The following is a 112,289-nucleotide window of genomic DNA, read 5'->3' as shown; positions in this document are numbered from 1 at the left end:
CCACCGCCGCCGAGCGCGTGAGGCCCAGCACGCCGGCCTTCACGCCGCAATACAGCATGCCCTCGGGCAGGCCGAGGTAGGCTGCCGACGATGCGATGTTGACGATGCTGCCGCCGTCGCCCATGGCCTCGGCCGCCACCTGGATGCCCCAGGCGACCGAGTTGAAGCCGGTGCCGACCATGCGCTCGAGCATCTCGGGCGTGATGGCATCGATGGGGCCGTAGCGCACCCAGATCGCGTTGTTGACAAGGATGTCGAAGCGGCCGAACTTTTCCTTCATCACCGGGATGGACTGGGTGAAAGTGTCGCGGCGCGCCACGTCGCCGCCGAAAGCCATGGCGCTGCCGCCTTGGGCTTGAATGGCTTCGGCGGCTTCGCGTGCCAGGTCTTCCTGGCGGTCGAGTACGCCGACGATGGCGCCTTCGGCCGCCAGGGCTTCCGAGATGGCGCGGCCGATGCCGCGAGCACCGCCGGTGACGAGCGCCACCTTGCCTTCGAAACGATGAGTCATGTTGTCTGCCTTGTCAGATCGGATGAGAGGCGTCGGCAAAGCGGGACTCCTCGAGTCCGCGCACGCCGGCGCCGTGAATGGCGAACACCGCACCCGCATCCGGATGGTCGCTGCGCAGCAGGTTGCCGCTGTTGCTGATCGAAGTGAGGTAGATCACGTCGAGCTCGGGGCCGCCGAAGCAGGGGCAGGTGACATAGGTCACAGGCAACTGGATGGTGCGTTCGAGCCGGCCTTCGGGAGTGAAGCGCGCGAGTTGCCCGGCCTGCACCAGCGCCACCCAGAGGTGCCCCTGGGCATCGACGGCGGCGCCGTCGGGAACGGAGCCGAGTGCGCGCGTGTCCACCAGCACTTCGCTCGGGCCCGCGGCGCCGGTGGCCGGGTCGTAGGGATAGCGGTGGATCTGGTGCGTGTGGCTGTCCGCAAAGTAGAGCCAGCGGCCATCGGGGCTGAAGCTGGTGGCGTTGGCGACAGCGATGCCGCGCTCCAGCGTGGCCACCGTGCCGTCGGAAGCCAGCTGGTACAGCGCACCCTGGGGCTCGGCGCGGCCCAGGGTCATCGAGCCGACCACGAAGCGGCCCGCGCGGTCGGTGCGGCCGTCGTTCAGGCGCATGCGTTCGGCGACATGCGTCACGCCCGCTCCCATGGGCATGAGCGAGCCGCTGTGGGGGTCGAGCAGCCAGAAGTCATGCTCCAGTGCCAGCAGCAGGCGACCGCTCTCACACAGCGCGATGGAGCCGATGTGCTGCGGCGCCTGCCATTGCGCGCTGGCGCCGGTGGCGGGCGTGTGGCGGCGCACGAGCTGTGCGCGGCCGTCGATCCAGTAGAGCGACTGGCTGCGCACGTCCCACAACGGACACTCGCCGAGCAGGTCGCGCCGGGGATCGAGGATGTCGATCCGCAGCGGCTGAGCGGGGGAGGCGGCAGCCATGGGGCGATCACTTGCCCTTGATGAAATCGCAGCTGCTCTCGGCCAGAGGGCGCCAGGTCTGCTCCGGCGAGATCTCGGCGCGCACTGTGTAGTAGTCGTTCGCGCCCTTGGACTCGGCGGGCTTCTTCACCTGCACGGCATAGACGGGGCGAAGCGCCTGGCCGTCCTCGCGGATCCTGACGTCCTTCGAGAAGAAATCGTTGATCGACATGGCCTTCATCTTCGCCGCGACGGTGGCGCCATCGTCGGTGCCCGCGGCTTTGACGGCGTTCAGGTAATGCATGGTGGCGCTGTAGGCGCCGGCATGAATGTAGGTCGGTACCACGCCCTTGTTGCGGGCCATGAAGCGCTTCGACCATTCGCGCGAGGCATCGTCGCGGTCCCAGTAGAAGGGCACCGTCAGCTGCAGGCCCTGGGCCACGTCCAGGCCCATCGCCGCCACGCTGTTGATGGTCATGCCGAACACCGACACCACCTGGCCATTGCGCGTGAGCTTGTATTCGGCCGCCTGCTTCAGCGCGTTCGAGAGGTCCAGGCCCGCGTTCAGGATGACGATGGCCTGCGCGCCGCTGGCCTGCGCCTGCAGCAGGTACGACGAGAAATCGGTGGCGCCCAGCGGGTGCTTGACGGAGCCCACCACCTTGCCGCCTGCCGCCTGGATGAATTTGGTGGCGTCGTCCTGGAAGGCCTGGCCGAAGGCATAGTCCACGGTGATGAAGTAGAAGCTCTTCACGCCCTGCTTCATCAGGCTCTGCACACCCGCCTTGGGCAGCGCATAGGTGTCGGTGAGGAACTGGAAGTTCATCGGCGAGCACGACTTGTTGGTCAGCTCCGCACTCACCGTGCCGGCGATCAGGTAGGGCTTCTTGCGTTCCTTGAGCAGCGATGACACGCCCAGCGCGATGGAGGAGGCCGAGCCGCCGACGATGGTGTCGACTTTCTCGGTGTCCAGCCATTTGCGCGCGATGTTCAGTCCCACGTCGGGCTTGTTCTGGTCGTCGGCCAGCAGCACCTCGACGGGCTTGCCGAGTACCTTGCCGCCAAAGTCCTCGACGGCCATCTTCACGGCCAGCGAAGAGCCGGGACCGCCGTTGCCCGAATAGGGGCCCGTCTGGTCGGCCATGACGCCGATGCGCACCACGTCTTCGCTGATGGCGCTGCCTTGGGCCGCAGCGGCCGCACTGACGAGAAGGGCGACCGCGCAGGCCGCAAGGCGGAATCGATGTTGCATGTTTGTCTCCGTTGTGTGTGTGTGTGAGGGTTGCTGTCGCTTGAGCTTTGCCGCAGCTCCGGCGCCTTGGATTTGCCGAAGGGAAGAGGAAAGCCTCAGCCACCGGGTACGTCGGTAGGAAGCCGGTGGCCGCGGAATTGCTCGCGCAGCCGGGTCTTCTGCAGCTTGCCGGTGGCGGTGTGGGGCAACTCGTCGACGAAGACGACGTCGTCGGGCATCCACCAGCGCGCCACGCGGTCCTGCATGAAGCCAAGGATTTCCTCGGACGTGAGTTGCGCGCCCTCGTTCGGGACCACGATCAGCAGCGGGCGTTCCTGCCACTTGCTGTGGTACGCGCCGATGACCGCCGCCTCCTTCACCTTGGGATGACCGACTGCGAGGTTTTCCAGGTCGATCGACGAGATCCATTCGCCGCCCGACTTGATCACGTCCTTCGAGCGATCGGTGATCTGCACGTAGCCGTCCTTGTCGATCAGCGCCACGTCGCCGGTGTCGAACCAGCCGTCGGCGTCGAGTGATGCGCCGGGCTCCTGGCCGTAGTAGGCCGATACCACCCAGGGGCCGCGCACCTTCAGCTCGCCCGGTGTGTGCGAGCCGTCGGGCAGCCTGCGTCCCTCGGCGTCGAACACTGCGATCTCGACACCGAAGATGGCGCGCCCCTGCCGCACCTGCACGTCGAAGCGCTCCTCCAGCGGGATGCCCTCGTGGCGCGGCAGCAGGTTGCAGATCGTGGCCAGCGGGCTGGTTTCGGTCATGCCCCAGGCCTGGATCACATAGGCGCCGAACAGGTGCTCGAATTTCTCGATGACGGCGCGCGGCGCAGCGGAGCCGCCGACCACGACGCGTTCCAGGCACAGTTCGGCACGCGTGGCCGCATCGAGCTTCTCCGCATGCTGGAAGAAGCCGAGCCACACGGTTGGCACGCCGAGCGAAAAGGTGCAGCGCTCGTCGCGCATCAGGGTGAAGAGGCGCTCGCCGCCGAGGTCCGGCCCCGGCAGCACCAGCTTGGCGCCGCACATCGCGCTCGCATACGGGATGCCCCAGGCGTTCACATGGAACATTGGCACCGCGAGCAGCACGCTGTCGTGCGCGCGCAGCTGCAGGCCGTCGGCCGCGCAGGCCGCCCACGAGTGCAGCACCGTCGAGCGGTGGCTGTAAAGCACGCCCTTGGGGTTGCCGGTGGTGCCGGAGGTGTAGCAAAGCGAGGAAGCGGTGTTCTCGTCGAGTTCGGGCCACTGCGCCAGCGGCTCGGCCTCTGCCACCAGGCCCTCGTAGGACAGCAGCGGCCCCGGCAGGTCCAGTGCGGGCAGCTCCGCGCGGGAACAAAGCGCGACGAATGCCTTGACCGACTTCAGATGGGGCGCGACCTGCGCGAGCAGTGGCGCAAACCCGAGATCGAAGAAGAGCAGGTCGTCGGCCGCATGGTTGACGATGTAGCCGATCTGGTCCGGAAAGAGCCGCGGGTTGACCGTGTGCAGCACCGCCCCGATGCCTGAGACGGCGTAATAGAGCTCCAGGTGCCGATGCGTGTTCCAGGCTAGCGTCGCGACACGCGCGCCGGGCTGGATGCCTCGCGCCTGCAGCGCCGATGCGAGCCTGGCCGCGCGCTGTGCCACCTGCCGCCAGTTCGTTCGCTCGCACTGCTGGGCGTTGACGTGCGAGACGATTTCGACGTCCGGATGGTGCCGTGCCGCGTGCTCCAGCAGTTTGGAAATCAGGAGCGCGTTGCTCTGCATCAAGGCATTCATCTCGTTGTCTCGTGTCTTTCTTCTGTCACGTCGAGCGATTTGCCGGCTTTGTTTTTACATGCCGGCCGGTAAGTTAACTTATGCTAGCAGCTTTGATTGCCCACTACAACGCGAGCTGGCCCGGGGAAACCCGGGGAATAGCGGTAACCACCGTGGCGAGCTACCTGGCTGGGCTGTCACGCCGCGCCACAGAGCCGGCAATGCATGATTCACGCAACTTTTCCGGCAACTTTCCAATTCATCATGAACATTCGACGCCACGTCTGCGCTTTCATTCTCGGAGCCACTTTCGCGGGAGCGCATGCACAAAACACAGCGCCCGCGACGCCCTCCACGCTGCTGTCACAGGCCCTGGTCCTGTCCGATGGCACACAGCCCCAAGTGGTCGAGTGGCGCCGGCATGTCCACCAGAACCCCGAGCTGGCCTACCAGGAAACCGATACCGCGAAGTACATCGCCCAGGCCCTCGCTGGCATGCCCGGCGTCGAGGTGCGCACCGGAATCGCCGGCACGGGCATCAAGGCCGTGCTGCGTGGTGGCCGTCCGGGCCCTGTGGTGGCGCTGCGGGCGGACATGGATGCCTTGCCCGTGGAGGAGCGCAACGATCTGCCCTTCAAGTCCACAGCCAAGGCGGACTGGCTGGGCAAGCCCGTCGCCGTGTCGCATGTCTGCGGGCACGATGCGCACGTCGCCATGCTGCTGGGCGCAGCCAAGGTGCTGTCGTCGTTGCGCGAACAGTTGGCTGGCACGGTGGTCTTCATCTTCCAGCCGGCCGAGGAGATCGGCCCGGGCCTGGGCAAGTCCAGCGGCGCCATGGCGATGGTGCGCGAGGGCGTGCTCGACAACCCCAAGGTCGATGTCGTGCTCGGCCAGCACATCAGCAACCAGGCGCCGTCCGGCGCGATCCGCTACAGGCCGGGCCCGATGCTGGCCAGCATCGACGTGTTTCGTATCCAGTTCAAGGGCACGGGCGGCCACGGAGCGGCGCCGTGGGCCTCCAACACACCCATGCTGGCCGCGGCCGAGACCGTGCTGGGCCTGCAGAACATCGTGAGCCATCGGCTCAACCCGACCATCGACGGTGGGCCCACGATCGTGACCACCGGCATGCTGCAAAGCGGGAATCGCTTCAATGTGCTTCCCGAGACGGCCGAGATCGCCGGCACGATCCGCGCGCTGTCGCCGACGAACCAGAAGATAGCCCAGGAGGAAATCCGCCGCCGCGCCACGGGAATCGCGGCCAGCTACGGCGTGCAGGCGGACGTCAAGATCGACAGCGGAGACGGCTACGAGGTGCTGGTCAACGACCGGGACGCCACGCTCTCGCTGGTGGGCGCTTTCGGTGTCGCCGCGGGAGGTGCCGCGAAGGTGAGCCAGATGCCTGCTTCCATGGGATCGGAAGACTTCGGCGCCTTCGGTTCGACCGGTGTGCCGGTCGTGTTCTGGATGCTGAACGCCTCGCCGATGGGCGACAAGGACGGGCCGGTGAATCACTCGCCGTTGTTCCAGATCGACGAGTCAGCGATGCGCGTGGGCGTTCGCGCACTGACTGCGGCGACGCTTTCTCAGTTGGCCGACGAGCGGTTTCAGAGACGCTGAGAACTGCTTGCGCTCTCGTGGGGCGCGCACTGACAGTGGATGACCGGCGCTCGACGTCTTGACCTGGCAGCTTGCCGCACTCAACGAAGGTGAATGAACTGGGGCTTCGAGGGTGTGCCCCTTCGCGGACTAGCGCAACCGGTCTACCGCGAGCAGCGTCCTTGATTCGGATGCGGGCCATGTGCGCTACGCTTCCGTCTGCGCGCTTGGGTTTAATGATGCTGCCCAAGGTGCACCTCAAGTTGGTACACGCCGAATTTGTGGCAGAAATGTACCAACGACGGCTCCGAAATGGCACCAAACGACATCGAATGACACCGAGAGAGAACAGCAGTAACCCCGCGTCAGGCCTTGGTTTTCCTAGAGAGAGCCCTATTTCCGAGGCTATGCGCGTTTCCGTGGCGCCGATGATGGATTGGACGGACCGCCATTGCCGGTACTTCCACCGCCTGCTGTCGCGCCACGCGCTGCTCTACACCGAGATGGTGACCACCGGCGCGCTGATCCATGGCGACGTGCCCCGTCACCTTCGCTTCAACGCCGAAGAGCACCCCGTGGCTTTGCAACTGGGCGGCAGCGAGCCGGCCGACCTGGCGCACTGCGCGAAGCTCGGCGAAGAGTGGGGCTACGACGAGATCAACCTCAATTGCGGCTGCCCGAGCGAGCGCGTGCAGCGCGGCGCTTTTGGCGCCTGCCTGATGGCGGAGCCGGCGCTGGTGGGCGACTGCGTGAAGGCCATGGTCGACGTGACGAGCCTTCCGGTCACGGTCAAGCACCGCATCGGCATCGACAAGATCGAAAGCTACGACTTCGTGCGCGATTTTGTCGGCGCGGTGAGCGATGCAGGCTGCGGCACGTTCATCGTCCACGCCCGCAATGCCTGGCTGCAGGGGCTGAGCCCGAAGCAGAACCGCGAGATTCCGCCGCTGCGCTACGAGCTCGTGCACCGGCTAAAGCACGACTTTCCGGCCCTGGCTTTTTCGATCAACGGCGGTATTTCGGCCAATGCGCAGGTGCATGAACACCTTCGGCTGCTCGACGGCGTCATGGTCGGGCGGGAGGCGTATCACAACCCCTGGTGGCTGGCGGAGTGGGACGCCGAGTTCTACGGCGCGGCGCCGCAGCCGTTCACACGGGAAGAGGTCGAGGCGCTGATGTGCGACTACATGGTGCGCGAGGCGGCCGACCACGGCACCCAGTGGTCGTCGATCGCCCGGCACATGCTGGGCCTGCGTAACGGGCTGCCAGGCGCGCGCCGCTGGCGCCAAGTCTGGAGCGATCATCGGCTCAAGACACGGCCCCCGCACGAGGTGATGGCGCTGGCGCATGAGCCGGTGGCAGAGGCCGCCTGAGCCCTGTCGGAGAGCGTACTGGCGCCCGAGCTTGGCGCTTCAGCAACGCAATGTGTTCCAAAATGATAATGATTTGATGGGGGCTGCATCTTTTCAATTTTTCTGCTGAAGAATCAAGAAACAACTGATAAGTAGGGGTTTCGCATTCATGACTGACACGGCAGGGGGCAAGGAAGAAGTCACCGCGCTCGGACGCGGGCTGGCCCTGTTGAAGGTCATTGGGATGGCGGCGGGTCCGGTGAGCAACCGCGAATTGGCCGACGCCACGGGCATTCCCAAGGCGACGGTATCGCGCCTGACCGCCACGCTGGTCGGTGCGAGCTATCTGCGGCAGGCAACGGACAGCGAGCGCTTCAGCCTCGGTCCGGCACTGCTGGACATGAGCAGCCGCTACCTTCGCCAGTTCGACTTGCGTTCCGTGGCAAGGCCGCACCTGGCGGAGCTATCGGAATTTGCAGGCGCCAGTGTCCACGTCGCGGTGCGCGATGATCTCGATATGCTGGTCATCGATTCGCTGCGGCCGCGCTCGGCCCTGATCAGTTCGCGCCTGGAGATCGGCACCCGGCTGACCGTGGTCACTTCGGCCGCTGGACGGGCCTGTCTTGCGGCGCTGCCCGCCGCGGAGCGGGCCACGCTGCTGGAACGGATCCGCGAGGAAAGCGGCGAAAAATGGCCTTCCATCGAGCCGCGCCTGATGGCCGGAATCGAAGAGTACGACCGGATGGGCTATTGCAGCTCTTTCGGCGAATGGCATCCTCACATCCACGCGCTCGGCTTCGCGCTAAAGGGCCCGCATGGCGAGCACTACGGCGTGAGCTGCGGCGGCCCAGCCTACCTGCTGCCGAAGGAAATGATGCTCACGGAGGTCGCGCCCCGCCTGCTCGAAGTGGCCCGGCGCATCTCGGCCGAAACCGGCTCCGTGAACCCCGATTAGCGACGCGGCAGCGTGGCTCCTTCGTGGAACACCGAGGAACCGGCTTCGCCGGGCCTCAGGTGTTGCCCCCGGTAGGTGGTTGGAGTAGCGACACGAAGTGCGCGAAGACTGGGGGGCGAGCTCAGTTCGCGGCTTCAAGGCCATTCTTGAAATGCTCGCGCATGCGCGCCATCGCCGCCGTGGCGTCGCGCGATTCGATCGCCGCCATCATTGCGCGGTGCTCCGCCAGCGATTCGGCAATCCGCCCCTCCTTGAGCAGCGAATTGTGGCGGTTGAGCTTCATCACCTTGCGGAGGTCGGCCACCATCTGGTCGCGCCACTTGTTGTTGGCAATGGCCAATAGGCGCATGTGAAAGCGCTCGTTCACCGCAAAGAAGTGTTCCCGGTTTTCCTTGCCCGGGGCGGCGGCGGCCTCCAGTTCGGCGTGCAGCGCCTTCAGTTCCGCGCGCTGCGTATCGGTGGCGCGCTCGGCCACCACCCCGGCCGCGTCGCTCTCGAGCAGCGAGAGCAGGTGGTACACGTCGGCCAGGTCTTGTTCCGACACTTCGGTGACGTAGGCGCCGCGCCGCACCTTCATCGTCACCAGGCCTTCGGCAGCCAGCACCTTCAGCGCTTCGCGCAGCGGCGTGCGGCTGATGCCGTATTCCTCGGCCAGCTTGAGCTCGTCGATCCAGCTGCCCGGCTCCAGCTCGCGGCGGAAGATCCGCTGGCGCAGCAGTTCGGCCACCTCTTCATAGAGGGCGCGCGGTGTGAGGGTAAGGGCGGACATGGGTCGGACTGTACCGCAAAAATTGGGTTTGAATTAATAATTATGGATCGGTTAGACTCGCTGCGGCTTGCAAATCCCTTGCAGGCAAATTTGCGACTACCCTGCAAGACACCGCACAACGGCCCCTCATGAGCAGCACACCCGAACCCACCTTCAAGCCCGCCAACCTCGCTGATTGGGCCAAGGCCGCGGCCAAGTCCGCGCCGGGCGGCGACGTGAACGCGCTCAACTGGATTACGCCGGACGGCATCACCGTCAAGCCGCTGTATACCGCCGGCGATCTGCAGGGGCTCAAGTACACCGACACGCTCCCAGGGTTCGAGCCCTACCTGCGCGGGCCCCAGGCCACCATGTACGCGGTGCGGCCGTGGACCATCCGGCAGTACGCCGGCTTTTCGACCGCCGAGGAATCGAACGCCTTCTATCGCAAGGCGCTGGCCGCCGGCGGGCAGGGCGTGAGCGTGGCCTTCGATCTGGCCACCCACCGCGGCTACGACAGCGACCATCCGCGCGTGACAGGCGACGTCGGCAAGGCCGGCGTGGCCATCGATTCGGTCGAGGACATGAAGATACTGTTCGACCAGATCCCGCTCGATAAGGTCTCTGTGTCCATGACGATGAACGGCGCCGTGCTGCCGGTGCTGGCGGGCTACGTGGTCGCGGCCGAAGAGCAGGGCGTGGCGCAAGACCAGCTGAGCGGAACCATCCAGAACGACATCCTCAAGGAGTTCATGGTCCGCAACACCTACATCTTTCCGCCCGCGCCAAGCATGCGGATCATCGGCGACATCATCGAGTACACGGCGCAGCGCATGCCCAAGTTCAACTCGATCTCGATCAGCGGCTACCACATGCAGGAAGCCGGCGCCAACCAGGCGCTGGAACTGGCCTTCACGCTGGCCGACGGCAAGGAATACGTGAAGACCGCGTTGGCCAAGGGCCTGGACGTCGACGGCTTTGCCGGGCGCCTCTCTTTCTTCTGGGCCATCGGCATGAACTTCTACCTCGAAGTGGCCAAGATGCGCGCTGCGCGCCTCTTGTGGTGCCGCATCATGAAGGAGTTCAACCCCAAAAACCCCAAGAGCCTGATGCTGCGCACGCACTGCCAGACCTCCGGCTGGTCGCTCACCGAGCAAGACCCGTACAACAACATCGTGCGCACCACCATCGAGGCCATGGCCGCGGTGTTCGGCGGCACGCAGAGCCTGCACACCAACGCGCTCGACGAAGCGATTGCGCTGCCCACCGAGTTCAGCTCGCGCATCGCGCGCAACACGCAACTCATCATCCAGGAAGAGACGCACATCACGAACGTGGTCGACCCGTGGGCCGGCAGCTACATGATGGAAAAGCTCACGCAGGACATGGCCGACGCGGCCTGGGCCATCATCGAAGAGGTCGAGGCGATGGGCGGCATGACCAAGGCGGTCGACAGCGGCTGGGCCAAGCTCAAGATCGAAGCGGCCGCCGCCGAGAAGCAAGCGCGCATCGATTCGGGCAAGGACGTGATCGTCGGCGTCAACAAGTACAAGCTCAAGAACGAAGACGCGATCGACAGCCTCTCCATCGACAACGTGATGGTGCGCGACCAGCAGGTGGCGCGGCTGCAGAAGATCCGCGCCTCGCGCGACACGGCCAAGGTGCAGGCCGCACTCGACGCGCTGACCGAAGCCGCCGAGAACGGCACCGGCAACTTGCTTGCGCTCAGCATCGACGCGGTGCGCCTGCGCGCCACGGTGGGCGAGATTTCGGACGCGCTCGAAAAATCATTCGGCCGCCATCGGGCCGACACGCAAAAGGTGACCGGTGTGTACGCTGCTGCCTATGACTCCGCCGAAGGCTGGGAAGCCCTCAAGACCGAGATCAATGCCTTCGCAGAAGAGCAGGGCCGCCGCCCGCGCGTGATGATCTCCAAGCTGGGGCAGGACGGGCACGACCGCGGCGCCAAGGTGGTGGCTACGGCGTTCGCCGACCTGGGTTTCGACGTGGACATGGGGCCGTTGTTCCAGACACCTGAAGAGTGCGCGCGGCAGGCCATCGAAAACGACGTGCATGCCGTCGGCGTGAGCACGCTCGCGGCCGGCCACAAGACGCTTGTGCCGGCCATCATCAACGAGCTCAAGAAGCAAGGCGCGGACGACATCATCGTGTTCGTCGGCGGCGTGATTCCGCGGCAGGACTACGACTTTCTCTACGAAGCCGGTGTCAAGGGCATCTATGGCCCGGGCACGCCGATCCCCGCCAGCGCCAAGGACGTGCTGGAACAGATTCGCGCGGCGGTGTCGGCCTGATCGGGACGCTAGACGTGGGCGATCTCTTGTCACGGCTGTCGCTGCAGCCGGTGGATTCCAGCGATTTCGAAGCCATGCTCGCCTTGCGCGTCGATGCGATGCGCCCGAGCCTGGAGCGCGTCGGGCGCTTCGACCCCGCGCGTTCGCGCGAGCGGCTCCAGGCCGGCTTCATCGTGCCCTTCATGCACCACATCGTGCTCGACGGCGACCGGCGCATTGGTTTCGTCACGCTCAAGCCCGAGGGTGCGGATGCGCTACGGCTCGATCATCTCTACCTGCGCACCGGCTTCCAGGGACTGGGCATCGGCGAATGGGCGCTGGAGTGGGCCAAGTCACAGGCGCGCGAACAGCAACTGGACATCAAGCTCACCGCGCTCGTGCAGAGCGACGCCAACCGCTTCTATCAGCGGCACGGCTTCGTGCTCGAAGGCGAGGAGGGCGTCGATCTGCACTACCGCTGGCGCGCGTCGTCGGAGGGGGCGTGCTGAAGTCGGCCGAGGCACTCGAACGCGCGATCACCGAGCCGGACGGCATGGTGCAGCGCCGCGCCATCGCCAAGGCCATCACGCTGCTCGAATCCACCCGCGCCGACCATCGCGTGCAGGCCGACGAGCTGCTCACCGCGCTGCTGCCGCGCACCGGCAACTCCTTTCGCCTGGGTATCTCGGGCGTGCCGGGCGTCGGCAAATCGACCTTCATTGAAACGCTGGGCCTGCTGCTGATCGGCAAGGGGCACCGCGTGGCGGTGCTCACCATTGACCCGTCGTCCACCGTGTCGGGCGGCTCCATCCTGGGCGACAAGACGCGCATGGAGCGGCTCTCGGTTCACGAGCGCGCCTACATCCGTCCCAGCCCGTCGAGCGGCACGCTCGGCGGCGTGGCCGAGAAGACGCGCGAGGCCATGCTGGTGTGCGAGGCTGCGGGCTACGACGTCGTGATCGTCGAGACCGTGGGCGTGGGCCAGAGCGAAACCGCCGTGGCCGGCATGACGGACATGTTCGTGCTGATGCAGCTGCCCAATGCGGGCGACGACCTGCAGGCCATCAAGAAGGGCGTGATGGAGCTGGCCGATCTGGTCGTCATCAACAAGGCCGACATCGACAAGGATGCCGCCACGCGTGCGCAGGCGCAGATCACTTCTGCATTGCGCCTCTTCGGCCACCAGGGCAATCCAGACCACGCGCATGCGGTGCACGATGCGCACAGCGGCGTGGAGGTGCGCTTCTGGCTGCCCAAGGTGCTGCAGCTCAGCGCGCTGGCCGGCACGGGCGTCGATGCATTCTGGAATGCCGTCACGCAGTTCAGGCAACTGCAGACCGCCAATGGCAAGCTCGCCAAGCGTCGGGAAAAACAAGCGACGGCGTGGATGTGGGAACGCATCGACGCCGGACTCAAGCAGGCCTTCAGGCATCACGCGCAGGTGCGTGAACTGCTGCCCCAACTCACTCAGCAGGTGGCAGAAGGCTCGCTGCCCGCATCGACGGCGGCACGCCAGCTGCTTGCGGCGGCGGCCATTACGGCCAGGCCATGACGGCCCACACAATTCAGGACCACAGCTTCGGAAGCACACCATGCAAGAACTGATCGAACAACTCGAAAAGCGCCGTGCCCAGGCACGCCTTGGCGGCGGACAAAAGCGCATCGACGCGCAGCACGCGAAGGGCAAGCTCACCGCGCGCGAGCGCATCGAGCTGCTGCTGGACGACAACACCTTCGAAGAGTGGGACATGTTCGTCGAACACCGCTCGGTGGATTTCGGCATGGCCGAGCAGAAGATTCCGGGCGACGGCGTGGTCACTGGCTACGGCATGATCAACGGCCGCCTCGTCTTCGTCTACAGCCAGGACTTCACGGTCTTCGGCGGCGCGCTGAGCGAAGCGCATGCAGAGAAGATCTGCAAGGTGATGGACCAGGCGATGAAAGTCGGCGCACCGGTCATCGGCCTCAACGACTCGGGCGGCGCGCGCATCCAGGAGGGCGTGGCCTCGCTCGGCGGCTATGCCGACGTGTTCCAGCGCAACGTGATGGCCAGTGGAGTGGTGCCGCAGATCAGCATGATCATGGGCCCGTGTGCCGGTGGCGCGGTGTACTCGCCCGCCATGACTGACTTCATCTTCATGGTGAAGGACTCGAGCTACATGTTCGTCACCGGGCCCGACGTGGTGAAGACCGTGACGCACGAGAGCGTCACGGCCGAAGAGCTCGGCGGCGCCGTCACACACACCACGCGCAGCGGCGTGGCTGACATGGCGTTCGAGAACGACGTCGAGGCGCTGATGATGCTGCGCCGCCTGTACAACTATCTGCCGCTCAACAACCGCGAGAAGCCGCCGGTGCGCCTGGGCAACAACGGCCAGGGCGACCCGGCCGACCGGCCCGACTATTCACTCGACACGCTGGTGCCCGACAACCCCAACAAGCCCTACGACATCAAGGAGCTGATCCTCAAGGTGGTGGACGACGGCGACTTCTTCGAGCTGCAGCCCGACTATGCGAAGAACATCGTGATCGGCTTCGGGCGCATGGAAGGCCAGACCATCGGCATCGTGGCCAACCAGCCGCTGGTGCTCGCTGGCTGCCTCGACATCAAGAGCAGCATCAAGGCCGCGCGCTTCGTGCGCTTTTGCGATGCCTTCAACATTCCGGTGGTGACCTTCGTCGACGTGCCCGGCTTCATGCCCGGCACCGGTCAGGAGTACGGCGGCATCATCAAGCACGGCGCCAAGCTGCTGTACGCGTATGCGGAATGCACGGTGCCGAAGATCACCGTCATCACGCGCAAAGCCTACGGCGGTGCTTATGACGTGATGGCATCCAAGCACCTGCGCGGCGACGTCAACCTCGCCTGGCCACGCGCCGAGATCGCGGTGATGGGCGCGAAGGGCGCGGTGGAAATCATCTTCCGCGAAGACAAGAACGACCCCGAGAAGCTGGCCGCCCGCGAGGCCGAATACAAGGCCCGCTTCGCCAACCCCTACGTGGCGAGCGCGCGCGGCTATATCGACGACGTGATCCTGCCGCACGAAACCCGCAAGCGCATCTGCCGCTCGCTCGTGATGCTGCGCGAAAAGAAGCTCGAGAACCCGTGGCGCAAGCACGGGAACATCCCGCTGTGAGCGGTACGGAGAAGAAGAACATGTTCAAGAAAATCCTGATCGCCAATCGCGGTGACCAGCCGCAAAGCGGCGCAGCGACGAAGTCACATTGCTTGGCACGCGAAGCGTGCGGCGATTTCATCGCGGAGACCACAGATGTTTAAAAAAATCCTGATCGCCAACCGCGGTGAAATCGCCTGCCGCGTGATCCAGACGGCCAAGAAGATGGGCATCCTTACCGTTGCCGTCTATTCCGACGCCGACAAGGAAGCCCGCCACGTCGAACTGGCCGACGAGGCCGTTCACATCGGCGCCGCGCCGAGCCGCGAGAGCTACTTGCAGGCCGACCGCATCATTGCGGCCTGCAAGCAGACCGGCGCCGAGGCGGTGCATCCGGGTTACGGCTTCCTGTCGGAGAACGAAGCCTTTGCGCGCAAGGTCGAGGAAGAGGGCATTGCCTTCATCGGGCCCAAGCACTATTCGATCGCGGCGATGGGCGACAAGATCGCTTCGAAGAAGCTCGCGAACGAAGCCAAGGTCAACACCATTCCGGGCTGGAACGATGCCATCGAAACGGCCGAGCGTGCGGTCGAGATCGCCAAGGACATTGGCTACCCCGTGATGATCAAGGCCTCAGCCGGCGGCGGCGGCAAGGGCCTGCGCGTCGCGTTCAACGACAAGGAGGCCTTCGAGGGCTTCACCTCGTGCCGCAACGAGGCGCTGAACAGCTTTGGCGACGACCGCGTGTTCATCGAGAAATTCGTGGAGGAGCCGCGCCACATCGAGATCCAGGTGCTGGGCGATTCGCATGGCAATGTCATCTACCTGAACGAGCGCGAATGCTCGATCCAGCGTCGACACCAGAAGGTGATCGAGGAGGCGCCATCGCCCTTCATCTCTGACGCGACGCGCAAGGCAATGGGCGAGCAGGCGGTGCAGCTGGCCAAGGCTGTTAAGTACCAGAGCGCGGGTACCGTGGAGTTCGTGGTCGGCAAGGACCAGAGCTTTTATTTCCTGGAGATGAACACGCGGCTGCAGGTGGAGCATCCGGTGACTGAGTGCATCACCGGGCTCGACCTGGTCGAGCTGATGATCCGCGTCGCGGCGGGCGAAGAGCTGCCGCTCACGCAGGCCGAGGTGAAGCGCAATGGATGGGCCATCGAGTGCCGCATCAATGCCGAAGATCCGTTCCGCAATTTCCTGCCTTCGACGGGCCGTCTGGTGAAGTTCCAGCCGCCGGCCGAGACCATGTTTGCCAGCGACACCGAACGCCTGAACGGCGTGCGCGTGGACACCGGCGTGTACGACGGCGGCGAGATCCCGATGTATTACGACTCGATGATCGCCAAACTCATCGTGCACGGCAAAGACCGGCAGCATGCGATAGCCCGCATGCGCGAGGCGCTCAATGGCTTCGTGATCCGCGGCATCAGCAGCAACATTCCTTTCCAGGCGGCGTTGCTTGCGCATCCCAAGTTCGTGGCGGGCGACTTCAACACCGGCTTCATTGCAGAGCACTACGGCAAGGGCTTCCATGCCGAAGACGTGCCGCACGCCGATCCGTCGTTCCTGATTGCGCTCGCGGCCTATGTGCATCGGCGCTACCGCGCGCGCGCCTCTGGCATCAGCGGTCAGCTCGAAGGCCATGGCGTGAAGGTGGGCGAGCAGTTCGTGGTGGTGGAACTGGGGCCGGAGGGCAAGCACGTGCACCATCCGGTCTCGGTGACCGACTTTCACGGCAAGACCGGCGCCAGCGCCGTGGCCGTGGGCGGCAAGAGCTACAAGATCGACAGCGGCTTTGCGCTGGGCGCCGTTCGCGTGCAGGGCATGGTCAATGACCGGCCGTTCACCGCACAGGTGGAGCGCGGCGCAGGCAGGAACCCGCTGGCGCTGCGCGTGTCGCACGACGGCACGCAAATCGAGGCCATGGTGCTGTCGCCGCTGGGCGCGCGGCTGCTCGCGCTGATGCCCTACAAGGCACCGCCCGACCTGAGCAAGTTCCTCATGTCGCCAATGCCGGGCTTGCTGGTCGAGGTGTCTGTGCAGCCGGGCCAGCAGGTACGCGCCGGCGAGAAGCTGGCGGTGATCGAGGCGATGAAAATGGAGAACGTGCTGTTCGCCACGCAAGACGGCGTGGTGGGCAAGGTTTCGGCCAACAAGGGCGAGTCGCTCGCGGTCGATCAAATTATTCTGGAGTTTGAATAAAGCTCACCCCCAGGCTTCGCGCACTTCGTGTCGCTTTCTCCAACCCTCTTCCGGGGGCAACACCTGCGGCCCGGCGGAGCCGGTTCCGCGGTGTTTCCCGAACAGGCAACGCTTCGGGCACTTACGAAAGATTTCATTGATATGACGACCTCCGATCTTTTTTTTGAAGCGCCTATCTCGGCGCCTGTCACGCTGCACCGGCCCGCCAAGACGCCGGCCCCGCAAGGCCCCTGGTCGGTCGAAGCGATCCAAGCGCTGCTCGACAAGCCGCTGATGGATTTGCTGTTCGAGGCGCAGACGGTGCATCGCCAGCATTTTCCCGAAGGCGACATCGAACTGGCGACCCTGCTTTCGGTCAAGACCGGCGGCTGTCCCGAGAATTGCGGCTACTGTCCGCAGTCGGCCGAGTTCGACACCGGCGTGAAGGCGCAGAAGCTCATGGAAGTCGACGAGGTGGTGCGCGCCGCGCAGGCCGCCAAGGACGCCGGTGCCACGCGTTTTTGCATGGGCGCCGCATGGCGCGCGCCGAAGGACCGCGACGTGGAGAAGGTGGCCGTGCTGGTTGAAGCGGTGAAAGGCCTCGGCCTGCAGACCTGCGCCACGCTCGGCATGCTGGAGCCGCACCATGCGCACCAGCTCAAGGCCGCGGGCCTGGACTATTACAACCACAACCTTGATACCGCGCCCGAGTACTACACCGACATCGTCGATACGCGCACCTACCAGGACCGGCTCGACACGCTGGCCCATGTGCGCAGCGCCGGCATCAGCGTGTGCTGCGGCGGCATCGTCGGCATGGGCGAGCAGCCGGTGCACCGCGCAGGCCTCATCGCGCAACTTGCCAACCTGAACCCGTACCCGGAGTCGGTGCCGATCAACAGCCTGGTGCGCGTGCCCGGCACGCCGCTGGCCGATTCGGAGCCGGTCGATCCTTTCGACTTCGTGCGCATGATCGCGGTCGCCCGCATCACGATGCCGACTGCGCGTGTGCGGTTGTCGGCTGGGCGTCAGCAGATGGGCGATGCGGTGCAGGCGCTGTGCTTCATGGCGGGCGCCAATTCGATCTTCTATGGCGACAAGCTGCTGGTCACCGGCAACCCCGACGTGGAGGCCGACGTGCAGCTGCTGCGCAAGCTGGGACTGCAGTCGCGCCGGACCACTACCACCGAAGAAACAGAGGCCTGCGCATGACGGCCGCGGCACGTCCCTTCAAGGTGCTGGGCATCCAGCAGATTGCCATCGGCGGGCCGGACAAGATGCGGCTGCAGAAGCTCTGGGTCGACATGCTGGGGCTCGAGGTCACGGGCACCTTCAAGAGCGAACGCGAGAACGTCGACGAAGACATCTGTTCGATGGGCAGTGGCCCGTTCAAGGTCGAGGTCGACCTGATGCAGCCGCTCGATCCTGAGAAGAAACCGGCGGTGCACACGACGCCGCTCAACCACGTGGGCCTGTGGATCGACGACCTGCCGAAGGCCGTCGAATGGCTCACTGCCCAGGGCGTGCGCTTTGCGCCCGGCGGCATCCGCAAGGGCGCAGCGGGCTTCGACATCTGCTTTCTGCATCCGAAGGCGAACGACGAATTTCCGATCGCGGGCGAGGGCGTGCTGATCGAGATGGTGCAGGCGCCGCCCGAGGTGGTGAGGGCCTTCAGCGCGCTGGCCGCTACGCGTTGAGCACCTTCTTGATCGGCGGCTTCACGTCGGAGCGCTGAGGCGGCAGCATCGGCTGGTGTTCGCGCGCCGGGTTCAGGATGATCGAGGTGGCGGTCTCTGTGAGGATGCAGAACTTGGTGACCACCGCGTCGAGGTGGCTCACGTCGATGACGGCGATCTCCAGGATCCAGCTGTCGTCGCCGGTCACGTTGTAGGCATTGACGCATTCGGGCGTCTGCTGAATCAGCTCGACCACACGCGCATAGTCGGCACGGCCGACTCGGATGATCGCGCGAATGCCATAGCCGAGCTTGCCGAGGTTGACCGTGGCGCGGTAGCCGCTGATCACGCCCGCGGCTTCCAGTTTTTTCACGCGCTCGGTCACGGCCGGCTGGCTCAGGTGCACGCGGCGGCCGAGCTCGGCCATAGTGAGTCGCGCATCGGCCTGCAGTTCGGCCAGGATGCGCGTGTCATGGGCATCGAGTGCGGGGTTTAAGGGCAAGTCCATAAAACTCCTTTAAATCGACGGTGCAAGATAGTTGGAACCATGAATTGTGCATGGCCGCGGAGGGTTCGCTTTCATACCATCGATGGCGTTCCAATACCAACAAGACTGACCTCGCATGCCTACTCTTGCATCCCCCGCCCAAGCCGCGCACGGTTCCGTACGCGGTTCGCTGCCGCCGCTGCTGTGGCTTTGCCTGGCTGCCACCTGGGTGGTCTGGGGCTCGACTTATCTCGCGATCAAGTACGCGCTGATCAGCTTTGCGCCTTTTCTTCAGATGGGCTCGCGCTTCCTGTTCGCGGGCATGCTGCTTGCCGCGTGGATGCGCTGGCGCGGCGCGGCCTGGCCATCGCGCCTGCAATGGCGCAATGCCCTGGTGGTCGGCTCGCTGATGCTCGGCGGCGGCATGGGCGGAACCGCTCATGCCGAAGTGTCCATCGGCTCCGGGCTGGTGGTGGCCTTCATTGCGGTCGTGCCGCTGCTGATCGCGTTGCTGAACCTCATCTGGGGCGTGAAGCCGACGCGGCTCGAAGCCACGGGCATTGCGCTCGGCCTCGTCGGCGTGCTGATGCTGACGCAGGGGAGCGGCTTCCAGTCATCGCCGGCGGGCCTCGTCGCGATTTCCATCGCGTGCGTCTGCTGGTCGATGGGCAGCGTGCTGAGCCAGCGCAGCCTGCCGCTTGCGCCAGGAGCGATGGGCTTTGCCAGCGAGATGATCTGCGGCGGCGTGGTGCTGCTGGTGCTGTCGGCAATCTCCGGCGAGCAACTCGTGTGGCCGCCGCAGCCCGAGGCTGCTGCGGCCTGGCTGTACCTCGTGGTGTTTGGCTCGCTGATCGCGTTCAACGCCTACATGGTGCTGCTCGCCAAGGCGCCGGCCGCACTGGCGGCGAGCTACACCTTCGTCAACCCGGTCATCGCGATGCTGCTGGGCGTGTGGATTGCCAACGAGACTGTGACGCGCTTTGAGTGGTACGCCGTGGCCGTCGTGCTGGCCGGCGTGCTATTGCTGCTCTTCAAGCGTTCGAAGAAGGGCTGAGCCAATGACTCAGGTGCCCGGACGGCGCCAGAAAGCCAGCGTGGCCGCCAGCAGCCACATGCCTGCCGCGCAACTGCGGTTCAGCGCCTTGAGGCCGCGCCGCGAGAGCCAGCGCACGGCCTGTGTTCCGGCGGCCGCATAGGCCAGCATCACGCAAGTGTCGAGCGCCACGAAGATCGAGCCCAGCAACAGGTACTGCGTGCCCTGCGGCTTGGCGATGTCGATAAATTGCGGCAGGAAGGCCGCGAAGAACAACACGGTCTTGGGGTTCGACAGCGCCACCAGCAGGCTGCGCATGAGCGCGACGCGGCCGTGGGGGCGAACCTCGACGGCCGACTTGGCCAGCGCCGCACCGAGATCCGCCGCCTCGCTGCGCCACAGCTTGACGCCGAGCCAGACCAGGTAGGCGACACCCGCCACGCGGATCGCGTTGAAGAGCAGCTCCGATGCGGCGAGCAGCGAGCCGAGCCCGAGCGCGACCACCGCGATCAGCGTGACGCTGCCGAGCGACGCGCCGGCAATGCCCCAGCTCGCGCGGCGCATGCCGCCGTCGATGCCGTTGGACAGCGCCAGCAGCATCGTGGGCCCGGGAATCACGGCCAGGGCGAGCGAGGCGACGACGTAGATCAGCAATGTGTCGAGTGTCATGGCTTGGCGGCGGGTGGGCGTCGTTGCGAGGCGGCGCGGGCACGCGCCAGTGCAGCTTCGACGATGGATCGCTTGCGCGTGTCGGCAGTTTGCGGTTCAGCAGCGGCGGCCGGGGTCGGTTCGTTGGCCTGCTGCCTGTCGGCACGGCGATGCACGCCATGCAGCTTGTAGCGTTGCAGCGCGGCGTCTGCCTGAGCGTCTGACCAGGCTTGCCAGCCTGTGCGGCCGGGTGTCTCGACTTCGAGCGAAATGCAGTCCACGGGACAGACCGGAATGCAAAGCTCGCAGCCCGTGCAGTGCGCTTCGATCACGGTGTGCATGCGCTTGTTGATGCCGACGATGGCATCGGTGGGGCAGGCGTCCAGGCAGAGCGTGCAGCCGATGCACCAGGCTTCGTCGATGACCGCCATGGCGCGCGGGCCTTCGGTGCCGAACTGCGGATCGAGCGGGAGCGGCTCGCGGCCTGTCAGCCCCGCGAGCCTTGCGATGCCTTCGGCGCCGCCGGGAGGGCATTGATTGATGTTGGCGGCGCCATCGGCCACCGCCTGGGCATATCCGGCGCAATCAGGGTAGCCGCAACGTGTGCACTGCGTCTGGGGCAGTGCACTGTGGATGCGTGCGGCCAGCCCGATCACTTCCTACGTGCCGCGGGCTTCTTCACGGCGGCGACTGCCACCGCTTTCTTGGCTGCGACATTCTTCCGGGCTGCCACGGCAGGCGTGCTCCGGCCTGGCTTGATGCGGTCTTCGGCCGGCAGGCTTTCGCGCGCATCGCTGCGCCGCTGGGGCTGGTCGTGCGCGGCGATGAACTTCTGCATCTTGGGATAGACCAGGTCGCGCCAGCGGCGGCCGCTGAAGATGCCATAGTGGCCCGCGCCCTTGACTTCGTAGTGCTCGCGCTGCGCGTTGTCGATGCCGGTGCACAGGCTGTGCGCAGCCTCGGTCTGGCCCGAACCCGAGATGTCGTCGAGCTCGCCTTCGACGGTGAGCAGGGCCGTGGAGTGGATGTCTTGCGGGCGCACGCGCTCGATCTGGCCCTTGGGGTTCTTGACGTCCCAGGTGCCGTTCACGAGTTCGAAGTCCTGGAACACGACGCGGATGGTGTCCAGGTAGTAGTCGGCGTCCATGTCGAGCACGGCGTTGTACTCGTCGTAGAACTTGCGATGGGCCTCGGCGCTGGCGTCGTCGCCCTTGATCAGGTCCTTGAAATAGTCGTAGTGACTGGTGGCGTGGCGATCGGGGTTCATGGCCACGAAGCCCGTGTGCTGCAGGAAGCCCGGATACACGCGACGGCCTTCACCCGGGAAGCCTTGCGGCACGCGGTAGATCACGTTGTTCTCGAACCACTCGAAGCTCTTGTTCATCGCGAGGTTGTTCACCGCGGTGGGCGACTTGCGCGCGTCGATGGGGCCACCCATCATCGTCATGGAGAGCGGCAGCTGCTCGCCGCGGCTTGCCATGAGCGACACGGCAGCAAGCACCGGCACAGTGGGCTGGCACACGCTCACCACGTGGCAGTTGCCGTATTCGGCCTGCAGCTGGCGGATGAAGTCTTGCACGTAGTTGATGTAGTCGTCGAGGTGAAACTCGCCTTCGGACATCGGCACGAGGCGCGCGTTCTTCCAGTCCGTGATGTAGACCTTGTGGTCTTGCAGCATGGTGCGCACCGTGTCGCGCAGCAGCGTGGCGTAGTGGCCCGACAGCGGCGCCACGATCAGCACCACGGGCTGGCTCTTGAGCGTCTTGAGAATGTGCGGCTCGTCGGTGAAGCGCTTGAAGCGGCGCAGCTCGCAGAAAGGCTTGTCGAGCTCGACGGCCTCCTGGATAACAACGTCTTCGCCCTCGACCTTCACGGACTTGATGTTGAACTCGGGCTTCTCGTAGTCCTTGCCCAGCCGATAGAGCAGGTCGTAGCCCGCTGCCATGCGCTGGGCCATGGGCGCTTGTCCCCATACGGCACCTTGGCCGAAGAGCTTGGACGCCGCTTGCGCGAAGTCCGAAAACGGTTCCATCAAGGAACGCTGGGCTTCGTAGAGTTGGTAAAGCATCGCTGGTGTTGGAGTGGAATGTTGCGGTGCAATATATCAGCGCCATGACCGCCGCGCAGCCGGCCTTACCCGTACGTAGATCCCGCTGCGGGGGCGCTATTTCTTCACCAAATGTGAAGGAATGTCAGATGATGAATTCCCTCACATTTTCCTGACAATCAGATGACCTTGGCGATCGACGCGCAGACGTAATCGATGTTCTTGCTGTTGAGTGCGGCCACGCACATGCGGCCGGTGTCGGTGCCGTACACGCCGAATTCGTTGCGCAGGCGCACCATCTGGTCCTTGCTGAGGCCCGAGTAGCTGAACATGCCGATCTGCGTGGTGATGAAGCTCATGTCTTCCTTCACGCCGGCAGCCTTGAGGCCGTCGACCAGCTTCTGGCGCATGGCCTTAATGCGAACGCGCATTTCGCCGAGTTCCTTTTCCCACAGGGCGCGCAGTTCGGGGTTGCCGAGCACCGCGGCCACCACGGCACCGCCGTGGATCGGCGGGTTGCTGTAGTTGGTGCGGATCGCGATCTTGAGTTGCGACAGCACGCGGCCGGCTTCTTCTTTGCTCTCGCACAGCACCGACAGGGCGCCCACGCGCTCGCCGTAGAGGCTGAAGCTCTTCGAGAACGAGGTCGAGACGAAGAAGGTCAGCCCCGCATCGACGAACTTGGCAACCGCCGCGCCGTCTTCCTTGAGGCCGTAGCCGAAGCCCTGGTAGGCCATGTCGAGGAAGGGCACGAGATTCTTGGCCTTGACGGTTGCAACGACCTGGTCCCACTGCTCGGAGGTGATGTCGTAACCAGTGGGGTTGTGACAGCAGGCGTGCAGCACGACGATGGTGCCGGCCGGTGCCGCGTTCAGGGCGGCCAGCATGCCGTCGAAGTTGATGCCGCGCTTGGCGGCGTCGTAGTAGGGGTAGCTGTCGACCTCGAAGCCTGCATTGGTGAACAGGGCGCGGTGGTTTTCCCAGCTCGGGTCGCTGATCAGGACCTTGGCGTTGGGGTTGAGCTTCTTGAGGAAGTCAGCGCCGACCTTGAGGCCGCCGGTGCCGCCGATGGCCTGGATGGTCGCCACGCGGCCCGACTGCACGGGTTCGCTGTCGACGCCAAAGACCAGGCCCTTGACCGCGTTGTCGTAGGCCACGATGCCGTCGATCGGCAGGTAGCCGCGAGCCGACGGGGCTTTCATCATGTTCTGTTCGGCGGCCTGCACGCACTGGAGCAGAGGCAGCTTGCCGTTGTCGTCGTAATAGACGCCGACGCCGAGGTTGACCTTGTTGGGGTTGGTGTCGGCTGCAAACTGCTCGTTGAGGCCGAGGATCGGGTCGCGCGGTGCCATTTCGACCGCGGTGAACATAGACATGGAAAGGTCCTTTGGGATGAAAGCTTCGCTGGCAACCGGAGAGGCTTTATGCTTTCCGGTTGCCTTGAATTTTACCGGCGCTACCGCCACCTGTCGGGAACAGCCATGCCAGAGAACAACGAAGCCATAGCAGACCTGAAGAAACTGGACCCGATCGGTCCGGCCAAACAGGGCGAATTCATCAAATATCCGGGTTCGCCTTTCGAACTTTTCCAGCCCTATCCGCCCGCCGGCGACCAGCCTAAGGCGATCGACGGGCTGGTCGAGGGCGTGCTGGACGGCGAGGTGTTCCAGACGCTGCTGGGCGTGACCGGCTCCGGCAAGACCTTCACCATGGCCAACGTGATTGCCCGGCTGGGGCGCCCGGCCATCGTTTTTGCGCCCAACAAGACGCTGGCGGCGCAGCTCTACAGCGAGTTTCGCGAGTTCTTCCCGAAGAACGCGGTCGAGTACTTCGTGAGCTACTACGACTATTACCAGCCCGAGGCCTACGTGCCCCAGCGCGACCTGTTCATCGAAAAGGACTCGTCGATCAACGAGCACATCGAGCAGATGCGGCTGTCGGCCACCAAGAGCGTGCTGGAGCGGCGCGATACGGTCATCGTGGCCACGGTGAGCGCCATCTACGGCATCGGCACGCCCGAGGATTACACACAGATGCGTTTCATCATGCGGGTGGGCGACAAGATCGGCCAGCGCGACGTGATCGGCCGGCTGATCCGCATGCAGTACACCCGCAACGAGCAGGATTTTTCGCGCGGCACCTTCCGCGTGCGCGGCGACACCATCGACGTGTTCCCGGCTGAGCACAGCGAGCTGGCAATTCGCATCGAGCTGTTCGACGACGAGATCGAGACGCTGCAGCTGTTCGACCCGCTCACGGGTCGCATCCGCCAAAAGATCCCGCGCTTCACGGTGTATCCGTCGAGCCACTACGTGACGCCACGCGACAAGGTGCTGGGCGCGGTCGAAACCATCAAGATCGAGCTCGCCGAGCGGCTGAAGGAATTCTTATCGCAGGGCAAGCTGGTGGAGGCGCAGCGCCTGGAGCAGCGCACCCGCTTCGACCTGGAAATGCTGGCCGAGATCGGCCACTGCAAGGGCATCGAGAACTACACGCGCCACCTTTCCGGAGCGGCGCCAGGAGAGCCGCCGGCCACCCTGACGGACTACATGCCGAAAGACGCGCTGATGTTCCTCGACGAGAGCCACCAGATGGTCGGCCAGCTCAGCGCCATGTACAACGGCGACCGGGCGCGCAAGACCACGCTGGTCGAATACGGCTTTCGGCTGCCGAGCGCGCTGGACAACCGACCGCTCAAGCTGGAGGAGTTCGAAACGCGCATGCGCCAGTGCATCTTCGTTTCGGCCACGCCGGCGCAGTACGAAAAGGACCATGCCGGCAATGTGGTCGAGCAGCTGGTGCGGCCCACAGGCCTGATCGACCCCGAGGTTGAGGTGCGCCCCGCCACGCACCAGGTGGACGACGTGCTGGGCGAGATTCGCATCCGCGTCGAGAAGAACGAGCGGGTGCTCATCACCACGCTCACCAAGCGCATGGCCGAGCAGCTGACCGACTATCTGGGCGACAACGGCGTGAAGGTGCGATACCTGCACAGCGACGTCGACACGGTCGAGCGGGTGGAGATCTTGCGCGACCTGCGGCTGGGCACTTTCGACGTCCTGGTCGGCATCAATCTGCTACGGGAAGGCCTGGACATTCCCGAGGTGTCGCTGGTGGCCATTCTCGATGCCGACAAGGAAGGCTTCCTGCGCGCCGAGCGCTCGCTGATCCAGACCATCGGCCGGGCGGCGCGGAACCTGAGCGGCAAGGCCATCCTGTACGCCGACCGGATGACCGACTCGATGAAGAAGGCCATCGACGAAACCGAGCGCCGCCGCGCCCGGCAGATCGCCCACAACGAAGCCAATGGCATCACCCCGCGCAGCATCGTGAAGCAGGTGCGCGACCTGATCGATGGCGTCTACAGCGAAAAAACCGGCAAGGAAATGGCCAAGCTCGACCTGGAACGCGCCAAGGTCGAGGACATGAGCGAAAAAGACATTGCCCGGGAAATCAAGCGGCTCGAAAAGCTCATGCTCGAGCATGCCCGCAATCTCGAATTCGAGAAGGCGGCGCGGGTGCGCGACCAGCTGGCGCTTCTGCGCGAGCAGGCGTTTGGCGCCTCTGGCGGGGACAACATCGCCGTGTTGCCGTCGTAGGACGAGGTTTCGGTTTGTTCAAGCGGTTTCCGCTGGGGTTTACCCGAGCAAACCTCAGGGGCTTCTGTTATACTTGACCGAAATACTCAACAACAAAGAAAAAAGAACTTCGCGATGAAGGACCGATCCCACTGGCTGGTTCACCAGCGTCAGGGGTCGGGCAGGGCGGAGACGAAGTCACCGCGGGCCCCCGGGGCCACGGTGTCATTTCAACGGTAAGCACTTGAAGGAGCTTGCGATGCGTCTCACTACCAAAGGCCGTTTTGCGGTCACAGCAATGATCGATCTGGCGCTGCGTCAGAACACCGGTCCGGTCACGCTGGCCGCGATCAGCCAGCGGCAGCAGATTTCATTGTCGTACCTCGAGCAGCTGTTCGGCAAACTGCGCCGTCACGAGCTGGTCGAGTCGACCCGCGGCCCCGGCGGCGGCTACAGCCTCGGCCGCAAGGCTGCGGATATCACCGTCGCAGACATCATTGTTTCCGTCGATGAGCCCATCGATGCCACGCAGTGCGGCGGCAAGGAAAACTGCCTCGGCGAAGCCGGTCGCTGCATGACGCACGAGCTCTGGGCCTCGCTGAACCAGCGCATGGTCGAGTTCCTCGATTCCGTCACGCTGCAAAAACTGGTCGACGACCAGATCGCGAAGGGCGTGCAAATCGAGAACAAGCCAGTCGTCAAGCGCGCCATCTCCGCGCAGCCCGTGGTCAAGCCCATTCGCGTGAATGCGCCGAATTCGGTGTTTGCCCTGGGCAACGCGTTCGCGAAGTCCTGATGCACCGTGTCGCAGGCGGCGCCTTGGGGCGCCGCTGCGAAAAGCCGCCCAGATAAAGAAACAAACCCCCCACGCCAGCCCGAGCCAGCCATGGACGTCACTCCTCATTTCCCGATCTACCTCGATTACGGCGCCACCACGCCGGTTGACCCCCGTGTGGTCGACGCCATGATTCCCTGGTTGCGCGAGCATTTCGGCAACCCGGCGTCGCGCAGCCACGCTTGGGGCTGGGAAGCTGAAGAGGCGGTCGAGAAAGCGCGCGTGTACGTGGCCGAGCTGATCGGTGCCGACCCGCGCGAAATCGTCTGGACATCCGGCGCCACCGAGTCGAACAACCTCGCCCTCAAGGGCGCGGCGCACTTCTACAAGGGCAAGGGCAAGCACCTCATCACGGTGAAGACCGAGCACAAGGCCGTGCTCGACACCATGCGCGAACTCGAGCGCCAAGGCTTCGAAGTGACGTACATGGACGTCGAGGAAAACGGCCTGCTCGATCTCGACAAGTTCAAGGCCGCGATCCGGCCCGACACCATCCTTGCGAGCGTGATGTACGTCAACAACGAGATCGGCGTCATCCAGGACGTGGTCGCGCTCGGCAATGCCTGCCGCGAAAAGGGTGTGATCTTCCACGTCGATGCGGCCCAGGCCACCGGCAAGGTCGAGATCGACATCGCCAAGCTGCCTATCGACCTGATGAGCCTGGCTTCGCACAAGACCTACGGCCCCAAGGGCATTGGCGCGCTGTACGTTCGCCGCAAGCCGCGCGTGCGGCTCGAGGCGCAAATGCACGGCGGCGGCCATGAGCGCGGCATGCGCTCGGGCACCCTCCCAACGCACCAGATCGTGGGCATGGGCGAGGCTTTCCGCATCGCCAAGCTCGAAATGAAGGAAGACATTGCCAAGGCCGCCAGCCTGCAGAAGCGCCTGCTCGACGGCCTGAAGGACGTGGAGCAGGTGTTCATCAACGGCGACCTCGAGCAGCGTGTGCCGCACAACCTGAACATGAGCTTCAACTACGTCGAAGGCGAGTCGCTGATCATGGGCATCAAAGGCCTGGCGGTGTCGTCGGGTTCGGCCTGCACGTCGGCCAGCCTGGAGCCCAGCTATGTGCTGCGCGCCCTGGGCCGCAGCGACGAACTGGCCCACAGCAGCCTTCGCATGACCATCGGCCGTTTCACGACCGAGGAAGAAATCGACTACGCCATCTCGACCATCAAGCACAACGTGGCCAAGCTGCGCGAGCTGAGCCCCTTGTGGGAGATGTTCCAGGACGGCGTCGACATCAGCACGATCCAGTGGTCGGCCCACTGACGCATTGACGTACTGGCCCACCAGTGCTCCACGATTGAACAAAGTTTGAGAGGTACACCATGGCATATTCATCCAAGGTCATCGACCACTACGAAAATCCCCGCAACGTCGGCTCCTTCGAAAAGGGCGACGATTCGGTAGGCACCGGCATGGTCGGCGCACCGGCCTGCGGCGACGTCATGAAGCTGCAGATCAAGGTCAACCCCGAAACCGGCGTGATCGAAGATGCGCGCTTCAAGACCTACGGCTGTGGCTCCGCCATTGCCTCGTCCTCGCTCGTGACCGAATGGGTCAAGGGCAAGACGCTCGACGAAGCGGCTGCGCTCAAGAACGCGCAGATCGCCGAAGAGTTGGCCCTGCCACCTGTCAAGATCCACTGCTCGATCCTGGCCGAAGATGCCATCAAGGCCGCCGTGAGCGACTACAAAGCCAAGCACGGCGCCAAGACGGCGCAAGCCGAGTCGGCAGTCCACTGACATGGCCGTCACGTTGACCGAAGCTGCTGCGCGCCACGTGACCCGCTACCTCGGCAAGCGGGGCAAGGGCGTGGGTGTGCGGCTGGGCGTGAAGACCACCGGCTGCTCCGGCCTGGCCTACAAGCTGGAGTACGTGGACGAGTTCACGCCAGAAGACGTGGTGTTCGAAGACCATGGCGTGAAGGTGCTGGTCGATCCGAAGAGCCTGGCCTACATCGACGGCACGCAGCTCGACTTCGTGCGCGAGGGCTTGAACGAAGGCTTCAAGTTCATCAACCCGAACGAACGCGACCGTTGCGGCTGCGGGGAAAGCTTTCGCATCTGATGCGCCGTCGCTGACCGCGACAACAGCCGCCACCATGTCATGTGCTGGCGGTTTTTTCTTGATCCATATGAGCTCCCACGTTCGGCACTTTGTGTCCTCACTGCCCCCCGAGGAGGCGCAGACCGCCTTTGGGGCGGCCCGGCAGGCAGTCTGATGAACCTGAACGACACCGACTTCCAATTGTTCGCCGTCCCGGCCACGTTCGCGCAGGACCGCGCGGCACTCGATGCGCGCTGGAAAGAGCTGCAGCGCGAGGCCCACCCGGACCGCTTTGCCGCGCAAGGCGCCGCGGCGCAGCGCGTGGCCATGCAGTGGTCGGTGCGCATCAACGAGGCCTACCAGCGGCTCAAGGACCCGATCCGGCGTGCCAGCTACCTCTGCGAACTCAACGGCGCGCCGCTGAATAGCGAGAACAACACGGCCATGCCGCCCGACTTCCTGATGCAGCAGATGGAGTGGCGTGAGGAGCTCGACGACGCCGACGACATCGAAGCGATCGAGAAGCTGCAGGCCGAGGTCGAAGCCGGTCGTGCGCGCGCGCTGTCGTCGCTTGACTGGCTGATCGACGAGAAGGGCGACTATCCCGCCGCCGCGCAGCAGGTGAGAGCCCTCATGTTCATTGAGCGTTTCGGCCAGGACGTCGAAGCCAAGTTCGATCAGTTGGGACAATAGGCCCCTATATATGGCTCTTCTACAGATTTCAGAACCCGGCCAGGCGCCCGATCCGCATCAGCGCCGCATTGCCGTGGGCATCGACCTCGGCACCACGCATTCGTTGGTGGCCGCGGTGCGCAACGGCGTGGCCGAATGCCTGCCCGACGACCAGGGTCGCGTGCTGCTGCCTTCGGTCGTGCGCTACCTCGCGGGCGACCGAAGGCAGATCGGCTTCGACGCCGTGGCGGCGCGAGGGCAAGACCCTGCCAACACCATCACCTCGGTCAAGCGGCTCATGGGCCGCGGGCTCTCCGACATCTCGAACCGCGAGTCGATGTCGTATCACATCGAGGGCAGCGACGGCGGCATGGTGAAGGTGCAAACCTTCGCGGGCGAGAAGTCGCCGGTCGAGATCAGCGCCGAAATTCTCGCGACGCTGCGCTTCCGCGCTGAAGACACCTTCGACGACGAGCTCTACGGCGCGGTCATTACCGTGCCGGCCTATTTCGACGAAGGCCAGCGCCAAGCCACCAAGGACGCCGCACAACTTGCGGGCATCAACGTGCTGCGGCTCATCAGCGAACCCACGGCCGCTGCCATCGCCTACGGCCTGGACAACGCAAGCGAAGGCGTCTATGCGGTTTATGACCTGGGTGGCGGCACCTTCGACATCTCTATCCTGCGGCTGACGCAGGGCGTGTTCGAAGTGATCGCGACCGGCGGAGATTCGGCCCTGGGTGGCGACGACTACGACCACGCCCTGGCCGGCTTCGTGCTCGCCCAAACCGGCCTCGAAGTCGGCAGCGACAACGACAAGGCCGCCATGCTCGTGGCCGCACGTGCCGCGAAAGAGGCGCTGACCGACACCGAGTCGACCACCTTCCGCGCGGAGCTTGCCGGCAAGGCGGTTCAATTCGAACTCACTCGCCACCAATTCGACGCCGCCACCAAGCCGCTCACCGACCGCACGATTGCATCGGTTCGCAAGGCGCTGCGCGACGCCAAGCTCAAGCCCGACGACCTGAAGGGCATCGTGCTGGTGGGCGGATCTACGCGCATGCCGCAGGTCCGCCATGCTGTCGCCGAGTTCTTTGGCCGCGAGCCGCTGGTCAATCTGAATCCCGACGAAGTCGTGGCGCTCGGCGCCGCCATCCAGGCCAACCAATTGGCCGGCAACAATGGCGCGGGCGACCTGCTGCTGCTCGACGTGATTCCACTTTCGCTGGGCATCGAGACCATGGGCGGGCTGGTCGAGCGCATCGTGCCGCGCAACCAGACCATCCCCACCGCGATGGCGCAGGATTTCACCACCTACCAGGACGGCCAGACCGCTCTTGCGCTGCACGTGGTGCAGGGCGAGCGAGACCTGGTGGCCGACTGCCGCAGCCTTGCGCGCTTCACGCTGCGCGGCATTCCACCGATGGCCGCGGGCGCGGCGCGCATCCGTGTGACCTTCACTGTGGACGCCGATGGCTTGTTGAGCGTCAGCGCCAAGGAGCAGGGCAGTGGCGTCGAGGCCAGTGTCACCGTCAAGCCTTCGTACGGGCTCTCGGACGACCAGATCGCGACCATGCTGCAGGAGAGTTTTTCCACCGCGCAGCAGGACATGCAGGCACGTGCGCTCGTCGAGTCGCGCGTCGATGCCGAGCGCTTGCTGCTTGCCACGCAGAGCGCGCTCGATGCGGACGGCGATCTGCTGAACGAGCAGGAGCGTGCGGTCATCGATGCATCGATGGCGCAGCTGCGCGAAGCCGCCAAGGGCAGCAGCGACGCGGCGGCCATCGAGGCGGCCACCAAGGCTTTGGCCAACGACACCGAAGCTTTTGCCGCCCAGCGCATGAACGCGGGCATTGCGCGCGCGTTGTCGGGCCGCAAGGTCGAATCCCTCTAAGAACTACATGCCCACCATCAAGATATTTCCGCATCCCGAGTACTGCCCGAAGGGTGCAGAAATCACGGCGCCGGCCGGCACTTCGATTTGCGAGGCGCTGCTGGAGAACCACATCAACATCGAGCACGCCTGCGAGATGAGCTGCGCCTGCACCACATGCCACGTGATCGTGCGCCAGGGGTTCAGCTCGCTGAACGAAGCCGAGGAGGGCGAAGAAGACCTGCTCGATCGCGCCTGGGGCCTGGAGCCACAATCGCGTCTCAGCTGCCAAGCCATCCTGGCGCAGGCAGACGTGACGATCGAGATTCCCAAGTACTCGATCAACCACGCCAAGGAAAATCACTGATGTCGCGCCAGATCGTCCTCGATACCGAAACCACGGGTCTTTCTGCCGAGAACGGCGACCGCGTGATCGAGCTTGGCTGCGTGGAGCTGTTCGCGCGCAAGCTCACCGGCAACGACCTGCACATCTACTTCAACCCCGAGCGCGAGAGTCATGAAGACGCGCTCAAGGTGCACGGCCTGACGACCGACTTCCTGCGCGACAAGCCGAAGTTCGCCACCCTTGCCAATGACATCGTCGAGTATCTGCGCGGCGCCGAGCTGATCATTCACAACGCGGCCTTCGACGTCGGCTTTCTCAACAAGGAGCTCGAGCTGGCCGGCCTGCCGCCGCTGCGCAGCTTCGTCGGCGAAGTGACCGACACGCTGGCCATGGCCAAGCAGGTCTACCCGGGCAAGCGAAATTCGCTGGACGCGCTGTGCGACCGCTTCGGCGTCGATCGCTCGAACCGCACCTTCCACGGCGCCAAGCTCGACGCTCAGCTGCTGGCCGACGTCTACATCAACCTCACGCGCGGCCAGGACGCGCTCTTGATCGACGTTTCGTCCAGCGAGCCGGCGCAGGGCACCACCCTCGTCACCATCGACTTGAGCCAGTTCGACCTGCCGGTGATCCTGGCGGGCGAGCAGGAGCTGGCGGCGCACGAGGCGCTGTTGTCGCAGCTCGACAAATCCAGCAACGGACGCACGCTGTTTCGCCAAATCGGCTGAAATGCTGTGGCATAATCGAAGGCTTCGCGCAACGCGATTAATTCCAAGGCACTGCACTTGCAGTGCCAAGGGGTTTGCAGGGCGGTTAGCTCAGGGGTAGAGCACAGCATTCACACTGCTGGGGTCGGAGGTTCGAAACCTCCACCGCCCACCAATTTCCTCGAAATTAAAAGCGATTTGGATTGTCCAAGTCGCTTTTTTTGTTTGTGCGCTGCTTGGACTCAATTGTCGGCTCGTGCTGACGCCAGCTGCCGCCTCGCACCGGCTCTATTTCCTCGCGGAGCGCGTACACCCAACGGGAAGGAGACCGACCATGGCCACTCATCCCGACATTCCGCCCGACCTGCCCGTGGAACCCGACGAAGGGCCGAGCACGCCACCGGACGATCCGACCGATCCCGAGCCTCCTCCCACCACCTCGTAAACCTGGCGCGCGAGCCGCGATAAGCTCGCGCCATGGATGAACTTGATTGCGCTGTCATCGGCGGCGGAGTGGTGGGCTTGGCCGTGGCGCGCGCGTTGGCGCTCGCAGGCCGCGAAGTGGTGGTGCTAGAGGCTGAGAACGCCATCGGCACAGGCACCAGTTCGCGGAACAGCGAGGTGATTCACGCGGGCATCTACTATCCGCAAGGCTCGCTCAAGGCGCGGCTGTGCGTCGAGGGCAAAGAGGCGCTCTATGCGTACGCAGAGGAGCGCGGCGTGCCACACCGACGCTGCGGCAAGCTCATCGTGGCGACTTCGCCCGAACAGGTGGGTGAGCTCGAAAACATCCGCGCCAAGGCTGCCGCCAACGGTGTCGACGACCTCGTGCTGCTAACGGCGCAACAGGCCAGGGCGATGGAGTCGCAACTGCATTGCGAAGCGGCGCTGCATTCTCCGAGCACCGGCATCGTCGACAGCCATGCGCTGATGCTGAGTCTCTTGGGCGACGTGGAGAACGCGGGTGGGATGCTGGCGCTCAAATCTCCTATCGCGCGCGCGGAATGCGGAGCTGACTCCATTGTCCTGGTCGCGGAGGATGGCACGGCATTGCGCTGCAACTCCGTGGTCAATGCGGCCGGTCTTGGCGCCCCCGACCTCGCGAAGCGGTTCGAAGGCCTCCCCGCGACGGCCGTACCGACCGCCTACTTTGCCAAAGGCAGCTATTTCACCTTGTCGGGCCGCGCGCCTTTCAGCCGGCTCGTCTACCCGGTGCCCGAGCCGGGAGGCCTGGGCGTGCACCTGACCATCGACTTGGGCGGCCAGGCGAAGTTCGGTCCCGATGTTCAGTGGGTGCAGTCGGCGGACGACCTCGTGGTCGACCCGGCACGCGGCGACGGCTTCTACGCCGAGGTGCGCAAGTATTGGCCAGCCTTGCCCGACGGTGGACTGATTCCCGGCTATGCGGGCATTCGGCCCAAGATCTCGGGGCCGGGCGAGCCCGCGCGCGACTTCATGATCGACGGGCCGAAGGCGCATGGCGTTCGCGGCCTGGTCAATCTCTTCGGCATCGAATCGCCGGGACTCACGAGCAGCCTGGCCATCGGGCGCTACGTGGCGACCCTGCTCGCCGGCAACTGAGGCGAGCAATGAAGCCCTGTGTGCAGAAGTCTGCAGAACTGTCGCGCACGAGGGGCTTTTGTGCCTGTAACATGACACCACGCCATCCGATGGCGTGAAGCCGCCGGCGCGGTGCCGGTGTCATCACGGAGGAAAGATTCCAATGAGTGCATCCAACAACATTGAAGCGGCAGCCGAAGACATCGCGAGCGACGTGCGCGGCGTGCTGGCCAGCAAAGACCTGGATTCGGTTCCCCACATCAAAGCGCTGCGCCAGCGCATCGACACCAAGCTCGCCATTGCGCGCGAGCTCGCGGCAGAGAAAAGCAAGCTTGCAGCCCAGAAGGCCCGCGAAGCGGCCAACAGCGCCAACGCCTACGCCCACGACGAGCCGTGGCAGATTGCCGGCGCAGCGCTGGCCGTCGGTGTGCTGGTGGGTTTGCTGCTTGGCCGCCGCTGACCTGAGCGCACACCGCCGCCGCGTCATCCATCGCCGAGCGGGAGCCGGCGCATGAGGTTGCTGTCCCTGTTCGGGCTCGATGCCCGCTTGCGGCGGCTGCGGATTGCTGCGGCCGAAGGAGCGCTGGCCGCCGAAGACCGTGTGCAGCTGCTGCGCATGGCCTGGGAGGACGAGAAGCAGCGCCTCAAGCTGATGCTGGTCCTCGTGGTGGCCGTCCTAGGCCTGACCACGGTGGCTGTGGCCTTGCTGTCGATGGCGGTGGTGGTGCATTTCTGGGAAACGCCTCACCGCATTGCGGCCGCATGGGCGGTGGCTGGCGTGTGGATCGTGCTGTGGCTCGGGGCCGCAGTGGGCCTGTACCTGAGCTTTCGCAATGCGTCGAACGGCTTCATGCCGGCCCGGCACGAATTCGAACGCGACTGGGCCTGGGTTCAGGACAGCTTCGGACTTGGCAAGGACCCGGACCAGGACGACGAAGCGCCGCGTCCGCCGCGGCCAGCCACACGCGAAGAGCTGCTCGCGCGCATGGAGCGCCAGCGCGAACGCATAGCCACGATGCAGGGCGCAGGCGCGGCGCAGCAGCCTGCGAGCGCAGCAGGGGGTGCTTCTTCCGAAGCGCCTCCCGCTGATGAGTCGGCTGCCGCCGCGGCACTTCGCATCGCGCGGGAGCACCCGGTTGCCACGGGCGTGGTGGCCGCGGTCGCCGTGGTGGTGATTCGTCCCAGGCGACTGTTGCGCTGGGCGGCGTTCATCGCGCCGGTGCTCTGGCGCATGCGCTGAGAGAGAAGAAGCGCCGAAAGAAGGCTCAGGCGGTGCTGCGGCTTTGCTGCAGCAGCGCCTGCGCCGCTTCGCGCACGAGGGCCGGGCCTCGATAGATGAGCCCGGTGTAGATTTGCACCACGTCGGCGCCCGCGGCAATCTTTGCCTTGGCATCGGCCGCGCTCAGGATGCCGCCCACCCCGATGATCGGAAAACTCGGCCCAAGGGCGGCACGCAGCTGCGCAATCACCCGGTTGCTGGCTTCGCGCACCGGCGCGCCCGAGAGCCCGCCCGCTTCGCCGGCATGCGGCAGTCCCGCCACTGCATCGCGGGCCAGCGTCGTGTTGGTGGCAATCACACCGTCCATGCCGTGGCGCTGCAGCGTGGCGGCGATCACGTCGACCTGGGCCTGGTCGAGATCGGGAGCGATCTTCACGAATAACGGCACGCGCCGGCCGCTGCGTTGGGCGAGCGCCTGTCGGCGCTCGGCAATGGCGCCCAGCAGGGCATCGAGCGCCTCGTCGCTTTGCAGCGTGCGCAGGTTGGCCGTGTTGGGGCTCGAGATATTGATGGTCACGTAGTCGGCATGCGCATACACGCCGTCCAGGCAGGCCAGGTAGTCGTCCACCGCCCGCTCGATGGGCGTGGCGGCGTTCTTCCCGATGTTGAGCCCGAGCAGCATCGGCTTCTTGCCGGCGCCGCCGCCGCCATTCTTGCGAAAGCGGGCCTTCTGCACGTTGGCGAGAAAGGCATCGAGCCCTTCGTTGTTGAAGCCGAGCCGGTTGATGAGCGCGTCGCGCTGCGGCAGGCGGAACATGCGGGGCTTGGGGTTGCCTGGCTGCGCCTTGGGCGTCACGGTGCCGACCTCGACGAAGCCGAAGCCCATGGCGGCAAAAGCGTCGATGCAGCGGGCGTTCTTGTCGAGCCCTGCCGCCAGCCCGACGCGGTTCGGAAACTCCAGCCCTGCCAGGGTGATCGGGTCGTCGACACGCGGCGCGGCGTAGGCGCAGGCGAGCGGCGTGTTCTGCGTACGGGCCAGGCCGTCGAGCGTGAGTTCGTGGGCGTGCTCCGGGTCGAAACCGAACAGAAAGGGCCGGGCCAGGCCGTAGAGCGAAGAGGGGAGCAGGAGCATCGGATAATTCTCGACTTCAATGAGCCAAGGATTCTCCGCGATGACCGCACCCGTTTCTCCTTCTTCCGCTCCCGGCACCGCCGCCATCTCCCAGGACGAGCTCAAGGCCCAGGTCGGCCGCGCCGCATTGGACTATGTGGTGAAGGGTGAAATCGTCGGCGTGGGCACCGGCTCGACCGTGAACAAGTTCATCGACGCACTGGCGACGATCAAGGACCAGATCAAGGGCGCGGTGTCCAGTTCGGTGGCTTCGACCGAACGTCTGCGCGCGCTCGGCATTCCGGTGTTCGACAGCAACGAGGTCGAGGAGCTCGGCGTGTACATCGACGGTGCCGACGAAATCGACCACCGGGGCTTCATGGTGAAGGGTGGCGGCGCGGCGCTCACGCGCGAAAAGATCGTGGCGGCGCAGTCGCGGCGCTTCGTCTGCATCGCCGATGCGTCCAAGCTGGTCGATACGCTCGGTGCCTTTCCGCTCCCCGTGGAAGTGATTCCGATGGCGGCGCGCCGCGTGATGCGCCAGTTCGAGGCCATGGGCGGCATTGCGCAGGTGCGGGAAAAAGACGGCTCGGCGCTCGTGACGGACAACGGCCAGCACATCGTCGACGTGACGGGACTGCGGATCAGCGATCCGCTGGCTTTCGAATCCGAGGTGAGCCAGTGGCCCGGCGTGGTCACGGTCGGCGTTTTCGCGCACCAGAAGGCCGACGTGTGCCTGCTCGGTACGCCGACTGGTGTGCAAACGCTGCAGTTCGACTGATGCAAGTCCGCCGAGGCGGACCGTCGGGCGCTTACAGATCGATCAGAACTTGATGCCGGCCGGGTTGCTCGGACTCGGGCCGCTGGGTGCGGGGGCGGTCTGCTGCGGCGCAGGCGCTGGTGTCGCGGGCTCGGGCGCAGCAGGTACTGCCTGTTGCGCAACCAACGGACGAGCTGGCGGATTGCGGTAGCCCGCAGGCAGGCTGTTGCTCTTCGGGTAGCCAGCGGCATCGAGGTATTGCGACCATTCGGCGTCCGAGAAACCCTTGAGCTGCTGAGAGCCGATGGTCAGCAGCGGCAGCGAAGCCCGGCCGGTCAAGCGCTGCAGCGCCTCGACGTCCTGGTCGCTCTTGACGGTGCGTTCCTCGAATGGAATGCCGCGCGTGACGAGCAGCGACCGGGCCGTGCCGCAGGGCGCGCACTCCTCGCCGCTGTACAGCGTGACGGGGTAGCGCTGCGCAACCTGCCGCAGCTCATAAGGCAGCCCGGCGTTCGAGGGCTCGGCGCTGGCGGCCTGCGGCCCCTTGGCCGGCTCGGTGCTGGCGGTGGGCGCGCGGTCCGAGAAAGTGACCTTACCGTTCTTGTCGACGTTGCGATAGATCGGCTGGGCCATGGCACCCGCGGCAATCAGCAGGAGGGCGGTGGCGGACAGGCGATGCAAGGGAAATTTCTTGTGGATCGAAGGCATCGCCCGAGTATCGCAAGCTTCAGGCCCGCATCAAGCGGGCTGCGACTCCGCCATGCCCTGGTGTCGCAGCAATGCATCAAGCTGCGGCTCGCGGCCACGGAAGGCCTTGAACGATTCCATGGCGCTGCGGCTGCCGCCGGCTTCGAGAATGGCCTGCCGGTACCGGCGGCCCGTCTCGATGTTCGGCTGGCCGTCGACGCCCACGGTTTCCTCGAAGGCCGCATAGGCGTCGGCGCTCAGCACCTCGGCCCACTTGTAGCTGTAGTAGCCGGCCGCGTAGCCGCCCGAGAAGATGTGGCTGAAGGTGTTGGGCGTGCGGCTGAACGGCGGCGAGGGCATCACGGCCACTTCGGCGCGCACCTTGCCCAGCAGCGCGAGCACACCGCCAGGCTGTGCGGTGGCGGCCTGGTATTCGGTATGCAGCAGCATGTCGAAAAGCGAGAACTCGATCTGGCGCAGCGTCTGCAGGCCGCTTTGGAAGTTCTTGGCGGCGGTCATCTTGTCGAACAGCGCGCGCGGCAGCGGCTCGCCGGTGTCGACGTGGGCCGTCATATGCGTAAGCACGTCCCACTCCCAGCAGAAGTTTTCCATGAACTGGCTCGGCAGTTCGACAGCGTCCCACTCGACGCCGCTGATACCCGAGACGTCGCGCTCGTTCACCTGCGTGAGCATGTGGTGCAGGCCGTGGCCGAATTCGTGGAAGAGGGTGGTCACGTCGTCGTGCGTGAGCAGCGGCGGCTTGCCGTCCACGCCGCTCGCAAAGTTGCACACCAGCTGCGCCACCGGCGTTTGCAGCGCGCCGTCATCCGGCCGCAGCCAGCGCGCGCGCACGTCGTCCATCCAGGCGCCGCCGCGCTTGGCGGCACGGGCCGAGGGGTCGAGATAGAACTGGCCCACCTTTTGGCCGGCACGCTCGATGCGATAGAACTCGACGCTCGGGTGCCACGTGGGTGCGCTGTCGCGGCGAATGGTCACCTCGAACAGCGTCTCGACGATTTTGAACAGGCCGGCCATCACCTTGGGGGCCGGGAAATACTGCTTGACCTCCTGCTCGCTGAAGGCATAGCGCGCTTCCTTCAGCTTCTCGCCGATGTAGCTCCAGTCCCAGGCTTGCGGATCGGTGATGCCCAACTGCTCCGATGCGAACACGCGCAGGTCGGCCAGGTCGCGTTCGCCATAGGGCTTGGCCTTGGCCGCAAGGTCGCGCAGGAACTTGATCACCTGCTCGGGCGATTCGGCCATCTTGGGCACGACCGAGAGTTCGCCAAAATTCTTGTAGCCGAGCAGCTTTGCTTCCTCTTCCCGCAGCGCAAGAATCTCGTTGATCAGCGCGGTGTTATCGAAGGCCGGATCACCGAGTTCGCTGGCGCGCGTGACGTAGGCGCGGTAGAGCGTTTCGCGCAGCGCGCTGCTCTTTGCAAACTGCATCACGGGCAAGTAGCAGGGCATCTTGAGCGTGAGCTTGTAGCCTTGCTTGCCTTCGGCTTCGGCTTCGGCGGCCGCGCGGGCCGCGCTCACCACGTCTTCCGGCACGCCGCCCAGTTCGCCCAGCGCTGCGTAATAGGAGAAGGCGTCGGTGGCGTCGAGCGCGTTCTCGCTGAATTTCTGGCTCAGCTCCGCCTGGCGTTCCTGGATCTCGGCAAAGCGCTTTTTCGCGTCACCCTGCAGTTCCGCGCCGCCGAGCACAAAGTTGCGCACCGCATTGCGGTGCGCTTGGCGCTGCTCGGCGTTAAGGGTGGCCACGTCGATGGCCTTGTACTTGGCATAAAGGCGCTCGTCCGAACCCAGGCGGGTCCAGAACGCGGTCACGCGCGGCATCGCTTCGTTGTAGGCGGCGCGCAGTTCCGGCGTATCGGCGACCGCGTTCAGATGGCCAACCGCACCCCAGGCGCGGCTGAAGCGTTCGGACGCCACATCGAGCACCTTGGAAATCGCATTCCAGTCAGCTGGAAAGTCAGCCGCGGTGACGGTCTGCAGCGCCGCCTCGGCATCGGCCAGCAAGATATCGACCGCGGGCGCAACGTGCTCGGGCTTGATGCGGTCGAACAGCGGGAGATCGGCGAAGTCGAGGAGGGGGTTGGTCATGGAAATCACTTTGCGGCGCGTTCCGCAGCTTCAAGGGTGTTGGCGAGCAGCATGGCGCGAGTCATGGGACCGACGCCGCCGGGCACGGGGGTGATCCAGCTGGCGACTTCCTTGACGCCGTCGAAGTCGACGTCGCCCGCGAGCTTGCCGTCTTCCTTGCGGTTCATGCCCACGTCGATCACGACGGCGCCGGGCTTCACCATGTCGGCCGTGAGAATGTTGCGCTTGCCGACAGCGGCAACGACCACATCGGCCTGCCGGGTGATGGCGGCCAGGTCTTGTGTGCCGCTGTGGCAGATGGTGACGGTGGCGTTCTTGGCCAGCAGCATCATGGCCATCGGCTTGCCGACGATGTTGCTGCGGCCGATGACCACCGCATGTTTGCCGCGCAGGTCATAGCCAATGGATTCGAGCATCTTCATGCAGCCATACGGTGTGCAGGGCCAGAAGCCGGGCGCGCCGGTCATCAGCGCGCCGGCACTGGCCACGTGAAAGCCGTCCACGTCCTTGGCCGGCGAGATCGTCTCGATGACCTTCTGGCTGTCCATGTGCTTGGGGAGCGGCAGCTGCACCAGGATGCCGTGCACCAGCGGGTCGTCGTTGAGGGCACGAATGCGGGCCAGAAGGTCCGCCTCGCTCATGTCAGCAGGGTAGCGTTCCAGCGTAGCCAGGAGGCCGGTTTCGGTGCTGTCGTTGACCTTGTGCTTGGTGTAGACCTGGCTGGCCGGATCGTCACCGACGAGGATGATGGAAAGAGCCGGGTTCACGCCGCTGGCCTTCAGTGCCGCGGTACGGCCGGCAACCTCGGCGCGGATGGTTTTGGCGAGGGCGTTGCCGTCAATCAGTTGGGCGGTCATCGGTTTCGATTTTCCAAGTAAAAACGCCCGCTTGCGCAGGCGTGGTGGACATGTATTGCTATGGGGACAATAGCTTCTAGGCTTTGGAGGGCGCCGCCTGTCCAAGGGCGATCTTGAGCAGATCGGCCACGGTGTTGGCGTTGAGCTTTTCCATGATGTTGGCGCGGTGCGCCTCGACCGTCTTGATGCTGATGCCCAGGTCGTCGGCGATCTGCTTGTTCAGGCGGCCGGCCACGATGCGTTCGAGCACCTGGGCTTCGCGGCCGGTGAGCTTGGACAGCAGCGCGTCGCGGCTGGCCGACTGCTGGTGCTGGGTGAAGGCGCCGCGCGCATGTTCGAGCATGCGCTCGACCAGCGTCACTAGCTCTTCGTCGTTGAACGGCTTCTGGATGAAATCCATGGCGCCCTTCTTCATGCTGTCGACCGCCATCGGCACGTCGCCGTGGCCGGTGATCACCACGATGGGCAGCGGGGAGCGCCGTTCGATCAGCCGGTCCTGCAGTTCGAGGCCCGTCATGCCGGCCATGCGGATGTCGACGATCAGACAAGCGACTTCGCGCGGGTCATATCGGGAAAGAAAGGACTCGGCGGAATCGAAACAGCGGACTCTGTAGTCCTTGCCTTCGAGCAGCCATTGCAGCGAATCTCGTACCGCCTCGTCGTCGTCGACGACATAGACAGTGCCCTTCTTCGGAATCAAACTCATGCAGGTACCTTTGCCTCGTCGCTTGCTACGGAACTGGGAGCATCCAACACCGGAATCCAGAAGGAAAAACGGCATCCGATCACATCCGGGCCATTGTAGATGTTCTCCGCCTGCATGCGCCCGCGGTGCGACTCGACAATGGTGCGGCAAAGGTTCAACCCGATACCCATGCCTTCCGGCTTGGTAGAGAAAAATGCTTCATACAGCCGGTCCATCACTTCGGGTGCCAGGCCCTTGCCGGTGTCTTGCACCGAGAACTCGATGGCGTTGTGGCCCTCGATCACCTTGGGCAGCACGCGCAGCTCGACGCTCCGGCGCGCCAGCGGGCGCTCGGCAATGTCGATCGCCTCGGCCGCGTTCTTCAACAGGTTGACCATTACCTGCTCGATCAGTATCGGGTCCACCTGCACCACCGGCAGCCGAGCCGCCACGTAGTGGTTGAGCCGCACATTACGCCGGCGCAGCTCGATGCCCGCGAGCTCGACCGCCTCGCTCACCATGGTGGCCACGTCGGCGGCGGTGCGGTTGGGCTCGCTGCGTTTCACGAACGAGCGGATGCGCTGGATGATCTGGCCCGCGCGCTGGGCCTGCTTCGATGTTTTTTCCAGCGCCGCAAGCAGCGCGTCGGAATCGATCGCCTGGCCTTTGATGCGCGACATCATCCCGTTGCAGTAGTTGGTGATGGCAGTCAGCGGCTGGTTGAGTTCGTGCGCCACGCTGGAGGCCATTTCGCCCATGGTGATCAGTCGGCTTGCCGCCTGGGCGCGATCGGCTTGCGCGGCGGCCTGCTCCTCGGCGTCGCGCCGGGGCGTGATGTCGGTGGCAATCACCAGCTGGGCGAGCCGGCCGTCAACCCACGTCAGGTAGCGCGAACGCACTTCGAGCCACTTGCCCAGGTGCGGCACGAATATCTCGTTGTTGGCGGTCTGGGCGGCGGTCAGGGTATCGATCGGCAATCCGGCGTAGGGGTCGACGTCGTCCAGCCCTTCGTCGTGCGCATTGGAGGCCGGCACGCCGGCCTGCGCCACCATCCCCAGGTGGCCCACGGTGTCGGAGCCGAACCACAGCCGGTACAGCTTGTTGGCGAACAGCAATTCCTCGCTGCCGATGGGCGCCACCGACACCGCGGCATCGAGCGCCTCGAGCACCGTGGTGAAGCGCTCGTAAGACGCCGACAGCTGCTCGCGGATGCGCGTGGGCTCGGTGATGTCGGTCATCGATGTCATCCAGCCCGTCTGGTGGCCGCGCGCGTCGATCAGCGGCGACACATAGAGCCGTGCATTGAAAACGCTGCCGTTCTTGCGTTTCACGCGGACCTGGAAGCCGCCGGGCAGTGCGCGCCCGTGCAGTTCTTCCTCCAGCCGCTCGTTCATGACCTCGCGGTCCGATTCCAGCCAGTAGGGGAAGGGCGGCGACTGGCCCACCAGTTCGGCCTCGCTCCAGCCGGTCATTGCGCAGAACGCGGCGTTCACGTAGGTGATGCGGCCTTGCAGGTCGAGCACCCGCATGCCGGTGAGCATGGAGTTTTCCATCGCGCGCCGGAAGTTGGTTTCGGCCACCAGCCGCTGCTGGGCCTGCTGGCGCCGGCGGGTGTGGCGCCAAGTGCCAATCAGCATCCAGCTCGTCAGCACGCTGAGCGCACAGACCAGCCAGAAGAGGCCATTGCCGACAACCCCCTGCGAGGTGCGGTAGGCCTGTGCCCGCAGCACCAATGCGTTGCCGACGGGCGACACCGGCACTTCGTATTCGTTGGTTCTCTCCGACCAGGGCAAGAGCCTCGTGCCGCCTTCCCGGGTGCTGGCGGTGGTGTTGCCGGCGATCACGTTGCCCTTGGCGTCGAGCAGCGAAACGGCATAGCGCGCCTGTACCTCCGAAGGCATGCCATATCGCAGCAAGCCGTCGACCGAAAACTCGCCCAGCACCACGCCCGCGAACAGGCCTTGGTCGAAAAGCGGAATGTGCAGCTGCAGCATGGCCGTGGGGTCGGCGCCAGCCATGGGCTGCGAGAAAACCGGCTGGCGCAGCTCGCGAGCGAGTGCGTAGTTGCTTTCGATGTCGCCGGGGCGAAGCACGTCGCCGATCAGGTGTTGCTGCGAAGGATGGACACTGGGCGCGGAATAGCCGGCCTTGAACCGGCGCCTGTCGTCGATCCACGTGACGGTCTGCAGCTCGGGAAACTGGCTCACCAGCGATTCGGCCCGGCTCGCGAACTCGACCGGATCGATCTCCCGGTTGGAGGCGTCGCGCGCGATGCGCATCAGCTGTTCCTGGCGTTCCAGGAGGCGAAGGCGCATGCGCTGTTGCGCGTACTCGACGTCGCGCCGCACCGATTCCTGCTCGCGCTCGACCTCTTCGGTGCGCAGATACCAGAACGCCGAGACGATTGCGGCCAGAAACAGCAGCACCGCCGCGATGGGCGCCAACATGGCGACGGCGTCCTGCAGCACCGGCGTTTGCCGACGCCACCAGCGGCGCCACCATGAAAGAGGTGACGCATTCACGGCGCTGCGGGCCGCCGCCAGCGGAGAGGAAAGAGGCATCCTGCGAGTTTAGGTGATGCCTCTTGCGCGGTTGGCACCGACGCCGCAGTGACACTGGTTCCGCCACGGTTTGGGCGGGAGAAAAGGTTAAACGAAAATATCACATTAAGAAATCGTCATGCACTATTTGAAATTGAAGTATTTCTATGAGAAACTTCGGCGCGTTGAACGAAGAGCGCACTAAATTACCGCCACAGCCCTAAAAGGAGAGACAAGCATGTCGGCAAATCCAGAGAACCTGTTCGGCTCGGCCGCAAACGACGCGGACGCCCAGGAAACCCGTGAATGGATGGATGCACTGTCCTCCGTGATTCAGAGCGAGGGGCCTGAGCGGGCTCACTTTCTTCTGGAGCAACTGCTGGAGCATGCGCGGCAGCACAGCATCGATAAGCCGTTCTCCGCCAATACCGCTTATGTGAACACCCTGGAGCCCGACCAGGAAGAACGCTGCCCCGGCAACCTCGAGATCGAAGAGCGCCTGCGCGCCTACATGCGCTGGAACGCCATGGCCATGGTGGTCAAGGCCAACCGCCACCATCCGCCCGAAGGCGGCGACCTGGGCGGCCACATCGGTTCCTTTGCCTCGCTGGCCAACATGTTTGGCGCCGGCTTCAATCACTTCTGGCACGCCGAGAGCGAAAACCACGGCGGCGACTGCCTCTATATCCAGGGCCACGTCTCCCCCGGCATCTATGCCCGCGCCTACCTCGAAGGCCGCCTGAGCGAAGAGCAGCTGCTCAACTTCCGCCAGGAAGTCGACGGCAAGGGTCTGTCGAGCTACCCGCATCCGAAGCTGATGCCCGAGTTCTGGCAGTTCCCCACGGTGTCGATGGGTCTTGGCCCCCTGATGGCCATCTACCAGGCCCGCTTTCTCAAGTACCTGCACGCCCGCGGCATTGCCAACACCGAGAACCGCAAGGTGTGGGTGTTCTGCGGAGACGGCGAAATGGACGAAGTCGAATCGCTGGGCGCCATCGGCCTGGCCGCGCGCGAAGGCCTCGACAACCTGATCTTCGTCATCAACTGCAATCTGCAGCGCCTGGACGGTCCGGTGCGCGGCAACGGCAAGATCATCCAGGAGCTCGAGGGCGAGTTCCGCGGTTCGGGCTGGAATGTGCTCAAGCTGATCTGGGGCAGCGGCTGGGACCCGCTGATCGCACGCGACAAGGAAGGTGCGCTGCGCAAGATCATGATGGAGACCAATGACGGCGACTATCAGTCGTTCAAGGCCAACGATGGCGCCTACGTGCGCAAGCACTTCTTCGGCCGCGATCCGCGTACGCTCGAAATGGTGTCCAAGATGAGCGACGACGACATCTGGCAGCTGCGCCGCGGCGGCCACGATTCGCAGAAGGTCTACGCAGCCTTCGACGCGGCCGTGAAGCACAAGGGCCAGCCCACGGTGCTCCTGATCAAGACGGTCAAGGGCTTCGGCATGGGCAAGATCGGCGAAGGCAAGAACACGGTCCACCAGACCAAGAAGCTCGGCGACGAGGACATCAAGGCCTTCCGCGACCGCTTCAACATTCCGATTCCGGACAGCCAGATTGCCGACCTGCCGTTCTACAGGCCGGCCGACGACACGCCGGAAATGAAGTACCTGCATGAGCGCCGCAAGGCCCTGGGCGGCTACCTGCCGCACCGCCGCACCAAGGCAGACGAGAGCTTCACGGTGCCTTCGCTCGAAACCTTCAAGGCGGTGATCGAACCGACGGCCGAAGGCCGCGAGATCTCGACCACGCAAGCCTACGTGCGCTTTCTCACGCAGCTTCTGCGCGACAAGGCGCTGGGCCCGCGCGTCGTTCCCATCCTGGTAGACGAAGCCCGCACCTTCGGCATGGAAGGGTTGTTCCGCCAGATCGGCATCTACAACCCCGCAGGCCAGCAGTACACCCCGGTCGACAAGGACCAGGTCATGTACTACAAGGAAGACAAGGCCGGCCAGATCCTGCAGGAAGGCATCAACGAAGCCGGCGGCATGTCTAGCTGGATCGCGGCGGCCACGTCGTACAGCACCAACAACCGCATCATGGTGCCGTTCTACGTGTACTACTCGATGTTCGGCTTCCAGCGCATCGGGGACCTGGCCTGGGCGGCGGGCGACATGCAGGCGCGCGGCTTCCTGCTGGGCGGCACCTCCGGGCGCACGACGCTGAACGGCGAAGGCCTGCAGCACGAAGACGGCCATAGCCACATCCTGGCCAATACGATCCCGAACTGCGTGAGCTACGACCCGACCTTCGCGCACGAAGTGGGCGTGATCCTGCACCATGGCCTGAAGCGCATGGTCGAGAAACAGGACAACGTCTACTACTACCTGACGCTGCTCAACGAGAACTACCCGATGCCCGGCCTCCAGCCCGGCACCGAAGAGCAGATCATCAAGGGCATGTACCTGTCGAAGCAGGGCCCCGCGCTCAAGGCCAAGGCGCCCACGGTCCAACTGCTGGGCAGCGGCACCATCCTGCGCGAAAGCTTTGCCGCGCAAGAACTGCTCGAGAAGGATTGGGGCGTCTCGGCTTCCGTGTGGAGCTGCCCGAGCTTCAACGAACTCACGCGTGACGGCCAGGACGCCGACCGCTGGAACCTGCTGCACCCCGACCAAACGCCGCGCGTGCCCTTCGTGGCAGAGCAGCTCGCGCCCACGACTGGCCCGGTGGTCGCGTCGACCGACTATATGAAGGCGTATGCGGAACAGATCCGCCCCTTCATTCCCAAGGGCCGCACCTACAAGGTGCTGGGCACCGATGGTTTCGGCCGCAGCGATTTCCGCAACAAGCTGCGCGAGCACTTCGAAGTCAACCGCCACTATATTGTGGTGGCCGCGCTCAAGGCGCTTTCCGAAGACGGCACGGTACCAGTGGCCAAGGTGGTCGAGGCGATCAAGAAGTACGGCATCAATGTCGACAAGGTCAACCCGCTTTACGCCTGAACATCAACAATCAACGAACGAACGGCGCCTCACGGCGGGAGACAAACGATATGGCAGCAGTGGAAGTCAAGGTGCCGGACATCGGCGATTTCGATGAAGTCGCGGTGATCGAGGTGCTGGTGAAGGTGGGCGACACGGTCAAGGCCGAGCAGTCGCTCATCACCGTGGAATCGGACAAGGCCTCGATGGAGATTCCGTCGTCGAGCGCCGGTGTGGTGAAGGAAATCAAGGTCGAGGTCGGCGGCAAGGTCAAAGAGGGCTCCGTGGTGCTCGTGCTCGAGGCCGAAGGCGCGGGTGCTGCTGCAGCACCGGCCCCTGCGCCTGCTGCGGCCCCGGCTGCCGCTGCGCCTGCGCCAGCCGCAGCGGCGCCTGCCCCGGCTGCCGCACCGGCCGCCTCGGGCCCGGTCGAGGTCAAGGTGCCCGACATCGGCGACTTCAAGGACGTCGCCGTCATCGAGTTGCTGGTCAAGCCCGGCGACACGATCGCGGCCGACCAGTCGCTGATCACGGTGGAGTCGGACAAGGCCTCGATGGAAATTCCGTCGTCGGCTGCCGGCGTGCTCAAGGAGCTCAAGGTCAAGGTGGGCGATACGGTCAACATTGGTGACCTGATTGCCGTGTTGGAAGGCACTGCGGGGGCTGCAGCACCTGCACCTGCGCAGGCCGCGGCAGCCGCGCCCGCCGCTGCAACCGCCAGCGCCCCCGCGCCGGCCACTGCTTCGCCGGCGCCGGCCGCTGCCGCACCGCACGAACCCACTGTGGCGCCCACGGGCAAGCTTCCGCACGCCTCCCCGTCGGTGCGCAAGTTCGCACGCGAACTCGGTGTGCCGCTCGAAGAGGTCAAGGGTTCCGGTCCCAAGGGCCGCATCACGCAGGAAGACGTCCAGAGCTTCACCAAGGCCGTGATGAGCGGCCAGGCCAGCACCAAGGCTTCGGCAGCCAAGGCGCCGGCAGGCGGCGGCGCGGACGGCGCGGCGCTGGGTCTCATTCCGTGGCCCAAGGTCGACTTCACCAAGTTCGGCACGGTCGAGCGCAAGGACCTGTCGCGCATCAAGAAGCTCAGCGGCGCCAACCTGCACCGCAACTGGGTGATGATTCCGCACGTCACCAACAACGACGAAGCCGACATCACCGAGCTTGAAGCCTTCCGCGTCTCCACCAACAAGGAGAACGAGAAGTCGGGCGTCAAGGTCACGATGCTGGCCTTCGTGATCAAGGCAGTGGTCGCGGCGCTGAAGAAGTACCCCGACTTCAACGCCAGCCTCGACGGCGACCAGCTGGTCTACAAGCAGTACTTCCACGTCGGCTTTGCGGCCGACACGCCCAACGGGCTGGTGGTGCCGGTGCTGAAGGATGCCGACAAGAAGGGCATCCTGCAGATCAGCCAGGAAATGGGTGAACTCGCCAAGAAGGCGCGCGACGGCAAGCTCGGCTCGGCCGACATGCAGGGCGGCTGCATGTCGATCAGTTCGCTCGGTGGCATTGGCGGCACGCATTTCACGCCCATCATCAATGCCCCCGAAGTGGCCATCCTCGGCCTCTCCAAGGGCCAGATGAAGCCGGTGTGGGACGGAAAGCAGTTTGTGCCGCGCCTGACGCTGCCGCTGTCGCTGTCTTACGACCACCGCGTGATCGATGGTGCCCTGGCTGCGCGTTTCAACGCCTACCTGGGCCAGGTGCTCGCGGATTACCGTCGAATCCTGCTATGACCACGGTAGTGGCCGTCCGCAAGGGCGGTCAGGTCACGATGGCAGCCGATTCTCTGGTGACCTTCGGCGACACGCGGCTTTCGCACCGCGCCGAGGCCAACCAGAAGATCTTCACCGTCGAGGACGCGGCGGGGCAGAGCCTCTTTGCCGTGGCCGGCGCCGCCGCGCACTTCCTGGTGCTGCAGCATGCGCTGGCCGCGCAGCCGCGCGAGGCGCTGCTGTTCGGCAGCAAGCACGAGATCTTCCGCACCTTCACGCTGTTGCATCCGGTGCTGAAAGACTCGTTCTTCATGCAGACCAAGGAAGACGAGCACGAGCCCTACGAGTCGAGCCAGTTCACGATGCTGATGGCCAATGCCAGCGGCATCTACGGCATCTACAGCTACCGCGAGGTGTTCGAGTTCAAGCAGTTCTGGGCCATTGGCTCGGGACGCAGCTTTGCGCTGGGCGCCATGCACGCGGCCTATGACATCAAGTCGCGCACCTCGCGCGACGTGGCGGAGGCGGGAATCGCCGCTGCCTGCGAATTCGATCGCAATTCGGCCCCACCGGTCGACGTTCTCACACTCAAAATGAAAGTGTCCAAATGAGCGAACAACAAATCAAGGTGCCCGACATCGGTGACTTCGACGAAGTCGCGGTGATCGAGGTGCTGGTCAAGGTCGGCGACGCGGTCAAGGCCGAGCAGTCGCTGATCACGGTCGAATCGGACAAGGCCTCGATGGAGATTCCGTCGTCGGCGGCCGGCGTGGTGAAGTCGCTGGCGGTCAAGGTGGGCGACAAGGTCAAAGAGGGTTCGGTGGTGCTGACGCTGGAGGTCGATGGCGCCGCGGCGCCCGCCCCAACCGCGGCTGCACCCGCGCCCGCCGCAGCGGCCCCCGCGCCGAAGGCGGCAGCCCCGGCTCCGGCCGCGGCGCCCGTGGCTTCCACCTACGGAGGCAAGGTCGACGTCGAGTGCGACGTCATCGTGCTCGGCGCCGGCCCCGGCGGCTACTCGGCCGCGTTCCGCGCCGCCGACCTCGGCCTCAAGGTGGTGTTGATCGAACGCTACGCCACGCTCGGCGGCGTGTGCCTGAACGTCGGCTGCATTCCTTCGAAGGCGCTGCTGCACGTCGCATCGGTTATGGACGAAGTGAAGCATTTCGCCGACCTCGGCGTCAGCTTTGCCGCGCCCACGGTAGACCGCGCCAAGCTGCTCGGCCACAAGAACAAGGTGGTGGGCAAGCTCACCGGAGGCCTCACGGCCATGGCCAAGATGCGCAAGGTGACGGTGCTGCGCGGCGTCGGCAACTTCATCGACCCGTACCACCTCGAAGTCGAGGAAACCTCGGGCACCAGCTGGGACACGACCGGCAAGAAGCAGACCGTCAAGTTCCGCAACGCGATCATCGCGGCCGGTTCGCAGTCGGTGAGCCTGCCATTCATGCCGAAGGGCGATCCGCGCATCGTTGACTCCACGGGCGCGCTCGAAATGGGCACCGACCCCAAGCGCATGCTGATCCTGGGCGGCGGCATCATCGGCCTCGAAATGGGCACGGTGTATTCCACGCTCGGCGCGCGCCTGGACGTGGTCGAGATGCTCGACGGCTTGATGCAGGGCGCCGACCGCGACCTGGTCAAGGTGTGGCAGAAGATGAACACGCCGCGCTTCGACAACATCATGCTCAAGACCAAGACGGTCGGTGCCGAAGCCACGAAGGAGGGCATCAAGATCACCTTCGAGGGCGAGCAGGCGCCGAAGGAGCCGCAGGTGTACGACCTGGTGCTGCAGGCCGTGGGCCGCAGCCCGAATGGCAAGAAGATCGGCGCCGAGAAGGCCGGCGTGGCGGTGAGCGACCGCGGCTTCATTCCGGTCGACATCCAGATGCGCACCAACGTGCCCCACATCTTTGCCATCGGCGACATCGTGGGCCAGCCCATGCTGGCGCACAAGGCGGTGCACGAGGCGCATGTGGCGGCCGAGGTGATCGCCGGCGAGCAGAAGGGCGACAAGGAGCTTTCGAGCGCCGCCTTCAATGCCCGCGTGATCCCGAGCGTGGCCTACACCGACCCCGAGGTGGCGTGGGTGGGCCTCACCGAAGACCAGGCCAAGGCCGAAGGCATCAAGATCAAGAAGGGCCACTTCCCGTGGACCGCTTCGGGCCGCGCCATTGCCAACGGCCGCGACGAGGGCTTCACCAAGTTGTTGTTCGATGCCGAGACACATCGCATCCTGGGCGGCGGCATTGTCGGCACGCATGCTGGCGACATGATCGGCGAGATCGCGCTGGCCATCGAAATGGGTGCCGACGAGATCGACATCGGCAAGACCATCCATCCGCACCCGACGCTGGGCGAAAGCATTGGCATGGCGGCCGAGGTGGCGCACGGTACCTGTACCGATCTGCCGCCGGCAAAGAAGGCCTGATCGATCGGGCGGCCGCTCCCGGGCAACCGGAGCGGCCACAAAAAATCCCGCCGCGGCGGGATTTTTTTGGTTCTGATTCGCGAAGGAGCGGTTGGCTCAGTTGCCGGAGTGCGCCGCGGCGGCGGCAGCGGCCTTGACCTCTTCGTTCGGAGCGCCACCGAGCACGCGGCGGGCGCCATCGAAGCGGCGGCTCCAGTAGCTGCCGTTCATGTCTTCCACGCGCACCTGGGCGCCGGTACGCGGCGAATGGATGAATTTGCCTTCGCCAACGTAAATGCCGACATGGCTGAAGGCGCGGCGCATGGTGTTGAAGAAGACGAGGTCGCCGGGCTTGAGCTGGCTGCGATCGATCTTTTCGGTGGCGGCCGCTTGCTCCTCGGCACGGCGGGGCAGCAGGTGGCCGACCGTCTGGTTGTACATGGCGCGAACGAAACCGCTGCAGTCGAAACCTGACTCTGCGGTATTGCCACCCCGGCGGTAGGGAACACCGAGAAAGCCGATGGCCGTGACGACCAGGTCGGAGGTCCGTTCGGCGACGGTTTGGCGGACCTGCTGGAGTTGTCCGATCAGGCCCTTGTCGGCGAGCAAGCGGGCAAGTTCGTCATCGGTTCGGTCCTGTTGGGGGGCGGCCTGGACGGCGACGGCAAACAAGAGAGACGCGGGTAGGACGAAAAAACGCATGGCGCGTAGGATATTGATGACGCGCGGTTATGTCAACCTCATCCGAATTAACGAATGTAGCCGCAACCTATTGATTTAAAAACTATTTTTCGATTCGGCTGAAGAAAAAATGTAACGGTCAACCTTTATGAACCATAAGTGATTGCCTGCAGGTTAACTTTTGTACTCAGCTTGATTGGGTTAACAGCGTGGATTTGCACCGCAATAGGCGTCAAGATTGGTTCAATTACCTGGAAAAGACATGAACCTGCGCATCCGCACGATCCTCTGCCTCCTGGGAAACGGTGCTCTCGTCGCCGGTTTGGGTTTTTGGGGGACCGCCTTGGCGCAGATACGGCCGGAGACTGTTTCTTCCGGACTTGAGAATCCGTGGGGCGTGGCCTTTCTGCCGAGCGGCCGTTTTCTGGTTACCGAGCGTCCGGGCCGGTTGCGGCTGATCGGCGCCGACGGAAAGATCGGCGCACCCATCACCGGCCTGCCTGCGATCGCTGCGGGAGGCCAGGGAGGCTTGCTCGACGCACTGGTCGATTCAGGCTTCGAAAAGAATCGCACCTTGTATTTCTGCTTTTCCGAGCCAGCGGCCAACGGGTCGTCCAACAGTACGGCGCTGGCGCGCGCCCAACTCTCCGAAGACGGCACCAAGCTGGAGAACCTCAAGATCATTTTCAGCCAGCAGCCCAAGGTGGCGAGCCGAAACCACTTCGGTTGCCGCATTGTCGAGTCGCGCGACAGCACGCTTTTTCTCACGCTGGGCGATCGATTCAGCCGCAAGGAAGATGCACAGAAGCTAGACAACCATCTGGGGAAGATCGTGCGCATTGCCAAGGACGGCACGGTGCCCGCGGACAACCCATTCGTCGGCAAGGCCGGCGCGCTGCCCGAAGTCTGGAGCTACGGCCATCGCAACGGGCAGGGCGCGACGCTTGCGCCTGACGGCCGCTTGTGGATGATCGAGCACGGCCCGCAAGGCGGCGATGAGATCAACATTTCGCAAGCGGGCCGCAATTACGGCTGGCCAGTGATCACCTACGGCGAAAACTACGGCGGCGGCAAGATCGGCGACGGCATCACCGCCAAGGAAGGCATGGAGCAGCCGCTGCATTACTGGGTGCCTTCCATCGCGCCATCTGGCATGGCCTTTCTCACCAGCGAGCGTTATGGCGCAGGGTGGAAGGGCAATCTGTTCGTAGGATCGCTGAAGTTCGGCTATCTCGACCGAATCGAACTGAAAGACGGCAAGGTAGTCGCCGAACACAAGCTGCTGGCTGATGGCAGGGCCCGCATACGCGATGTGAAGCAGGGGCCGGACGGATGGCTCTATGTGCTGACCGATGAGTCCGATGGCAAGTTGCTGCGGCTGCGTTCGAACTGATTTTTCGTTCAGCCGGGACAGCCCGGCAGTGGCAGCGTCGGCAGCATGCGCCGCCAGAGCCGCGTCCACTCGGGCCAGTCGTGGCCGCCCTCGGTCGTGAACACGCGCTCTTTGGGCAGCGCGGCGGCCAGCAATTGGTGGCTGAAAGCAAAGCGATCGTCGGTGCCGTAGCCCAGGTAGAGCGGCGCCCGGGCGCCGAAGGTGGCGGTGGTGCCCACGTAGCCGCGCAGCCATTGCCAGAGCTGTGTCTCGTTCGGGGCTCGCGGGTCGCTGCCTGGCAGATCGCCCAGCGGCCCGGTCCAGCGCGCCAAGCCGCCGGCATTGGCGATGTCGGCGCTGAGCGCGCGTTCTCCGAGGTAGGGCGCAAGTGTCACCAGGCCAGCGAGTTCGCCGGGATGCGTTTGCGCGTACAGCAGTCCGCCGAACCCGCCGACCGAGATGCCGACGATCCAGATCGACTTGTAGCCTTTGCCGCGAGCCTGCACCATCACGTCACGCTCCAGGCGATCGAGGATGGTCTTGCCTTGGTAGTAGCCCAGATGCGCGTCGACCAGCATCACGTCGACTGCGAGCCTGTTGTCGTTCAGTGCCTTCACGAAGCCTTCGCGCGTGAACTCGTCGGGGTGCGAGTACGCGCCGGGTAGCAACACGAGCAGGGTGTCGGCGTTCGGCGTGCAGCTGCTCTTTTCGAGCGTGCTGTCCAGCGGCGCCTTCGCGGTGCGCAGCCCGCCGCATCCGGTCACCACGAGCACCGCGCAAAGGGCCAGAATCCGCAAATGAAGCCGGGTCGGAAAGAAGATCTGCATCCGCTCGGAGTCTAGTTTCGGTGGTACGGTCTGGCCCATCAATTCCATCTGAATGAAAGAAACGGTTCATGCTGCTCGACGCCTCGCAATCCCAACTCGTGCTGGTCGACTATCAGGCGCAACTGATGCCTGCGATCTTCGAGGCCGATGCCGTGGCGCAGAACGCAGTGCGCCTGGGCAAGATGGCGCGCCTGTTCGAGGTGCCGGTCTGGGGGACCGAGCACAACCCCTCGAAGCTCGGCGAAAACGTGCCCGACATTCGCGCACTGTGCCAGCGCACTTTGTCCAAGATGCACTTCAGCGGCATGGAGGAGGGCCTCGGCGAATGGCTGCGCGTGCCGGCCAAGGCGCCGCAGGGCAATGCCCGCAGCCTGCCCAAGCACCTGCAGAAACCCGCCGCCGCGGCCGAAGAACGCAACATGATCGTGATTGCCGGCTGCGAGGCGCACGTCTGCCTGCTGCAGACGGCGCTCGACCTGCTGGAGGACGAGTTCGAGGTCTGGGTCGTGACCGACGCGTGCAGTTCGCGTACCGAGCGCAACCGCGATGCCGCCTTCGACCGTCTGGCCGGCGCGGGCGCCGAACTGGTCACGACTGAAATGGTCGGCTTCGAATGGCTGCGCACCGCTGAGCATCCGGCATTCGCCGAGGTGCTGAAGCTCATTCTCTGATGTGGAGTGAAGCCAGCTCGATAGGCGTTTAGCGTAGGGGAGGCGCGGGCGGAACCCGATTGTTCGAGCCGTCAGCTTGCTGCAAGATCGGTCTCCATAATTATGAATTCAGTTTTGGCGTGACCGCCGGACGATTCAATATAAGGAGACACCACAGATGAGCCGCTACGAAGAGTTCTATCGCCAGTCCGTCGACGCGCCCGAGGCCTTTTGGGTCGAGCAGGCCAGGCTGATCGATTGGCAGACGCCCCCGGCCCAGGTGCTGGATGCCAGCCGGCCGCCATTCGCCCGGTGGTTCGTGGGCGGCACCACCAATCTGTGCCACAACGCGGTCGACCGGCACCTGGCCGATCGCGCAGACCAGCCGGCGCTGATCTTCGTCTCGACCGAAACCGGCACCGAAAAGACCTACAGCTTTCGCGAACTGCATGCCGAGGTGCGGCGCACCGCCGCCAGCCTCGCCGCGCTGGGTGTCGGCAAGGGCGACCGCGTGCTCATCTATATGCCGATGATCCCCGAGGCCGCGTTCGCAATGCTGGCCTGCGCCCGGATCGGCGCCATCCACTGCGTGGTGTTCGGTGGCTTTGCAAGCGGCTCGCTGGCCACGCGCATCGAGGATGCCGAGCCCAAGGTGGTGGTGAGTGCCGATGCAGGTTCGCGCGGCGGCAAGGTGATTGCATACAAGCCGCTGCTCGACGAGGCCATCCGGCTTTCGAAGCACAAGCCTTCGGCGGTGATGCTGACCGACCGCGGCCTGGCCCCCATGGATCTGGTGGCCGGTCGCGATCATCTGGCTGCCGAGCTGGTCCGGAAGCACCGCGATGCCGAAGTGCCTTGCACCTGGCTGGACGCCACCGACATCAGCTACACCATCTACACCAGCGGCACCACCGGCAAGCCCAAGGGCGTGCAGCGCGACGTGGGCGGCTACGCCGTGGCGCTGGCCGCGAGCATGAAGCACATCTTCGACGGCCGACCCGGTGAAACGTATTTCTCGACCAGCGACATCGGCTGGGTGGTGGGTCACAGCTACATCGTCTATGGCCCGTTGATCGCCGGCATGGCCACCCTCATGTACGAAGGCCTGCCGACGCAGGGCATCGACAAGCAACCAGACGGCGGCATCTGGTGGCGTCTGGTCGAGAAGTACAAAGTGACGGTGATGTTCAGCGCTCCCACCGCGGTGCGCGTGCTCAAGAAGCAAGACCCGGCGCTGCTGAAAAAGTACGACCTGTCGAGCCTGCGTGCGCTGTTCCTGGCAGGCGAACCGCTCGACGAACCCACAGCTCGCTGGATCAGCGATGGACTGGGCGTGCCGATCATCGACAACTACTGGCAGACCGAGTCGGGCTGGCCGATGATCACCATCGCCAACGGCGTCGAGGCCAAGCCGAGCAAGTTCGGCAGCCCGGGCGTTCCGATGTACGGCTACCGCATCAAGATCCTGCACGAATCGACCGGCGAGGAATTGACCGCGCCGAATGAGAAGGGCGTGGTCGTGGTCGAGGGCCCGACCCCGCCCGGGTTCATGCAAACGGTGTGGAAGGACGACGAGCGCTTCGTCAACACCTACTGGAAGAGCGTGCCCGGCAAGATGGTCTATTCGACCTTCGACTGGGGCATTCGCGACGAGGACGGCTACTTCTACATCCTTGGCCGCACCGACGACGTGATCAACGTGGCGGGCCACCGCCTCGGCACGCGCGAGATCGAGGAGAGCATCTCGGGCCACGCCAACGTGGCTGAGGTGGCGGTGGTCGGCGTGGCCGATGCGCTCAAAGGCCAGGTGGCGATGGCCTTCGTCGTGCCCAAGGATGGCCGGGCTTTGGCCGACGCCGACGTGGCCCTGAAGCTCGAGGGCGAGATCATGAAAGTGGTGTCCGACCAGCTCGGCGCGCTGGCGCGGCCGGCCCGTGTCCGCTTCGTGAGCGGCCTGCCCAAGACCCGCAGCGGCAAGCTGCTGCGGCGCGCTATCCAGGCCGTTTGCGAGCAGCGCGATCCCGGCGACCTGACCACCATCGACGATCCCGCCACGCTGCAGCAGATCAAGCAGTTGGTTTCTTCGGCCTGAATGAGCAAAAGCGTGCCTTGCGAAGGCGCGCTCCATCGCCATATGTTTGACGTGGCACAATGCGAAGGTACTCAGGCCCTTCCCCAGCCACAGTCGCATCCGCCAATCGGTTCAGCCGTGTCGCGGAAGGTTTCTTAAACCAGCTAGTGCTTCCTTCAGGGAAGCGAAGGTCAGCGGAATATGAGCGATTCTTCTACGCCATCGGCGTACACCGCCTATCAAGGCAACACCTACCTCTTCGGCGGCAATGCGCCCTATGTCGAGGAGATGTACGAAAACTACCTCGCCAACCCCGGCAGCGTGCCAGACAACTGGCGTTCGTATTTCGACGCGTTGCAGAACGTGCCCGCGGTCGACGGCACCAACACCCGCGACGTGCCGCACCAGCCGGTCATCAACGCCTTCGCAGAACGCGCAAAGCAAGGCACGACCAAGGTCGTGCAGGCCAGCGGCGCCGATTCCGAGCTCGGGCGCAAGCGCACCTCCGTCCAGCAGCTGATTGCCGCCTACCGCAACGTCGGCGCACGCTGGGCCGATCTCGACCCGCTCAAGCGCGCCGAGCGCCCGGCCATCCCGGAACTCGAGCCCTCGTTCTACGGCTTCACCGATGCCGACCTCGAGACGGTGTTCAACACCAGCAACACCTTCTTCGGCAAAGAGGCCATGTCGCTGCGCGATCTGCTCAATGCCTTGCGTGAAACGTACTGCGGCACCATGGGCGCCGAGTACATGTACACCACCGACCAGAACCACAAGCGCTGGTGGCAGCAGAAGCTCGAAAGCGCGCGCACCAATCCGCAGCTGACGACCGAGCAGAAGAAGCATGTGCTCAACCGCTTGACGGCCGCTGAAGGCCTGGAGCGCTTCCTGCACACCAAGTACGTCGGCCAGAAGCGCTTCTCGCTCGAAGGCGGCGAAAGCTTCATCGTCTCGATGGACGAGCTGATCAACCAGGCCGGCGCCAAGGGCGTGCAGGAAATCGTGATCGGCATGGCCCACCGCGGCCGCCTCAACGTGCTGGTCAACTCGCTCGGGAAGATGCCGGCCGACCTGTTCGCCGAGTTCGACCACACCGCACCCGAAGACCTGCCGAGCGGCGACGTGAAGTATCACCAGGGCTTCAGCTCGGACGTGACCACGCCCGGCGGCCCGGTGCACCTGAGCCTCGCGTTCAACCCCTCGCACCTGGAAATCGTGAACCCCGTGGTCGAAGGCTCTGTGCGCGCCCGCATGGACCGCCGCGCCGACCCGCAGGGCAAACAGGTGCTGCCCGTGCTCGTGCACGGCGACGCCGCCTTCGCAGGCCAGGGCGTCGTGATGGAAACGCTGGCGCTGGCTGAAACGCGCGGCTACTTCACCGGCGGCACGGTGCACATCGTCATCAACAACCAGATCGGCTTCACCACCAGCGACCCCCGCGACAGCCGCTCGACGCTGTATTGCTCGGACATCGTCAAGATGATCGAGGCGCCGGTGCTGCACGTGAACGGCGACGACCCCGAGGCCGTGGTGCTCGCCACCCAGCTCGCCCTTGAATTCCGCATGGAGTTCCAGAAGGACGTGGTGGTCGACATCATCTGTTTCCGCAAGCTGGGCCACAACGAGCAGGACACCCCCTCGCTCACCCAGCCGCTCATGTACAAGAAGATCGCCAAGCACCCCGGCACGCGCAAGCTGTACGCCGACAAGCTGAGCGCCCAGGGCCTGGGCGAGACGCTCGGCGACGACATGGTCAAGGCGCAGCGCGCCGCCTTCGATGAAGGCAAGAACACCGTCGACCCGGTGCTCACCAACTTCAAGAGCAAGTACGCGGTCGACTGGAATCCGTACCTCAACAAGAAGTGGACCGACGCAGGCGACACGGCCATTCCGACTAGCGAATGGAAGCGCCTGGCCGAGAAGATCACCACGGTGCCGGCCGGCTTCACGGTGCATCCGCTCGTGAAGAAGGTGTTGGACGACCGCGCCGCCATGGGCCGAGGCGACGTGAACGTCGACTGGGGCATGGGCGAGCACATGGCGTTCGCCTCGCTGGTGGCCAGCGGCTATCCGGTGCGCCTGTCGGGCGAGGACTGCGGCCGTGGCACGTTCACGCACCGCCACGCCGTGCTGCACGACCAGAACCGCGAGAAGTTTGACGAAGGCACCTACACGCCGCTGCAGAACGTGGCTGAAAACCAGGCCCCGTTCGTCGTGATCGACTCGATCCTGTCGGAAGAAGCCGTGCTCGCGTTCGAATACGGCTACGCCTCGAACGACCCGAACACGCTCGTGATCTGGGAAGCCCAGTTCGGCGACTTCGTGAACGGCGCGCAGGTGGTGATCGACCAGTTCATCGCTTCGGGCGAAGTGAAGTGGGGCCGCGTCAACGGCCTCACCATGATGCTGCCGCACGGCTACGAAGGCCAGGGCCCCGAGCACAGCTCGGCACGCCTGGAGCGCTTCATGCAGCTGAGCGCCGACACCAACATGCAAGTGGTGCAGCCGACCACGGCCAGCCAGATCTTCCACGTGCTGCGCCGCCAGATGGTGCGCAACCTGCGCAAGCCGTTGATCATCATGACGCCGAAGTCGCTGCTGCGTAACAAGGACGCGACCTCGCCGCTGTCCGAGTTCACCAAGGGGAGCTTCCAGACCGTCATTCCGGACAGCAAGGGTCTCAAGGCCGAGAAGGTCAAGCGCCTCATCGCCTGCTCGGGCAAGGTCTACTACGACCTGGCCAAGAAGCGCGAGGAACGCGGCGACGACGACGTGGCAATCATCCGCGTCGAGCAGCTCTATCCGTTCCCGCACAAGGCCTTTGCCGCCGAGATCAAGAAGTACCCCAATCTCGCCGACGTGGTGTGGTGCCAGGACGAGCCGCAGAACCAGGGCGCCTGGTTCTTCGTGCAGCACTACATCCACGAAAACATGCAGGACGGCCAGAAGCTCGGCTACTCCGGCCGTGCCGCTTCGGCATCGCCGGCGGTCGGCTACTCGCACCTGCATCAGGAACAGCAGAAGGCGCTCGTCGATGGCGCATTTGGCAAGCTCAAGGGCTTCGTGCTGACCAAGTAAAACAATTTCTTTTCACACGAACACCTGAAGAAAAAAGCGGAGCTCACTCCAAATGTCTATCGTAGAAGTCAAAGTCCCCCAGCTTTCCGAATCCGTGGCCGAAGCCACCATGCTCACCTGGAAGAAGAAGGCCGGCGAAGCTGTCGCCGTCGATGAAATCCTGATCGAGATCGAGACCGACAAAGTCGTGCTGGAAGTGCCCGCACCCTCGGCTGGCGTGCTGTCCGAAATTGTGCAGCCCGATGGCGCCACCGTGGTGGCTGATCAGCTGATCGCGAAGATCGACACCGAAGGCAAGGCCGGTGCCGCAGCGCCTGCTGCTGCGCCCGCCGCCGCAGCGGCCCCCGCCGCAGCAGCGCCAGCAGCTGCAGCCGCCGCTGCCACCGGTGGTTCGAAGTCCGACGTTGCCATGCCTGCAGCTGCCAAGCTGCTGGCCGACAACAACTTGAAGACCAGCGACGTGGCCGGCACCGGCAAGGACGGCCGCGTGACCAAGGGCGACGTGCTCGGCGCAGTGGCCTCGGGCGCCAAGCCTGCGGCGACGATTCCGGCACCGGCTGCCAAGCCCGCGCTGCCGCAAGTCGCCGCGCCCGCTCGCGCGCCCGACCTGGGCGAGCGCCCGGAGCAGCGTGTGCCAATGAGCCGACTGCGCGCCCGCATTGCCGAGCGCCTGATCCAGTCGCAGTCGACCAACGCCATCCTCACCACCTTCAATGAAGTGAACATGGCACCCGTGATGGAACTGCGCAGGCGCTTCCAGGACAGCTTCACCAAGGAACACGGCGTGAAGCTCGGCTTCATGAGCTTCTTCGTGAAGGCCGCGGTGCATGCGCTCAAGAAGTACCCGGTGATCAACGCCTCGGTTGACGGCAACGACATCCTGTACCACGGCTACTTCGACATCGGTATTGCCGTCGGTTCGCCGCGCGGCCTGGTGGTGCCCATCCTGCGCAACGCAGACCAGATGAGCTTTGCAGACATCGAAAAGAAGATCGCCGAATACGGCAAGAAGGCCCAGGACGGCAAGCTCGGCATCGAAGAGATGACCGGCGGCACCTTCTCCATCTCGAACGGCGGCACTTTCGGCTCGATGCTATCGACTCCGATCATCAACCCGCCCCAGTCCGCGATCCTCGGCGTGCACGCCACCAAGGACCGCGCCGTGGTGGAAAACGGCCAGATCGTCGTCCGCCCGATGAACTACCTGGCCATGAGCTACGACCACCGCATCATCGACGGCCGCGAAGCCGTGCTGGGCCTGGTCGCCATGAAGGAAGCGCTGGAAGACCCGTCGCGGCTGTTGTTCGACATCTGAGGAGACTGATCAGATGGCAAACAAACAATTCGACGTCATCGTCATCGGCGGCGGCCCCGGCGGCTACGTGGCCGCGATCCGCGCCGCGCAACTCGGCTTCAACGTGGCCTGCATCGACGAGTGGAAGAACGGCAAGGGCGGCCCGGCACCGGGAGGCACCTGCACCAACGTAGGCTGCATTCCTTCGAAGGCGCTGCTGCAATCGTCGGAGCACTTCGAACAAGCCGGCCACCACTTTGCGGACCACGGCATCAAGGTCGAAGGCCTGGGGCTGGACATCGACAAGATGCTGGCCCGCAAGGACCAGGTCGTGAAGCAGAACAACGACGGCATCCTGTATCTGTTCAAGAAGAACAAGATCACCTTCTTCCATGGCCGCGGTTCGTTCGTGAAGACCGACGCAACCGGCTATGAGATCAAGGTGGCGGGCGCCGCCGAGGAGTCGATCAGCGGCAAGCACGTCATCCTGGCCACGGGCTCCAATGCCCGCGCATTGCCCGGCACGCCGTTCGACGAGGAAAACATCCTGTCGAACGACGGCGCACTGCGCATCGGCGCGGTGCCCAAGAAGCTGGGCCTGATCGGCTCGGGCGTCATCGGCCTCGAAATGGGCTCGGTGTGGCGCCGCCTCGGCGCCGATGTCACGGTGCTCGAAGCACTGCCGACCTTCCTGGGCGCGGTGGACGAGCAGATCGCCAAGGAAGCCAAGAAGGCTTTCGACAAGCAGAAGCTCAAGATCGAACTCGGCGTCAAGGTCGGTGAGATCAAGACGTCCAAGAAGGGCGTGAGCGTGGCGTGGACCAACGCCAAGGGCGAAGCCCAGACGCTCGAGGTCGACAAGCTGATCGTCTCGATCGGTCGCGTGCCCAACACCATCGGCCTGAACGTCGAAGCCGTGGGCCTCAAGCTCGACGAGCGCGGTGCCATTGCGGTGGACGACGACTGCAAGACCAGCCTGCCCAACGTGTGGGCCATCGGCGACGTGGTGCGCGGCCCGATGCTCGCGCACAAGGCCGAGGAAGAGGGCGTTGCCGTGGCGGAGCGCATTGCGGGCCAGCACGGCCACGTCAACTTCAACACCGTGCCGTGGGTGATCTACACCAGCCCCGAGATCGCGTGGGTCGGCCAGACTGAGCAGCAGCTCAAGGCCGCGGGCCGCGCCTACAAGGCCGGCACGTTCCCGTTCCTTGCGAACGGCCGCGCACGTGCGCTGGGCGACACGACCGGCATGGTCAAGTTCCTGGCCGATGCTGCAACGGACGAAATCCTCGGCGTGCACATCGTGGGCCCGCAGGCCAGCGAGCTGATCTCCGAAGCCGTGGTGGCGATGGAGTTCAAGGCCAGTGCCGAAGACATCGCGCGCATCTGCCATGCGCACCCGTCGCTGTCGGAAGCCACCAAGGAAGCGGCACTTGCCGTGGACAAGCGCACGCTGAACTTCTGATCCCTTGACCAGCGTTAAAGAGGCCTATGAGGCGGAACTCGCTGTGCGCGGGTTCCAGAGCGATCCCGCGCAGCTGCGTGCCGTCGAGGCGCTGGATCGCTGCGCGAGGGAGTGGGGCGACTACAAGGCCCAGCGCTCCAACGCGCTGAAGAAGTTCATCAACCGGCCCGAGCTGCCGCGCGGCGTCTACATGCATGGTGGCGTCGGGCGGGGCAAGAGCTTCCTGATGGACTTGTTCTTCAACGCGGTGCCGCTCAGGCGCAAGACGCGCCTGCACTTTCACGAGTTCATGCGCGAGGTGCATCGCGAACTGCGCGAGCTGCAGGGCACGGTCAATCCGCTCGACGAGCTTGGATTGCGTATTTCCAAGCGCTACAAGCTGATCTGCTTCGACGAGTTCCACGTGGCGGACATCACGGACGCGATGATTCTTCATCGGCTCTTGGTGGCGCTGTTCGAGAACGGCGTGGGCTTTGTGACCACGTCCAATTTCAAGCCCGACGACCTGTATCCCGGCGGGCTGCACCGCGACCGCATCCTGCCTGCGATTGCGCTCCTCAACGAGAAGCTCGAAGTGCTCAGCGTGGACAACGGCACCGACTATCGCCGCCGCACGCTCGAGCAGTTGCGCATGTACCTCACGCCCAACGATGCAGGGGCTGAAAGGGAAATGCGCAAGGCTTTCGAAAAGCTGGCCGAAACGGCCGACGAGAGCCCGATCCTGCACATCGAGGCGCGCGAAATCCGCGCCCGGCGCAAGGCCGGCGGCGTGGTCTGGTTCGACTTCAAGACGCTCTGCGGCGGACCGCGTTCGCAGAACGACTATCTGGAAATCGCCAGCCAGTTCCACACCGTGCTGTTGTCCGACGTGCCCCACATGCCGGTGCGCATGGCCTCGGAAGCACGCCGTTTCACCTGGCTGGTCGACGTCTTGTACGACCGGCGCGTGAAGCTCATCATGTCGGCCGAGGTACCGCCGGAGGCGTTGTACACCGAGGGGCCGCTTGCGCATGAGTTCCCGCGCACGGTTTCCAGGCTCACAGAAATGCAATCGAGCGAGTTTCTTTCCCTGGAACGCCGCATCGTCGACACTCGACTGACATGAAACATATCGTTCTCGCCGCGTTGATGACACTGGGCAGCCTGCCTTCGTGGGCGCAGTCCACCGCGGCCGCGGGCAATGCCAATTTCGAGGCCGAGCGCAGCAGGCTCACGGCCGAACGCGCAGCCATCGATGCGCGCTTCGAAAAGGAGCGCGCCGCCTGCTACCAGAAGTTCGCGGTCGAGGATTGTCTGCGCGACAGCCGCAGGCGCCGCCGCGCCGAGACCGATCACATCAAGCGGCAGGAAACCGCCATCAACGACATCGAGCGCCAACGGCGCGGCGCGGCCGAGCTCGAGAAGCTCGACCAGAAGGCCGCCACGCGGCGTCCGCAAGACACGCCCGAGAAGCAGGATGAGTCTCGCCAGGCCCAGAAAGATCGTGAGCAGCGTGCGGCCGACCATGCAGCGAGCCGTGCCGCCACGGCGGCCGAAGCGGACGCGCGCCGGCGCGAGCTGGAAGAAAAACAGAAAGCGCACGTTGACAACCAGGCCAAGGCGGCCCAGAAGCGCTCCGAAGCGCCCGCGGCCGCCGAACGCTTCGAGAGCAAACAGAAGAAGGCGGCCGAGCACCGCGCCAGCCGCGAACGCCAGAACGCCGAACGCACCAAGCCGCGCGGCGCACCCTTGCCTCCGGCATCGCCGGCGTCCGCACCCGCGCGCTGAAACGCGCTGAGCCTTTCGCTCTAAAGGTGAGAGGCGACGTTCAGGCTTCCGCCGGCAGGGCCTCGAGCTTCACCACCGCAATGGAGATGTTGTCGCCCGAGCCGCGAGCGCGGCGGCGCGCTTCTCCCACCAGGATTTCGACTGCTTCGCGCGGCGGTTCTGCGTAGAGAACACTCGCCAGCTCCTCGGGGCTGAAGTAGTGCCATAGCCCGTCGCTGCATGCCATCAGGAGGTCGCCGGGCTGCATCATCGGAATGTAGTGGGGCTCGATAGGAGGCGGCATCGAGGTCATGCCGAGGCAGCCGAGCAGGATGTTGCCCTTGGGGTGGACGTTGGCCTCGGCTTCGCTGATTTCGCCGCGGTCGATCAGCACCTGCACATAGGAGTGGTCGCGGGTGCGCGTGACGAGCTGGCCGTCCTGGAAGTGATAGATGCGGGAGTCGCCGGCGTGAATCCACGCGCAGTCGCCCTTGGGATTCATGAGGAAGGCCGCCAGCGTGCTGTGCGGCTCTTGCTCGCTCGACAGGGCCGTGAGCTTGATGACCGTGTGCGCATCTTCCAGCAGTTGCCGCAGCACCGCCGTTGAACTGTCGCGCTCCGGACTGTAGCGAGAGAACAGCTGGCGCGCCGTCATCAGCACCTGGTCGGAGGCCTTGCGCCCGCCGCTGCGGCCGCCCATGCCGTCGGCAATGACGCAGAGCATGCAGCCGGGCACGCGCGGATGGCTCATCATCAGCACCTGGTCCTGCTGATAGGCCCGGTCGCCCTTGTGGAGCCCGGTGGCGGCGGCAAGTCGAAAGCCTTGGGTCATGAGCGCAAATGCGCCAGCGGCGCGCTTTCTATCTTCTCGGGAGGTCGAACCAGGACGTATTATCGAGTGAACACGAGCTGCGGCGGAATAGGTCGCATCGCCAACGTTGGACTCCAATCTTCATTCCCTTTCCCGCCAATTGATCGAGCTGCGCATGGAGCATGCCGACCTCGACGCCACCATCGACCGGCTGGCCGAGGCTTCGCCGCAAGACGAACTGCTGCTGCGCCGCCTGAAAAAACGCCGCCTTGCGCTGCGCGACCAGATCGCGCGGCTCGAAAACGTGCTCGATCCAAGAGAACCCGCGTGACCGAAACACTCGAGGACAAGGTGCGCGACGCCTTCGCGCAGGGAGGCGTCCTGTCCCGCGCGGCCGAGCAGTTCCGCGAGCGCGCGGGACAAACCGAGATGGCGCTGGCCGTTGCGCGCACCATCGAAGAGGGCGGCGTGCTGGTGGTCGAGGCCGGCACCGGCGTGGGCAAGACCTTTTCATACCTCGTGCCGGCCTTGCTGAGCGGCGAGCGTGTGCTGTTGTCCACGGCCACCAAGACGCTGCAGGACCAATTGTTCGGCCGCGACCTGCCGCGCCTGGTCGAGGCGCTCGAACTGCCGGTGAGAACGGCGCTGCTCAAGGGCCGTGCGAGCTATCTGTGCCTGCACCGGCTCGACCTGGCGCGCCACGACGCCTCGCTCCCGGAGCGGGGCAGCCTGCGAACGCTCGCCAAGATCGAGCAATGGTCCAAGGCCACCCGGACCGGCGACCTGGCCGAGCTGCCAGGGCTGGACGAGCGCTCGCCGCTCATTCCCCTCATCACTTCGACGCGCGAGAACTGCTTGGGCGCGCAATGCCCGCAGTTCAAGCCCTGCCACGTCAACCTGGCGCGGCGCGAGGCGCTGGCGGCCGACGTGGTGGTCATCAATCACCACCTTTTCTTTGCCGATCTTGCGGTGCGCGAAACCGGCATGGCGGAGCTGCTGCCCACGGTGAGCGTGGTCGTGTTCGACGAGGCCCATCAGCTCAACGAAACCGGCGTGCAGTTTCTTGGGGCGCAACTCGGCAGCGGACAGGCGCTCGACTTTGCGCGCGATCTGCTCGGCGCGGGCCTGCAGCATGCGCGCGGGCTGGTCGATTGGCAGCAACTGGTGGCGGGCGTCGAGCGTGCTGCACGCGAGCTGCGCCTTGCGGTCGGCAAGCAGTGGCCCGGGACCAAGCTGCGCTGGGTGGGCCCGGCGCCCGAAGGCATCGACCCGACCCTCTGGCAGGGTTCGCTCGATGCCCTGCAGCACGCGTTCGAACAGGCGGCGGAAGGGCTCGATACCGTCAGCGAAATTTCGCCGGATTTCGTGCGCCTGCACGAGAGGGCGCAGCAGCTCGCCACGCGTGCGGCGCGTTTCGCGCTGCCCTGCGAGGTGGAGTCTGTGCGCTGGGTCGATGTGGGGACGCAACTGCGCCTGGTCGAATCGCCACTCGACATCGCCGAAGCCATGCGCACGCGCGTGCTCAAGATCGATCAGGACAACCGGAATGCTTACGGTGAAGAGGAAGACAGCCGTGCGGGGCCGGAAGATAGCGGCCGCGCCTGGGTCTTCACCTCCGCCACGTTGGGCGACGAACCTACGCTGCGCTGGTTCACCGAACCGTGCGGCCTGCGCGATGCCGAGGTGCTGCGGGTGCAAAGCCCCTTCGACTATGCAGCGCAGGCCGGGCTCTATGTGCCGCGTGTTTTTCCCAAGCCCAACGATGCCGCGCACAGCGTGCGCGTGGCCCAGTTGGCCGCGCGCGGCGCTGCCGAGCTTGGCGGGCGCACGCTGGTGCTGACGACCACGCTGCGTGCCTTGCGTACTATCGGCGACGAGATGAAGCAGCAGTTCGAGCGGCTCGAAGCCGACGTGCGGCCCGAGGTGCTGGTTCAGGGCGAACTGCCCAAGCGCGTGCTCATGGACCGCTTTCGCGAAGGCGCGGAAGGCGGCCGCACCGGCTGCGTTCTGGTGGCCTCCGCGTCGTTCTGGGAAGGCTTCGATGCACCGGGCGATGCACTGCAATTGGTGGTGATCGACAAGCTGCCGTTTCCACCACCCAACGATCCGCTCGTCGAGGCACGCTCGCAGCGGCTGGAGGCACAAGGGCGCAGTTCGTTCAGCGACTATTCGCTGCCCGAGGCGGCAGTAGCGCTCAAGCAGGGGGCAGGGCGCTTGATCCGCCGCGAAACCGACTCCGGGGTGCTTGCGATCTGCGACACCCGACTGGTTGCCATGGGCTATGGCCGGCGGCTGCTGGCCGCACTGCCGCCGATGCGGCGGCTGGAGAGCGAAGCGGATTTCGAGGCGGCCATTGCCGAACTGAAGAATTCTCTGTCGGCCTGAAGAAGACCACGGGTCGTCGCAGTCGCGCCTGACCGATCGGGACGAAGAAAAAGCCCCGAAGGGCTTTGTCTTTTTACCGGATTACCAGACCTTCCACCACGGATCGTCCTTGCCCTTGAAGCCGCGCGCCAGGTACTCGCTCTGCGGGTAGTTGGTGGTCAGTACGCGCTGGGCATCGTCGCGCAGGTCCTTCATGCCGAGCGCATCGTAGGAGCGGACGATGATGTACAGGGCTTCTTCGAGCGCGGGCACTTCGCGGTAGTCGGACAACGCAAGCTGTGCCCGGTTGATGGCAGCGAGGTAAGCGCCGCGCGAGTAGTAGTAGCGCGCCACGTGCACTTCATACTGGGCGAGCGAGTTCACGATGTAGTTCATGCGCTGGCGCGCATCGGGCGTATAGCGCGAGTCGGGGAAGCGCGTCGCCAGTTCCTTGAACGACTCGAACGATTCCTTGGCGGCCTTCTGGTCGCGCTCGGACAGGTCCTGGCGCGTCAGGAATGCGAACATGCCGAGGTCGTCGTTGAAGTTGATCACGCCCTTCAGGTACAGCGCGTAATCGAGCGCCGGACTGGCCGGGTGCAGCTTCAGGAAGCGATCGATGGTGGCAATGGCATTGGCCTTTTCGCCCGACTTGTACTGGGCGTAGGCCTTTTCGAGCTGGGCCTGCTGCGCGAGCGGCGTACCGGCGGCGCGCCCTTCGAGCTTCTCATAGAGCGGCACGGCCTTGTCGTAGGCGCCGGAACCGGCTTCGTCCTTGGCTTCCGCATAGATGCGGTTGGGGCTCCAGTTTGCGGTCTTGTCGACGCTGGTGGAGGAGCAGCCGGCTGCAAGCAGCGCTGCCGCGCTGAGCGCGATCCAGGAGGGGACCGATAATTTGGCGCGAAACATCACATACGGCTTTCGTGAAACAGTTGCCCTCAATTATATCGACCGACCCCCTGGACATTGCCCCTGACACGGCCGAGGTCGATGAGGGCGCGGATCCGGTCGAGCCCAGCGAATTGCGGCCCTTCGCCATAGGGGAGGCCGAACACGGCCTGCGGCTGGACCGCGCGCTGGCCGCGCTGGTGCCCGAATTTTCTCGCAACTATCTGCAACAGCTGATCGATGCCGGTGCCGTGGAGCTCCAAGGCCGCACGGTGCTGAAGGCTTCCGCCACGGTGCGTGCCGGCCAGGCCGGGCGCATTGAACTGCGGCCCACCCCCCAGAGCCAGGCGTTCCGGCCCGAGGCGATGGACATCGTCACGGTGCACGAGGACGAGCACCTGCGCATCGTCGACAAGCCCGCCGGCCTGGTGGTGCATCCGGCGCCGGGCCATTGGAGCGGCACGCTGCTGAACGGCCTGCTGGCGCTCGACCCCAAGGCTTCGCTGCTGCCGCGCGCGGGTATCGTGCACCGGTTGGACCGCGACACCAGCGGGCTGATGGTCGTGGCGCGGACCCGGGCTGCCATGGATGCCATGGTGGCGCTGATTGCGGCGCGCGAAGTGAAGCGGCAGTACCTTGCCATCGGCCACAAACCCTGGACAGGGGCCGCGGCCCGCCAAGTGGACGCCCCTATCGGCCGTGATCCGCGCAACCGTTTGCGCATGGCCGTCGTCGATCTGGAGCGGCACGCAGGCAAGACGGCACGCACGCTCATCGAGCGTCTGGACAGCATTGCAGAGGGCTGCGCCGTGCGGTGCACCCTCGAAACGGGTCGAACCCACCAGATCCGTGTGCACATGGCGTCGATCGGGCATCCGCTGGTTGGCGACGCCCTCTACGGAGGCGCGCCGGCTGCGGGTCTGGAGCGGCAGGCCCTGCATGCTTTCAGGCTTGCGTTCGTGCATCCCGTCACGCAGGCGGCGATGGAATTTCGCTCTCCTCCGCCGGCCGATCTCGTCAATGCGTTACAGGCCTGGGGGCTGGATTACAATCGCGCATGACGGCCCGAGGGCCGCGCCGGCCACCCCGATGCCGGCCTTGCGTTGCACTCGCCGCGTGCCGGCAGCGCCTTCTTCCATCCTTCTGAACAAGCGTCCCTGAGACGCCTTTTCCCGGATAACGCGAACCATGAATACGGCGGATGCCAAGCGCATTCTCGAAACCGCCTTGATCTGTTCGAGCCAGCCGCTGCCAGTGCGCGACATGCGCGTGCTGTTCGACGACGAGCTGGGCGTGGACACCATCAAGGTGCTGTTGCTTGAATTGCAGGAAGACTGGGCGCAACGCGGCCTGGAGCTGGTGAACGTCGCCAGCGGCTGGCGCTTTCAAAGCCGGCCCGAGATGCGCGACCACCTCGATCGCCTGCATCCCGAAAAGCCGCCGCGCTACACGCGCGCCGCCCTCGAAACGCTGGCCATCATTGCCTACCGCCAGCCGGTCACGCGCGGCGATATGGAAGACATTCGCGGCGTCACCATCAACTCCCTCATCCTCAAGCAGCTCGAAGACCGCGGCTGGGTCGAGGTGATCGGCCACCGCGAAACTGTCGGGCGGCCCGCGCTCTACGCGACCACGCGTCAGTTTCTCGATGACCTCGGCCTCGGCTCCCTTGACCAACTGCCGCTGATCGAAACTCCGGCCCAGCAGGCGGCGTTGGTCGATGCGCTCGACCAGGCCTCGGGTAACCAGCCAGGCTTGCCGATGGAAATCGCCGGCGAGGCCGATGACGATGCTTCCGCCGTCACCGAACCGGACTTGGAGGCAGATACCGAACTTGCGCTGCCTCCTGCCGAGGCTCCCGAAGCGGTCGAAGCCCTCGAGGCTGCCGCTGCGCAATTCGCGGAAGACGCGGCTCGCACCGAAGAGCCTGCAGAAATCCCGGCTCTCCCGGACGTCGGGCTCCCCGCCGAGCTCGAATCCGAAGTCCCGTCGTCCGACGAGACCGATCCCCACGCTGTTTTTCCCGGAAAAAACCAATGAGCTCCTCCGACATCGACGACGCGGCCATCGTGCCAGTCCCGCCTGAAGCCGATAAAAAAGACGGGGAGACGACGAAAGCGTCCGGCCAGCCTTCGGACGCGGGTGCGGAGGCTCTGCCCGCGTCAGGGGGGGAGGGGGAAGCTCCAAAGAAGCGCCGTCCCCGCCGGAAGAAGACCGCCGAGCAGGCCGTAGAGGGTGAAGCTGTGGCACCGGTGGCCGCCGAAGCTTCCGAACCCGTGGCCGATGCCGCCCCGGTCACTGCGCCAGTCGCCGACGCGCCGGCCGAGCTTGCCGAGCTTGCCGCTCCCACCGTAGCCACCGAACGACAAGCGCCCCAGGAACGCCGTGCGGAAGAGCCTGTTCGCACCAGCAGCCAGGACGACGGCGACGAAGAAGATGAAGAAGAAGAGCCTGACGAGGAAGAGGACGACCTCGACCGCGCACGCCGGGCTGCCGAACGCGAGCAGCGCAATGCGCCGCCGCCCGAACCCATCCGCTTCGCGGACGTCATCTCCGGCCAATTCGACGCCGACGAAGAGAGCCCCGAGGTTCCGCCGCTCAAGCGCGTGCTGCTGCCCGAAGCCGATTCGCCCAAGCTGCACAAGGTGCTGGCGCAAGCGGGCCTGGGCTCTCGCCTCGAGATGGAGCAGCTGATTCTCCAGGGGCGCATCTCGGTCAACAACGAGCCGGCCCACATCGGCCAGCGCATTCAATACGGCGACCAGGTCAAGATCAACGGCAAGCCGATCCGCTACCGTATTGCGCCGCCTCCGCCGCGCGTCATTGCCTACCACAAGCCCGTCGGCGAAGTCGTCACGCACGACGACCCGCAGAACCGACCCACGGTGTTCCGCAAGCTGCCGCGCCTTCAGCAGGGCAAGTGGCAGTCGGTCGGCCGGCTCGACCTGAACACGGAAGGCCTGCTGCTGTTCAGCAGCTCCGGCGACCTGGCCAACCAGCTGATGCACCCCCGCTTCGGCCTGGAGCGCGAATACGCGGTGCGCGTGTTGGGCGCGCTCGATGCCGAGGAAAAGAAGCGATTGCTCGAAGGCGTTCGGCTCGACGACGGCATGGCCCAGTTCGGCACCATCGAAGAGGGCGGCGGCGAGGGTTCCAACCACTGGTACCGCGTCACCATCTCCGAAGGCCGCAACCGCGAAGTGCGGCGCCTGTTCGAATCGGTGGGCCATGCAGTCAGCCGCCTGATCCGAATTCGCTACGGTGCCATGGTGCTGCCGCGCGGCCTGAAGCGCGGCGCGTGGATGGAACTCGACGAGCGCGACATCAATGCGCTGTTCCAGGCTTCGGGCGGCGGCGCGCCGCGCCCACAGCAGCAGCAACAGCGTGGCCCGGGCGGCCAGGACGGCGCTGGCGGCGGACGGAACGGCCGCAACAAGAAGCGCCGCGGCAACCGCAATGCCGGCGGCGGGCAGGCGCCGCGCGATGAAAACCGCGAGGCACCCATTCCGAATCCGCTCGGCGACGGCCGGCCGCCTCGGGGCGACCGCGGTGGGCGCGCCAACCGGGGCGGTGGTGGTGGCGGCAACGCAGGAATGCCCCCGCAAGGGCGCCGTGGCAACAACAACAGCAATCGTGGCAATCGCCAGGGTGAGGAGCGTCCGCCGAGCGGCGCGAACCAGCCCGATCCGATGAAGACCTCGCTCGGCTACATCGGCGCCGACAGCTTTTCGCGGCAGCGCAAGGAACAGCGCCAGGGACCTGGACGCCGCGGCGGCGGCCCCTCCGGCGGTGGTTTTGGCGGTGGCGGTGGCGGGTCGGGCGGAAACCGGCGCCGCGGCCGCTGAAAGCCAGCAGTCCAACGCAGCCTTTCGCTGCGTTTTCACCAAAGCCGGCGCTTGCGCCGGTTAAAATCAGAGGCTTTGTCGACTGACGATGCAACTTATTCGTTGCATTTGTGACAAATCACTTCAAAATCAAAGCTCAGGAAGCACTTCAATGGCTATCGAACGTACCCTCTCCATCATCAAGCCCGACGCCGTCGCCAAGAACGTCATCGGCAAGATCGTTTCCCGCTTCGAAGCTGCCGGCCTCAAGATCGTTGCCGCCAAGCTGGTGCATCTGTCGCGCAACGAAGCCGAGCAGTTCTACTCGGTCCACAAGGAACGTCCGTTCTTCAAGGATCTGGTCGAGTTCATGATTTCCGGCCCCGTGTTCGTGCAAGTGCTCGAAGGCGAAGACGCCATCGCCAAGAACCGCGACCTGATGGGCGCCACGGACCCCAAGAAGGCGGCTCCCGGCACCATCCGCGCCGACTTCGCCGACAGCATCGACGCCAACGCCGTGCACGGCTCCGACGCGCCTGAAACCGCGGCGAACGAAGTAGCTTTCTTCTTCGCCGGCCTCAACGTCTACGCGCGCTAAGCGCACCCTGCTGATTTCATGAACACGGCCAACCTGCTCGAATTCGATCTCGAGGGGCTGGCTGCGTTCTGCGAAAAGCTCGGCGAGAAGCGGTTCCGCGCCACGCAACTGTTCCGCTGGATCCACCAGCGCGGCGCCAGCGACTTCGCCCAGATGACCGATCTGGCCAAGTCGCTGCGCGAAAAGCTCGCCACCACCGCTCGCGTCGAGGCACTTCCTGTCCTCACGCAGCACGAATCCAAGGACGGCACGATCAAGTGGCTGTTCGACGTCGGCGACGGCAATGCCGTCGAAGCCGTATTCATTCCCGAAGACGATCGCGGCACGCTGTGCGTGTCGTCTCAAGCTGGCTGTGCGGTGGGTTGCCGCTTTTGCTCCACGGGGCATCAGGGCTTCAGCCGCAACCTGAGCACGGGCGAAATCGTCGCCCAGCTTTGGTTTGCCGAGCATTTCCTGCGCAAGCACCTGAAACGCGATGAGCGCGTCATCTCCAACGTGGTGATGATGGGCATGGGCGAGCCGCTGCAGAACTACACCGCTCTGGTGCCTGCGCTGCGCACCATGCTCGACGACAACGCCTACGGCCTTTCGCGCCGCCGCGTCACCGTATCGACCTCCGGCGTGGTGCCGATGATCGACCGCCTGGGCACTGACTGTCCCGTGGCCCTGGCGGTGTCGCTGCATGCGCCCAACGATGCGTTGCGCGACGACCTCGTGCCGCTCAATCGCAAGTATCCGATCGCCGAACTGATCGAGGCCTGCAAGCGCTACCTGGCGCATGCGCCGCGCGACTTCATCACCTTCGAATACTGCATGCTCGACGGCGTCAACGACCAGCCCGAGCATGCGCGGCAGCTGGTGGAACTCGTCCGCACGCACGGCATCTCGTGCAAGTTCAACCTGATTCCGTTCAACCCGTTTCCGGCCTCGGGACTCCTGCGTTCGCCGCAGCCGCGCGTGCTGGCCTTCGCCAGGACGCTGAGCGAAGCGGGCCTGGTGACCACCGTGCGCAAGACGCGCGGCGACGACATCGATGCCGCCTGCGGACAGCTGGCCGGCGACGTCAAGGACCGCACCCGCGCGGCCGAACGCATGGCACAGCGCCGCGTGGTGTCGGAGCGCCCCGTCGTTTTGCATCCGGTTCGCAAGACCACCCCCCAGGAGCATTGACCCCATGAGCATGGCCTTTCCGATGGCGACCGCGAGCGCACAGCGGCTGCTGGCCGCAAGCGTTGCCGGTGTCGCCGTGGCGTTTTTGCTCGCGGGCTGCGTTAACACGCGCACCACCACCACCAGCCTGGCCGATACCAGCTCCGCGGGCAAGGGGGGCGAGATCGTCACCGAGTCCGACGAGTCCAGCCGGCAGCGCCGCGCGCGCCTGCGCATGGAACTGGCCTCGGGATACTTCGAGCATGGCCAGAACACCGTGGCACTCGACGAGATCAAGCAGGCTCTTGCCGCCGACCCCAACAACGCCGATGCCTACAACCTGCGCGGCCTTGTCTACATGAGGCTGGAGGACGCGGGCATGGCCGAAGACAGCTTCCGCCGCGCCACTGCCATCAGCCCGCGCGATCCCAACGTGCGGCACAACTATGGCTGGCTGCTCTGCCAGCAAAACCGTTTCGGCGATGCGGCCCAGCAGTTCACCGCTGCTCTTGCGATCCCGAGCTACACGGACCGGGCCAAAACGCTCATGACGCAAGGCGTCTGCCAGCTCAGGGCCGGCCAGCGTCCGGAGGCGGAACGAAGCCTCATGCAGGCCTACGAGATCGATGCCGGCAATCCGGTGATCGGCCTCAACCTGGCTTCGCTGTTGGCGCAGCGCGAGGAATGGCAGCGGGCCCAGTTCTACATCCGCCGCGTCAACAACAGTCCTTCGGCCAATGCGGAAACGCTCTGGCTCGGCATCAAGATCGAACGACGGCTCAACAACCGCGAAGCTGTTGCGCAGTTGGGAGGACAACTGCAACGGCGCTTCCCGCAATCCCGGGAGGCAATCGCGTACGAGCGCGGGAATTTCAATGACTGAACGGGTTTCGGAGTTCGGCACTTCCGCGGTACTGCCGCTCGAGGAAGGCGACAACACGCACAAGACAGCCGGCGACATGCTGCGCGAAGCGCGCGAGGCGCACGGCCTGCACATCGAAATGGTGGCCGCGGCCCTCAAGGTGCCGCCGCAAAAGCTCATGGCGCTCGAGGCGGACGACATCGCCTCGCTGCCCGACCCGGTCTTTGCCCGGGCGCTGGCAAGCAGCGTTTGCCGGGCCTTGCGCATCGAATCCGCGCCCGTGCTCGCAAAGCTGCCAGGCGCGCAGCGCGCGCCATTGGCGGCGGCTGACCGCACGCTCAAGGGCAACGTCGTTTCCGGCACGCCGCGATGGAGCAGCGGCGCCCGCTCCACCGGACTTCCGTCGCGTCCGTTGCTGACGGTCGTGGCGCTGCTTCTTGCTGGCGCGGCCATCTTGTTCTGGCTGCCTCAATCGGTGTTCGACAAGGTCGGCGCTTCCGTGTCGCGCTGGACCGCCCGCGGCGACGGCGACACGAACTCGGCGGCCGAAACGCCCGCAGCCGCACCGGCCCCAGGCGGACCTTCGGTGGTCGTCGAAAACGCACCAGTCACGCCGGTGGCCCCTACAACGCCTTCAACGCCTGCATCGACGGCGACAACTGCCGCACCCGCGGCAACCGCTGCTCCCCAGGCCGCTTTGCCACCGGCCGGCACGAGCGCCGCTGCCGCCTCGGCAGCGTCCACGTCGGCCACTGCCGCTGCTGCCGGCGGCAATCAGCCGCTCGTCTTCATCGCGCGCGAAGAGTGCTGGATCACGGTCACGGAGGCTGGCGGCAAGCAGCTGCTGCGCCGCAGCCTGAAGGCGGGCGAAACGGTGGGTCTGTCGGGCGCGCTGCCGCTGTCGGTGGTGGTGGGCCGGGCCTCGGCGGTCGATGTGCAGGTGCGCGGGAAGCCCTACGATCTGAAGCCTGTCACGCGCGGCGGCGGCGTGGCGCGTTTCGAGGTGACATCGTGACCGACTGCACCCCACAACCCATCGAATCGGCGGCGCCCAAGGCGCGCCGTTCGCGCCAGGCCCGGGTGGTTTGGGGCGCACGCACCGTCACGGTGGGCGGCGACGCGCCGGTGCGGGTGCAGTCGATGACCAACACCGACACTGTCGATGCCATCGGCACGGCCATTCAGGTGAAGGAGCTCGCCATTGCGGGTTCGGAGATGGTGCGCATCACCGTCAACACGCCGGAGGCCGCGGCCCAGGTGCCCTATATCCGCGAGCAGCTCGACCGCATGGGCATCGACGTGCCGCTGATCGGCGACTTTCATTACAACGGCCACCGGCTGCTCACCGACTATCCGGCCTGTGCCGAGGCGCTCAGCAAGTACCGCATCAACCCGGGCAACGTGGGCAAGGGCGACAAGCGCGACCGCCAGTTCGGCCAGATGATCGATGCGGCCATGCGCTGGAACAAGCCCGTGCGCATCGGCGTGAACTGGGGCAGCCTCGACCAGGAACTGCTCGCCAGCCTGATGGACATCAACAGCCAGCGCGCCGAGCCGTGGGACGCCAAGCAGGTGATGTACGAGGCGCTGATCACCTCGGCCATTGAATCCGCCAAGCTGGCCGAGTCAATGGGCATGCCCGGCAACCAGGTCATCCTGTCGTGCAAGGTGAGCGGTGTGCAAGACCTGATCTCGGTCTACCGCGAGCTTGCCAAGCGCTGCGACTATTCGCTGCACCTCGGCCTCACCGAAGCTGGCATGGGCACCAAGGGCACGGTGGCCTCGGCCACGGCACTTTCCATCCTGCTGCAAGAAGGCATCGGCGACACGATCCGCGTATCGCTCACGCCGCAGCCGGGCGAGTCGCGCACGCAAGAAGTTCTCATCGCCAACGAAATCCTCCAGGCGCTGGGCCTGCGCGTGTTCGTGCCGAGCGTCACGGCCTGCCCCGGCTGCGGCCGCACCACGAGCACCACGTTCCAGGAGCTTGCCAAGCAGATCGACGACTACCTGCGCCTGCAGATGCCGGTCTGGCGCAAAAAGTATCCTGGGGTCGAGACATTGAAAGTGGCCGTCATGGGCTGCATCGTCAACGGTCCCGGCGAGAGCAAGCATGCCGACATCGGCATCAGCCTGCCAGGCACCGGCGAGGCACCCGCCGCGCCGGTCTTCATCGACGGCGAAAAGGCTCTCACGCTGCGCGGCGACAATATCGCCAACGAGTTTCACCAGCTCGTCGAAAACTACATCGAAAAGCGCTTTGGCGGCGAGCACGCTGCCCTGGCCTGAACCTCCGCAGACTCATGGCTGAAAAACTGAATGCCGTCAAAGGCATGAACGACATATTGCCGCCCGAATCGGCGCGCTGGGAGTGGCTCGAGGCCACCGTGCGCGACCTGATGGGCCGCTTTGCATACCGCAACGTGCGCACGCCCATCCTGGAGCACACGGCGCTCTTCGTGCGGGGCATTGGCGAGGTGACCGATATCGTCGAGAAGGAGATGTACTCCTTCCACGACCGCTCGGACAAATACGGCGACAACGACCACCTGACGTTGCGGCCCGAGAACACCGCCGGCCTGGTGCGCGCGGTGATCGAGCACAACATGCTGTACGACGGCGGCAAACGTCTCTGGTACACCGGCCCGATGTTCCGGCGCGAGAAGCCGCAGCGCGGGCGCTTTCGACAGTTCCACCAGATTGGCGCCGAGGCGCTCGGCTTTGCCGGCCCCGATGTCGATGCCGAGCTGATCCTGCTGGCCAACGCCCTGTGGAAGGCCATTGGCCTCACCGACGTTCGCTTGGAGCTCAACAGCCTGGGACAACCCGCCGAGCGCGCGCTGCACCGCGCCCAGCTCATTGCCCACTTCGAGAAGCACGCCGACAAGCTCGACGAGGACGGCAAGCGCCGCCTGCACAGCAATCCGCTGCGCATTCTCGACACCAAGAATCCGGCGATGAAGGAGGTGGTCGAGTCCGCCCCCCGGCTCATCGACTTTCTGGGTGCCGAATCGCTGGCCCACTTCGACGGCCTCAAGGCCATCCTCGATGCCAACGGCGTGGCCTACACCATCAACCCGCGGCTGGTGCGCGGCCTCGACTACTACAACCTGAGCGTGTTCGAGTTCGTCACCGATCGCCTCGGCTCGCAGGGCACGGTGTGCGCCGGCGGCCGCTACGACGACCTCATTGCGCAGATCGGCGGAAAGCCGGCGCCGGCCGTGGGCTGGGCCATCGGCGTCGAGCGCGTGCTCGACCTGATGAAAGAGCAGGGCGCCGCCATTGCAGCGCCCGTGCCCGACGTCTACGCCGTGGTGCCCGATGCCGCGGCCATGCCGGTGGTGCTGCGCACGCTGCAGCAGCTGCGCGATGCCGGTGTCCGCGTGCAGATGCATGCGGCAACGGTCGACGGCATGGGGAGCTTCAAGTCCCAGTTCAAGAAGGCCGATGCCAGCGGTGCCACCTACGCGCTGATTTTTGGCGCCGATGAACTTGCGCGCGGCGAAGTGACTCTCAAGTCGCTGCGCGACGGCAGTGGCGCGCAAACCGCTCGGCCTCTCGCCGAAGTGGCCACCTGGGCCGCCACCCTACAATCGCCGGCTCCCAACATCTGATACGCATGGCAACCAACCTCGATCTCGACGAACAGGAACAGCTCGACCAGCTCAAGCATTTCTGGAACACCTACGGCACCCTGATCACCTGGGTGGTGCTGCTCGTGGCCGGTGCCTTCGTGGCCTGGAACGGCTGGCAGTATTTCCAGCGCAACAAGGCGGCGCAGGCTGCTGCGCTCTACGACGAGGTCGAACGCAGCACGCAGTCCGGCGACGTTGAACGCATTCAGCGCGTGCTGGGTGACATGAAAGAGCGCTTTGCCGGCACGGCCTATGCACAGCAAGCCGGTTTGCTGGCCGCCAAGACGCTGTACGAGAAGGGCAATCTCGAAGCCTCGCGCGCAGCCCTTGGCTGGGTCGCGCAAAGCGCCGTCGACCCGGGCTACCAGGCTGTCGCCAAGCTACGTCTCGCGGCCGAGTTGCTGGACAGCAAGTCCTACGACGAAGCGCTCAAGCAGCTGTCGGGCAACGTGCCCAAGGAATTCGAACCGCTGGTGGCCGACCGCAAGGGCGACATCTACATGGCCCAGGGTAAGCGCGCTGAAGCGCAGGCTGAATACCGCAAGGCCTGGACCGGGCTGGGCGCCACGTCCGACTACCGGCGCCTGGTGGAATTCAAGCTCAATGCGGCCGGCGTCGACCCGAAGAGCCTGGCACCCGTGATCACCGTCACGCCAGTAGCCCCCAAAACTTCCTGATCGCAATATGAATTTCAAGCGTCTCATGCCTGAATCGCCCGCCCTGCGTGCGGGCTCGGCCATTCTCCTGGCAGCAATGCTGGCCGCCTGCTCCGGCACCAGCAAGCCCAAGCCGGCTGAACTGCCCGCCAACCCCGCGTTGTTTGGCGTGCGCCAGGCGTGGAGCGTTCGCATTCCGGCCGTGAGCTTCCCGCTCGCCACCGACGTCAGCGGCGACATCGTCACGGTCGCCGGTACCGACGGCACCGTGGTTGCCATCGATGCGCGTGCCGGCCGCGAAACCTGGCGCGCCAACGTGGGCGCCAAGTTGGCGGCGGGCGTCGGCAGCGACGGCTCGCTGGCGGCTGTCGTCACCACCAACAACGAACTGGTCGCCATCGAAGGTGGCAAGGTCTTGTGGAAGCAGCGGCTCTCGGCCCAGGCCTTCACTGCCCCGCTGGTGGCCGGCCGACGCGTCTTCGTGCAAACGGCCGACCGCAGCATCAGCGCCTGGGACGGCCAGAGCGGCCGCCGCCTGTGGCTGCAGCAGCGCACCGCCGAGAACCTCGTGCTGAAGAAGTCGGGTGTGCTGATTGCGGTGGGCGACACGCTGGTGTCGGGCATCGGCGGCCGGCTGGTTGGCCTCAACCCGGCCAACGGATCCTCGCGCTGGGAAGCGCCGATTGCCGCACCCCGCGGCACCAACGACGTGGAACGCCTGGTCGATCTGACCGGCAGCGTGAGCCGTGTTGGCGACACGGTCTGCGCACGGGCCTACTACGCCAATGTGGGCTGCGTCGACACCGCGCGCGGCCAGCTGCTCTGGAGCAAGCCCGCCGCGGGCGCCGAAGGTGTCAGCGGCAATGAGAGCTTTGTCTATGGCACCGAGAACGACGGCACCGTCGTGGCGTGGCGCCGCGCCGATGGCGAGCGCGCGTGGCAGTCGACCCGCTTCAAGAACCGCGTCCTGACCGGGCCGCTGGCAGTGGGGCGTTCGCTGGTGATCGGCGAAAGCACGGGAACGCTGCACTTCGTTTCGCGCGACGACGGCGCGTTGCTCAACCGCGTCACACCAGACGGCTCCGCCATCGGCGTGACCCCGGTCATGGCCGGCAACACGGTTGTCGTGGTGACTGCGAATGGCGGTGTGTTTGGATATCGCCCTGAATAACTATTTTCTGCAAGGCCCGACCATGAAAACCGCGCCAATGAAAGGCCGGCCATGAAACCGGTCGTGGCCCTGGTTGGGCGTCCGAATGTCGGCAAGTCGACCCTGTTCAACCGCCTGACGCAGACGCGCGACGCCATCGTCGCCGACTTTGCCGGGCTCACGCGCGACCGCCACTACGGCAATGGGCGCCTGGGCAAGCACGAATTCATCGTGATCGACACCGGCGGCTTCGAGCCCGATGCCGGCAGCGGCATCTACAAGGAAATGGCCAAGCAGACGCGCCAGGCCGTGGCCGAGGCCGACGTGGTGATCTTCGTGGTCGATGCCCGCGAGGGCCTTTCGGCGCAAGACCACGACATTGCCAACGAGCTGCGCCGGCTCGGCAAGCCTTGCGTGCTGGCGGCCAACAAGGCCGAAGGTATGCATGACGGCACCAAGCTGGTCGATTTCTACGAGCTCGGCTTTGGCGACGTGCACGGTGTGTCCGCCGCGCACGGGCAGGGCATGCGCGACCTGGTCGAACTGGCGCTCGCGCCGCTGAACCTGCCCGATCCGGACGATGAGGACGCAGAAGATGACGTCAACAAGCCGATCAAGCTGGCTGTGGCGGGGCGGCCCAACGTGGGCAAGTCCACGCTGATCAACACCTGGCTCGGCGAAGAGCGCCTGGTGGCCTTCGACCTGCCGGGCACCACGCGAGACGCCATCTCGGTCCCGTTCGAACGCAACGGTCAGCGCTTCGAACTGATCGACACGGCCGGCCTGCGGCGCAAGGGCAAGGTGTTCGAGGCGATCGAGAAGTTCTCGGTGGTCAAGACGCTGCAAGCCATCGAGTCTGCCAACGTCGTGTTGCTGCTGCTCGATGCCACCCAGGGCGTGACCGATCAGGACGCGCACATTGCCGGCTACATCCTGGAAAGCGGACGGGCGGTGGTGATTGCCATCAACAAGTGGGACGCGGTCGACAGCTACCAGCGCGAGCAGATCCAGCGCCAGATCGAAACCCGGTTGCCGTTCCTCAAGTTCGCGTCGCTGCACTTCATCTCGGCCATCAAGCGCCAGGGCCTCGGCCCCGTGTGGCAGGCCATTGCGCAGGCGCACAAGTCGGCCACGCGGAAGATGTCGACGCCCGTGCTGACCCGGTTGCTGCTGGAAGCGGTGCAGTTCCAGGCGCCCAAGCGTGCGGGCATGTTCCGGCCCAAGCTGCGCTATGCGCACCAGGGCGGCATGAATCCGCCAGTGATCATCATCCACGGCAACTCGCTGGAGCATGTCACCGAGGCATACAAGCGCTTTCTCGAAGGACGCTTCCGCAAGGAATTCGACCTCGTGGGCACGCCCTTGCGCATCCAGTTCAAAAGCTCGCAAAATCCGTTTGCGGACAAAGACGAATAACGGGCTTGGCGGCTGTTGCGAGCCAATGAGCTCCGGCTGCGCTGGAAGTTCCGCCTTTTGAGAACCGTTATTTTTCAAAGGCTTTTGACCCCGATTGCTGCGACGCAGAAACCCTGTGTTAAGGTCATCTCTCCAACAACTACTCTTGAACACGGAGAATATCGTGAGCAATAAAGGGCAACTTCTACAAGACCCGTTTCTGAACACCCTGCGTCGCGAGCATGTGCCGGTTTCCATTTATTTGGTGAACGGTATTAAGCTGCAGGGCCAGATCGAGTCTTTCGACCAGTACGTCGTGTTGCTTCGCAATACAGTGACGCAAATGGTCTACAAGCACGCCATTTCCACTATCGTGCCGGGTCGTGCCGTCAACTTCTCGGCTGCCGAGAACGAAGACGCCGCAGCCTGATCGCGCGGAGCGCGGCGGCAACCCCGCCGCGCTTTTTCCATATTCATCCCGCTTGTCTGAACTGAACTCCCGCCAGGAAGGCGCCGCCGTTCTCGTCGGCGTCGATTTCGGGCTGCCCCATTTCGACAGCGAACTCGAGGAACTCGGCCTGCTTGCGCAGACCGCTGGCCTTGCGCCTGTCGCACGCCTCATCTGCAAACGCAAGGCACCCGACGCGGCGCTCTTTGTCGGAAGCGGCAAGGCCGACGAGATCAAGGAACTGGCCGCGCTGCATCAAGCCAGCGAAGTCATCTTCGACCAGTCGCTGAGCCCCGCGCAGCAGCGCAACCTCGAGCGCCAGCTCGACGTGGCTGTCTACGACCGCACGTTCCTCATTCTCGAAATTTTTGCGCAGCGTGCGCGCTCGCATGAAGGCAAGCTCCAGGTCGAGCTTGCCCGCCTGCAGTACCTGAGCACGCGTCTGGTCCGCCGCTGGTCCCACCTGGAGCGCCAGACCGGTGGCGCCGGCGTGCGCGGCGGCCCGGGTGAAAAGCAGATCGAACTCGACCGACGCATGATCAGCGAATCGATCAAGCGCACGCGCGAGCGCCTCGCCAAGGTGCAAAAGCAGCGCGGCACGCAGCGCCGTCAGCGCGAGCGCCGCGAGACCTTCAACATCTCGCTCGTCGGCTACACCAACGCGGGCAAGTCGTCGCTGTTCAATGCGTTGGTCAAGGCACGCGCCTATGCGGCCGACCAGCTCTTTGCCACGCTCGACACCACCACACGCAACCTTTATCTCGGCGATGCCCGCCGGCAGGTCTCCATTTCGGACACCGTCGGCTTCATCCGCGACCTGCCTCACGGCCTGGTCGATGCATTCAAGGCCACGCTGCAAGAGGCGGTCGACGCCGACCTGCTGCTGCACGTGGTGGATGCATCCAACCCGCACTACCCCGAGCAGATGGCCGAGGTGCAATCGGTGCTTCGCGACATCGGCGCCGACACTGTCCCGCAGCTTCTGGTATTCAACAAGCTCGATGCTCTTGAAACCGCGCAGCATCCGCTGCATCTGCAGGACGACATGGAAATCGACGGCGTGCGGGTTCCGCGTATCTTCCTCAGCGCCCGCAGCGGCGAGGGCGTGCCCCTGCTGCGTGCCGAGCTGGCCCGGCGATCGGGTTCCGTGGGCGATACGATGACCCCTGAGGCCGACACTGAATTGCACGATACCGCCAATTGATTGGGCACAATCCCGCCACTGACAAGAGAACGAAGCGAATGAATGCAAAGCCAGCGTGGAGAGGGTTTCTGGGCATGTTCAACCTGAACGACGGCCGTTGGGGCCGCGGCGACGAGCCCGCATCCAACGGCGATCGCCCGACCGGCAATCGACCTCCTGACGCAGATCCGCCGGGCGCACCGACGCCTCCGCCTTCGGGCAACAACAGCAACGGCAACCGTCCTCGCGGGCAAGGTCCCAACCAGGGCCCACCTGACCTCGACGAACTCTGGCGCGACCTCAATCGCAAGCTCGGCGGCTTCTTTGGCGGCAAGGGCGGCGGCAATCGGCCGAGCGGCAGCAGCAACGGCGGTGGCGGCGGCAATGGCTACAGGCCCGACATGAAGAACGCGGGCTTCGGCCTCGGGCTGGTGGCGGCGGTGGCTGTCCTCATCTGGCTGGGCACCGGCTTCTTCATCGTGAACGAAGGCCAGCAGGCCGTGGTCACCCAGTTTGGCCGCTACAAGGCGACCGTGGGCGCGGGCTTCAATTGGCGCCTGCCATACCCGATCCAGCGGCACGAAGTGGTCGTGGTCACGCAGATCCGCTCCACCGACGTGGGCCGCGACGCCATCGTGCGCACCACCGGGCTGCGCGAATCGGCCATGCTGACCGAAGACGAGAACATCGTCGAAATCAAGTTCGCCGTGCAATACCGCCTGAGCGATGCGCGCGCCTACCTGTATGAAAGCAAGTCGCCGAGCGAGACCGTGGTGCAGGTGGCGGAAACCGCCGTGCGCGAAGTGGTCGGCAAGATGAAGATGGATGCGGCGCTTGCCGAGGAGCGCGACCAGATTGCGCCGCGCGTGCGCACGCTGATGCAGACCATCCTCGATCGCTACAAGGTCGGCGTCGAAGTCGTCAACATCAACCTGCAGCAGGGTGGCGTGCGTCCGCCTGAACAGGTGCAGGCTGCCTTCGACGACGTGCTCAAGGCCGGCCAGGAGCGCGAGCGCGCCAAGAACGAAGCGCAGGCCTACGCCAACGACGTGGTGCCGCGTGCAACGGGTACGGCGTCGCGCCTCAAGGAAGAGTCCGAAGCCTACAAGGCGCGAATCGTCGCGCAGGCGCAGGGTGATGCCGGCCGCTTCAGCGCGGTGCTGGCCGAATACCAGAAGGCGCCGCAGGTCACGCGCGACCGCATGTACACCGATGCCATGCAGCAGATCTACGCAAGTACCACCAAGGTATTGGTCGACACCAAGCAAGGTTCCAACCTGCTGTACCTGCCGCTGGACAAGCTCACGCAGCTGAGCGGCAACAATCCGCCGGCGACGCCGGTCGATGCCGCCAGCCCCAGCGTGGCCGGCACCGCACCGGCCCAGTCGTCGGTGATTCCGGTGGCGCCGGCCGCCGGCGACACCCGCGCTCGCGACGGCCGTTCGCGCGATCGCGACGTGCGTTGAAAAGGGCAAGAAGAACATGAACAGAATCGGATTCATCGCCTCGTCGATCCTCGTGCTGCTGGTGCTGCTGAGCTCGACCCTCTTCGTCGTCGACCAGCGCCAGTTCGGCGTGGTCTACGCCCTGGGCCAGATCAAGCAGGTCATCACCGAGCCGGGCCTGAACTTCAAGCTGCCGCCGCCGTTCCAGAACGTGTCGTACATCGACAAGCGGCTGCTCACGCTCTCCAGCCTGGACACCGAGCCCATGCTCACGGCCGAGAAGCAGCGTGTGGTGATCGACTGGTACGTGCGCTGGCGCATCACCGATCCGCAGGCCTACATCCGCAACGTCGGCCTCGACGAGAACGCGGGCGCCATGCAGCTCAACCGCGTGGTGCGCAACGCCTTCCAGGAAAACGTCAACAAGCGCACCGTGCGCGACCTGATCTCGGTGCGCCGCGAAGCCCTCATGGCCGATGTGCAGCGCGAAGTGCTGGCCGTGGTGAAGGGCGCCAAGCCCTGGGGCGTGGACGTGGTCGACGTACGCATCACGCGAGTCGACTATGTGGAAGCCATCACCGAATCGGTCTATCGCCGCATGGAGGCCGAACGCAAGCGCGTTGCCAACGAACTGCGCTCGACCGGCTATGCCGAAGGCGAAAAGATCCGCGCCGACGCCGACCGCCAGCGCGAAGTGATCGTGGCGAACGCCTACCGCGACGCCCAGAAGATCAAGGGCGAGGGCGATGCCCAGGCCGCTTCCGCCTACAGCGATGCCTTTGGCCGCGACGCCCAGTTTGCGCAGTTCTACCGCAGCCTGGAAGCCTACAAGCAGAGCTTCAACAAGAAGAGCGACGTGATGGTGGTCGACCCGTCGTCGGACTTCTTCCGGGCCATGCAGAGTTCCGGTACGCCAGCGGGCAACGCGCCGCGCCGCTAGGGCTTCGGGCCGGGCTTTCGCGTGAGCGCCGAAATATTCTGGAGCGCGCTGGCACTGGTCCTGGTGATCGAAGGCATCCTGCCTTTCGTGTCGCCGGGCGGCTGGCGGCGCGGCTTCACCCAGCTCATGCAGCTGCGCGACGGCCAACTGCGTTTCTTCGGACTTTGCAGCATCTTGCTGGGTTTGTTTCTGCTTTGGCTAATGGGGTAGCGCGTCCCGGTAGAATCCCGGTTTAACCACGCCCCCGATCCCCATGTCCGCCTGGGTCCTCCCGGATCACATTGCCGATGTGCTGCCTTCCGAGGCGCGCCACATCGAAGAACTTCGACGCCAGCTGCTCGATACCGCCCGTGGCTATGGCTACGAGCTGGTAATGCCGCCGCTGCTCGAGCATCTCGAGTCGCTGCTTTCGGGCACCGGCGAGGCGCTCGACCTCCAAACCTTCAAGCTCGTGGACCAGCTCTCCGGCCGCAGCATGGGCCTGCGAGCCGACACCACCCCCCAGGTGGCGCGCATCGATGCCCACCTGCTGAACCGCGAAGGCGTGGCGCGCCTGTGCTACTGCGGGCCGGTACTGCACACCCGCCCCGACCGGCCGCATGCCACCCGCGAGCCGCTGCAGTTCGGCGCCGAGATCTACGGCCATGCCGGCCTTGAAGCCGACACCGAGGTCTTGCTGCTGGCGCTCGACTGCCTGCATGCTTCCGGCATTGGCGAGGGCCTGATCGTCGACCTGGCAGATGCACGCATCGTGCGGGCGCTGTTTGCGGGCGTGCCGGTCGATGCCGCGGTGCTGGCGCGCGTGCATGCGGCGCTGGTGGCCAAGGACGCGAGCGAACTGCGTGCGCTCACGCGCGACTTCCCGGCGGCGTCGCGCGACGGCTTGCGCGCGCTGGTCCAGCTGTACGGCGACGCGTCGGTGCTCGACGAGGCGGCCAAGGCCCTCAAGGGCACGCCCGCCGTGAGCGCGGCGCTCGCCGGCCTGAAGCAGCTGGCCGCCAGCCTGCAGGGCGATTCGGCGCGGCAGATCAGCTTCGACCTGGCCGACCTGCGCGGTTATGCCTACTACAGCGGCATGCGCTTCGGAATCTACGTGCCGGGTGCGGCCGATGCGCTGGTGCGCGGCGGGCGCTACGACGAAGTCGGCGCGGTGTTCGGCCGCAACCGCCCGGCTGTGGGCTTCAGCCTCGACGTGCGGGAGCTGGTCGGCGTGCTGCCGGCACGGCCGCTGCGCGCAGCCATCCGCGCGCCGTGGAGCGATGCGGCCGGCCTGCGCCAAGCCATTGCCGCATTGCGCAAGGCCGGTGAAACCGTGGTCTGCGTGCTGCCGGGACACGGCAGCGAAATCGATGAATTCCATTGCGACCGCGAGCTCGTCGAGCAAGCAGGGCAGTGGCAAGTCCGAGCGATCTGAATTTTTGAAGCAATGGAACGAGCATGAGCGTAACCACCGGAAGAAACGTGGTCGTCGTCGGCACCCAATGGGGCGATGAGGGCAAAGGCAAGCTGGTCGACTGGCTGACCGAAAGCGCCCAGGGCGTGGTCCGCTTCCAGGGCGGCCACAACGCAGGCCACACGCTGGTCATCAACGGCGTGAAAACTGCCTTGCACCTGATCCCCAGCGGCATCATGCGGCCGGGCGTCAAGTGCTACATCGGCAACGGCGTCGTGCTGTCGGCGGCCAAGCTTTTCGAGGAAATCGAAGGGCTGGAGAAGGCCGGCGTCGAAGTGCGCTCGCGCCTGCGCATCAGCGAGGCATGCCCGCTGATCCTGCCGTTCCACGCGGCGCTCGATATTGCGCGCGAAACCTACCGCGAAAAGGGCGGCGTCGAGAAGATCGGCACGACCGGCCGCGGCATCGGCCCAGCTTACGAGGACAAGATCGCCCGCCGCGCTCTGCGCGTGCAGGACCTGAAGCACCCCGAGCGCTTTGCAACCAAGTTGCGCGTGCTGCTCGACCTGCACAATCACGTGCTGACCCAGGTGCTCGGCGCCCCCGCCATCGACTTCGACACGGTCTTCGACGAAGCCATGCGCCACGCCGTGCTGCTGAAGCCGATGATGGCCGACGTTTCGCGCGAACTGAACGACGCACACAAGGCCGGTGCCAACCTGCTGTTCGAAGGCGCGCAGGGCACGCTGCTCGACGTGGACCACGGCACCTACCCGTACGTCACCTCGAGCAATTGCGTGGCCGGCAACGCCGCCGCCGGCTCGGGCGTGGGCCCGGGCATGCTGCACTACATCCTGGGCATCACCAAGGCCTACTGCACCCGCGTGGGCGGCGGTCCGTTCCCCACCGAGCTCGACTGGGCCACGCCGGGTACGCCCGGCTACCACATGAGCACCGTGGGCGCCGAAAAGGGCGTGACGACCGGCCGCAGCCGCCGTTGCGGCTGGTTCGACGCGGCGCTGCTGAAGCGCTCGGCGCAGGTCAACGGCCTGTCGGGCCTGTGCATCACCAAGCTCGACGTGCTGGACGGACTCGAAAAGCTCGAACTCTGCACCGGCTACGAACTCGACGGCGAAACCACCGACATCCTGCCGATGGGTGCCGACGAAATCGAGCGCTGCACACCCATCTACGAAACCCTCGAAGGCTGGACCGAAAGCACGGTCGGCGTGACGCAGTACGACAAGCTGCCGGTCAATGCGCGGCTCTACCTGCAGCGCATCGAGCAGATCACGGGCGTGCCGATCCACATGGTGTCGACCAGCCCCGATCGCGACCACACGATCATGATGCGCCACCCCTACCTTGCCGACTGACCAGGAACGAACCCCACCATGTTGACCGAAGACGGCAAGCATCTCTACGTCAGCTACGACGAGTACCACAACCTGATCGAGAAACTCGCGATCAAGATTCACCAGTCGGGCTGGCAGTTCGACACCATTCTTTGCCTGGCACGCGGCGGCATGCGCCCCGGCGACGTGCTTTCGCGCATCTTCGACAAGCCGCTGGCGATCATGTCGACCAGCTCGTACCGCGCCGATGCCGGCACGGTCCAAGGCCACCTCGACATCGCCCGCTTCATCACCACGCCTAAGGGCGAGATCGCGGGCAGGGTGCTGCTGGTGGACGACCTGGCCGACTCGGGCCACACGCTGCACGCGGTCATGGACATGCTGCGCAACAACTACAAGCCCATCAGCGAGCTGCGCAGTGCGGTGCTCTGGACCAAGGCCCTGTCGACCTTCACGCCCGACTACTCGGTCGAGTACCTGGCCACGAACCCGTGGATCCACCAGCCCTTCGAAGGCTATGACGCGCTCGGCCCCGAGAAGTTGCTCGAAAAGTGGTCGGTCTGAGCTGATCCGCGCGCGCCGGTTGCCCGCTCAACCGGCCGAATCGAACATTGCGGTGTAGCGCCGCTGCATTTCCTCCGGCGTCAGCTTCTCAATGCTGTGGCCCACGTTCCAGCGATGCCCGAAGGGGTCGCGGAACACTCCGGATCGCTCCCCATAGAACTGGTCTTGCGGCGCCATGTCCAGCGTGGCACCGGCCGCGACGGCGCGGGCCACCACCGCATCCGCATCGTCCACATGCAGGTGCAGCGTCACCGCGGTGCCGCCGAGCGTCTTGGCGCTGCGGATGTCGTATTCGGCAAACTCGTCGGAGAGCATGAGGATGGCGCCGTTGTGAAAGTCGAGTTCCGCATGCCCGATGCGGCCGCTGGGCTCTACAAGGCGGAAGATCTCCTTCACCTCGAAGACCTTGCAGTAGAACTCGATGGCGGCGCCGGCGTCGTCGACACACAGGTAAGGGAACAGTTCGTGGATTGCCATGTGGGTTGCCTTTCCGGACTAAGAAGAAGTAGGGCAGTGCGTCATTCTGGGCGCTGCACGGCTGCTTTCTCAAGCCCCAAGCCGTGGGGGTGCCACAGGCCGGTCGTTCGCCCGGGCGGCGGCCGCGCTAGCATCTGCACATGAGCAAGCCTTCCACGACCCTGATCCACCACCCCTACACCCCGCCCGCAAACTTTGCGGCGCCGCAGCCGGGCATCTACAAGGCCTCGACCGTGTTTTTCGCCGACGTGGCTGCCATGCGCGCACGCGACTGGAAGACCAAGGCCGGCTACACCTACGGCCTGCACGGCACGCCCACCACCTTCACGCTCGAGGAGCGCCTGGCCACGCTCGAAGGCGGGACCGAGTGCCTCTTGGTGCCGAGCGGGCTCGCGGCCATTTCGCTGGTGTCCTTTGCCTTCCTGAAAAGCGGCGACGAGGTGCTGATTCCCGACAACGCCTACGGCCCCAACAAGGCGCTGGCCACCGGCGAATTGGCCAACTTTGGCATCACGCACCGCATGTACGACGCAATGAACCCAGCCGACCTGGCGGCCAAGCTGTCGGACCGCACGCGGCTGGTTTGGGTGGAGGCGGCGGGCTCGGTGACCATGGAGTTTCCCGATCTGCCGGCGCTCGTGAACGTCTGCCGCGCACGCGGGGTGGTCACCGCGCTGGACAACACCTGGGGCGCGGGCCTGGCCTTCGCACCTTTCGATTTCAATGGCAGCGGGCAGGGCGTGGACATTTCGGTGCATGCGCTCACCAAGTACCCGAGCGGCGGCGGCGACGTGCTGATGGGTAGCGTCGTCACCCGCGATGAGCGCCTGCATCGCGCGCTCAAGCTCACCCACATGCGCATGGGCTTCGGCGTGGGCGTGGGCGACGTGGAGACGCTGCTGCGCTCGCTGCCCAGCATCGGGCTGCGCTATGCCGCGCACGACCGTTCGGCGCGCGAACTGGCGCGCTGGCTCAGCGGCCGCGAAGAGATCGCCCAGGTGCTCCACCCCGCCCTCGAAGAGTCGCCCGGCCATGCCAACTGGCGTGCGCTGTGCGGGGCATCCGACCTGGCCGCCGGCCTCTTTTCGATCGTGTTCGACGAGCAGTTCAGCACCGAGCAGGTCGACCGCTTCTGCGACAGCCTGAAGCTCTTTCGACTCGGGTATTCGTGGGGCGGCCCGGTCAGCCTGGTGGTGCCCTACGACATCGGCCTGATGCGCGACCAGGCCGTGGCACGCTGGCCGCACAAGGGCACGCTGGTGCGCTTCTCGGTCGGCCTCGAAGACGTGGAAGACCTTCGGGCCGACTTGCAACAGGCACTGGCGCGGCTCTAGCGGCCTTAGGGCTGGTTCATGTTCCGGCGCCATCCGGCTTTGAAAGGTGTGTTCGAGTTCGAAACGACACCTCGCCCGCCGCCTTGAGACCGCACCGTTATCGCTTACAGTAGGCGACGCACAGTCAACGGGACTGTCTCGCCTCAAGGAGAAGCAGTGGCAACACCAAATTACGGCTACGAAAAGCGCCAGAAAGAACTGGCCAAGAAGAAGAAGAAGGAAGAAAAGCTCCGCGAGAAGGCCAATCGGAAGCTCTCTCCAAGCAGCGATGGTCTTGCGCCGGGCGACCCGGAAACAGATGTCGCTTCGCTGGAACGCGATCCGCCCACCATCCCCGATCTGCCCACCAAGAACGGTTGATTTTTCGCAACCGGGCTCACGACGAGAAAAAGCCGCCGCAGGCCTTCGGGCTTGCAGCGGCTTTTTGCTTTTGAGCCCAGCCTATTTGGCCGCGAGCAGCTTGCGCAGTTCCGGCCAGACGTTGTCGAGCAGCTGCGGCTGGGCCGCGGCGGTGGGATGGATTCGGTCCGCCTGGAACAGCGAGAGCGCATCGGGCGCGTCGGCCACCCCCTTGAGCAGGAACGGCACCAGCGCGGCCTTGGTGGCGCCGGCCACCTTGCCGAACACGGCCTCGAAGCGCCGCGTGTAGTCGCCGCCGTAATTGGGCGGCACCTGGATGCCGACGATCAGCACCTTGGCGCCCGCGGCCTGCGCGGCCTTGGTGATCTGCAGCAGGTTGTCCTCGGTGTTCTGCAGCGGCAGGCCGCGCAGCGCGTCGTTGGCGCCCAGCTCGACCACCACGTGGCTGGGCTTGTGCTGCGCCAGCAGCGAGGCAAAGCGGGCCCGCCCGCCTGAGGTGGTGTCGCCGCTGATGCTGGCATTGACCACTGTGGCGGGGATCTTTTGCGCCACGAGGCGCTTTTCGAGCAGGGGCACCCAGCCTTCGCCGCGCTTCAAGCCGTATTCGGCGCTCAGCGAATCGCCCAGCACCAGAATCACGGGCTGGCGGGGCGCCGCAGCCTGTGCGGCCTGGGCGTGCGCCAGCGCCGATGTCCCTGCGCTGCCGAATGCGGCCGCGGCCAAGATAAAGTCACGTCGATTCAAAACGAAAAGCCTTTTCATGTCCCAACCCTCGCCTGATGCCATTGTCGCTGTCGAGCACGTGTTCAAGTCGGTGACCGACTCGACCGGCACGCTCGACATTTTGCAGAACATCGATTTCACCCTGGGGGCGCGGGAAACTGCCGCCATTGTCGGCGCCTCGGGTTCGGGCAAGAGCACCTTGCTGTCGATCATCGCCGGCCTGGACACGCCCACCCGCGGCACCGTCAGGCTGGCGGGTGACGACATCTTCGCCATCGACGAGGATGAGCGCGCCGCGCTGCGCGCCCAGCGCGTGGGTTTCGTGTTCCAGAGCTTCCAGCTGCTGGGCAACTTGAGCGCCCTGGAGAACGTGATGCTGCCGCTCGAGCTGGCCGACCGCAAGGACGCGCGCAAGGCAGCCACCGAGATGCTCGGGCGCGTTGGGCTCGGGCAGCGCCTGGGCCACTACCCCAAGGTGCTGTCGGGCGGTGAGCAGCAGCGCGTGGCCCTCGCACGGGCCTTCGTGGTGCAGCCGGCGCTGCTGCTGGCCGACGAGCCCACCGGCAGCCTCGACTTCGCCACCGGCGAGCAGGTCATGCGGCTGATGTTTGACCTCAACCGCGAGCTCGGCACCACGCTCGTGCTCGTCACCCATGACCGCGGCATTGCGGCCCAGTGCGAACGCCGCATCACCATCGAGGCTGGGCAAATGGCGCTCAACGAGTCCAGGCCCGTGCTGGTGGCCTCGCTCGAAGCATGATCGTCCCCCGGTTCTGGGCCGAAGGCCGCATCCAGGAGCAGGTGGCGGGCAAGCAGATCACCGTGCGGCGCTACGGCTGGTCCGACGACAGCCCGATCGCCGCGCAGGCGCATGCCGACCAGCGCACGCGAGAGGCGTTCGAGCGCATCGCCGCGGGGGAGCCGCTCAAGCGCCGCGAGCGCAAGCTGGCCTACAACGGGGCCGAGGGCATGCCGATCCGCGAGGAAATCGTCGAGCGGCAGGGCGACACCGTCATCACGCGCAACAGCTACGGCGCACGCTGTCTCAACACGCCCGACGTGCTCTTCGTCGATATCGATTTCGATGAGCCCCTCCGCGGAAGTGTGTTCGGTTTTGCGCTGGTGCCCGCGCTGATCGCAGGCGTCGTCGGCGGCTGGACTGCCAAGACGTGGGTGGGCGGGCTCATCGCCGCCATCGTGGTCTTCATCGTCGCCTACCGCATCGGCCTGGCCAAGAAGCGCGGTGAGGCCAGCAGCAACCCCGCGCCCGAGAAGCGCGCGGCCGACCGGATCGGGCGCTTTGTTCATCAGCATCCCGACTGGCACCTGCGCCTGTACCGCACGCCAGCCGGTTTCCGGGTGCTCGCCATGCACGACGTCTTCAGCCCGGCCGACATGGCGGTTGCGGACTGCTTCCACGCGTTGGGCGTGGACAAGACCTACGCCCGCATGTGCCGCAACCAGAACTGCTTTCGCGCCCGCCTGAGCGCCAAGCCCTGGCGCATCGGCATCGGCGAGCACATCCGGCCGAGGCCGGGCGTGTGGCCCGTGTCGCCCGAGAAGCTGCCCGTGCGCGATGCCTGGGTCGCACACTACGAAAAAGCCGCCGAGGGCCATGCCGCGTGCCAATACCTGGAGAGCGCCGGCAACAGCGCGCGCGTGCATCCGAATGCGCTGGCCGTGCAGGAACTGCACGACGAACGGACCCGGGCGCACAGCGGATTACCGATTGCCTGAAGGAGAGGGCGCGCAGCCCTCGATAATCGACAGATGTCTTCTCCCAAAGTGATCTTCGGCTTCCATGCCGTGGGCGTGCGCATCAAGACCGCGCCCAAATCGGTGCTCGAAGTGATGTTCGACACCAGCCGGCGCGACGCGCGCATGAAACAGTTCATCGCACGCGCACAAGAAGCCGGCGTGCGGCTGGTCGAGGCCGACGGCCTCCGACTCGCCAAGCTCAGCGGCAGCCACGGCCACCAGGGCGTGGTGGCGCGCGTCGAACCCATCGCGCAGGTCCGCTCGCTCGACGAATTGCTCGAAGGCCTCGAGGAGGCCGGCACCGTGCCCCTGCTGCTGGTGCTCGACGGCGTGACCGATCCGCACAACCTCGGCGCCTGCCTGCGCGTGGCCGATGGCGCAGGCGCGCATGCGGTCATCGCCCCCAAGGATCACGCAGCCGGCATCAACGCGACGGTCGCCAAGGTGGCGAGCGGCGCCGCGGAAACCGTGCCGTACTTCATGGTGACCAACCTGGCGCGCACGCTGAACGAACTCAAGGAGCGCAGCATCTGGTGCGTCGGCACGAGCGACGATGCGCCCGGCACCCTCTACCAGAGCGACTTCAAGCGGCCACTGGCGCTGGTGCTCGGCGCCGAAGGCGAGGGCATGCGGCAGCTCACACGCAAGACCTGCGACGAGCTGGTGAGCATTCCGATGGCGGGTGCGGTGGAGAGCCTGAACGTTTCGGTGGCCAGCGGGGTGTGCCTCTACGAGGCGATGCGGCAGCGCGGCGCCTGATGACGCGCTGCTAGCCCCTGGACAAGGGGCTGGCCTTGCGGTGGAAGTACACGAGTTCCGCCATGCGCCGCATCTGCGGCGTACCCAGCAGGCGGTTGAACATCCAATCGCTCTGGAAATGATCGAAAGCCCAGCGCAACGCGCGCTTGAGCCGGAAGCGCGGATAGCTGCGCACGAACCAGCTCGCCGGGTCTTCCACCTCGCCACGGACGAACCGCGCAATCGCCTCGCCGGCGCGCTCGCCATGCTGGAGCGCCGTATGAATGCCGCCGGCCGTGACCGGCGACACCATGCCGGCCGCATCGCCCACCAGCAGCGCGCGTTCGCGTGCGACCACGGGCAGCACGCCGCCGCACGGGATCATTCCCGCGCGAATCGCCACGGGCGGCGCATCGCCTGGCGAGACGACCGAGGCAATCTTTCGCAGCAGCGGGTCGATCCGAAGCGCCGGTGCAGCCTGCGTGCCCATGCGGCGTGCAAGCCCGATCTGGCTCACGCCGACGCCGTCGAGCGCCCATCCGATGTAGCCCGGCGCCAGTTGGCGGTCGACGAAGCAATGGAGAAAATCGGGCGCCATGCGCGCGCCCCGGTATTCATGCTCGACACCGTAGAGAAAGCGCGTGTTGCGCGACAGCCCTAGGGCCTTGGCAACGCGCGAATGCGGGCCGTCTGCACCCACGATGTAGCGGGCCGAAATGCAGGTGTCGCGGCAAGGGCCGTGGGCCAGCGGGATCTCCCAGCGGTCATTCATCCACAGCGCCTGTTCGAACAGCGCACCAAGCTGCACGTCAACCCCGCTGGCACGGGCGGAATCGACCATCCAATCGAGCAGGGCGGGCGCGTCGGTGGCCCAGAACCAATAGCCCGGCGCGTGCAGGTCCACATGGCGCATGTCGGGCGAATAGAGCCGCACACCGTCGATGCGGCGCACCAGGGCGGGCGGCACTTCCGCGAGCCAGGGCACCGTGTCGACCGCATCCTTGACGATGATCCCGGTGGTATGGAGCTTGGCGCCGGCGCTGGACTTTTTCTCCAGCACCATCACGCTGAGCCCGGCCAATGCAGCGGCGCGGGCGCAGGCCAGCCCTGCGAAGCTCGCCCCGACCACGAGCAGGTCGACCACGGTATTCGAGCTGCGCTCCCCGGCCGCCGGAGGGGCAGGGCAGGCGAAAAAGGGAGGGGTGTCGAAGCGAGAAAAGGAACTTGAAGCGGACATGGGCGAGCTGACTTCGGCGTTGTGCACCGCGATTTGCGGTGCGCACGCGAAAGTTAGCTACGCCATGTGCGCGCGGCGTGAAGCCTGTGTGAACTCGAAGCGCGGCGGCTTCAGGACGGGTCTTTGCTGCGCGTGCGCGCCACCGCGCTGAAGATGCCAATGCCCAGGACGATGAGCGCGCCGATGCCGATGTAGAGCGTGGGCACGCCGGCCACCGAGGCGCCCCAGGCGACGCCGGCCAGGAAAATCAGAAAACCGATCATGTAGAGCGCAAAGGACATGCTTGTTCCCCCGGAAGCTTTGGATGCCTTGCAGTATCCCGGCCGATGTCGTGGCCAGCAGAGGCCTTCGTCCCCAGTCGCTGTGGGAACTTGCCTACTGCTGTTATTTTTGATTTTTTGCTTACCCGCTCGAAAAGGAACACCCATGCACCTGGTCCCATGCACCGAGGAAGCCCACGCGGGCGCCATCCTCGCCATCCTCAATGAAGCCATCGCCAACTCGACCGCGCTGTACGACTACAAACCCCGCACGCCCGAGAGCATGGCCGCGTGGTTCGCCACCAAGCGCGCCAACGGGTTTCCCGTGATCGGCGCGGAAGACGACGACGGCAAGCTGCTGGGCTTTGCGAGCTACGGCACCTTCCGCGCCTTTCCCGCCTACAAGTACACCGTGGAGCATTCGGTGTATGTGGAGGCCGGCCATCGCGGCGAGGGCCTGGGCCGCACGCTCATGGAGGCGATCATTGCCGAGGCGGCTGCGCGCGACGTGCATGTGATGGTGGGCGCGATCGACGCCGCGAACGTGGGCAGCATCGGCCTGCACGAGCGGCTGGGCTTCGAGCATGCCGGCACCGTGCGTCAGGCGGGCTTCAAGTTCGGCCGTTGGCTCGACGTGGCTTTCTACCAGCGGACTCTCTCGACGCCGTTGAATCCGGTCGACGGTTAGGCGGCGGGAGTTAGGCGGCGGGATTCAGGCCGCGTCTTCGGCGCTGGCCCGGTCCAGCATCTGGATGGTGCCGGCATCGAGCTTCAGCTGGGTGGCCACCACCAGTTCCTCCAACTGCGCGATAGAGGTGGCGCTGGCGATTGGCGCCGTGACCGAAGGCCGCGCGATCTGCCATGCAATGGCCACCTGGCCCGGCTTGGCGTTGTACTGCTGCGCCACCTTGTCGAGCGCTTCGAGAATGCGCAGGCCGCGCGGGTTCAGGTACTTCTTGGTGGTGTTGGCGCCGCGCGCACTCTTGGCCGCGTCGGCTTCGGTGCGGTACTTGCCGGTCAGGAAGCCTGCGGCCAGTGCATAGAAATTGATGACGCCCACTTCGCGCTTCACGCACAGCGGCTCCAGCGCATCTTCGAACACGGCGCGGTCGTAGAGGTTGTACAGCGGCTGCAGGCTTTCATAGCGCGCAATGCCGAGCCGTTCTGAGATGTCGAGCGCCTCGGCCAACCGGGGTGCGCTGTAGTTCGAGGCGCCGATGGCCCGCACCTTCCCGGCCTTGACGAGCTCGTCGAAGGCGCCCAGCGATTCTTCGAGCGGCGTCGCGGCATCGTCGTCGTGCGACTGGTACAGGTCGATGAAATCCGTCTGCAGGCGTTTGAGCGAAGCTTCCACCGCCTCGCGGATGTAGGCCGGTGAGAGACCCGACTTGCCTTCGCCCATCGGCTTGCCGACCTTGGTGGCCAGCACCACGCGGTTGCGCTTGCCGCTCTGTTTTAGCCACTTACCGATGATGGTCTCGGACTCGCCGCCGGTGTGCCCAGGCACCCAGCTCGAATAGACGTCGGCCGTGTCGACGAAGTTGAATCCGGCGTCGAGCCAGGCATCGAGCAGGCGGAACGAAGTGGCTTCGTCCACCGTCCAGCCAAACACGTTGCCGCCGAAGGCGAGCGGCGAAACCAGGAGGCCGGAGCGGCCGAGCGAGCGAAGTTGCGACATGAGTTTGTTTCCTTCTTGAAGAGACGAGGATCAGACGAAGCCCACGGCGCCGAGCAGCGCACCCGCGCCCAGCAGCCAGAGCAGGTGGACGCGTGTGCGCCAGACGATAAGCGCGGCCACCGCGCTCAGCAGCCACAAATGCCATGCGGGCGCGTCGCCGGCATGGTTACCCGCTGCCAGCACCCAGCCGGTGGCGATGAGGAGGCCGACCACTACCGGCGCCATGCCCTGCTTGAAGGCGCGAACGCCGCGCCGCTCGCGGTTGCGGTGCCCCCAGCGCGTGGCAAGGTAGGTGAGGGTGGTGCTCGGCAGCATGATGCCGAACATGGTGACCAGGAGCCCGAAGAAGCCGAGCAGCCAGGCGGCCGGCCCGGCGCCAATGCCGCCGCCGGCGTTGAGCCCGACGTTCCAGCCCATCAGTGCGACGAAGAGCACGTTCGGTCCCGGCGCAGCCTGGGCGATGGCAACCGACGAGCTGAACTGCGCGTCGGTGAGCCAGCCGTGCTGGGCGACAAGGTAGCGATGCATGTCTGGAACGGTGGTAATGGCGCCGCTGATCGACAGCAGCGACAGCAGCATGTATTGGCCGAAGAGCGCGAGCCAGTCGTGCCATTGCATGGCGATGGCAATATGGCTCATGAACCGATCCTCCGCCAGGTCCACGCGCAAGCCACGCCGCCTACGGCCAGCAGCACCCAGCCGAGCGGCATCTTGAAGAGTGCGATGGCGCCGAACACCAGCGCGACGAACGCGAGGCAGGTGGCAAAGCCCAGCGGGTGCTTGCGCAGTTGGGGAATCAGCTTGATGCCGGTTGCCGCGATCAGCCCGCCCGACACCGCGCCCATGCCGCGCAGCGCGGCCGCCACCTGCGGGTTGGCGGCGTAGTGGGCGTAGAGCACGGCCAGCACCAAAATGACCACCAGCGGTATCGCGAGCATGCCCGCCACTGCCGCCACGGCGCCGCGCAGGCCGAAGTAGCGGTCGCCGATCATCAAGGCCAGGTTGATCACGTTGGGGCCCGGCATTACCTGGGCGACGGCCCAATCTTCGAGAAACTGCTCGGGCGTGAGCCAGCGCTTTTTCTCGACCATCTCGCGCTGGACGATGGCCAGCACGCCACCGAATCCTTGCAGCGCAAGCCAGGTGAATGAAACAAAAAGGTCGCGTGGCGACGTCGGTTGCGGAGGAACGGTCGGCGCTGCCGCGCCTGGAGGGGACGGATGCATGTGCGAGCGATTATCGTAGCCAAGCCTGCAATGTGCCGGGCATCGGGCTGACATGCCCCTGCATCACTCCACGGGAGACTCCATGCTCATGCAACTACGCGCGCTGTTCGATCTCTGCAAGGAGGCCATCGCTTCGTGGTCGAACGACTACGCGCCCAGCATGGGCGCGGCGCTGGCCTACTACACGGTGTTCTCGATTGCGCCACTGCTGCTGATCGTGATTGCGGTGGCGGGGCTGGTGTTCGGCCAGGAGGCTGCGCGCGGTGAGATCTTCCTGCAGCTGTCGGACCTCATGGGCGCGCAAGGCGCGGCTGCGGTGCAGGGCATGCTGCAGGCCGTCAACAAGCCGGCCGAAGGCGTCGTGGCCACCGTGGCCGGCGTCGGACTGCTGGTGATCGGCGCGACCACGGTCTTCGGCGAGTTGCAGGATGCGCTCGACCGCATCTGGCGCGCGCCGGCACGCACCAGGAACAAGGGCCTGTTCACGCTCCTGCGCGTGCGGCTGCTGTCGTTCACCATGATCATGGGAATCGGCTTCCTGCTCATGGTGTCGCTGGTGGCCAGCGCGGCACTGGCGGCGCTCGGCAAATGGTGGTCGCCGGTGTTCGGCGCCTGGGCCACCCTGGCGCAGGCTGTGAACTTCGTCTTCAGTTTTGCGATGGTGACGGTGATCTTCGCGATGATCTACAAGATCATGCCGCGCACCAAGGTGCAGTGGCGCGACGTGTGGGTGGGTGCCGCGGTCACGGCGCTGCTCTTCACGGTCGGCAAGCATCTCATCGGCCTGTACATCGGCAAGAGCAGCGTGGCCTCGGGCTATGGCGCCGCGGGCTCGCTGGTGGTGGTGCTGGTGTGGGTGTACTACTCGGCGCAGATCTTTCTCCTGGGGGCCGAGTTCACCTGGGTGTATGCCAAGACCTACGGCTCGCTCAAGCACGCCAAGGACGCCGGCGAGGCAGCCAATCCTTCGCCGACACGTGCGGCGCCGCTGCCGCGGAAGAGCTAGCCCGCGAAGCCGCCTTCGTCCAGGAAGCGCTGTTCCTCCGCCGTGGTGGTGCGCCCGAACAGCGCGTTGCGATGGGGAAACCGGCCGAAGCGCGCAATGATGTCGCGGTGCAAGACCGCAAAGCGCTGGGTGTTGGCATCGAGCGCGGCGTTCAGCTCGACCGAGCGCTCCTGGTCCGCCAGCGATTCGGAGTGCATGAAGGGCAGGTAGAAAAAGCGCCGGAGGGCTTCGTCGACTTGGAGGTCGAAGCCAGCCTCGATGGCTTCTCGGGCGACGGCCAGCGCCTTTGGGTCGGTCGCGAAGGCGCGCGCGTGGCCGCGAAAGGTGTTGCGCGGAAACTGGTCGAGCAGCACCAGCAGGGCCAGTGCGCCTTCGGGCTCCTTGGCCCAATGGTCGAGTTCGCCGCGGGCGGCCGCCTCGTGCGCGCCGAGAAAGCGCGTGCGGAACTCGGCATCGAAAGCATCGTTCTTGGCAAACCAGCGTTCGGGCCCGGCGTCGCGCCAGAAGTTGACGATGTCGAGGGCAGTGGGGAAGTCGGGGGAGGTCATCGCCGCATTTTCTTTCAGCCCGCAAAGTCGCGGTGGTGGCCGACAAGGTCATGCGCCCAGCCTGCCTATGCTGTAGCGGTCCTCATAACTCAGGAGATACAGCTCATGAACCGATATGGCACCTATTTGCGCGCAACCCTCATTGCGGGCCTGGCCACTGCCGCGCTCGCCGGATGCGGGATGATGTCGAAGTCGAACACCGCGAGCTTCAGCGGCGCCATGAACGCCGCCAGCGAAGTGCCGCCCAACATGACGCGCGGCAGCGGCATGGCGGAGGCCTGGCTCAACAAGGACACGAACGTTCTGAAGTACAAGATCACCTATACCGGCCTGAGCGGCCCGGCCACGGCCGGTCACTTCCACGGGCCCGCCGCTGCGGGCGCCAATGCCGGCGTGGCGCTGCCGTTCGCCAATCCGGCGAGCCCGATCGAAGGCCAGGCCACGCTCACGCCGGCGCAGGCGGCCGACCTGATGGCCGGCAAGTGGTACGCCAACATCCACACCGCTGCCAATCCTGCAGGTGAAATCCGGGGACAGATGCTGCCCAAGATGTGAGGTGGCTGGTCAGCTTGCGGCCGCGGGGCTGGTGTCAAATGAAGCCCTATGACGACAAAGCCTCAGAAGCCCCGCACCGCACGCAAGAAGACTCTCAACAATTTCGAGGAACGGCGCGACGACATGCGCGCCGCGCGCAAGGCCCTTGTGCTGCAGGGAGGGGGCGCGCTCGGCGCCTATCAAGCCGGCGTGTATGCCGCGCTCAGCGAAACTGATTTGCAGCCGCACTGGATTGCGGGCGTCTCGATCGGCGCAATCAACGCGGCGCTGATCGCGGGCAATGCGCCCGAGCAGCGGGTCGATCGGCTGCGTGAGTTTTGGCACTTGGTTTCATCCGGCCCGGCGCAGCGCCTGCCTGGCTGGCTTGGCGATCGCGCCGCACAGAACCAGTGGAGTGCGGTCATGGCATCGCTAGTGGGTATTCCTGGCTTCTTCGAGCCGCGCTACTCGCCCGCGCTGCTGCTGGGCGCCGCGGCACCGCTCTTGAGCTACTACGACACCACGCCGCTCAAGCTCACGCTAGAACGGCTGATCGACTTCGACCGCATCAACGCGTGCGAGGCACGCTTCAGCGTCGGCGCGGTCGACGTGCGCACCGGCAACTCGGTGTACTTCGACAACACGCGCCAGCGCATCGGGCCGGAGCACATCATGGCCAGCGGCGCGCTGCCGCCGGGCTTTGCTCCCGTCCACATCGACGGCGACGACTACTGGGATGGCGGCATCGTCTCGAACACGCCGCTGCAATACGTGCTCGACATCCATCCGCGCTCCGAGCCGCTGGTGGTGCTGCAGGTCGACCTTTTCAATGCGCGCGGCGAAATGCCGCGCACGCTGGCGGGCGTGCAGGAGCGGCAGAAGGACATCACCTACTCGAGCCGCACCCGCATGAACACCGATGCGCTGGCTGCCAACCTGAACCTTCAGCAAGCGATTGCAGACCTGATCTCCAAGCTGCCCGCGCACCTGCGCAACGACCCCTCGGTGCTCGCGGTGCAGGCCGAGCTCACGCACCATCCCATCGACATCTTTCACCTGATCTACCGCGACAAGCCCTACGAGCTCGAATCGAAGGACTACGAGTTCTCGCGCGCCGCGGTCGAAGAGCACTGGGAGGCCGGTGCGCGCGACATGCGCTGCACGCTGGCGCATCCTGAAACCTTGCGCAGCGATGCCACCGTGAACGGCGTGACCACCTTCGACCTCGGCGAGCCGGGGTTGGGGCGCGTCAAGCGTCCAGGGCTCTTGCGCTGAATGCGGGCGAGCCCGTACTAGCCCGCTTCTTGCAACGCGCTTTTCTCACTTCTTTCCATTCCTCAAGGACACTCACCATGCAACTCAAGGACAAGGTCGCGTTCATCACCGGTTCGGCCAGCGGCATCGGCAAGGAAATTGCCATTCTGTTTGCGCGCGAGGGGGCCAAGGTCGTCATCGCCGACCTCAACAAGCAGGCCGCCGACGCCACCGCGGCTGAACTGCAAGCCACGGGCGCGCAGGCGATCGGCGTGGCCGTGGACGTGACCAGCGAAGACCAGGTCAATGCCTCGGTCGAGGAAGCTGCCAAGGCTTACGGCGGCATCGACATCCTGATCAGCAATGCCGGCGTGCAGATCGTTCATCCGGTCGAAGAGTTCAGCTTTGCCGACTGGAAGAAGATGCTCGCCATCCACCTCGACGGTGCCTTTCTCACAACCAAGGCCTGCCTCAAGCACATGTATGCCCAGGGCCGCGGCGGCAGCGTGATCTACATGGGATCGGTGCATTCGAAAGAAGCTTCGCTGCTGAAGGCGCCTTACGTCACGGCCAAGCACGGCCTCATCGGCCTGGCCAAGACGGTCGCCAAGGAAGGCGCGAAGCATGGCGTGCGCGCCAACGTGATCTGCCCGGGCTTCGTGCGCACGCCGCTGGTCGAGAAGCAGATTCCGGAGCAGGCGAAGACGCTTGGCATTACCGAGGAACAAGTCATCAAGAACGTGATGCTCAAGGAGACGGTCGATGGCGAATTCACCACCACCGACGACGTGGCCCGCGTGGCGTTGCTGTTCGCGGCCTTCCCGACCAATGCGCTCACTGGCCAGTCGCTGGTGGTGAGCCACGGCTGGTTCATGCAGTAGCGAAATAGCGCCCGCTGCATGCGGGACACGATGGTTCACCCTAATGTCTCTGGCAAGCGAACTGTGAGAAAAACCTTTCTTGCCTTTCAATCGTCATACCAATGACTTTCGCCAGGAGACAAAGACCATGCGTGTTCCTTCAGCCCGCTTCTTTTCACGGCGCTCTTTCGTGGCCCATGCCGCAGGTGTCGCGGCAGGGCTCGCAATGTTTGCGGCGGCGGCTCCCGCGGCAGCCCAGGCGTATCCGAGCCGGCCCGTCACGCTGATCGTTCCGTGGGGTGCGGGCGGCGGCACCGATGCCACGGCCCGCATCATCGCGAGCCTGCTCGAAAAGGAACTCGGCCAGCCATTCACGGTCGTCAACCGCACCGGCGGCAATGGCGTGGTCGGCCACGCGGCCATTGCCGCCGCACCGCCGGACGGCTACACCATCGGCATGGCGACGGTCGAGATTGGCATGATGCATTGGCAGGGCCTCACACCGCTGAACAGCACCTCGTACACGCCGATCGGCCTTGCCAACCTCGATCCGGCGGGCATCCAGGTCCGCGCCGACGCACCCTACAAGACGGTCGCCGAGCTGATGGCGGCCATCAAGGCAAGCCCCGGCAAATTGAAGGCTTCCGGCACGGGGCAGGGCGGCATCTGGCACCTGGCCATCGCGGGCCTTCTGCGCGACCAGAAGATCGATCCCGCGGCAGTGCCATGGGTGCCCAGCAATGGCGCGGCACCCGGCCTGCAGGACGTGGTGGCGGGTGGCGTCGATATCGCGCCCGTCTCGCTGCCCGAGGCGCGCTCGCTGATCGATGCCGGCAAGATCAAGAGCCTTGCTGTCATGAGCGACAAGCCTTCGGCGCTGTACCCCAACGTGCCCACGCTCAAGGCAGCCATCGGCAGCGACTGGTCGATGGCGGCATGGCGCGGCATCGTCGCGCCGAAGGGCCTGCCCGCCGACGTGCGCGACAAGCTGGCGGCCGCGCTCAAGAAGGTGGTGGCCAGCAAGGAGTACACCGACTTCATGGCGTCGCGCGGCTTTGGCGTGATCTACGCGGGACCTGATGATTTTGCGACGTACATGGCGAAGTCCGATGCCGAACTCGGCGCCACGATGAAGGCCGTGGGTATCGTCAAGTGAGTGCCGCGGAAGGCGTGGGCGGAGGTGCCGGAGGCACAGCGCCATGAAGTTCAACGACGCGGTCTTCGGATTCATTCTGCTGGCGCTCGGCGCTCTCGTGCTGGCCGTAGTGCGAGGCTATCCCGGCATGCCCGGCCAACAGGTGGGGCCAGCGCTGTTTCCGGGACTGATTGCGGTGGGGCTGTGCGTGAGCGGCGCCATGCTTCTGGTCAAGGGTTGGCGGCAGCGGCACGCCATGGCCTGGGTGCGGCTCGGCGACTGGGCCGCATCGCCGCGCCATATGCTGGCTGCCGCACTGGTCATAGGCGCGGTGCTGTTCTACGTGTTCGCCTCCGAGTGGCTCGGGTTCCTGCCCACCGCGGCCATCTCGCTCTTGGCACTGATGCTTGCGATGCGCGTGCCGCCGGGTCGCGCGGTGCTCATATCCTTGATTGCCACGCTGCTCATCCATGCAGCGTTCTACAAGCTGTTGCGCGTGCCGCTTCCCTGGGGCCTTCTGACGCCCATTGCCTGGTAACCGGAAAGCATCACCCATGTCGGCAGCACTCTTGCAGGCTTTCTCGATGGTCTTCGAGCCCTACACCATCCTCGTGATGGTGCTGGCTTCGCTCTATGGCCTGTTCGTTGGCGCGGTACCGGGCTTGTCGGCCACCATGGCGGTGGCACTGCTGGTGCCGGTAACCTTCTTCATGCCGCCGATTCCCGCTATCGCGGCCATGGTCACGTCCACCGCCATGGCCATCTTCTCGGGTGACATCCCGGGTTGCCTGTTGCGCATTCCGGGCACCCCCGCATCCGCGGCCTACACCGACGAGGCGTTCGCCATGACGCGAAAGGGCATGGCCGAAACCGCGCTGGGCGCGGGCCTGGTGTTCTCGGCAGTGGGAGGGCTCTTCGGCACCGTGGTGCTGATCGTGGCAGCGCCGGTGCTGGCTGACTTTGCGCTCAACTTCAGTTCCTTCGAGTACTTCTGGCTCGTGCTGCTGGGCCTGACCTGCGCGGTGTTCATCACCTCCGACCGGCCGCTCAAGGGCCTCGTCACGCTGCTGCTCGGCTTGCTTGTGGCCTGTGTGGGGCTGGGCAATCCGGCGGGGTTTCCGCGCTTCACGTTCGGCAATGCCGAAATGACCGGCGGCATCGGCATGATCCCGATGATGATCGGCATGTTCGCCATCTCGGAGGTGATCCGCTTCGCCGTCGACACGCTGCCGCCCGGGGAGATCGTGGTCGAGAAAGTGGGCCGGGTGCTGGCGGGCCAATGGGCGCTGGCCAAGAAGTATCCGGTGCAGATATTGCGCGGCAGCGTGCTGGGCACGGCGGTGGGCGCCTTGCCCGGCGCGGGCGCCGACATCGCGGCCTGGATGTCGTACGCCATGAGCAAGAAATTCTCGAAAGAGCCCGAGAAGTTCGGCACGGGCCATGTCGAGGGCATCGTCGAATCGGGCTCGGCCAATAACAGCGCGCTGGCCGGCGCGTGGATTCCGGCGCTGGTGTTCGGCATTCCGGGCGACTCGATCACCGCCATCGTGATTGGCGTGCTCTACATGAAGAACCTGAATCCAGGGCCGACGCTGTTCACCACGAACCCGCAGAACATCTACGCGGTGTTCATGCTGTTCATCATTGCCAACATCATCATGATTCCACTCGGCATCCTGTGCATCAAGGTGTCCAAGCGCATCCTGCGGGTGCCGCGCAACGTGCTGATGCCGCTCATCCTGCTGTTCTGCGTGGTGGGTGCGTTCGCCATCAACAACTCGCTGTTCGACGTGGGTGTGATGCTGGTGGCCGGCATCGTGGCCTACCTGCTCGAGGAGAACGACTTTCCGATCGCCCCGGCCATCCTTGGCGTGGTGCTCGGCGGCATGCTCGAGGAAAACTTCATCACCTCCATGATCAAGTCGGACGGCAATCTGGCCGGCTTCGTGTCGCGGCCGATTGCCGCGAGTTTGGCGGTCGTGGTGCTGCTAGTGTGGTTTGCCCCCTTGCTCAAGAAGCTGTGGCAGAGGGGACGGCGCGCCGCGTCTACCGCAGCTTGAGCGACCAGGTCTCGCCCACGAGCTGCTGGCCGAAGCCCTCATAGGGCTCTGCCTTGTCGAGCTTGAAGCCGCGCTTGGCGTAGATGGCGCGGGCGGCCTCCAGGCAGCTGTTGGTCCAGAGCACCATCTTTCGGTAGCCCTTGGCGCGAGCGAAGGCAATGCATTCGTCGGTGAGGCGCGCACCCAGGCCCAGGCCGCGTGCCGCGGGCGCGAGCAGCAGCAGGCGCAACTGCGCCGTGGTGGCCGATTTGCGCACCACGAAGATCGCGCCCACGCGTTCGCCGTCGAGCTCGGCAATCCAGCACTTCTCCCATGCCGGCTGAAACTTGCGCACGAACTGGGCCACGATGTCGGCCACCAGCGCCTCGAACTCGCTGTTCCAGCCGTACTCGCGCGCATACAGCTCGCCGTGCTGCTGCACCACCCAACCCATGTCGCCCGGAGCCGGATCGCGCAGAACGACAGTGCGGGTGCGCGCCGAGGGAGCGGAGGCCGGATCGAGCAGGCGCTCGATGCGTGCCATGGCGTCGACCACCTGCTGGCGGTCGCCGGGTGGCAGCGGGGAGAGCAGGGCCGCCGCCTCGTCGCGCGACTTTTGTTGCAATGGCGCAAACGCGGCGTGGCCGGCTTCTGTGAGCCGCAGCACGCTTTGCCGCGCGTCGCGGCCGTGAGGCTCACGCGCGAGCCAGCCCGCCGCCTCGAAGCGGCGCAGGATGCGGCTCAGGTAGCCGGCGTCGAGCCGCAGATCGCGCCCGATCTCGCTGGCCACTGGCGTTTTCCGGTGAGCCAGCTCGTACAGCACGCGGACATCGGTCAGCGACATGTCGCTGCTAAGGTACGGGTCCAGCACGCCGATTCGGCTGGTATAGAAGCGGTTGAAACGACGGATGGCCTTGACTGCGGCAGGATGTGGCGTTGCCGGATTGCTGGAAACGGTTGCTGTTGTCATATTGATTATTGACTGAGGCAACTATTTAAAGGCCTTGCCATCGTCGCGTCAACAAGCGCCGACGCGACAGAAGTGGTGGAAAACCCTAAAATCGCGGGTTGCCCACTGCGGCGCCGTGCCCGCCAAGCCGCGCCGCCCAAATCCCCACTGATGAACGCCCCCGTCGACGTCTCCTTTTTTGCGCGTGCCGCCAAGCCACTAACCAGCTACCGCAAGTACTGGGCGGCCCGATTCGGCACGGCCAAATTCTTGCCCACCACGCGCAAGGAAATGGACGCGCTCGGCTGGGACAGCTGCGACATCATCGTGGTGACGGGCGACGCCTACGTCGACCATCCGAGCTTCGGCATGGCCGTGATCGGCCGCATGCTGGAGGCGCAGGGCTTTCGCGTCGGCATCATTGCGCAGCCTGACTGGCAGAGCGCCGACCCGTTCAAGGTGCTGGGCAAGCCGAACCTGTTCTTCGGCGTGACCGCCGGGAACATGGATTCGATGATCAACCGCTACACCGCGGACCGCAAGATTCGCAGCGACGACGCCTACACCCCCGGCGACGTCGGCGGCGCTCGGCCCGACCGCGCGGCCATCGTCTATTCGCAGCGCTGCAAGGAAGCCTGGAACGACGTGCCGATCATCCTCGGCGGCATCGAAGGGTCGCTGCGCCGCATTGCCCATTACGACTACTGGTCGGACAAGGTCCGCCGCTCGATCGTGGTCGATTCGAAGTGCGACCTGCTGCTGTACGGCAACGCCGAGCGCGCAATCGTCGAAATCGCCCATCGGCTGGCAGCCCGCGAGCCGGTGCACGAAATTACCGACGTGCGCGGCACCGCGTTCGTGCGGCGCGACACGCCCGAAGAGTGGTTCGAGATCAACTCCACCAGCGTGGACGAGCCTGGCCGCGTCGAGGCCCACGTCAATCCGTACCTCATGGTGTCGGAGCAGGCCAAGGCCAACGGCGCCACGTGTGCGAAGGAAGACGAGGCCCAGGCCGTGGCGCAAGCCGCCGAAGCGGGCGCCGCAATGAGCGCCGTGAACCCGGCCATCAAGCCGCTGACCTTCGTGCCGAACCCTGCGCTCCAGCAGCGCGCCAAGATCAAGGTGCCGCCGCGCGACCGCAGCGTGATTCGCCTGCCTTCATACGAACAAGTGCGCGCCGATCCGGTGCTCTACGCCCACGCCAACCGCGTGCTGCACCTGGAGACCAACCCCGGCAACGCCCGCGCGCTGGTGCAGGCGCACGGCGAGGGCACCACGGCACGCGACGTATGGATCAACCCGCCGCCTATTCCGCTCACCACGGCCGAGATGGACTACGTGTTCGACCTGCCGTACGCACGCAGCCCGCATCCGCGCTATGCCGACGAAAACGGCAGCCACGACGGCGCCACCAAGATCCCCGCGTGGGAAATGATCCGCTTCAGCGTGAACATCATGCGCGGCTGCTTCGGCGGCTGCACCTTCTGCTCCATTACCGAGCACGAGGGCCGCATCATCCAGAGCCGCTCGGAAGAATCGATCATCAAGGAGGTCGAGGCCATCCGCGACAGCGTGAGCGGCTTCACCGGCACCATCTCCGACCTGGGCGGCCCCACGGCCAACATGTACCGCCTCGGCTGCAAGAGCGCCGAGATCGAGGCCGCCTGCCGCAAGCCCAGCTGCGTGTACCCGGGCATTTGTCAGAACCTGGGCACTAATCACGATCCCCTCATCAAGATCTACCGCCGCGCGCGTGCGCTGCGGGGCATCAAGAAGATTCTGATCGGCTCGGGCCTGCGCTACGACCTGGCCGTGCAGTCGCCGGAATACGTGAAGGAGCTGGTGCAGCACCACGTGGGCGGCTACCTGAAGATCGCTCCTGAGCACACCGAGCAGGGCCCGCTCACCAAGATGATGAAGCCCGGCATCGGCAGCTACGACAAGTTCAAGCAGATGTTCGAGAAGTTCTCGGCCGAGGCGGGCAAGAAGCAGTACCTCATTCCGTACTTCATTGCCGCGCATCCGGGCACCAGCGACGAGGACATGATGAACCTCGCGATCTGGCTCAAGAAGAACGGCTTCCGCGCCGACCAGGTGCAAACGTTCTATCCGAGTCCGATGGCCACGGCCACGACGATGTACCACACCAACAAGAACCCGCTGCGCAAGATCACGCGCGACAGCGAGACGGTGGACATCGTGCGCGGCGACAAGCGCCGCCGGCTGCACAAGGCGTTCCTGCGCTACCACGACGCCAACAACTGGCCGCTGCTTCGAGAAGCGCTGAAGAGCATGGGCCGCGCAGACCTGATCGGCAACGGCAAGCACCACCTCATTCCGACCTGGCAGCCGCTGACCGATGGCGGCTACACCAGCGCGCGGCGCAAGAACTCGACCACCGCGCCTGCTGTCGCGACGAAGGCCAAGGCATCGGCCCCGGTCAGGCTGGCGCCGGTCAAGCCTTCCAAGGGCCGCATCCTCACGCAGCACACTGGCCTGCCGCCGCGTGACAACGGCAGCAAGCCGATTGGCAAGCCTTCACGCAAGGTGCGCTGAGCGGGGCGCGGCGGGCAAGCGCTAGGTCGCGTACTGCATCTCGCCGTTCCCGAACGACCAGTTCTCCTTCATCACCTCGACAAGGTTGATGAAGACGTCCTCGCGGCGGATGCCCAGCTTCTGGTTCAGGTCGTCGGCCAGGCGCTTGTAGAACGCCTTTTTCATCTCGATCGTGCGACCCTGGTTCAGCGTGATCTGAATCAACACGAACCCCGATGAATATTCGACCCCGAGATAGCTCTTCGGATGGACGAGGTCTTGTGCGGCATGTCGCGTGATGACCTGGAACTTGTCGTCCTTCGGCACATTGATGGTCTCGGTCATTACCTGGTAGATCACGTCGCCAATGGCGGGACCGAGCGTTTCCGGCGACGCATCCGACAGTTCGATTCGAACGAATGGCATGGAGGTTCCTTGTAAAGAGGGGAGGAGCCTAACGCCAGAGCGCCGGCCAAGCACCCGCCAGCCAGAAAACCCAGGCCAGCACTGCGGCGCAGTGAACTGCGACCGTGACGCGATACACGGTCAGGAAGCTCTGCTTGCTTGACTTGTGGCGCAACAGCCTTTGCGCGGCCCAGGCTCCTGGCCAGCCACCCGTCAGCGCGAAAAGGTGCAGGGTGTTCTCCTTCGTGCGCCAGCGGCCCGTCTGGGCCGCGTTCTTGTCTAGCGCATAGGCGCAGAAGGTCAGCAGGCTCAACGCTGGAACGACACCGAGCGCCAGCGGTGACAAGCGGCCCGACCAGACGGCTGCGCCAAGCAACACACCGTAGGCCAGGATAAAAAGAACGCCCCACGAAGCAGGTGATTCTGGCGCACTCGCGCGACGCGTTGGTGCGAGAGGTGCGCGAGGTGCAGGACGGCGATTGCTGCCGATCGGCGCACGGTTCGGTGGTGGCGCTCGCGAGGCGCCGGCCGACGTTGCCTGCACGGCCACGGCGCGTGGTCCCTTGCCCCCGACGTGGATCTCTTCGAAGCTCAGTTCCATGCCGACCTGTGGGTTCAGCTGCCGGTCGCTGAAGTCGCGCAGGTGCACGAACACGTCGGCCGACACGTCCGGACTGCGGATGAAGCCGAAGCCGCGCTCGGCCTCCCAGCGTACGAGTCGGCCTTGGCGCTTCATGGTCGGTGGCGAGCAGGGGTGGGGCACATGCATCCGATTCTCCCTTGTCGCTGGGGTGCCTGGCTTTCCATGCGGCGCGCAAGAATGGTCAAACGAGGCGCTGAGTGGCGCTGGAGACCACTCGTTGTATGGTGTGGACCTATGAGCAGTCCCGTTTTTCTGCCGGCATCATGGTTGCGCACCTTGGCGGGGGCTGTTCTGTTCGCGGCTTCGGCCCATGCTGCGGCGTTGCCATCCGAGCCAGGGGGCAATTCCGCTTCTGCGTCCGCCGCCGCCGACGCCTTGCGCGCCACGCATCAGCGCATGAGCGGCAAGCTCGCGCGCAGCAGCTTCGGGCGGCCGATCCAGCTCGATTCGCAAGAGACGCCGAGCGGGCTGCAGGGCGACATCCATGCGGTAGTGGACCATCCGCTGCCTGAGATAAGCGCCGCACTCAAGCAATCGACTCAATGGTGCGAACTGCTCGCGCTTCACATCAACAACCGCCGCTGCCGCGCGGGCAGCACGTCGCAAGGGCAGGACATGCTGACGCTGTTCGTCGTGCGGCGCTACGACAAGCCGGTGGAGCAGGCCTTTGAGTTGCCTTTCGTCTATCGAGTGGCCAGTGCAACGCCGGAGTACCTGTCGGTCGAGATGAACGCGGCCAGCGGGCCGCTGGGCACCAGCAACTACCGTGTCACGCTCGAAGCGGTGGCGCTCGACGATCGAAGGAGCTTCCTGCACTTCAGCTACAGCTACGACCACAACATGATGGTTCGCATGGCCACGCAGGCCTACCTTGCCACCTTCGGCCGCGACAAGGTGGGCTTCACCGTGGAGGGCAAAGGCGCGGACGGCCAGCCCGAGTACATCCGCGGCCTGCGCGGGCTGGTGGAGCGCAATGCCATGCGCTACTTTCTCACTCTGGACGCCTACCTCTTGTCAGGGGTCGGCGCACCCTCCGAGCGGCGCGAGCGTGCCTGGTTTGCAGCCGCCGAGCAGTATCCGCGGCAGCTGCACGAGGTCGATCTGGACACCTACCTGGCGCTCAAGCGAGAGGACCGGCAGCGCGACGGCACGAAGCGTTGAGACTCAGTCGGCCAGGGTGAGCAGCGGCACATCGCGTTCGCGCGCCATGGCGTCGAGCTCGGCGCGCGTGCGGGTGCGAAACCACGCGGCAATGCCCTCCCGCGTGGCCGTGGCGAACATGTCGGGCGGCGCCACGCCAGCGGCTTCGCAGAGACGGGCCGCAAAGTGCGGCTCCAGCGCCGCAACGGCCACGCGCCCGTCGGCGCAGGGATAGACGCGGTAGCCCGCGTGCGCCCCGCCCACTGCGCCTTCGGGCCGGGTAAGTCCCCAGGTGCGCGGCAGCGCCAGCCAGTCTGCCGAGGCATTGAGCGCCACTTCGAGGTAGATGCCTTTTGCGCCCGCTGCCGAACGCGCGTGCAGGGTGGCTTGCAGCACCGCTCCCGCTGCGAGCAGCGCGCCGCCCATGTCCGCGTACA

The 112,289-nt window shown here is 65.3% G+C and carries 107 protein-coding genes and 1 tRNA gene (2 of these 108 cut by a window edge); 76 read left to right on the top strand and 32 right to left on the bottom strand.

Going from position 1 to position 112,289, the window contains the following annotated elements:
- From J2X92_RS05915 to J2X92_RS05900, 4 genes are all read right to left on the bottom strand, one after another.
- Window positions 1-511 carry the 5' portion of an SDR family NAD(P)-dependent oxidoreductase gene (locus J2X92_RS05915; protein ID WP_307574176.1) on the bottom strand. It extends 242 nt beyond the left edge of the window, so the window shows 511 of its 753 coding nt (coding positions 1-511); its start codon is at window positions 509-511; its stop codon lies beyond the left edge, outside the window.
- 13 nt (window positions 512-524) lie between these two features.
- Window positions 525-1,439, bottom strand: coding sequence for an SMP-30/gluconolactonase/LRE family protein (locus J2X92_RS05910; RefSeq protein WP_307574175.1), 915 nt, complete (start codon window positions 1,437-1,439; stop codon window positions 525-527).
- A gap of 7 nt (window positions 1,440-1,446) precedes the next feature.
- A complete protein-coding gene (locus tag J2X92_RS05905) occupies window positions 1,447-2,670 on the bottom strand; it encodes an ABC transporter substrate-binding protein (protein ID WP_307574174.1) in 1,224 nt (407 codons plus the stop codon).
- Between the two features lie 95 nt (window positions 2,671-2,765).
- A complete protein-coding gene (locus tag J2X92_RS05900) occupies window positions 2,766-4,418 on the bottom strand; it encodes a long-chain-fatty-acid--CoA ligase (RefSeq protein WP_307574173.1) in 1,653 nt (550 codons plus the stop codon).
- Window positions 4,419-4,661: 243 nt separating this feature from the next.
- Between J2X92_RS05900 and J2X92_RS05895 the strand changes: the two genes are divergently transcribed.
- The 3 genes from J2X92_RS05895 (at window position 4,662) to J2X92_RS05885 (ending at window position 8,303) form a co-directional block, all read left to right on the top strand.
- Window positions 4,662-6,017, top strand: a complete 1,356-nt coding sequence (locus J2X92_RS05895; RefSeq protein WP_307574171.1) for a M20 metallopeptidase family protein — start codon at window positions 4,662-4,664, stop codon at window positions 6,015-6,017.
- 311 nt (window positions 6,018-6,328) lie between these two features.
- Window positions 6,329-7,369 carry a tRNA dihydrouridine(20/20a) synthase DusA gene (gene dusA, locus J2X92_RS05890; protein ID WP_373424790.1) on the top strand — a complete coding sequence of 347 codons (1,041 nt, stop codon included), beginning with the start codon at window positions 6,329-6,331 and terminating at the stop codon, window positions 7,367-7,369.
- A 148-nt stretch (window positions 7,370-7,517) separates the two neighbouring features.
- On the top strand, window positions 7,518-8,303 hold the full coding sequence (locus tag J2X92_RS05885; RefSeq protein ID WP_307574170.1) for an IclR family transcriptional regulator: 786 nt from the start codon (window positions 7,518-7,520) through the stop codon (window positions 8,301-8,303).
- A 121-nt stretch (window positions 8,304-8,424) separates the two neighbouring features.
- Here the strand turns inward: J2X92_RS05885 and J2X92_RS05880 are convergent, their stop codons facing one another.
- Window positions 8,425-9,072: a GntR family transcriptional regulator gene (locus tag J2X92_RS05880; protein ID WP_307574169.1), complete on the bottom strand. Its 648-nt coding sequence runs from the start codon at window positions 9,070-9,072 to the stop codon at window positions 8,425-8,427.
- Between the two features lie 128 nt (window positions 9,073-9,200).
- Here J2X92_RS05880 and scpA point away from each other — a divergent pair, with 128 nt between their 5' ends.
- The 8 genes from scpA to J2X92_RS05840 all read left to right on the top strand — a co-directional run bounded on the left by scpA (window position 9,201) and on the right by J2X92_RS05840 (window position 18,339).
- Entirely contained in the window at window positions 9,201-11,363 is a 2,163-nt protein-coding gene (gene scpA / locus J2X92_RS05875; protein WP_307574167.1) for a methylmalonyl-CoA mutase, read from the top strand.
- A gap of 14 nt (window positions 11,364-11,377) precedes the next feature.
- Window positions 11,378-11,851, top strand: coding sequence for a GNAT family N-acetyltransferase (locus tag J2X92_RS05870; RefSeq protein ID WP_307574166.1), 474 nt, complete (start codon window positions 11,378-11,380; stop codon window positions 11,849-11,851).
- 44 nt (window positions 11,852-11,895) lie between these two features.
- On the top strand, window positions 11,896-12,894 hold the full coding sequence (meaB, locus tag J2X92_RS05865) for a methylmalonyl Co-A mutase-associated GTPase MeaB (protein WP_307574725.1): 999 nt from the start codon (window positions 11,896-11,898) through the stop codon (window positions 12,892-12,894).
- A gap of 40 nt (window positions 12,895-12,934) precedes the next feature.
- Window positions 12,935-14,479: an acyl-CoA carboxylase subunit beta gene (locus J2X92_RS05860; RefSeq protein WP_307574164.1), complete on the top strand. Its 1,545-nt coding sequence runs from the start codon at window positions 12,935-12,937 to the stop codon at window positions 14,477-14,479.
- A 20-nt stretch (window positions 14,480-14,499) separates the two neighbouring features.
- Window positions 14,500-14,622, top strand: coding sequence for a hypothetical protein (locus tag J2X92_RS05855; RefSeq protein WP_307574162.1), 123 nt, complete (start codon window positions 14,500-14,502; stop codon window positions 14,620-14,622).
- Window positions 14,615-16,663, top strand: a complete 2,049-nt coding sequence (accC, locus tag J2X92_RS05850; RefSeq protein WP_307574160.1) for an acetyl-CoA carboxylase biotin carboxylase subunit — start codon at window positions 14,615-14,617, stop codon at window positions 16,661-16,663. The genes J2X92_RS05855 and accC overlap by 8 nt, the downstream gene beginning before the upstream one ends.
- A gap of 141 nt (window positions 16,664-16,804) precedes the next feature.
- Window positions 16,805-17,854 carry a biotin synthase BioB gene (gene bioB / locus J2X92_RS05845; RefSeq protein ID WP_307574159.1) on the top strand — a complete coding sequence of 350 codons (1,050 nt, stop codon included), beginning with the start codon at window positions 16,805-16,807 and terminating at the stop codon, window positions 17,852-17,854.
- On the top strand, window positions 17,851-18,339 hold the full coding sequence (locus J2X92_RS05840) for a VOC family protein (protein ID WP_307574157.1): 489 nt from the start codon (window positions 17,851-17,853) through the stop codon (window positions 18,337-18,339). Before bioB ends, J2X92_RS05840 begins: the two co-directional genes overlap by 4 nt.
- Here J2X92_RS05840 and J2X92_RS05835 read toward each other — a convergent pair.
- The gene (locus J2X92_RS05835) at window positions 18,329-18,826 is read right to left on the bottom strand and encodes an Lrp/AsnC family transcriptional regulator (protein WP_307574155.1); all 498 of its coding nucleotides are present in this window, start codon (window positions 18,824-18,826) and stop codon (window positions 18,329-18,331) included. The genes J2X92_RS05840 and J2X92_RS05835 overlap by 11 nt on opposite strands.
- 115 nt (window positions 18,827-18,941) lie before the next feature.
- Here J2X92_RS05835 and yedA point away from each other — a divergent pair, with 115 nt between their 5' ends.
- Entirely contained in the window at window positions 18,942-19,859 is a 918-nt protein-coding gene (gene yedA, locus J2X92_RS05830; protein ID WP_307574153.1) for a drug/metabolite exporter YedA, read from the top strand.
- Window positions 19,860-19,868: 9 nt separating this feature from the next.
- Here the strand turns inward: yedA and J2X92_RS05825 are convergent, their stop codons facing one another.
- The 4 genes from J2X92_RS05825 to J2X92_RS05810 all read right to left on the bottom strand — a co-directional run bounded on the left by J2X92_RS05825 (window position 19,869) and on the right by J2X92_RS05810 (window position 23,909).
- Window positions 19,869-20,507: a LysE family translocator gene (locus J2X92_RS05825; RefSeq protein ID WP_307574151.1), complete on the bottom strand. Its 639-nt coding sequence runs from the start codon at window positions 20,505-20,507 to the stop codon at window positions 19,869-19,871.
- A complete protein-coding gene (locus tag J2X92_RS05820; RefSeq protein WP_307574149.1) occupies window positions 20,504-21,142 on the bottom strand; it encodes an RnfABCDGE type electron transport complex subunit B in 639 nt (212 codons plus the stop codon). Before J2X92_RS05820 ends, J2X92_RS05825 begins: the two co-directional genes overlap by 4 nt.
- Window positions 21,139-22,554: a polyhydroxyalkanoate depolymerase gene (locus J2X92_RS05815; protein ID WP_307574147.1), complete on the bottom strand. Its 1,416-nt coding sequence runs from the start codon at window positions 22,552-22,554 to the stop codon at window positions 21,139-21,141. The genes J2X92_RS05820 and J2X92_RS05815 overlap by 4 nt, the downstream gene beginning before the upstream one ends.
- A 158-nt stretch (window positions 22,555-22,712) precedes the next feature.
- The gene (locus J2X92_RS05810; protein ID WP_307574145.1) at window positions 22,713-23,909 is read right to left on the bottom strand and encodes an amino acid aminotransferase; all 1,197 of its coding nucleotides are present in this window, start codon (window positions 23,907-23,909) and stop codon (window positions 22,713-22,715) included.
- A gap of 105 nt (window positions 23,910-24,014) precedes the next feature.
- On the opposite strand from J2X92_RS05810, the gene uvrB reads away from it, so the two are divergent.
- From uvrB to J2X92_RS05740, 14 genes are all read left to right on the top strand, one after another.
- On the top strand, window positions 24,015-26,132 hold the full coding sequence (uvrB, locus tag J2X92_RS05805; protein ID WP_307574143.1) for an excinuclease ABC subunit UvrB: 2,118 nt from the start codon (window positions 24,015-24,017) through the stop codon (window positions 26,130-26,132).
- Between the two features lie 238 nt (window positions 26,133-26,370).
- Window positions 26,371-26,907: a Fe-S cluster assembly transcriptional regulator IscR gene (iscR, locus tag J2X92_RS05800; protein ID WP_007828186.1), complete on the top strand. Its 537-nt coding sequence runs from the start codon at window positions 26,371-26,373 to the stop codon at window positions 26,905-26,907.
- Between the two features lie 90 nt (window positions 26,908-26,997).
- On the top strand, window positions 26,998-28,218 hold the full coding sequence (locus J2X92_RS05795) for an IscS subfamily cysteine desulfurase (RefSeq protein WP_307574141.1): 1,221 nt from the start codon (window positions 26,998-27,000) through the stop codon (window positions 28,216-28,218).
- Window positions 28,219-28,277: 59 nt separating this feature from the next.
- On the top strand, window positions 28,278-28,694 hold the full coding sequence (gene iscU, locus J2X92_RS05790; RefSeq protein WP_307574139.1) for a Fe-S cluster assembly scaffold IscU: 417 nt from the start codon (window positions 28,278-28,280) through the stop codon (window positions 28,692-28,694).
- Between the two features lies 1 nt (window position 28,695).
- Window positions 28,696-29,019 (top strand): iron-sulfur cluster assembly protein IscA, encoded by a 324-nt coding sequence (iscA, locus tag J2X92_RS05785; RefSeq protein WP_007828190.1) that lies wholly within the window; start codon window positions 28,696-28,698, stop codon window positions 29,017-29,019.
- A 153-nt stretch (window positions 29,020-29,172) separates the two neighbouring features.
- On the top strand, window positions 29,173-29,691 hold the full coding sequence (gene hscB / locus J2X92_RS05780) for a Fe-S protein assembly co-chaperone HscB (protein ID WP_307574137.1): 519 nt from the start codon (window positions 29,173-29,175) through the stop codon (window positions 29,689-29,691).
- 10 nt (window positions 29,692-29,701) lie between these two features.
- Entirely contained in the window at window positions 29,702-31,564 is a 1,863-nt protein-coding gene (gene hscA, locus J2X92_RS05775; RefSeq protein WP_307574136.1) for a Fe-S protein assembly chaperone HscA, read from the top strand.
- A 7-nt stretch (window positions 31,565-31,571) separates the two neighbouring features.
- Window positions 31,572-31,910 carry an ISC system 2Fe-2S type ferredoxin gene (gene fdx / locus J2X92_RS05770; protein ID WP_307574135.1) on the top strand — a complete coding sequence of 113 codons (339 nt, stop codon included), beginning with the start codon at window positions 31,572-31,574 and terminating at the stop codon, window positions 31,908-31,910.
- Window positions 31,910-32,617: a DNA polymerase III subunit epsilon gene (dnaQ, locus tag J2X92_RS05765; RefSeq protein ID WP_307574134.1), complete on the top strand. Its 708-nt coding sequence runs from the start codon at window positions 31,910-31,912 to the stop codon at window positions 32,615-32,617. The genes fdx and dnaQ overlap by 1 nt, the downstream gene beginning before the upstream one ends.
- A 79-nt stretch (window positions 32,618-32,696) precedes the next feature.
- A tRNA-Val gene (locus J2X92_RS05760) sits at window positions 32,697-32,771 on the top strand.
- Window positions 32,772-32,930: 159 nt separating this feature from the next.
- Window positions 32,931-33,041 carry a stereocilin gene (locus tag J2X92_RS05755; protein ID WP_082517415.1) on the top strand — a complete coding sequence of 37 codons (111 nt, stop codon included), beginning with the start codon at window positions 32,931-32,933 and terminating at the stop codon, window positions 33,039-33,041.
- A 32-nt stretch (window positions 33,042-33,073) separates the two neighbouring features.
- Window positions 33,074-34,177, top strand: coding sequence for an NAD(P)/FAD-dependent oxidoreductase (locus tag J2X92_RS05750; protein WP_307574132.1), 1,104 nt, complete (start codon window positions 33,074-33,076; stop codon window positions 34,175-34,177).
- Window positions 34,178-34,319: 142 nt separating this feature from the next.
- On the top strand, window positions 34,320-34,616 hold the full coding sequence (locus tag J2X92_RS05745) for a glycine zipper domain-containing protein (protein ID WP_055796254.1): 297 nt from the start codon (window positions 34,320-34,322) through the stop codon (window positions 34,614-34,616).
- 51 nt (window positions 34,617-34,667) lie between these two features.
- Window positions 34,668-35,396, top strand: a complete 729-nt coding sequence (locus J2X92_RS05740; protein ID WP_307574130.1) for a phage holin family protein — start codon at window positions 34,668-34,670, stop codon at window positions 35,394-35,396.
- A gap of 25 nt (window positions 35,397-35,421) precedes the next feature.
- Here J2X92_RS05740 and J2X92_RS05735 read toward each other — a convergent pair whose 3' ends face one another.
- On the bottom strand, window positions 35,422-36,507 hold the full coding sequence (locus J2X92_RS05735; RefSeq protein ID WP_307574129.1) for a quinone-dependent dihydroorotate dehydrogenase: 1,086 nt from the start codon (window positions 36,505-36,507) through the stop codon (window positions 35,422-35,424).
- 40 nt (window positions 36,508-36,547) lie between these two features.
- Here J2X92_RS05735 and rpiA point away from each other — a divergent pair, with 40 nt between their 5' ends.
- Window positions 36,548-37,267: a ribose-5-phosphate isomerase RpiA gene (gene rpiA / locus J2X92_RS05730; RefSeq protein WP_307574127.1), complete on the top strand. Its 720-nt coding sequence runs from the start codon at window positions 36,548-36,550 to the stop codon at window positions 37,265-37,267.
- Window positions 37,268-37,309: 42 nt separating this feature from the next.
- On the opposite strand, the gene J2X92_RS05725 is transcribed toward rpiA, so the two are convergent.
- From J2X92_RS05725 to J2X92_RS05705, 5 genes are all read right to left on the bottom strand, one after another.
- The gene (locus J2X92_RS05725) at window positions 37,310-37,954 is read right to left on the bottom strand and encodes a glutaredoxin family protein (protein ID WP_307574126.1); all 645 of its coding nucleotides are present in this window, start codon (window positions 37,952-37,954) and stop codon (window positions 37,310-37,312) included.
- Window positions 37,955-37,984: 30 nt separating this feature from the next.
- Window positions 37,985-40,039: a M3 family metallopeptidase gene (locus tag J2X92_RS05720; RefSeq protein WP_307574124.1), complete on the bottom strand. Its 2,055-nt coding sequence runs from the start codon at window positions 40,037-40,039 to the stop codon at window positions 37,985-37,987.
- 5 nt (window positions 40,040-40,044) lie between these two features.
- Window positions 40,045-40,896 carry a bifunctional methylenetetrahydrofolate dehydrogenase/methenyltetrahydrofolate cyclohydrolase FolD gene (gene folD, locus J2X92_RS05715; protein WP_307574122.1) on the bottom strand — a complete coding sequence of 284 codons (852 nt, stop codon included), beginning with the start codon at window positions 40,894-40,896 and terminating at the stop codon, window positions 40,045-40,047.
- A gap of 76 nt (window positions 40,897-40,972) precedes the next feature.
- Entirely contained in the window at window positions 40,973-41,602 is a 630-nt protein-coding gene (locus J2X92_RS05710) for a response regulator transcription factor (protein WP_055796273.1), read from the bottom strand.
- A complete protein-coding gene (locus J2X92_RS05705; RefSeq protein ID WP_307574120.1) occupies window positions 41,599-44,142 on the bottom strand; it encodes a PAS domain-containing sensor histidine kinase in 2,544 nt (847 codons plus the stop codon). Before J2X92_RS05705 ends, J2X92_RS05710 begins: the two co-directional genes overlap by 4 nt.
- Before the next feature lie 217 nt (window positions 44,143-44,359).
- Between J2X92_RS05705 and aceE the strand changes: the two genes are divergently transcribed.
- From aceE to lpdA (J2X92_RS05685), 4 genes are read left to right on the top strand one after another with little or no spacing between them, the layout of a single operon-like run.
- Entirely contained in the window at window positions 44,360-47,074 is a 2,715-nt protein-coding gene (gene aceE / locus J2X92_RS05700) for a pyruvate dehydrogenase (acetyl-transferring), homodimeric type (protein ID WP_307574119.1), read from the top strand.
- A gap of 50 nt (window positions 47,075-47,124) precedes the next feature.
- Complete coding sequence (gene aceF, locus J2X92_RS05695) at window positions 47,125-48,783, top strand: dihydrolipoyllysine-residue acetyltransferase (RefSeq protein ID WP_307574117.1); 1,659 nt, start codon at window positions 47,125-47,127, stop codon at window positions 48,781-48,783.
- Entirely contained in the window at window positions 48,780-49,373 is a 594-nt protein-coding gene (locus tag J2X92_RS05690; RefSeq protein WP_307574116.1) for an MFS transporter, read from the top strand. The genes aceF and J2X92_RS05690 overlap by 4 nt, the downstream gene beginning before the upstream one ends.
- Window positions 49,370-51,190, top strand: a complete 1,821-nt coding sequence (lpdA, locus tag J2X92_RS05685; RefSeq protein WP_307574115.1) for a dihydrolipoyl dehydrogenase — start codon at window positions 49,370-49,372, stop codon at window positions 51,188-51,190. The genes J2X92_RS05690 and lpdA (J2X92_RS05685) overlap by 4 nt, the downstream gene beginning before the upstream one ends.
- 96 nt (window positions 51,191-51,286) lie before the next feature.
- Here the strand turns inward: lpdA (J2X92_RS05685) and J2X92_RS05680 are convergent, their stop codons facing one another.
- A complete protein-coding gene (locus tag J2X92_RS05680; protein ID WP_307574113.1) occupies window positions 51,287-51,871 on the bottom strand; it encodes a C40 family peptidase in 585 nt (194 codons plus the stop codon).
- Window positions 51,872-52,112: 241 nt separating this feature from the next.
- Between J2X92_RS05680 and J2X92_RS05675 the strand changes: the two genes are divergently transcribed.
- On the top strand, window positions 52,113-53,243 hold the full coding sequence (locus J2X92_RS05675; protein WP_307574111.1) for a PQQ-dependent sugar dehydrogenase: 1,131 nt from the start codon (window positions 52,113-52,115) through the stop codon (window positions 53,241-53,243).
- An 8-nt stretch (window positions 53,244-53,251) separates the two neighbouring features.
- On the opposite strand, the gene J2X92_RS05670 is transcribed toward J2X92_RS05675, so the two are convergent.
- Complete coding sequence (locus J2X92_RS05670; protein ID WP_307574109.1) at window positions 53,252-54,049, bottom strand: alpha/beta fold hydrolase; 798 nt, start codon at window positions 54,047-54,049, stop codon at window positions 53,252-53,254.
- 68 nt (window positions 54,050-54,117) lie between these two features.
- Between J2X92_RS05670 and J2X92_RS05665 the strand changes: the two genes are divergently transcribed.
- The 7 genes from J2X92_RS05665 to J2X92_RS05635 all read left to right on the top strand — a co-directional run bounded on the left by J2X92_RS05665 (window position 54,118) and on the right by J2X92_RS05635 (window position 64,374).
- Window positions 54,118-54,720: an isochorismatase family protein gene (locus tag J2X92_RS05665; protein WP_307574107.1), complete on the top strand. Its 603-nt coding sequence runs from the start codon at window positions 54,118-54,120 to the stop codon at window positions 54,718-54,720.
- A 133-nt stretch (window positions 54,721-54,853) separates the two neighbouring features.
- Window positions 54,854-56,791 (top strand): propionate--CoA ligase, encoded by a 1,938-nt coding sequence (locus J2X92_RS05660; protein WP_307574724.1) that lies wholly within the window; start codon window positions 54,854-54,856, stop codon window positions 56,789-56,791.
- A 180-nt stretch (window positions 56,792-56,971) separates the two neighbouring features.
- On the top strand, window positions 56,972-59,848 hold the full coding sequence (locus J2X92_RS05655; protein ID WP_307574105.1) for a 2-oxoglutarate dehydrogenase E1 component: 2,877 nt from the start codon (window positions 56,972-56,974) through the stop codon (window positions 59,846-59,848).
- 52 nt (window positions 59,849-59,900) lie between these two features.
- Window positions 59,901-61,163, top strand: a complete 1,263-nt coding sequence (gene odhB / locus J2X92_RS05650) for a 2-oxoglutarate dehydrogenase complex dihydrolipoyllysine-residue succinyltransferase (RefSeq protein WP_307574104.1) — start codon at window positions 59,901-59,903, stop codon at window positions 61,161-61,163.
- A 13-nt stretch (window positions 61,164-61,176) separates the two neighbouring features.
- Window positions 61,177-62,607: a dihydrolipoyl dehydrogenase gene (lpdA, locus tag J2X92_RS05645; protein ID WP_307574103.1), complete on the top strand. Its 1,431-nt coding sequence runs from the start codon at window positions 61,177-61,179 to the stop codon at window positions 62,605-62,607.
- Window positions 62,608-62,611: 4 nt separating this feature from the next.
- Entirely contained in the window at window positions 62,612-63,712 is a 1,101-nt protein-coding gene (zapE, locus tag J2X92_RS05640; protein ID WP_307574102.1) for a cell division protein ZapE, read from the top strand.
- Window positions 63,709-64,374 (top strand): hypothetical protein, encoded by a 666-nt coding sequence (locus J2X92_RS05635; RefSeq protein ID WP_307574101.1) that lies wholly within the window; start codon window positions 63,709-63,711, stop codon window positions 64,372-64,374. The genes zapE and J2X92_RS05635 overlap by 4 nt, the downstream gene beginning before the upstream one ends.
- Window positions 64,375-64,414: 40 nt before the next feature.
- Here the strand turns inward: J2X92_RS05635 and J2X92_RS05630 are convergent, their stop codons facing one another.
- Entirely contained in the window at window positions 64,415-65,185 is a 771-nt protein-coding gene (locus J2X92_RS05630; RefSeq protein WP_307574098.1) for a PP2C family protein-serine/threonine phosphatase, read from the bottom strand.
- Between the two features lie 106 nt (window positions 65,186-65,291).
- Between J2X92_RS05630 and J2X92_RS05625 the strand changes: the two genes are divergently transcribed.
- On the top strand, window positions 65,292-65,495 hold the full coding sequence (locus tag J2X92_RS05625) for a YdcH family protein (RefSeq protein WP_055796321.1): 204 nt from the start codon (window positions 65,292-65,294) through the stop codon (window positions 65,493-65,495).
- On the top strand, window positions 65,492-67,549 hold the full coding sequence (locus J2X92_RS05620; RefSeq protein ID WP_307574096.1) for an ATP-dependent DNA helicase: 2,058 nt from the start codon (window positions 65,492-65,494) through the stop codon (window positions 67,547-67,549). The genes J2X92_RS05625 and J2X92_RS05620 overlap by 4 nt, the downstream gene beginning before the upstream one ends.
- 81 nt (window positions 67,550-67,630) lie before the next feature.
- Here J2X92_RS05620 and J2X92_RS05615 read toward each other — a convergent pair whose 3' ends face one another.
- Window positions 67,631-68,437 (bottom strand): outer membrane protein assembly factor BamD, encoded by an 807-nt coding sequence (locus tag J2X92_RS05615; RefSeq protein ID WP_307574095.1) that lies wholly within the window; start codon window positions 68,435-68,437, stop codon window positions 67,631-67,633.
- Between the two features lie 56 nt (window positions 68,438-68,493).
- Between J2X92_RS05615 and J2X92_RS05610 the strand changes: the two genes are divergently transcribed.
- The 20 genes from J2X92_RS05610 (at window position 68,494) to J2X92_RS05515 (ending at window position 89,013) form a co-directional block, all read left to right on the top strand.
- Window positions 68,494-69,477 carry an RluA family pseudouridine synthase gene (locus J2X92_RS05610; RefSeq protein ID WP_307574723.1) on the top strand — a complete coding sequence of 328 codons (984 nt, stop codon included), beginning with the start codon at window positions 68,494-68,496 and terminating at the stop codon, window positions 69,475-69,477.
- A gap of 127 nt (window positions 69,478-69,604) precedes the next feature.
- Window positions 69,605-70,456, top strand: coding sequence for an SMC-Scp complex subunit ScpB (scpB, locus tag J2X92_RS05605; RefSeq protein WP_307574093.1), 852 nt, complete (start codon window positions 69,605-69,607; stop codon window positions 70,454-70,456).
- A complete protein-coding gene (locus tag J2X92_RS05600) occupies window positions 70,453-72,261 on the top strand; it encodes a pseudouridine synthase (protein ID WP_307574091.1) in 1,809 nt (602 codons plus the stop codon). The genes scpB and J2X92_RS05600 overlap by 4 nt, the downstream gene beginning before the upstream one ends.
- A gap of 151 nt (window positions 72,262-72,412) precedes the next feature.
- Window positions 72,413-72,838, top strand: a complete 426-nt coding sequence (ndk, locus tag J2X92_RS05595) for a nucleoside-diphosphate kinase (RefSeq protein WP_055796338.1) — start codon at window positions 72,413-72,415, stop codon at window positions 72,836-72,838.
- An 18-nt stretch (window positions 72,839-72,856) separates the two neighbouring features.
- The gene (gene rlmN, locus J2X92_RS05590) at window positions 72,857-74,008 is read left to right on the top strand and encodes a 23S rRNA (adenine(2503)-C(2))-methyltransferase RlmN (RefSeq protein ID WP_307574089.1); all 1,152 of its coding nucleotides are present in this window, start codon (window positions 72,857-72,859) and stop codon (window positions 74,006-74,008) included.
- A gap of 4 nt (window positions 74,009-74,012) precedes the next feature.
- Window positions 74,013-74,870, top strand: coding sequence for a type IV pilus biogenesis/stability protein PilW (gene pilW, locus J2X92_RS05585; protein WP_307574087.1), 858 nt, complete (start codon window positions 74,013-74,015; stop codon window positions 74,868-74,870).
- Window positions 74,863-75,864, top strand: a complete 1,002-nt coding sequence (locus tag J2X92_RS05580) for a helix-turn-helix domain-containing protein (RefSeq protein WP_307574086.1) — start codon at window positions 74,863-74,865, stop codon at window positions 75,862-75,864. Before pilW ends, J2X92_RS05580 begins: the two co-directional genes overlap by 8 nt.
- Complete coding sequence (gene ispG / locus J2X92_RS05575; RefSeq protein ID WP_307574084.1) at window positions 75,861-77,138, top strand: flavodoxin-dependent (E)-4-hydroxy-3-methylbut-2-enyl-diphosphate synthase; 1,278 nt, start codon at window positions 75,861-75,863, stop codon at window positions 77,136-77,138. Before J2X92_RS05580 ends, ispG begins: the two co-directional genes overlap by 4 nt.
- Window positions 77,139-77,152: 14 nt before the next feature.
- Window positions 77,153-78,463: a histidine--tRNA ligase gene (gene hisS / locus J2X92_RS05570; RefSeq protein ID WP_307574082.1), complete on the top strand. Its 1,311-nt coding sequence runs from the start codon at window positions 77,153-77,155 to the stop codon at window positions 78,461-78,463.
- 5 nt (window positions 78,464-78,468) lie between these two features.
- On the top strand, window positions 78,469-79,161 hold the full coding sequence (locus J2X92_RS05565) for a YfgM family protein (protein ID WP_307574080.1): 693 nt from the start codon (window positions 78,469-78,471) through the stop codon (window positions 79,159-79,161).
- Window positions 79,162-79,168: 7 nt separating this feature from the next.
- Window positions 79,169-80,311, top strand: coding sequence for an outer membrane protein assembly factor BamB (bamB, locus tag J2X92_RS05560; protein ID WP_307574079.1), 1,143 nt, complete (start codon window positions 79,169-79,171; stop codon window positions 80,309-80,311).
- Window positions 80,312-80,362: 51 nt separating this feature from the next.
- The gene (der, locus tag J2X92_RS05555) at window positions 80,363-81,706 is read left to right on the top strand and encodes a ribosome biogenesis GTPase Der (RefSeq protein ID WP_307574077.1); all 1,344 of its coding nucleotides are present in this window, start codon (window positions 80,363-80,365) and stop codon (window positions 81,704-81,706) included.
- A 163-nt stretch (window positions 81,707-81,869) separates the two neighbouring features.
- Window positions 81,870-82,115 carry an RNA chaperone Hfq gene (gene hfq / locus J2X92_RS05550; protein ID WP_055796495.1) on the top strand — a complete coding sequence of 82 codons (246 nt, stop codon included), beginning with the start codon at window positions 81,870-81,872 and terminating at the stop codon, window positions 82,113-82,115.
- Window positions 82,116-82,167: 52 nt separating this feature from the next.
- Window positions 82,168-83,337, top strand: a complete 1,170-nt coding sequence (gene hflX, locus J2X92_RS05545; protein WP_307574075.1) for a GTPase HflX — start codon at window positions 82,168-82,170, stop codon at window positions 83,335-83,337.
- Between the two features lie 74 nt (window positions 83,338-83,411).
- Window positions 83,412-84,782, top strand: coding sequence for an FtsH protease activity modulator HflK (gene hflK / locus J2X92_RS05540; RefSeq protein WP_307574722.1), 1,371 nt, complete (start codon window positions 83,412-83,414; stop codon window positions 84,780-84,782).
- Window positions 84,783-84,798: 16 nt separating this feature from the next.
- Window positions 84,799-85,701 (top strand): protease modulator HflC, encoded by a 903-nt coding sequence (hflC, locus tag J2X92_RS05535; protein ID WP_307574073.1) that lies wholly within the window; start codon window positions 84,799-84,801, stop codon window positions 85,699-85,701.
- Between the two features lie 21 nt (window positions 85,702-85,722).
- Window positions 85,723-85,911 carry a DUF2065 domain-containing protein gene (locus J2X92_RS05530; RefSeq protein ID WP_307574072.1) on the top strand — a complete coding sequence of 63 codons (189 nt, stop codon included), beginning with the start codon at window positions 85,723-85,725 and terminating at the stop codon, window positions 85,909-85,911.
- Window positions 85,912-85,954: 43 nt separating this feature from the next.
- Window positions 85,955-87,115 carry an ATP phosphoribosyltransferase regulatory subunit gene (locus tag J2X92_RS05525; RefSeq protein ID WP_307574071.1) on the top strand — a complete coding sequence of 387 codons (1,161 nt, stop codon included), beginning with the start codon at window positions 85,955-85,957 and terminating at the stop codon, window positions 87,113-87,115.
- 23 nt (window positions 87,116-87,138) lie between these two features.
- On the top strand, window positions 87,139-88,470 hold the full coding sequence (locus J2X92_RS05520) for an adenylosuccinate synthase (RefSeq protein WP_307574069.1): 1,332 nt from the start codon (window positions 87,139-87,141) through the stop codon (window positions 88,468-88,470).
- 18 nt (window positions 88,471-88,488) lie between these two features.
- Window positions 88,489-89,013, top strand: coding sequence for a phosphoribosyltransferase (locus J2X92_RS05515; RefSeq protein ID WP_055796376.1), 525 nt, complete (start codon window positions 88,489-88,491; stop codon window positions 89,011-89,013).
- A gap of 27 nt (window positions 89,014-89,040) precedes the next feature.
- On the opposite strand, the gene J2X92_RS05510 is transcribed toward J2X92_RS05515, so the two are convergent.
- Entirely contained in the window at window positions 89,041-89,490 is a 450-nt protein-coding gene (locus tag J2X92_RS05510) for a VOC family protein (RefSeq protein WP_307574067.1), read from the bottom strand.
- A gap of 140 nt (window positions 89,491-89,630) precedes the next feature.
- Between J2X92_RS05510 and J2X92_RS05505 the strand changes: the two genes are divergently transcribed.
- Together J2X92_RS05505 and J2X92_RS05500 are read left to right on the top strand one after the other, a co-directional pair.
- A complete protein-coding gene (locus tag J2X92_RS05505) occupies window positions 89,631-90,824 on the top strand; it encodes a cystathionine beta-lyase (protein ID WP_307574065.1) in 1,194 nt (397 codons plus the stop codon).
- Window positions 90,825-90,980: 156 nt separating this feature from the next.
- On the top strand, window positions 90,981-91,184 hold the full coding sequence (locus J2X92_RS05500; RefSeq protein ID WP_307574064.1) for a hypothetical protein: 204 nt from the start codon (window positions 90,981-90,983) through the stop codon (window positions 91,182-91,184).
- 81 nt (window positions 91,185-91,265) lie between these two features.
- Here J2X92_RS05500 and J2X92_RS05495 read toward each other — a convergent pair whose 3' ends face one another.
- Entirely contained in the window at window positions 91,266-91,946 is a 681-nt protein-coding gene (locus J2X92_RS05495; RefSeq protein ID WP_307574062.1) for an arylesterase, read from the bottom strand.
- Here J2X92_RS05495 and J2X92_RS05490 point away from each other — a divergent pair.
- Genes J2X92_RS05490 through rlmB form a run of 3 tightly spaced genes read left to right on the top strand, consistent with a single transcriptional unit; the run spans window position 91,945 to window position 94,424 of the window.
- Window positions 91,945-92,667: an ABC transporter ATP-binding protein gene (locus J2X92_RS05490; RefSeq protein ID WP_055796394.1), complete on the top strand. Its 723-nt coding sequence runs from the start codon at window positions 91,945-91,947 to the stop codon at window positions 92,665-92,667. The genes J2X92_RS05495 and J2X92_RS05490 overlap by 2 nt on opposite strands.
- Window positions 92,664-93,644 (top strand): hypothetical protein, encoded by a 981-nt coding sequence (locus J2X92_RS05485; RefSeq protein WP_307574060.1) that lies wholly within the window; start codon window positions 92,664-92,666, stop codon window positions 93,642-93,644. The genes J2X92_RS05490 and J2X92_RS05485 overlap by 4 nt, the downstream gene beginning before the upstream one ends.
- Window positions 93,645-93,677: 33 nt before the next feature.
- Window positions 93,678-94,424, top strand: coding sequence for a 23S rRNA (guanosine(2251)-2'-O)-methyltransferase RlmB (rlmB, locus tag J2X92_RS05480; RefSeq protein WP_307574057.1), 747 nt, complete (start codon window positions 93,678-93,680; stop codon window positions 94,422-94,424).
- 10 nt (window positions 94,425-94,434) lie between these two features.
- On the opposite strand, the gene J2X92_RS05475 is transcribed toward rlmB, so the two are convergent.
- Together J2X92_RS05475 and J2X92_RS05470 are read right to left on the bottom strand one after the other, a co-directional pair.
- Complete coding sequence (locus tag J2X92_RS05475) at window positions 94,435-95,547, bottom strand: NAD(P)/FAD-dependent oxidoreductase (protein WP_307574055.1); 1,113 nt, start codon at window positions 95,545-95,547, stop codon at window positions 94,435-94,437.
- 203 nt (window positions 95,548-95,750) lie between these two features.
- Window positions 95,751-95,921 carry a hypothetical protein gene (locus J2X92_RS05470; RefSeq protein ID WP_307574053.1) on the bottom strand — a complete coding sequence of 57 codons (171 nt, stop codon included), beginning with the start codon at window positions 95,919-95,921 and terminating at the stop codon, window positions 95,751-95,753.
- Window positions 95,922-96,066: 145 nt separating this feature from the next.
- Between J2X92_RS05470 and J2X92_RS05465 the strand changes: the two genes are divergently transcribed.
- A complete protein-coding gene (locus tag J2X92_RS05465) occupies window positions 96,067-96,588 on the top strand; it encodes a GNAT family N-acetyltransferase (RefSeq protein WP_307574051.1) in 522 nt (173 codons plus the stop codon).
- Window positions 96,589-96,612: 24 nt separating this feature from the next.
- On the opposite strand, the gene J2X92_RS05460 is transcribed toward J2X92_RS05465, so the two are convergent.
- From J2X92_RS05460 to J2X92_RS05450, 3 genes are read right to left on the bottom strand one after another with little or no spacing between them, the layout of a single operon-like run.
- Entirely contained in the window at window positions 96,613-97,578 is a 966-nt protein-coding gene (locus tag J2X92_RS05460; RefSeq protein ID WP_307574050.1) for an aldo/keto reductase, read from the bottom strand.
- A gap of 30 nt (window positions 97,579-97,608) precedes the next feature.
- Window positions 97,609-98,217, bottom strand: coding sequence for a chromate transporter (locus tag J2X92_RS05455; RefSeq protein ID WP_307574049.1), 609 nt, complete (start codon window positions 98,215-98,217; stop codon window positions 97,609-97,611).
- On the bottom strand, window positions 98,214-98,804 hold the full coding sequence (locus tag J2X92_RS05450) for a chromate transporter (RefSeq protein WP_307574047.1): 591 nt from the start codon (window positions 98,802-98,804) through the stop codon (window positions 98,214-98,216). Before J2X92_RS05450 ends, J2X92_RS05455 begins: the two co-directional genes overlap by 4 nt.
- An 82-nt stretch (window positions 98,805-98,886) precedes the next feature.
- Between J2X92_RS05450 and J2X92_RS05445 the strand changes: the two genes are divergently transcribed.
- Window positions 98,887-99,810 carry a YihY/virulence factor BrkB family protein gene (locus J2X92_RS05445; protein WP_307574046.1) on the top strand — a complete coding sequence of 308 codons (924 nt, stop codon included), beginning with the start codon at window positions 98,887-98,889 and terminating at the stop codon, window positions 99,808-99,810.
- On the opposite strand, the gene J2X92_RS05440 is transcribed toward J2X92_RS05445, so the two are convergent.
- A complete protein-coding gene (locus tag J2X92_RS05440) occupies window positions 99,807-100,358 on the bottom strand; it encodes a DUF924 family protein (RefSeq protein WP_307574045.1) in 552 nt (183 codons plus the stop codon). The two genes, J2X92_RS05445 and J2X92_RS05440, sit on opposite strands and share 4 nt — an antisense overlap.
- A gap of 105 nt (window positions 100,359-100,463) precedes the next feature.
- Here J2X92_RS05440 and J2X92_RS05435 point away from each other — a divergent pair, with 105 nt between their 5' ends.
- The 6 genes from J2X92_RS05435 (at window position 100,464) to J2X92_RS05410 (ending at window position 106,201) form a co-directional block, all read left to right on the top strand.
- Entirely contained in the window at window positions 100,464-100,913 is a 450-nt protein-coding gene (locus tag J2X92_RS05435) for a CHRD domain-containing protein (protein ID WP_307574044.1), read from the top strand.
- A 48-nt stretch (window positions 100,914-100,961) separates the two neighbouring features.
- Entirely contained in the window at window positions 100,962-102,167 is a 1,206-nt protein-coding gene (locus J2X92_RS05430; protein ID WP_307574042.1) for a patatin-like phospholipase family protein, read from the top strand.
- A gap of 77 nt (window positions 102,168-102,244) precedes the next feature.
- A complete protein-coding gene (locus J2X92_RS05425) occupies window positions 102,245-103,027 on the top strand; it encodes a 3-hydroxybutyrate dehydrogenase (protein WP_307574041.1) in 783 nt (260 codons plus the stop codon).
- A 127-nt stretch (window positions 103,028-103,154) separates the two neighbouring features.
- Complete coding sequence (locus tag J2X92_RS05420) at window positions 103,155-104,162, top strand: tripartite tricarboxylate transporter substrate binding protein (protein ID WP_307574040.1); 1,008 nt, start codon at window positions 103,155-103,157, stop codon at window positions 104,160-104,162.
- A gap of 43 nt (window positions 104,163-104,205) precedes the next feature.
- Entirely contained in the window at window positions 104,206-104,679 is a 474-nt protein-coding gene (locus J2X92_RS05415) for a tripartite tricarboxylate transporter TctB family protein (RefSeq protein ID WP_307574039.1), read from the top strand.
- A 16-nt stretch (window positions 104,680-104,695) separates the two neighbouring features.
- Window positions 104,696-106,201 (top strand): tripartite tricarboxylate transporter permease, encoded by a 1,506-nt coding sequence (locus J2X92_RS05410; protein WP_307574038.1) that lies wholly within the window; start codon window positions 104,696-104,698, stop codon window positions 106,199-106,201.
- On the opposite strand, the gene J2X92_RS05405 is transcribed toward J2X92_RS05410, so the two are convergent.
- Window positions 106,188-107,150 (bottom strand): bifunctional helix-turn-helix transcriptional regulator/GNAT family N-acetyltransferase, encoded by a 963-nt coding sequence (locus tag J2X92_RS05405; RefSeq protein WP_307574037.1) that lies wholly within the window; start codon window positions 107,148-107,150, stop codon window positions 106,188-106,190. The two genes, J2X92_RS05410 and J2X92_RS05405, sit on opposite strands and share 14 nt — an antisense overlap.
- Window positions 107,151-107,300: 150 nt before the next feature.
- On the opposite strand from J2X92_RS05405, the gene J2X92_RS05400 reads away from it, so the two are divergent.
- Window positions 107,301-109,685, top strand: a complete 2,385-nt coding sequence (locus J2X92_RS05400) for a YgiQ family radical SAM protein (RefSeq protein ID WP_307574036.1) — start codon at window positions 107,301-107,303, stop codon at window positions 109,683-109,685.
- 21 nt (window positions 109,686-109,706) lie between these two features.
- Here the strand turns inward: J2X92_RS05400 and J2X92_RS05395 are convergent, their stop codons facing one another.
- Window positions 109,707-110,090: a tautomerase family protein gene (locus J2X92_RS05395; RefSeq protein WP_307574035.1), complete on the bottom strand. Its 384-nt coding sequence runs from the start codon at window positions 110,088-110,090 to the stop codon at window positions 109,707-109,709.
- Window positions 110,091-110,118: 28 nt separating this feature from the next.
- Window positions 110,119-110,805 (bottom strand): cold shock and DUF1294 domain-containing protein, encoded by a 687-nt coding sequence (locus J2X92_RS05390; protein ID WP_307574034.1) that lies wholly within the window; start codon window positions 110,803-110,805, stop codon window positions 110,119-110,121.
- A gap of 303 nt (window positions 110,806-111,108) precedes the next feature.
- Here J2X92_RS05390 and J2X92_RS05385 point away from each other — a divergent pair, with 303 nt between their 5' ends.
- Window positions 111,109-111,873: a hypothetical protein gene (locus J2X92_RS05385; RefSeq protein ID WP_307574033.1), complete on the top strand. Its 765-nt coding sequence runs from the start codon at window positions 111,109-111,111 to the stop codon at window positions 111,871-111,873.
- 3 nt (window positions 111,874-111,876) lie between these two features.
- Here the strand turns inward: J2X92_RS05385 and J2X92_RS05380 are convergent, their stop codons facing one another.
- Window positions 111,877-112,289: the end of a CoA transferase gene (locus J2X92_RS05380; RefSeq protein ID WP_307574032.1), read on the bottom strand. 466 nt of this gene lie beyond the right edge of the window; only the last 413 of its 879 coding nucleotides appear in the window; the start codon falls outside the window, past its right edge; it ends in the stop codon at window positions 111,877-111,879.

The organism is Variovorax paradoxus (assembly GCF_030811855.1).
In the GTDB taxonomy this organism is placed as follows: domain Bacteria; phylum Pseudomonadota; class Gammaproteobacteria; order Burkholderiales; family Burkholderiaceae_C; genus Variovorax; species Variovorax paradoxus_L.
Note: the sequence above shows the minus strand (reverse complement) of the source record. Positions and strands in the feature narration are given on the sequence as shown.

What these genes read in the sequence shown, in the direction of transcription:
- J2X92_RS05910 (WP_307574175.1), bottom strand. Translation starts at nt 1,439, where the DNA reads ATGGCTGCCGCCTCCCCCGCTCAGCCGCTGCGGATCGACATCCTCGAT.
- J2X92_RS05905 (WP_307574174.1), bottom strand. Translation starts at nt 2,670, where the DNA reads ATGCAACATCGATTCCGCCTTGCGGCCTGCGCGGTCGCCCTTCTCGTC.
- J2X92_RS05900 (WP_307574173.1), bottom strand. Translation starts at nt 4,418, where the DNA reads ATGAATGCCTTGATGCAGAGCAACGCGCTCCTGATTTCCAAACTGCTG.
- J2X92_RS05895 (WP_307574171.1), top strand. Translation starts at nt 4,662, where the DNA reads ATGAACATTCGACGCCACGTCTGCGCTTTCATTCTCGGAGCCACTTTC.
- dusA (WP_373424790.1), top strand. Translation starts at nt 6,329, where the DNA reads ATGACACCGAGAGAGAACAGCAGTAACCCCGCGTCAGGCCTTGGTTTT.
- J2X92_RS05885 (WP_307574170.1), top strand. Translation starts at nt 7,518, where the DNA reads ATGACTGACACGGCAGGGGGCAAGGAAGAAGTCACCGCGCTCGGACGC.
- J2X92_RS05880 (WP_307574169.1), bottom strand. Translation starts at nt 9,072, where the DNA reads ATGTCCGCCCTTACCCTCACACCGCGCGCCCTCTATGAAGAGGTGGCC.
- scpA (WP_307574167.1), top strand. Translation starts at nt 9,201, where the DNA reads ATGAGCAGCACACCCGAACCCACCTTCAAGCCCGCCAACCTCGCTGAT.
- meaB (WP_307574725.1), top strand. Translation starts at nt 11,896, where the DNA reads ATGGTGCAGCGCCGCGCCATCGCCAAGGCCATCACGCTGCTCGAATCC.
- J2X92_RS05860 (WP_307574164.1), top strand. Translation starts at nt 12,935, where the DNA reads ATGCAAGAACTGATCGAACAACTCGAAAAGCGCCGTGCCCAGGCACGC.
- J2X92_RS05855 (WP_307574162.1), top strand. Translation starts at nt 14,500, where the DNA reads ATGTTCAAGAAAATCCTGATCGCCAATCGCGGTGACCAGCCGCAAAGC.
- accC (WP_307574160.1), top strand. Translation starts at nt 14,615, where the DNA reads ATGTTTAAAAAAATCCTGATCGCCAACCGCGGTGAAATCGCCTGCCGC.
- bioB (WP_307574159.1), top strand. Translation starts at nt 16,805, where the DNA reads ATGACGACCTCCGATCTTTTTTTTGAAGCGCCTATCTCGGCGCCTGTC.
- J2X92_RS05840 (WP_307574157.1), top strand. Translation starts at nt 17,851, where the DNA reads ATGACGGCCGCGGCACGTCCCTTCAAGGTGCTGGGCATCCAGCAGATT.
- J2X92_RS05835 (WP_307574155.1), bottom strand. Translation starts at nt 18,826, where the DNA reads ATGGACTTGCCCTTAAACCCCGCACTCGATGCCCATGACACGCGCATC.
- yedA (WP_307574153.1), top strand. Translation starts at nt 18,942, where the DNA reads ATGCCTACTCTTGCATCCCCCGCCCAAGCCGCGCACGGTTCCGTACGC.
- J2X92_RS05825 (WP_307574151.1), bottom strand. Translation starts at nt 20,507, where the DNA reads ATGACACTCGACACATTGCTGATCTACGTCGTCGCCTCGCTCGCCCTG.
- J2X92_RS05815 (WP_307574147.1), bottom strand. Translation starts at nt 22,554, where the DNA reads ATGCTTTACCAACTCTACGAAGCCCAGCGTTCCTTGATGGAACCGTTT.
- J2X92_RS05810 (WP_307574145.1), bottom strand. Translation starts at nt 23,909, where the DNA reads ATGTCTATGTTCACCGCGGTCGAAATGGCACCGCGCGACCCGATCCTC.
- uvrB (WP_307574143.1), top strand. Translation starts at nt 24,015, where the DNA reads ATGCCAGAGAACAACGAAGCCATAGCAGACCTGAAGAAACTGGACCCG.
- iscR (WP_007828186.1), top strand. Translation starts at nt 26,371, where the DNA reads ATGCGTCTCACTACCAAAGGCCGTTTTGCGGTCACAGCAATGATCGAT.
- J2X92_RS05795 (WP_307574141.1), top strand. Translation starts at nt 26,998, where the DNA reads ATGGACGTCACTCCTCATTTCCCGATCTACCTCGATTACGGCGCCACC.
- iscU (WP_307574139.1), top strand. Translation starts at nt 28,278, where the DNA reads ATGGCATATTCATCCAAGGTCATCGACCACTACGAAAATCCCCGCAAC.
- iscA (WP_007828190.1), top strand. Translation starts at nt 28,696, where the DNA reads ATGGCCGTCACGTTGACCGAAGCTGCTGCGCGCCACGTGACCCGCTAC.
- hscB (WP_307574137.1), top strand. Translation starts at nt 29,173, where the DNA reads ATGAACCTGAACGACACCGACTTCCAATTGTTCGCCGTCCCGGCCACG.
- hscA (WP_307574136.1), top strand. Translation starts at nt 29,702, where the DNA reads ATGGCTCTTCTACAGATTTCAGAACCCGGCCAGGCGCCCGATCCGCAT.
- fdx (WP_307574135.1), top strand. Translation starts at nt 31,572, where the DNA reads ATGCCCACCATCAAGATATTTCCGCATCCCGAGTACTGCCCGAAGGGT.
- dnaQ (WP_307574134.1), top strand. Translation starts at nt 31,910, where the DNA reads ATGTCGCGCCAGATCGTCCTCGATACCGAAACCACGGGTCTTTCTGCC.
- J2X92_RS05755 (WP_082517415.1), top strand. Translation starts at nt 32,931, where the DNA reads ATGGCCACTCATCCCGACATTCCGCCCGACCTGCCCGTGGAACCCGAC.
- J2X92_RS05750 (WP_307574132.1), top strand. Translation starts at nt 33,074, where the DNA reads ATGGATGAACTTGATTGCGCTGTCATCGGCGGCGGAGTGGTGGGCTTG.
- J2X92_RS05745 (WP_055796254.1), top strand. Translation starts at nt 34,320, where the DNA reads ATGAGTGCATCCAACAACATTGAAGCGGCAGCCGAAGACATCGCGAGC.
- J2X92_RS05740 (WP_307574130.1), top strand. Translation starts at nt 34,668, where the DNA reads ATGAGGTTGCTGTCCCTGTTCGGGCTCGATGCCCGCTTGCGGCGGCTG.
- J2X92_RS05735 (WP_307574129.1), bottom strand. Translation starts at nt 36,507, where the DNA reads ATGCTCCTGCTCCCCTCTTCGCTCTACGGCCTGGCCCGGCCCTTTCTG.
- rpiA (WP_307574127.1), top strand. Translation starts at nt 36,548, where the DNA reads ATGACCGCACCCGTTTCTCCTTCTTCCGCTCCCGGCACCGCCGCCATC.
- J2X92_RS05725 (WP_307574126.1), bottom strand. Translation starts at nt 37,954, where the DNA reads ATGCCTTCGATCCACAAGAAATTTCCCTTGCATCGCCTGTCCGCCACC.
- J2X92_RS05720 (WP_307574124.1), bottom strand. Translation starts at nt 40,039, where the DNA reads ATGACCAACCCCCTCCTCGACTTCGCCGATCTCCCGCTGTTCGACCGC.
- folD (WP_307574122.1), bottom strand. Translation starts at nt 40,896, where the DNA reads ATGACCGCCCAACTGATTGACGGCAACGCCCTCGCCAAAACCATCCGC.
- J2X92_RS05710 (WP_055796273.1), bottom strand. Translation starts at nt 41,602, where the DNA reads ATGAGTTTGATTCCGAAGAAGGGCACTGTCTATGTCGTCGACGACGAC.
- J2X92_RS05705 (WP_307574120.1), bottom strand. Translation starts at nt 44,142, where the DNA reads ATGCCTCTTTCCTCTCCGCTGGCGGCGGCCCGCAGCGCCGTGAATGCG.
- aceE (WP_307574119.1), top strand. Translation starts at nt 44,360, where the DNA reads ATGTCGGCAAATCCAGAGAACCTGTTCGGCTCGGCCGCAAACGACGCG.
- aceF (WP_307574117.1), top strand. Translation starts at nt 47,125, where the DNA reads ATGGCAGCAGTGGAAGTCAAGGTGCCGGACATCGGCGATTTCGATGAA.
- J2X92_RS05690 (WP_307574116.1), top strand. Translation starts at nt 48,780, where the DNA reads ATGACCACGGTAGTGGCCGTCCGCAAGGGCGGTCAGGTCACGATGGCA.
- lpdA (WP_307574115.1), top strand. Translation starts at nt 49,370, where the DNA reads ATGAGCGAACAACAAATCAAGGTGCCCGACATCGGTGACTTCGACGAA.
- J2X92_RS05680 (WP_307574113.1), bottom strand. Translation starts at nt 51,871, where the DNA reads ATGCGTTTTTTCGTCCTACCCGCGTCTCTCTTGTTTGCCGTCGCCGTC.
- J2X92_RS05675 (WP_307574111.1), top strand. Translation starts at nt 52,113, where the DNA reads ATGAACCTGCGCATCCGCACGATCCTCTGCCTCCTGGGAAACGGTGCT.
- J2X92_RS05670 (WP_307574109.1), bottom strand. Translation starts at nt 54,049, where the DNA reads ATGCAGATCTTCTTTCCGACCCGGCTTCATTTGCGGATTCTGGCCCTT.
- J2X92_RS05665 (WP_307574107.1), top strand. Translation starts at nt 54,118, where the DNA reads ATGCTGCTCGACGCCTCGCAATCCCAACTCGTGCTGGTCGACTATCAG.
- J2X92_RS05655 (WP_307574105.1), top strand. Translation starts at nt 56,972, where the DNA reads ATGAGCGATTCTTCTACGCCATCGGCGTACACCGCCTATCAAGGCAAC.
- odhB (WP_307574104.1), top strand. Translation starts at nt 59,901, where the DNA reads ATGTCTATCGTAGAAGTCAAAGTCCCCCAGCTTTCCGAATCCGTGGCC.
- lpdA (WP_307574103.1), top strand. Translation starts at nt 61,177, where the DNA reads ATGGCAAACAAACAATTCGACGTCATCGTCATCGGCGGCGGCCCCGGC.
- J2X92_RS05635 (WP_307574101.1), top strand. Translation starts at nt 63,709, where the DNA reads ATGAAACATATCGTTCTCGCCGCGTTGATGACACTGGGCAGCCTGCCT.
- J2X92_RS05630 (WP_307574098.1), bottom strand. Translation starts at nt 65,185, where the DNA reads ATGACCCAAGGCTTTCGACTTGCCGCCGCCACCGGGCTCCACAAGGGC.
- J2X92_RS05615 (WP_307574095.1), bottom strand. Translation starts at nt 68,437, where the DNA reads ATGTTTCGCGCCAAATTATCGGTCCCCTCCTGGATCGCGCTCAGCGCG.
- scpB (WP_307574093.1), top strand. Translation starts at nt 69,605, where the DNA reads ATGAATACGGCGGATGCCAAGCGCATTCTCGAAACCGCCTTGATCTGT.
- J2X92_RS05600 (WP_307574091.1), top strand. Translation starts at nt 70,453, where the DNA reads ATGAGCTCCTCCGACATCGACGACGCGGCCATCGTGCCAGTCCCGCCT.
- ndk (WP_055796338.1), top strand. Translation starts at nt 72,413, where the DNA reads ATGGCTATCGAACGTACCCTCTCCATCATCAAGCCCGACGCCGTCGCC.
- rlmN (WP_307574089.1), top strand. Translation starts at nt 72,857, where the DNA reads ATGAACACGGCCAACCTGCTCGAATTCGATCTCGAGGGGCTGGCTGCG.
- pilW (WP_307574087.1), top strand. Translation starts at nt 74,013, where the DNA reads ATGAGCATGGCCTTTCCGATGGCGACCGCGAGCGCACAGCGGCTGCTG.
- J2X92_RS05580 (WP_307574086.1), top strand. Translation starts at nt 74,863, where the DNA reads ATGACTGAACGGGTTTCGGAGTTCGGCACTTCCGCGGTACTGCCGCTC.
- hisS (WP_307574082.1), top strand. Translation starts at nt 77,153, where the DNA reads ATGGCTGAAAAACTGAATGCCGTCAAAGGCATGAACGACATATTGCCG.
- J2X92_RS05565 (WP_307574080.1), top strand. Translation starts at nt 78,469, where the DNA reads ATGGCAACCAACCTCGATCTCGACGAACAGGAACAGCTCGACCAGCTC.
- bamB (WP_307574079.1), top strand. Translation starts at nt 79,169, where the DNA reads ATGAATTTCAAGCGTCTCATGCCTGAATCGCCCGCCCTGCGTGCGGGC.
- der (WP_307574077.1), top strand. Translation starts at nt 80,363, where the DNA reads ATGAAACCGGTCGTGGCCCTGGTTGGGCGTCCGAATGTCGGCAAGTCG.
- hflK (WP_307574722.1), top strand. Translation starts at nt 83,412, where the DNA reads ATGTTCAACCTGAACGACGGCCGTTGGGGCCGCGGCGACGAGCCCGCA.
- hflC (WP_307574073.1), top strand. Translation starts at nt 84,799, where the DNA reads ATGAACAGAATCGGATTCATCGCCTCGTCGATCCTCGTGCTGCTGGTG.
- J2X92_RS05525 (WP_307574071.1), top strand. Translation starts at nt 85,955, where the DNA reads ATGTCCGCCTGGGTCCTCCCGGATCACATTGCCGATGTGCTGCCTTCC.
- J2X92_RS05520 (WP_307574069.1), top strand. Translation starts at nt 87,139, where the DNA reads ATGAGCGTAACCACCGGAAGAAACGTGGTCGTCGTCGGCACCCAATGG.
- J2X92_RS05515 (WP_055796376.1), top strand. Translation starts at nt 88,489, where the DNA reads ATGTTGACCGAAGACGGCAAGCATCTCTACGTCAGCTACGACGAGTAC.
- J2X92_RS05510 (WP_307574067.1), bottom strand. Translation starts at nt 89,490, where the DNA reads ATGGCAATCCACGAACTGTTCCCTTACCTGTGTGTCGACGACGCCGGC.
- J2X92_RS05505 (WP_307574065.1), top strand. Translation starts at nt 89,631, where the DNA reads ATGAGCAAGCCTTCCACGACCCTGATCCACCACCCCTACACCCCGCCC.
- J2X92_RS05490 (WP_055796394.1), top strand. Translation starts at nt 91,945, where the DNA reads ATGTCCCAACCCTCGCCTGATGCCATTGTCGCTGTCGAGCACGTGTTC.
- J2X92_RS05495 (WP_307574062.1), bottom strand. Translation starts at nt 91,946, where the DNA reads ATGAAAAGGCTTTTCGTTTTGAATCGACGTGACTTTATCTTGGCCGCG.
- J2X92_RS05485 (WP_307574060.1), top strand. Translation starts at nt 92,664, where the DNA reads ATGATCGTCCCCCGGTTCTGGGCCGAAGGCCGCATCCAGGAGCAGGTG.
- rlmB (WP_307574057.1), top strand. Translation starts at nt 93,678, where the DNA reads ATGTCTTCTCCCAAAGTGATCTTCGGCTTCCATGCCGTGGGCGTGCGC.
- J2X92_RS05470 (WP_307574053.1), bottom strand. Translation starts at nt 95,921, where the DNA reads ATGTCCTTTGCGCTCTACATGATCGGTTTTCTGATTTTCCTGGCCGGC.
- J2X92_RS05465 (WP_307574051.1), top strand. Translation starts at nt 96,067, where the DNA reads ATGCACCTGGTCCCATGCACCGAGGAAGCCCACGCGGGCGCCATCCTC.
- J2X92_RS05460 (WP_307574050.1), bottom strand. Translation starts at nt 97,578, where the DNA reads ATGTCGCAACTTCGCTCGCTCGGCCGCTCCGGCCTCCTGGTTTCGCCG.
- J2X92_RS05455 (WP_307574049.1), bottom strand. Translation starts at nt 98,217, where the DNA reads ATGAGCCATATTGCCATCGCCATGCAATGGCACGACTGGCTCGCGCTC.
- J2X92_RS05450 (WP_307574047.1), bottom strand. Translation starts at nt 98,804, where the DNA reads ATGCATCCGTCCCCTCCAGGCGCGGCAGCGCCGACCGTTCCTCCGCAA.
- J2X92_RS05445 (WP_307574046.1), top strand. Translation starts at nt 98,887, where the DNA reads ATGCTCATGCAACTACGCGCGCTGTTCGATCTCTGCAAGGAGGCCATC.
- J2X92_RS05440 (WP_307574045.1), bottom strand. Translation starts at nt 100,358, where the DNA reads ATGACCTCCCCCGACTTCCCCACTGCCCTCGACATCGTCAACTTCTGG.
- J2X92_RS05435 (WP_307574044.1), top strand. Translation starts at nt 100,464, where the DNA reads ATGAACCGATATGGCACCTATTTGCGCGCAACCCTCATTGCGGGCCTG.
- J2X92_RS05430 (WP_307574042.1), top strand. Translation starts at nt 100,962, where the DNA reads ATGACGACAAAGCCTCAGAAGCCCCGCACCGCACGCAAGAAGACTCTC.
- J2X92_RS05425 (WP_307574041.1), top strand. Translation starts at nt 102,245, where the DNA reads ATGCAACTCAAGGACAAGGTCGCGTTCATCACCGGTTCGGCCAGCGGC.
- J2X92_RS05420 (WP_307574040.1), top strand. Translation starts at nt 103,155, where the DNA reads ATGCGTGTTCCTTCAGCCCGCTTCTTTTCACGGCGCTCTTTCGTGGCC.
- J2X92_RS05415 (WP_307574039.1), top strand. Translation starts at nt 104,206, where the DNA reads ATGAAGTTCAACGACGCGGTCTTCGGATTCATTCTGCTGGCGCTCGGC.
- J2X92_RS05410 (WP_307574038.1), top strand. Translation starts at nt 104,696, where the DNA reads ATGTCGGCAGCACTCTTGCAGGCTTTCTCGATGGTCTTCGAGCCCTAC.
- J2X92_RS05405 (WP_307574037.1), bottom strand. Translation starts at nt 107,150, where the DNA reads ATGACAACAGCAACCGTTTCCAGCAATCCGGCAACGCCACATCCTGCC.
- J2X92_RS05400 (WP_307574036.1), top strand. Translation starts at nt 107,301, where the DNA reads ATGAACGCCCCCGTCGACGTCTCCTTTTTTGCGCGTGCCGCCAAGCCA.
- J2X92_RS05395 (WP_307574035.1), bottom strand. Translation starts at nt 110,090, where the DNA reads ATGCCATTCGTTCGAATCGAACTGTCGGATGCGTCGCCGGAAACGCTC.
- J2X92_RS05390 (WP_307574034.1), bottom strand. Translation starts at nt 110,805, where the DNA reads ATGAAGCGCCAAGGCCGACTCGTACGCTGGGAGGCCGAGCGCGGCTTC.
- J2X92_RS05385 (WP_307574033.1), top strand. Translation starts at nt 111,109, where the DNA reads ATGAGCGGCAAGCTCGCGCGCAGCAGCTTCGGGCGGCCGATCCAGCTC.